The organism is Ruegeria arenilitoris (assembly GCF_013032445.1).
GTDB classification, from domain to species: domain Bacteria; phylum Pseudomonadota; class Alphaproteobacteria; order Rhodobacterales; family Rhodobacteraceae; genus Ruegeria; species Ruegeria arenilitoris_F.
In genome coordinates, this window is sequence record NZ_WQCA01000014.1 from 1 (window position 1) to 95,761 (window position 95,761).

Below are 95,761 nucleotides of genomic sequence, written 5' to 3' on the forward strand. Positions count from 1 at the left end.
TGCCGCCCATGACATAAATCTCATGCGCGCCGCCCAGATGCATGGCCGCAATCACGGCAGCATTCGGTTTGCCCTGAAACGGCGGGGTGCAGGCAATGATACGCGGAACACCGGCCACCTTGGCCGTCGCCACTGACATATGCGCCGAAGCCACCATCGGGAACTTGCCGCCCGGCACGTAGCAACCAACCGACTGCACCGGGATGTTCTTGTGACCCAGAATCACGCCTGGCAGGGTTTCAACCTCGATATCCAACATCGAGTCGCGCTGCGCCTGCGCGAAGTTCATTACCTGCTTCTGTGCAAACTTGATGTCGACCAGTTCGCGCTCAGACAGCGAGGCGATCAGCTCGTCAATCTGTTCCTGGCTCAGGCGGAAGCTTTCCGGCGAGTAATTGTCGAACTTCTCCGACAATTCGCGCACTGCTGCGTCACCGCGGGTTTCGATGTCTTTCAGCGTCGCTTCAACGACGGCGCGTGTCTTGGCGTCATCCTCGGCCCGGTCGGCCTCGGGTTTGCCGCGTTTCAGATGTTCGATAGCCATTGTCCTAATCCTCAATTGTCGGGCCGAGGCGGAGTCTTTTCTCCCCGGTCGAATGTTTCCCAGCCTTCGCCGTTAAATAGGTCCACGCCCAGTTGAGCGGCGACATGGGCGAAATCGACATTCACCCAGTTGTCGACAATCTTGCCGTCGACGACTTTCCAGAAATCCATATAGCGGATCTCGACCCGCTTGCCGGTGGGCGCAATGCCCAGAAATTCACCGGAATGGGTTGCCTCTTGCCGGCCAAAGGCCGCAGCCCATTCACCCATGTAAAGCCGGGCTTCGTCGATGCAGGTCTTGTCGGAAAACGCAGCCTGGAATGGGCGCTGCCAGTTTTCCTGAAATTCCTTGAGCCCGGTCTTGGTGCCGTAGCCCTGGTTGCCCATCCAGCGAAACCCTTCCGTGAAAAACTCGCCAATGTCGTCAATGCGGTGGTCGTTCAGCCCATCGACCATCCCTTCGATCACCGCGCGGGTCTGGTCGGTTTTGCTCATGTCCGTGTCGCGTGTCAGCACGGCCTGTTCGGGGCGGGAGCCCTTCATCTTTCTCTTCCTTTTATGGTTACCAAGGGGTTTTCTGTATGGACGGGGAGGGTTAGTCGGCCGTCAGAAAATCCCTTGGCATCCGGTTGAGCGCCGGGTGGCGCCCAACTGCGTTATGTCTGGCGGCGGAGCTCACTAGCCCTTTACCGCTCCGGCGGTCAGACCGCTGACGATCTGGCGCTGGAAGAACAGGATCAGGACAAACAGCGGAGCGGTGGCAGAAACCACGGCAGCAACCGCGTACATGACCTTGCCTTCAACCTGGGTGGTGCCCATGAAGCTGTTGATGGCGGGAATGATGGTCTCATTCTCTTCACTCAGAAGCATCACGGCCACGGTAAAGTCGTTGTAGGCCAGCAGGAAACTGAACAGACCGGTGGTGATCACGCCGGGCCACATGACCGGGACGATTACATGCCGGAAGGCCTGGAACCGGGTGCAGCCATCGACCATGGCACTTTCGTCCATGTCCTTGGGGATGTTCTTGAAGAACGAGTGAAGCATCCACAGGGTAAAGGGTTGATTGATAGCCACAAGCACGATGATGGTTGTCGGCAGGATGCCCCAAACATTCCATTCAAAGAACCACAGCAAATAGCCCGAAACCAGTGTCATATGCGGCATCGCGCGGAACACAAGTGCGGCCATTAGGATCCAGAAGGCATAACGGAAACCGGACCGCGCCAACGCATACCCCCCGAGCGTTCCGAAGGTCAGCGAGATGAGCACGGTGAAGAAAACCACGATGCCGGTGTTCTTGAAGTTGAACCAGAAATCTTCCAGAATCCATGCCCCGTGATAGCCGGCACCGGTAAAGGCACTGCCGGTTTGCTCAATCGTGTTGGCACCGGTCAGGGCGTTCATCCAGTCGGCCTTGGACAAGAAGTCGGCCTGTACCTTGAAGCTGCCCCAGAAGGTCCAGAAGAACGGGAAGGCGGCAATTATCAGCCAGAGGGCCACGAAGCCGTAAGAGAACAGCTTTAGCGGGGTCATGCGGGATTGTGCTTTGGTCGCCATGTCGTGTCCTCAGTGAGATTTACGGGTGAAGTCGCGCCAGGTGCGAACAAGCACCGGTGACATCAGGATCAACGCAAGGATGATGGTAATCAGCGAGGTTGCACCTGCTGACGCATAGAGCGGATTGCCACTTTCGCGCAGGTCGTTGAAGATGATCCAGCTAAGCGACTGTGCATGGGCTTCGGCCTTGAAGCTGACGATTGGCTCAAAAACCCGGAAGTTGTCCATGATCAGCATGAGCGTCACAAACGAAACCAGCGGCATCAGGTGCGGAACGATCACGTGGATCAAGCGCTGCCACTTCGTCGCGCCATCGATCTGTGCCGCTTCCATCGTATCATCGGGGACGGTTTGCAGACCTGCGTAGAAGGTGATGAAACTGAACGGCAGGGTATGCCACACGCCGTAGACCATCAGCATGGTCCATGTCAGCGCCGTCGACGCCTTCAGGCTAAGTGACGGGTCATTGAATATCTGCTGAATGGTGGCGCCGATAACGCCGTCGCCATCGACCATCCAGAACAGGATCAGCGAGCCAACCAACGGAGTAACGAGAAACGGCAGAAGCGAGATAAAGATCGCAACCCCTTTGAGCGCACGGGGCAGAGTGTTGACACCTACGGCAATAGCCAGTCCCAGCGCCAGAACCAACGGCGTGACTATGAAGGTGTAGGCCAGGGTGAAGGTCAAGGCGCTGTAGAACGGCAAGTTATACACCTGAGACCAGAAATCGCCCAAGCTGTCAGAATTCGCCCACGCCTCTCCGATCTCTGCAAAGGCCAGGTGCGAACGGTTAATGTAGGTGCCCAGACCATTGAATTGGCCCAGCGGTTGTTCTGCACGTAGCTTTGCCGTTGCTTCGGTGTCGACGGTGGTGGTCGGGGTACATCCAAACGGCCCGCAGCTTTCAGAGACCAGCAGAACCTGCTCATGCTCGACAAAGAGCGATTGGACGAAAACCGAGACGATCGGCAGAGCAATGAACAGGATCATTGCGGAAAGCGTTGGCAGAATGAACCAGAAAAAGGTGCGGTGCTTCATGGCGTACGTCCCAGTTTTTAGTCCGAAAAAAGATGAGGGGGGCAGATTGCGCCCCCTCAAGTCGGGGAGAGTTACTTGAGAAAGCCAGCTTCTTTGGCCGAGGTCCGGTAAGCGGCTTCAACATCCGCCAAGGCCTGTTCAGCGCTTTCGTCACCCTTCAGGAAATCCGCAAGTTCCGAGCCGAGCGCCGCGTGCAGCAGACCCATCTGCGGAATCATCGGATATGGCTTGGCACCACCTTGCACGGTTGCGGCAACACCCGCCGCAGCCGGTCCGGGCTTGAACCCTTCAAGCAGCCAGACTGCATCGTCGTTGTTCGCAGCCACCATTTCCGGGGTCAGGCCGCTGATCAGCGCAGCAAAGGTGGCCTCTGCCTCTTCGTCCGACACGTTGGATGCTATGGTGATACCGTCCCACCACAACGTGGCTGCGGGGATCGATCCGCCACCAACGGTTGGCGCAGCAGACAGAACCGTGTTCGAAGTCACCTCTTCGGTGGACCCTTCATCATCCAGAATTGGCGCACCACGCGAACCCCACATGACGGCCAGAGCCGCCTGACCGGATTCCCAAAGGCCCTGCGTTTCATTCGACGCGTGGGTCAGGTGGTCAGGGTGGGCGTATTCCACCAGGGCCTTCATGGTTTCCAGCGCGGCCACACCCTTTTCGTTATTGATCGAAGGTTCAGCAGAACCAGGCTCAAAGAACTCACCGCCATGACCCAGATAGATCATGTTGAATACTTCTCCCACGTTCCAACCGGTCTGGAGGTTCATCGCGATCGGATGCTCCATGATACCGGCGGCACGGATTTTCTCGGCGGCCTCTATGACTTCTTCATACGTTGCCGGAATGCCGCCGACGCCAGCCTGTTCCAGAATATCCTTGCGTGAGAACAGGTGCTGCGAGTTGGCCATGAAGGCCACGGCCATGACGTTGCCATCAATGGTGATCAGCAAGTTCGGCGGAATGCTGTCCTTGTATTTTTCAACCAGATCATTCAGCGGCCGCACCAAACCGTCGTTCATCAGTTGGGTCAACGTCGAGTTGGCCAGGATCACCGATGTATATTCCGACGGATTTGGCGTCAGAGCGGCGTTCATGATCGAACGCGCTTCGGTGGTGTGGTTGGTGTTGAATTCAGCTGCAGCCCCACCACAATTGGCTTCAGCGGCTCCCGCGACTGCGTGGATTGCCGGGAAGTCGCTGGCGAGGATTCGAATGGATTGACCTTCCGGGCCACATTCGGCGGCGTAAGCTGCCGAACCCATCAGACCTACAAAAGCGGTTGCTGTAGCGATTTTTCTAAGGAACATTTCTGTCTCCCTGTTTTTCTGAGTTTTTTGAGTGCGTGGCCCGTTCACGCATGAGTTTCTAACGCCGGGGTTTGTCCCCGATCATAAAGCGGGGCCGTGTTCAGATCCGGGCACCGGTCTTGCCGTCAAACAGATGGCAGATTTCAGCTGGAACCGAGATTGAAACCATGTCGTCGATCTCTGCTCGGAAATTCTTGTCCGCTTTCACCGAAACCAGGGCACCGCCGACACGAACAGAAATCATGGTGGCATCGCCCAGCAATTCCTGCGTGTAGATAGGCGCGTTGATCTGCCCCTGTCCTTCGGCGGCAAGGCCGGCATCTTCGGCCCGGAAGCCCAATGTCATCGGGCCGTCCGGAGCGTTCAACCCCGTGATTTCGACGTTTTTGGCCGCAAACGTGCCACCCCGAACTTCGCCTTCCATAAGGTTCATTGCCGGATTACCGATAAAGCTGGCCACAAAGGTGTTGGCCGGGGTGTCGTAGATCTCGGTCGGGCTGCCAACCTGCTGCACAACACCATTCTTCATTACCACCACACGGTCGGCCAGCGTCATCGCCTCAATCTGGTCGTGCGTCACGTAGATCGTGGTCACCGCCAGTTCATGGCTGAGGTTCTTGATCTGCGCACGGGTCGACACGCGCAGCTTTGCGTCGAGGTTCGACAGCGGCTCATCCATCAGGAATACATTCGGTTCCCGCACGATGGCACGGGCCAACGCAACACGTTGGCGCTGACCGCCCGACAATTCTGCGGGCTTTCGGTGCAGGAAGTCGTCCAGTTCGACCATAGCGGATGCGCGGCGCACTTTTTCGTCATGGGTGGCGGGGTCGATGCCGCGAACCTTCAACGGGAACCGAATATTCTCGTAAACGTTCATGTTCGGATACAGAGCGTAAGATTGGAACACCATCGCGACGTCACGATCCTTGGGCTCCATGTCGTTGACACGGGCGCCGTCGATCAGGATGTCACCCTCACTGGCATCTTCCAGACCCGCGATCATACGCATCGTCGTGGTTTTGCCGCAGCCTGATGGACCAAGAAGAACCAGAAACTCTTTGTCGGAAATCGTCAGGTCGAAATTGTCGACCCCGACAAACGAACCCCAACGCTTTCCAACGTTGCGAAGTTGAATCTCGGCCATTGAGTCCCTCCCTGATGGGTCGCCGTGCATACGTATGCAAAGAGACTAGGCGAAGGACGATATTCAGTATAATGAAATCGTTCTATGGTAGATATAAACAAAATTAATTTGAGATTGATCGACACAACGGTGCTGTTGATCTTCCTCAGCCTTATGCGGCATCGCAAAGCAACAGAGGTTGCACGCGAGATGGGATTGACCCAACCGGCTGTCAGCCATGCCTTGAAACGACTTCGCATGCTCTATGAGGATCCGCTTTTTCTGCGCCGCGCGCACGGGCTCGAACCGACATCGCTGGCGCATGAATTGGAACCCAAAATTCGCAGGATTGTACGGCTGCTTTCAGAAACGCTCGAAGACCCGGAAAAATTCGACCCACTTTCCACTGCGACCGACCTCAGGATCGGCGCGTTCGATTACGAACTGACGAGTGTGATACCAAAGCTTGTTGCCGAAATGCGCAACCTCAGCCCAAACATTGATGTACAGGCCTATCCATTCGTCTATAGCGAGGCGCTCGACGCTCTTGTGCATGGACGGATCGACCTCGCCATTGGATACTTTGATATTCCACAAAAAAGCGAGGCGTCTTTTGTTGTCGAGGACCTCTATACAGAGCACTACGTTCTGGCTGGTCGCCGCGACCACCCTCTGTTGACTGCAAACCCGACACTCGATGACATGGCGCAAGTGGACCACCTGCTTGTGTCGCCCCACGGTCTGATCAGAAACAGGGTGGACGAAGCGTTGCGAATTCAAGGCTACAAAAGAAATATTCGCACGGTCGTTCCCTCGCTTTTTTCGGCGCTCTCGATCATCGAAAAATCGGATCTTGTCGTAACGCTGCCCGAGCGTGTCGCCCAAACCAATGGACAACGTTTCGATATCGTCCACAGACCATTGCCGATAGAGGTCGGCGGTTTTCAACTGCAAGCTGTTCGACACGCACGCAATGCCAACAGTCCGCTCCACTTTTGGCTGCTCGAAAACTTGCGCCGGGTTGCGTCCCTTTAGGTGTTCGGGACTGCGACCAGAACAGCCCTATCCTACCGCCTGAACATGCGTGGTTCGACTGTACCTGAATTCACAAGTGCGTGGCCTTCGTCTGCGAATGTACTGGACATGCAAGGTTTGGATCGACAAGTACACATGCTGCAAACAGGCGAAAAACTCGGGAAAAAGCTGTGAGCTTTCAGGAAGAAAAACAATTCGTTCGAGACCTTTATACTATATTGGACGGTACTTCTCCGGATCGAATCGGATCGATACTTTCCGAAGTAATGACACCCGATGCGCTGTGGCGCGGGTTCCATCCGTTCGGCGAATTGACCGGATCGGACGCACTGGCTGAAAAATTCTGGACGCCGCTGCGCCTGTCACTGACACAGATGCAACGGCGGCAGGACGTCTTCTTTGCAGGGCGCAACGAGATGGACGGGTTCACAGGCACCTGGGTAGTATCGATGGGTCACTTGATGGGCCTCTTTGATCGGCCCTGGCTGGGCATCGCGCCTACCGGAAAGATGACTTTTCTGCGCTACTGCGAGTTCAACAAGGTCGAAAATGGCCGCATCGTGGAAACCGCGATGTATTTCGACATTCCGCACCTGATGATGCAGGCAGGGCTCAACCCCTTCCCGCCGCAGACAGCGGCGCATCTGGTACAGCCCGGCCCGCTGACCCACGACGGATTGCTCTACGATGATGCACCTGAGGCTGAGGGTCAGGCCACGCTTGCCGCCATAAATGCCATGATCGGCGATTTGGGTACCTGGCAGTCGGGTCTTTCGATCGAAGATGAACTCACCCAAACCTGGCATGACGACATGATCTGGTGGGGCCCTGCCGGGATCGGTGCGACCTATACGATCGAGCGCTATGCAAAGCAGCACTCAGGCCCGTTCCGCGCATCCTTCACGGACCGTTCAAAGACCAAACACATCTGCCGCATGGCTGAAGGCCACTATGGCGGCTTTTTTGGCTGGCCGAATTTCACGGCGCGGCCCACCGGCGGGTTCATGGGCATGCCCGCCACCGACAAGGCCGGTGAATTCCGCGTGATCGACATCTATCGTCGCGAGGGCGACAAGCTGGTCGAAAACTGGATCTTTATCGACCTGCTGCATTTCTGGAAACAACAGGGTGTAGATATTCTTGGGCGCATGGCGGAAGTACCGCGGACATGACCGACTGGATCGACGCGCATCACCACCTTTGGGACCTTGAGGCGGTGCTCTATCCCTGGCTGATGGCACGCGGAGTGGAAAGGTTCTTTGGCGACCCGACGCTGATTCAGCGAGACTATATGCTGCGCGAGTTCCGATCCGAAGCCGTACCCTGCGGAGTCGGTGCTTCGATCCACATCCAGGTGGAGGCAGAAAACGGTCTGGACGAAGCCCGGTGGGTCCAAACCGTCGCTGATACCAATCCAGACTGGCCGATGGCGCAAGTTGTGTTCTGCGACCTGACCTCGACCGACCTGCCCAATCAGCTTGACACGTTTCAGGACCTTCCAACTGTGCGTGGCGTGCGCCAGATCGTTGGCCGGGCACCCGGAGAGGACGTGCAGACAGGTACCAATCTTTTGCTGGACGATCCGCGATTTCTGGTCGGACTGCAGGAGGCCGGACGGCGCGGTCTCAGCTTTGATCTGCAGCTCATTCCTGAGTTGTTGGAGAAAACGGCAGGGGTATTGGCGCAGGCTCCTGACGCCCGGGTTGCGCTGTGTCACGCAGGCTCACCGCATGACCGCAGCCCGGCGGGCCTGAACGACTGGGCTCAGAGACTATACGCGCTGTCCGATCTACCGCATGTCTCGTGCAAGCTCTCCGGTCTGGGCATGTTCGATCACAACTGGACGCCTGAAAGCATTCGCCCGATTGTCGAAGCCTGTCTTGAACAATTCGGACCTGAGAGGGTCATGTTTGGCTCAAATTTCCCGGTCGACAAGCTTTACGGCGATTACGCCTCTCTGATGCAGGCCTACCATGATCTGGTGCCCGCTGAGGTGCATTCGGCGGTGTTCAGAGAAACCGCAGTACGTTTCTATGATCTTGAGGTGCCCCGAGATTGATGTTCATCTTTGAAACCACGGTGAAGCCTGAATGGATCGACTACAATGGCCACATGCAAGACGCCTATTACGGGCTGGTGTTCAGTTACGCCGTCGATGCAATACAGGATGAGGTCGGTTTCGATGCTGATTATCGCGCACGCACCGGGTGCACGATTTACCTGCTTGAAGACCACAAATATTATCTGAAGGAAGTGAAGGAAGCCGACCATCTTCGCACCGAAACGCGAATTTTGAAGTGTGATGAAAAGCGCTTTCACTTGCATATGGAAATGCTCAGAGACGGTGATCTCGCAGCGGTCGGTGAATTCATAGAGCTTCACGTCCGGCAAAAGCCAAGCCCTCATGCGGCACCGATACCGGATGAGATTCTGCAGCGATTGCAGACAGCGATGCTGCCGTCTGTCGATGCGGCAGAACTAAAGCACCGGTCACGTTCGATGACGATCGCACGCAACTCACGCTAAACTTGATACCGACACAAGTGATTGAATGACCCTCCTCCACCGGAATGGTCAGAAACGTAAGAACCACATGGCGAACAAGCGACAGTCCCGGGCGAGACCCGGTGGAATATGCACGGAGCGAGGACAGCCACATAAGGCGATGCCAACTTGATTACGTGTAAGCAGCCAAGCGGAAGCCTGCCTGAAGAAAGGCGTCTGAAGTCGCCAAGACAGTATCTTCAGACTGACGTTGCTTTGCGTCTGGCAGGGCAAGTCCGAAAGCGAGTATTACTTTGCGGCCATGACCTCCACTTCGACTTTGAACTCTTCGCGCGTGAACCCTGAAACGATCACCAAGGTTGAACTTGGGACCCGCCCGGTTCCGGCCAGAAATTCGTCCCGTGCACGCATGTAATCAGCCATGTATTCGCGGCTGGTTACGTAAGCTGAAATATGGGCAACATCGGAGGGTTCCATTTTTCCATCGCGCAGGATTTCGCGGATGCTTTCGAAACAAATCACGGCCTGTTCATAGCAACTTTCCGGGATCGAATCATCGGTCCGGATACCGAGCTGACCAGAGGTGACAACCATCCGTTTCCCAGCCGGTATCTCGGTGCCATGGACATAATTACCAAATGGAGGTCGAATGGACTTTGGCGTTAAGGTTTTCATTTTGTTGCTCAATTTCAGATCACACAAAAGGCTTGCAAGATAGCTGTGAGTTTGCAAGCCTAAAGAAACTCTCTGGCACAGATCAATATCAGGGCCACGCAAACCAATTCTCTGAAGGAGGGAGAATATGGCACCGCGTGTCCTTTTGGTGCGCCATGGCGATGAGCCCAACGATGACCGAGTCGTCACCTGGCTAGCTGCAAACGGCTATGAAGCCGTAACACGCAAACCCTTTTCCGGGGACCGTCTGGATAATGTCGGCGAGGTTGCCGCCTCGGTGATCTATGGTGGTCTGTTCGATGTTTTTGAAACATCAAAACACCCCTTCCTGCTTGAGGAAGATCGTTGGATCAGCCAATGCCTGGATCAGGGAATTCCACTGCTGGGCATCTGTCAGGGATGTCAGCAAATTGCCTATCACCTGGGCGCCTGGGCCGGGGCACCGGAAGAAGAGTGCTTCGAGTTCGGATACTACCCGCTTGAGCCCACGGAAGAGGCGGGAAGCTTTCTTGCGAAGCCGCTGGTCGTCACCCAGGCGCATTATCACACCTTTGATCTGCCCGAAGGGGCGGTCCGGCTTGCCGGCAATGCCCAATACCCGAACCAGGCCTTTCGTTATGGCGATAACGTCTACGGCTTTCAATTCCATGCTGAAGTCACGCCAACTGGGTTCCGCCGCTGGCAGGATAGCAAGAAACATGTGTACGGAAGGCCAGGTGTGCAGGATGAGCAGACGCAGAACCGGTTGATGGATGCGCACGATGCGGCGCAGGGGCGTTGGTTCAACGGGTTTCTTGACAGTTTCCTGGGGCGGGCGGCATGAGTGTTCAAGGTCATTGGGCCGATCTGAAGGCACCTGATTTCGGGGCTTTGCCATCTGACACGGTAGCGGTGCTGCCACTGGGCGCGACCGAACAGCATGGTCCGCACCTTCCGCTTTCGGTCGATACTGACCTGACACAAGATGCGGTCGCGCGAATGCTGACTAACCTCAGCGCAGAGCAATCGGTACTGGTGCTACCCGCGCTGACAATCACCAAAAGCAGCGAACACAACCATTTCCCCGGCACTCTGAGCCTGTCTCCTGAAACGCTTTTGGCCGTTCTGCGCGATATCGGCGCTTCGGTGGCGCAGGCCGGGGTTGAGCGTCTGGTCCTGTTCAACGGGCACGGCGGCAATACCGCGTTGTTGCAGGTCGCTGCGCGTGAGTTGCGGATCGACCACAATTTGATTGTGGCGGTGTGTTCGTGGTCCGGTTTCGCCGAAACCGAGGGGCTGTTCGATCCGACCTCCTATGCCGTGGACCTGCATGCCGGCGACAGCGAAACCTCAGCCATGTTAGCGACCCGGCCCGGTCTGGTGGACATGGGCAAGGCGGAGAATTTTCGCACAGCGATGGAAGATTGGCAGCAAGAGTTCAAGTTCATCGGCCTGACCGGCCAGCCAGCCGCCCCCGGGTGGATTGCAGGTGATCTTAACCCCGATGGTGTATGTGGCGATGCCTCTTCCGCCACTGTGGAAAAAGGCGAGGCGATGCTGGCCTCCGCCGGGCGCAATTTCGCGCTGTTTCTCGCCGAGTTTGCCCGGTTCGACCACAGGAGCAACTCATGAGAGATGCAGTTCCTTCCATCGCACGGTTGCCCGGTGTTCTGGTCCCCATCTCGCTGCTGGCGGACAAGAAGTTAGGTGGGCAGCGTCAAAGCGATTGCCTGGTGGGCGATCTGATAATCCGCGATGGCCGTGTGGTAGGGCTGGAACCTGCCAGCGCATCTCCGACCTGCCTTGTCCTGCCCAAGTTTTCTGAACCGCATGTACATCTTGACAAATGCCACACCATCGACCGGATGGATGGCGTGGGCGGCGGGCTGGCCGAGGCCATTGAGGCCCAGGCGCTGGACCGCGAGAACTGGACCGAAGCTGATATCCGCGCGCGTGCGGGGCGCGGGTTGCAGGAATTACTGAATGCGGGCTGTGCCACCATTCGCACGCATGTGGATTGGGGCACACCCACCGATCCGGCGGCCACTCCCTTGGCGTGGGGCATCATAGGGGAATTGGCCGAAGACCTGCCTGACGGTATTGTCATGCAACGCGCGGCGCTGACCGATGTGGCCCGAATGACCGAGGATGATTACGCCGCGCTTTGTGCCCGTCAGGTGTCGCAGGCAAATGCGGTCCTGGGCGCGTTTGTTCTGGACCAGCCCAACCGGCGTGAGGGTATCCTCAGCACATTCCGCATCGCGGAAAAGATTGATGCCGCGCTTGATTTTCACGTCGATGAGGGGCTGGAATCCGGCCTGGGCGGGCTGGAGGTGATCGCGGATGCCGCGCTGGAAACCGGGTTTCAGGGCCCTGTGCTGTGCGGTCATGCCTGTAGCCTGATGAACTTTGAAGACCCTGACGTTCAGCGCATCGCTGACAAACTGGCACGGGCCGAAATTTCCGTCGCTGCTTTGCCCGCGACAAACCTCTATCTTCAGGGCCGCAGCGACGGAACACCGGATCGTCGTGGCATCACCCGTATTCGCGAATTGCAGGATGCGGGCGTCAACGTCGTACTGGGTGCCGACAATGTCCGCGACGCCTTCTGCCCGCTGGGCAGCCATAACCCGCTGGCAACCCTTTCGCTGGCCGCTCTGGCGGCGCATCTGGACCCGCCGTTTGGCAGCCATCTTCCAATGATCACCACCAGCGCGCGCCGCGCGCTTGGCCTTGCCCCCGTAACCGTCGATGGGGCCGCAATCGGGGATCTGCAACTGTTCGACGCCCCCTCGGTCACGGCCATTCTGGGCAACGGCAGCTCGCCGCGCCCGTTGGCCGTGGCCTTGCAAGGAGAACAAAAATGGTAGCGAAAACCATGGACCGCACCGAAACCGACTGGGACGCCTTTGCCGCCAGCCTGACCCCGGTCGAGGTGATCTCGGAACCTGTGCTGGTCAAGAAACGCTCGCGGGATTTCTTCTGGTACAGCCCGTTGCTGAACGCGCAGCTCAGAAAGTGCTTTGGCGATCTGGTGGCGGTCCCAAAGACCACGTCCGAGATGCGTCACTGCCTGCAACGCGCCTATGAGGAAGACCTGCCCGTTACCCTGCGCGGCGGAGGGACCGGGAATTATGGACAGGCGGTGCCCCTGAAGGGCGGGTTGATCATCGAATCCACGGCGATGAACAAGATCCTTGAGATAGGTGAAGGATATGTGCGCGCCGAGGCTGGTGCGCTGATGGCGGATGTGAACGCGGCGTTGATGGCGCAGGGCTGGGAAATGACCATGTTCCCGTCGACGCAGGATATCGCCACCATTGGCGGCTTTGTCGCCGGTGGGTCCGCCGGTATCGGCTCGATTGCTAACGGGGCTTTACGCGAAAAGGGCAACATCATCCAGCTCAAGGCGCTGTCGATGGAGGCACACCCGCAAGAGCATATATTCGACGCCGAAGAGGCGCTACAGATTCACCATGCTTGGGGGTTGAACGGAGTCATCACCGAAGTCACCCTGCGCACCGTGCCGCACCGCGACTGGGTCGGCTGCATGGCGACTTTTGATACTTACCGGGATTGCTATGCCGCAGGTTACGCCCTGGCTTCTGCGTCAGATATCGGCCGAAAACTGGCCAGTACGGTCGAAGCGCGGATCGTCGAGTATTTTCCGCGCCTCAAAGGACACATTCGGGAAGGCAAGCATCTGCTGGTCTCGCTGGTTCCGGCCGAGGATATGGAGGCGTTCCGAAAGCTGATCTCGGATCAGGGCGGCCATCTGGACCTTGCGATGACGGATGCAGAACGTCAGGCGGTAAAAATACCGCATGTTTTCGAGTTTGCGTATAACCACACGACATTGCAGGTGCTGAAGGCCGACCGCTCGGCCACCTATCAGCAGATCGGCGTACCCGATCCTGCGGACGCCGATGCGGTTGCCGCCGTGGGTGCCGCTCTTGGCGACGACGTCTGGCAGCACCACGAATTCGCCCTGCTGGACGGCAAGATCGTGGCCTTTGACCTGCCGATCATCTGGTTCAAGGACGAGGCACGGCTGCGCGAGATCGACGGCATCTATCAGCAGCACAACCACAGCGTTGCGGATGCGCATACTTATCATGTCGAAGGTGGCGGGCTGAAGAACGCCGACTATCGCCATCTGGCGTGGAAAAAAAGGATGGACCCCAAGGGACTGCTGAACCCCGGCAAGTCACGGGCCTGGGAAGAGATCAAACACCTCTCCGCTGAGGAAATCGAAGCAAAGGCAAAGGGTTAAGAACATGACGACCATTCAGACAAAACCGCTGACACCGCAGTTCGGGGTCGAGGTCTCTGGGATCGATCTGGCGGGCGTGCGGGCTGACAATCTGTTCCCTGAGTTGCGTGCGCTGTTCGAAGAACATTCCGCCCTGCTGTTTCGCGGGCAGGACGTGAGCGACGAACAACACATGGCGCTTGCGAAACTGTTCGGTCCGATCGAGGACCGGCAGGCGGATGAACGCAAGCCCGGCGAGAAGTTCGAAGTTCCCAAGGTGTCGAACGTGCAGGAAGACGGCTCAACCACCGGTGAAATGGACCTCAAGACGCTGAACCTGAAATCGAACTTCCTGTGGCATTCCGACAGCACTTTTCTGCCCACCCCGGCGCTAACCAATATCCTGATCGGTCGGGTCGTCACCACCGAAGGCGGCGCGACCGAGCTTGCCAGCACCCGCGCTGCCTGGGCAGCGATGCCTGAAGAGTTGAAGGAGCGCGTTCGCAACCGCGGCATCTGGCACCGCTACAGCCATTCACGGCGAAAGATTTCTCCGGAACTGGCAAAGTTGCCAATGTTCAATAAATGGCCCGACCAGCACTGGAATGCTGTGTGGCAGAACCCGACTAACGGGCAGGAGGCACTCTATGTCGCAAGCCATGCCTTCAAAGTCGACGGCTATGACGAGACCGAAAGCCAGGCGCTTCTGGACGAGTTGATTGCGTTCTGTACACAGCCGGAATTCGTTTATTCCCATCGGTGGAACGTTGGCGATGTGCTGATCTGGGATCAGCGCGCCGTCATGCATCGCGGTACTCCCTGGCCCTATGAACAGCCTCGCACGCTGTCGAGCATCTGCAGTACAGCCACCGAAACAGACGGTATCGATCTAATCCGCGTTCCGGCCTGAACCGGAACAACCAAACCCCGCCTTGCGGGCGGTCCACCTCACGACCCAACAGAGAGGAAAGGCAAATGACGTTTAAAACACGCAGCGGCAACCCACTGCCGGAAACCCTGATAAACTCGGCGCCGAAATCCGACGCCGAGCCGGTCTCACGGCGCGAGTTTCTGGCAACCGCGTGTAGCTTTGGCGCAAGTGCCGCAACAGCCTATGCCATGATGGGAATGGCCGCCCCTGCCCGAGCGGCCACCGATGCGCAAATGGGCGGCACCGTCCGCATCCAACAGCAGCTGGTGACAATGCGCGATCCGCGCAAATTCGATTTCAACTCGCTGGCGACCTTCACGCGCGGCTGGCTGGAATATCTGGTCCAGTACAACTCGGACGGCACGTTCACCCCGATCCTGTTGGAGAGCTGGGAAATCAACGATGATGCCACCGAATATGTTCTGAACGTCCGCAAGGGTGTGAAGTGGAACAATGGCGATGATTTCACCGCTGATGATGTTGCCTTCAACATCGAACGTTTTTGCTACAGCACCGTTGAAGGCAATGCCATGGCGAATAAGTTCGCGGTGATCGTTGATCCGGACAGCGGCAAAATGATGGACGGTGTTCTGGAGGTTGTCGACAGCCATACCATTCGCCTGACCCTGCCGCGGTCGGATATTTCGCTGATTGCTGGTCTGGCGGACTATCCCGCAGCCATCGTTCACCCAAGTTTCGACGAAGCCAGCATGCTCGACAACGCGATCGGCACGGGCGCTTATCTGCCGGAAAGCTACAGTGTCGGAGACAGTGCAGCACTGGTGCGAAATGAAGGGCATGAATGGTGGAATGCCGGCAATGGCGCTTATATGGACCGGGTCGAATTCATCGATTTTGGGGCCGACCCAAGCGCCTATTTCGCCGGGGCCGAAGCCGATGAGTATGACGTCACTTACGACACCGAGGGCGACTATATCGCTGCATTCGACAGCCTGGACGGCTGGACCAAAAACGAAGTGGACACCGCCGCCACAGTGTTGGCGCGGTGCAATCAGCAGACCGAGGTCGACGGCAAGAAGATCTATGCAGATGCCCGCGTGCGCCGCGCGCTGGCCCTGGCGGTCGACAACGCCACGGTTCTGGAGCTTGCCTATAACAATCTGGGCAGCGTCGCCGAAAACCACCACGTCTCGCCCAAGCATCCCGAATATGCCGATATCGGCGCCCCAAAGCGCGATGCCGCGGCTGCCATGGCCTTGTTGGGAGAAGCCGGGATGAGCGATTACGAGTTCGACCTTATCACACTCGATAGCGCATTCTGGAAGGCCACGGGCGATGCGATTGCCGGTCAGTTGCGTGACACGGGCATCAAGGTGAAACGCACGGTCTATCCGTCTTCGACCTTCTGGAACGAATGGGCGACATACCCCTTCTCGGTCACCAACTGGAACCACCGCCCGCTTGGCATCCAGACATACGCGCTGGCTTACAAAAGCGGCGCGAGCTGGAGCGAGACAGGTTTCGAAAATGCCGAGTTCGACGCGCTGGTCGATCAGGCTCTGGCCACGCCGGACCCGGATGCCCGGCGCGAGATCATGACCAAGCTGGAACAGATCATGATTGATCAAGGCGTGATCATCCAGCCCTACTGGCGGGCGCTCCACAACCACTGCAAAAGCAACCTGAAAGGGGCCGCGGTGCATATTTCGAACGAGCTTTACCCACAATACATGTATTGGGAATCCTAAACCTTGCTGCCTGTCCGGGCCGGTCCCGGGCAGGCAAGAATCACGGATAGAAGATGCTGGATACTGTTTTACTTGTTGCCGGGTGCATCAACCTGGCGTTCATGGCGGCTTGGCTGACGATAGGTGTGTTCGAGAACCTGTTTCACCCGTTCTTGAACGAAACCTATACGGCGCAGGTCATGGATATGGAGAGGATGCGTGAGGAATATCCGGAAGCCTACGTGCATGTTGCTTATCGGAGGCTCACCAACCGTAAGATCCGACGCCGATTGTTCTCGTTCATCGTCGGCTGGGAAATTTTGGCCGTCGCCGGGCTTTGGCTTGGTGTGGGAGCGTTGGCCGGCGCAGCCTCGGGCCTTGTCGTTATTTCGACAGGACTGTCGCTGGGCTTGATTGGCGCAATGATGTTCTGCGCCACCTGGGCCGGTTTTCTGATCGCAGGGAACTACTTTTGCTACTGGTTCGGGCATGAAGGAGGTCAGAATACTCACTTCCAGATGCTGCTTTGGGGCCTTGCCAATTGCGTTGGGCTGGTCGCGCTGGCCATTTATTTTGCCTGACCTCTTTCGCGCATCAGGCAACAGGGTAACCAGTTTGGAAGTTGCCCCCTCAATTCTGAGTTTGCCGATCGGTTCATCTGAGTTGACGGTAGCGGGGCTTTTCAAACAGTAAATTGCAGAAAGGTTCGATTGCAACATACAGTTCTGTTGCTGGTCTATCCCTTTGTCTTTCAAGGCGTCTCGGAACTTGTCGCTACCACAGCGCGGTCCCCGAGCAACCAGTCAGCTTTTGGTAAGCCGCTGAGAAGTGCCCGCGCGCCAATGCGATCGCTAATTCTCCCAATTAATACCCACTCCCGGGAAAATCTCGATGTAATCATTTTTCCGGCTACTGAGCTTTGCGCACTGAGCTCAAAGTCCGCGCGGATGCTTGCAGCGCATGCAGCACATCACTGGCCACTGAAACAGGTCCTATGATTTCATATTCAAATACTTCTTCACGACACAGGACAAAGCAGCCGGTATGCTCAATCAGTGTTTTGACGACCTGCCCTTGCACCAAAGCAGAAACATCAACAGTGCAAAGGAACTGAAAAATCTCGACGCTTTGTGGACCACTTAACCGGAAGCGACACCAGCCATCTGTCTGATCTGTCACAGACGCCGCGTCACCGACGATCTCTTTTATCTTAACAGCAAGGCAACTTTTTGCATCATGCGGCGCGTCAAACATCCACTGATCCGAGGCAGTCCAGAATGCGCCGAAGTCCCCATTCACGGTAAACTCAGAAACGCCGGGCAGCTTTAGATCCAGCTTTTCGGACACGCGCGACATCAGATCCTGATTTCGGCCATGGCGGCTGCTGATCGATACCATTGCCCGGTCAAAGACTTCGCCGATCGTAAGGCCTTCGTACTGCTCTTGTTGCGGAGTTGTTGCCCCCAAAGGGGTGATTGGGTTCAGGTCAAGCACGGAGACGGTCTCCTTCTGGGTCAACAAAATGGGCGCTTACGACTTCGACTTCGATTTCGCTTTCTTGCAGTGGGTTTACTGCCCGAACCAGTTCACCGATCCGCCCAGATCCGTTTTTCAGGAACCCGATCGCAATCGAGTGCCCCAAGGTCGCCGAGAAACCGGCTGAGGTGATGTAACCCTGATCGTTTTTTATGTCAGTCGGTTCGTCCTTGTTCATCAAGTGCGCGCCCCCAACAATTTTGTCAGTGCGATTGACGGGTTTGAACCCAACCAATCGCAGCCCTTCAGGGTCAGCCAATTCTTCGCGGGTACTTAGAACCTGACCTATACAGTCCTTTTTCCTGTTCACCATTTTCCCCAGACCGAGGTTCAGCGCGGTAGTGGTTCCGTTCAATTCGTTGCCGATGGCATGACCTTTTTCGATCCGAAGAACGTCAAGCGCCTCGGTGCCATAGGGTGCAACGCCAAACTCTTCTCCGGCGGCCATCAGGGCGCGGATCAGCGCGTCACCATATCGACGGGGAACCGCAATTTCATAAGCCAGCTCGCCGCTGAACGAGATCCGGAACAAACGGGCCTTGAAACCGCCGCACACCGTAATTTCGCCACATGCCATAAACGGAAATGCTTCATTCGAAATATCAAACTCGGCATCCACGATCTTTCGCAACAGATCACGTGAACGGGGACCAGCGACGGCATATTGAGCCCAGGCCTCCGTGGTCGAAATGAGCTGCACATCCAGTTCCGGCCACAGGCATTGCCGGGCAAATTCCATGTTTCGGTATACAAGCACAGCATTTGCCGTGGTTGTCGTTACGACAAAATGATCCTCTGCAAGGCGCGCGGCTGTGCCGTCGTCATAGACGATACCATCTTCGCGCAACATCAAGCCATAGCGCGTCTTACCTACCGGCAGTTTGGCGAATGCGTTCGCGTAAACTTTGTTCAAAAACTCTGCGGCGTCGGTACCCTGCACGTCAATCTTGCCAAGGGTCGAAACATCGCAGAGACCTACCCGAGATCGGACGGTCGTAACTTCCCGGTTCACAGTTTCTTGCCAGGTCTTTTCGCCGGGCTTCTTGAACCAACGCGCGCGCAGCCAATTTCCGGCCTCAACAAACTCGGCACCAAGCTCTTGCGCCCAGACATGACTAGGTGTTTTGCGCGTTGGCGCCAGATGCCTGCCTGTTGTGCTTCCGGCCAATGTGCCAAGAGCGATTGGCGTATAAGGCGGACGGAAGATCGTTGTCCCAGTTTCCGGGATCGACGCCCCGGTCATCTCTGACATAACCGCCAGCCCTAGAACATTGGCCGTTTTCCCTTGATCCGTCGCCATACCAAGGGTGGTGTAGCGTTTCAGATGCTCAGGGGATTTGTAACCTTCCTGATGCGCCAGTCGCACATCCTTGACTGTCACATCATTCTGATAATCTAGCCATGCCCGTCCACGCCCCTCTTTGACAAACCAGAAGGGCTTGAGGTTCATGGCCGAATCCTCGGCCTCGGGCAGCGCAACCGTGGGTGCCTGAATATCAAGATCCAAAAGCGCTTTCTTCGCGGTTTTCATGCCAGTTTTCAGCGCAGCAGCGGTCGAGAAGACACCATTGGCTGCACCCGCCACCGACAACCCAACCGGCAACTTTGTGTCGGGTACGAAGGCGGCTATTTCGTCATCCCATATAGGTCGGCCGCGCTGATGACAGGTCAGATGAACGTTAGGGTTCCACCCTCCTGACACAGCCAGAGCGCCACAGTCGATGGTTCTGATTTCACCGTTGGACAGGCGCAGTTTGACACTTTCGAGCCCCAACTTGCCCGTGCTGTCGACGACCTGAGCCCCCTTGAACAGTTCAGCACCATCCACATCGGGCGCGTCGTGACGCACATCGATAACTGCTGAAACATTGACGTCTTTGGCAAGCAGGTCTTTTGCCGTGCGGTGGCCATCGTCATTATTGGTAAAAACCGCAACGGTTTGAGCCGGTGCAGCAGCCCATCGGTTGACATAGGCCCGCACCGCACCAGCCAGCATAATCCCTGGTCGATCATTGTTTTCGAACGCAATGGGTCGCTCTGTTGCACCCGCACACAGCACCGCCTTTCGGGCATAGATGCGCCAGTGGATTTGCCGGGGTGTCCCGGCGGGTGGTTCTGCCAAATGGTCTGCCACACGCTCGACAACGCCATAGGTACCATGGTCATAAGCACCGTGAACGGTTGCACGCTTCATCAAACGCACGTTTGGCAGGGCACCCAGTTCTTCCAGAACCCCGGCGACCCATTCGGCGCCGGACTGGTTGACGAAAGAAGAGCTTTCAGCAATCAGTCGCCCTCCCATCTCAAAATCTTCTTCCGCAAGAACCACGCGCGCGCCCGCGCGCGCAGCTGTCAGCGCCGCCGCCAGACCCGCAGGGCCCGACCCAACAATCAGCAAATCGCAGTGCAGATAACCATGCTCATACGTATCCGGGTCAGGATCAAGCGACACGCTCCCGAGGCCTGCGGCTTTGCGGATGATCGGCTCGTAAAGCTTTTCCCACAAGGGGGCCGGCCACATGAATGTCTTGTAATAGAAACCTGCCGACAGAAAATTGCTAAGCCGATCATTGATCGCCATAAAGTCATGCTTCAATGACGGAAATCGGTTCTGCGAACGGGCGGAAAGGCCGCCAAACAGCTCGGTAACAGTTGCACGTGTATTCGGTTCCTGCCGTCCCCGAGTGCGGAGTTCGACCAAAGCGTTCGGCTCTTCAGACCCAGACGCAATAACACCGCGAGGCCGGTGATACTTGAACGATCGTCCCATGAGCCGGACGCCATTGGCCAAAAGTGCGGACGCAAGGGTATCTCCTTGGTATCCGGCGTACTCTTTTCCATCAAAGGTGAAGTTCAGGGGGCTGCCGCGACTAATCAGGCCACCGTTCAAACGATTCAACTGAGTCATTTCTTGTGATCTTTCCGATCAGCGACGTCCTGCGCCAGCTCGACCTTGGAGATTTCGTGGGTAAGTGTGTTGCGCGTCACCACCAGCCACGAACGATCCCCGGCTTCGTGATACCACAACTCTCTGTGCTCGCCGGCCGGATTGTCACGCAGATAAAGATAGTCGTGGAATTTCTGCAGAGCACTCACGTCATGCCAATCCGGACGATCCAACAGACTCGCATCGCCCAGATAGGAAAATTCCTGAGAATCCCGCGGCCCCAAAAGCGGATGATTTATAATCATGATACGCCCCCCGTCAGTGCAAGTTTGGTTGGGCGCCCTGGCCCGCCTCATCTATCATCCGGCCGCTCATGAAGCGATCCAAACGATAAGCTTGTGCATTCGCATGTGGTCTGCCGGTACTGAGAAGATGCGCAAAGCACATACCCGATGCAGGGGTTGCTTTGAATCCGCCGTAGCACCAGCCACCATTGAAGTAGAGGCCGTCTATGGGAGTGCGATCAATGAACGGCGACCCGTCCATTGACATGTCCATGATGCCACCCCATGACCGAAGCATCCTCACTCGGCTGAGTGCCGGGAACAAGGACGCGCCGATTGCGGCAACATGCTCTACAATAGGCAGATTTCCGCGTTGAGCGTAAGAGTTGTAGCCATCAAGATCTCCGCCAAACACCAAGCCACCCTTATCCGACTGGGTTGCATAGAAATGCCCGACACCAAAGGTGATAACGCCAGGCAGGACCGGCTTCAGACCTTCCGAAACAAAGGCCTGCAATACATGGCTTTCGATCGGAAGTCGCATGCCAGTCATCTGCATCACACGGCTGGAAGACCCGGCCACGACACACCCGACCTTTCGGGCACCAATATATCCGCGCGAGGTCTCAACGCCGAGGACCTTGCCGTTTTCGATCTTGAAGCCCGTGACCTCACAGTTCTGGATGATATCGACGCCACGCTGATCGGCACCACGCGCATACCCCCACGCAACCGCGTCGTGACGCACTGTACCGCCGCGACGATGAAGCAAACCGCCATAGATCGGAAAGCGCTGATTTTCAAAATCCAGGAATGGGTACAGCTTACGCACACCTTCAGGTGTCAAAAGCTCTGCGTCGGACCCATTCAGGATCATTGCATTGCCGCGCCGGCGTGCTGCATCGACCTGTGAGTCAGAGTGCAAAAGATTCAATAGCCCGCGCTGGGATACCATCGCGTTGAAATTGAAATCCTGCTCCAACCCTTCCCAAAGCTTGAGGGACATTTCATAGAAAGGTTCGTTCCCATCAAGCAGGTAGTTCGAACGGATCATCGTGGTGTTACGCCCAACGTTCCCACTGCCGATCCAACCCTTTTCGAGCACCGCAATACGGCTCTCGCCGAACTCTTTGGCAAGGTAATAGGCTGTTGCAAGCCCATGACCCCCGCCACCTATGATGACGAAGTCATAGTCCTTTTGGGGGGATGGATCCCGCCAGGCGGGTTTCCAGCCTTTATGCCCGCCGAAGGCTTCTTTTATAACTCGGAAACCAGAATAGCGCATGAGAGTCTCGCAATAAGTTCGACAGACTTCTTGCGAGTTTCTGTGCTCAAGCGATACATACTCATTCGACAAAAAAGCCACAAAGACGACACGAGCTGCAGAAAGTTCCCTGATATCAGAGCGTGCTCAACCCCACGGATCGCGCCAATTTTCACCTTTGGCTGTACACGCGCAAGACACTGATAGCCCGCATCAGTTTCTTGTGCCCAATCTTCTGCAAGAAAAGAAGATTTGAATCGTCTCCTTTCGATTCTTTCGATGTAACAAAATCTTGAATCTCCCCATCTGAACTGATCCACCGCTACGGTTAGGAAACAGCGGACCGAAAATGGCAAACAAGCGATCGTAGACCAAGGAGTTTGTCTCTAAGTTTCGGCAGGTTGAGGGGCTGATGGGGCGAAGTATGCCTCATCTGGATGGGATCAAACAAATCAGCATTGTTGAACAGACCTATCGGTGATCAGGGATTGCTCTCGAAACAACATGCCAATTCCGGGATCCATCGCTTGGCACCGGCTCGGAAAGCGGACCATGCAAGCCAGGGAGATTTTGAACATTCTGCGTCTCTGGGTAAGTCTGTTGCGGACCGAAATGCCGATTCAAGTTCCGCGCGCCACTGCTGTTTAAACCTGGTTCCGGCACATATCCAGAAACGCTGTTACCAGATCCGTCTGCTGCACGGCCTTTGCTACGGCAATGGCGACCTCGAAGTGGCCAATCTCTTGCGAGAGCGGACGCGTGACGACAGCATCGCCTTCAATCGTCAGGTTCCGGCCTGGCGGGAAGCCAACCAGGGTATAACCCAATCCCTTTCCCACATAAGCCTGAACCATTTCGCGAGATTGCGACGTCAGTGGCACCTCCGGGTCAAGACCAGCAGCCCGCAACAAGTCAAGATAGCTGGGGCCGGGACCAGCGCGCGATACGGAAATGTAGGGAATATCGGACAGATCCTCGAGCTGCACGCTGTCTGCATTTGCCAAAGGGTGCATTGCGGGTAACAAAACCAAAGGCGGCAATTCCTTTAGGCGTTCGACATCGAAACGCGCGTCATCAAAACCCTGATTGAAAACAACAAGCGCATCGACGTCTCCTGCATCAAGTGCCGCAACGAGGCTTGGAAAATCATCTTCCTCGACTTCGATACGCACGCAGGGATTGCGCTCGCGGAAGGTCAGAACCGCAGGCAATACGATCCGCTGGGCAATGGCGTAGTGCGTCCCGATCCGAATCGTGCCGGTTTCCCCCTTGGCCATGTCGGCGGCCCGTCGGTCCAGGGCCTTTGCCCGCGTCAGCAGCGCTTCTGCATCGGCAAGGAACTCCGCACCCGCGCGGGTCAGCCGCATGCCCCGTGCGGGAAAACGATCAAACAAGGTCAGGCCAGTGACCGCTTCGAGTTTGTCAAGCGCCGAGGAGATTGCCGCAGCGGAGACGTTCAGGTTTCGCGCCGCGGGCGCGATGCCATCGCAACGGGCGATTTCCGACAGAAAGGCAAGTTGACGTAGTGAAAATCTAACCATCAGGAAAATCATCCTTTACGCCAGATTAATTCAGTTTTTCCGATCTTAAGCAATCTCCTACTCTTCTTGCTGGAAAACAGGGAGAGAACCGATGGACATCAGACCTTTGACTGGCGGCCTGGGAGCGGAAATTTTCGGAGCTGATGTAAGAAACAGAGCGCAGTTTGCGGAAATCCACGAAGCCTTCGCCAAATACTCTGTCATTGTTCTCAGAGGGCAAAACATTGCCCCGGAAGACCACCTGGACTTCGCGCGCCGCTTCGGTCCGATCAACGTGAACCGCTTTTTCAAACCAGTCGACGGGCACCCTGAAATCGCAACCGTCCTGAAGGAAAAGGACCAGAAAGAAGCGGTAGGCGAAGGCTGGCACACAGATCATTCCTATGACCAGGCCCCGGCGATGGGATCGATCCTGCATGCGATCGAAATGCCCCCCTACGGCGGTGACACGCTGTTCGTGTCGATGGGCGCGGCCTATGAGGCGCTGTCGGCCACCATGCGCGGGTTTCTGGATGGTCTGACGGCCGTGCATTCGTCGCGGCATGCCTTCGGTGTGACCACGTTGGAGAGCGAAGCGGCCAAAAGCGGACGGTTGGGCAATGCCGAAGCGGCGACGCAAGATGCGCGCCATCCTGTTGTCATCACGCATCCTCTCAGCGGGCGCCGCGGATTGTTCGTAAACCCTGTCTTCACCACGCATATCGAAGGTCTGACGGCCGACGAATCTGCGGCCGTCCTCAACATGCTCTATGAGCATTGCAGGCAGCCCGAATTTCAAGCCCGTGTCCGCTGGCAGGCAGGTGATATCACCATGTGGGACAACCGCGCGACTTGGCACAAGGCGATCAATGACTATCACGGATTCCGGCGCCTAATGCATAGGATTACAGTGGAAGGTGTAGCTTTGTCGAATTAGAAGCCCGACACCTGTCGTGCTGGCCCAAAGGGATCGTGAAGCGCGGGAAGCGACCGTTTGCATGCCGCGCAGATCATGGAGTGCTAGTCCTGGGAAACCCATCGGCACAAAAGCGGGTTTCCGAACAACTGCAAACTTTGCAACGGAACCTCGAAAATCAGCCTTGCGTGGGCGTCGAATTCATTAATGACGCTGGCATGCTTGCCCCTTGAAGATCACAATTTAGACTTTTTGCGCATTACTTTTTCTGTTTTGCTAAAACCCCATTATTCCCGATAAGTATCGCTTATCAGATTTATTGAAATCTGACCCAAATTGACGCAGAATGGGTACATGAAGCCCCCTGCCCCGTACCTCCCCGCCGCCGCTCCTGCCCTCTCGGACACAGATCAAGAGGCGCTCACTGATCTTTATGTGCGCGGCACACCGGAAAACACGCTGCGGGCATATGAACGGGATCTGCTTTATGTCACCGCCTGGAAGTCCGCGCGGTTCGCAGCGACGCTGGACTGGCCAGAATCTGAGGCCACCGCCCTCGCCTTCATTCTCGATCACGCCCGCGATCTGAATGACGCACCAGAAACGGATGTGGCGCGCGAAACCGCAGAAGCGCTGATTGCTCAGGGGTTGCGCAAGTCCCTCGCCTGCCCTGCCCCGTCGACGCTGGACCGGCGCATCGCCTCCTGGCTTGCCTTTCATCGAATGAAGAACCTGACCAGCCCTTTCGGCGCGCCGCAGGTGAAGCAGGCCCGTGCCAAGGCCCGCCGGGCTGCCGCCCGGCCCCCTGCCCCAAAATCGCAGCACCCGATTACCCGCAATGTGCTCGAGCAGTTGCTGTCCACCTGTCGGGGGTCCCGGCGGGATTGCCGCGACCGCGCCATCTTGATGCTGGGTTGGGCTTCTGGTGGTAGACGGCGCTCGGAGATCACCGGGTTGATGTTTGAAGACGTCTCGCTGAAGGAGTTCAACGAGAAAAGCCTGGTTTGGATTTCACTGCTGGAGACCAAGACGACAACCAAAGGTGAAACGCCGCGGCTGGTGCTGAAAGGCCGCGCAGCCCAGGCGCTGGTCCATTGGATCGAGGTTGGGCAGATTAAAAACGGGCCACTGTTCAGACCAGTCTCAAAAGCGGATCGTGTGCTGAAACGTCGGCTTTCGCCGGACGCGATTTATCAGATCGTCAAACATCGCCTCCAGTTAGCAGGGTTGCCGGAGGACTTCGCCTCGCCGCATGGTCTGCGTTCCGGGTTTCTGACCCAGGCTGCCCTCGACGGCGCCCCAATCCAGGCTGCCATGCGCCTCTCGCTGCACCGCTCCATGGCCCAGGCGCAGAAGTACTATGACGACGTCGATATCGCAGAAAACCCGGCGACGGACCTGTTGGGGTGAGAGAAACTGGTTCAATCGATACGCGATATCAGCACTTGTTGGTTCGCAGTGAAGTTTTTGCTTAAGACCCGCACTGGAATAGAGTTCATTCCACAACAAATTTGGCGGGTACAGGGAACCCGTTGCCAGAGGTGGCCCGCCCTACCCTAACAAGTCGGTTAGCCTGTCAGCACCTATCAAGAAAACCGACCAAATAAGCTTTTGAACATCGTGAGGCAAATCTTCTGCAACTGGATCATCTGCAACTCGAGCACGACGTGATCGCATGAAAGTACCTGTGGCAGAACTTATTTCGGTAAAGAGTGCAATCTGACCGAATTCAGCAACCGCAAAAATCGAAATCCGAGACCGATTTATACCGGCATCCTGCAACCTCAAAACACTTCCTAACTGCGCAATAGAAACATGAGTTAACAGCTGTTAACTTCAGAACGCTTGTGCGGGCTTCGCAGCGACCCACAAGTTATTGATTTTTCTCTTGACATGAATCGGAATACGAGTGCCTAAATGTACTCAAGTTGCGCAACCATACAAAAATGAGCAGGAAAACTGCAACTATGCTACAGACCACACCCATTGCTGCGACGACGCAGTCTCACGTTACACGTGAAATTTCTGATCGTCTACAAGTTGCACTTACTACACACCTGACTCAGGCGTATTCGCCAGAGTTGTCAAAGACCCTCCGCCTCTTCAGTGCAACTGAGGTTGCCGACCTGTTTGGTACAACCGGACAGTACCTGCGAAAAGGCCATGCTGAGGGCTCACTTCCGGAGCCAGAAGTCAACAAGAATGGCCGGCGCTTTTACTCTGGGGCTGAAATCAAAGCGATGCGCCAGATCCTTGAAGGTAGCTCCAGAAAGCCGGGCAAATACCTACCCGGCCGTCGCGATAGCGACCGGCTTCAGGTTATTCAACTTATGAACTTCAAGGGTGGCAGTGCAAAATCCACTTCAGCTATTCACCTATGTCACTATCTTGCGCTTCAAGGTTATCGTGTTCTGGCTATCGACCTTGATCCACAAGGCAGCTTAACTGGATTTTGCGGAATACAGCCCGAGATCGAGTTTGAAGGAAATTCGATTTATGATGCCCTTCGCTACGAAGACCCAATCCCAATGTCCGAGTGTATTCGGGACACCTACTTCCCCGGACTGGATCTTTCTCCTGCCCAGTTAATACTGTCGGAGTTTGAAACAGAAACCGCCGTCTACGCCCGCAAAGGCATCCCTTTCTTTAATCGACTCTCCAACGCTATCGAGTCAGTAGAGGAAAACTATGATGTGATCATTGTCGATAGCCCGCCTTCGTTGGGGTTTCTAACGCTGGCGGGATTGTTCGCGGCGACCTCAGTAATCGTACCACTGACACCGAGCATGTTGGACGTAGCGTCCACGCAGCAATTTCTTGAGATGACTTCGGCTTATCTGGAAGAGTTTGAAAACTCCGGAATTCCGATAGTCCATGACAACTTCCGGTTCCTTATAACCCGAGACGATCCATCCGATACTCCGTCTCAGCAAATTGTAAGCCTGATGCGGGCGCTGTTTCAAGATCGGGTGATCGGAGCAACTGCGCTGCGAAGCACTGCTATTGCCGATGCTGCAATGCTGAAAATGACTATGTATGAAGTTGTTCGGTCAGAAATGACGCGGTCTACTTATGACCGTGCACGATCTAGTATGGACGCCGTGGGACACGAAGTTTCAAACATGATTCAAACCGCGTGGGGCCGTTGAAATGGCACTTAAACAAAATAAAACCAGCATGGCTGCAGCGATTGCAGCGGCAGCCGGAAACCCACCAATCCCACCTACAAAAACGGAACGCGCCAACGCGGCACTTCCTCGCGGCACTATAGCTTCGGTCCGTGTTGGAGCTGGTGGTATCCAAGACATCGATACCTCGCTTATTTTGCCCTGGGGCCCAAGAGATAGGCTTGGGATCGAGTTAACACCTGTTAACTCCGAAGCAGAACCAACAGTCGATCCAGCTGTTCTGGAACTGGCTGAAAGCATCAAAGACGCAGGAGGCCAACAGGTTCCTGTCCTCCTGCGTCCGTCTGAGGAAGCGGACGGCCACTTCGAGGTTATTTACGGCCGCCGCCGCATCCTAGCTTGTCAGTATCTAAACCAGCCTGTTCGCGCTTTGGTGCGCGCGTTGGATGACAAAGAGGCGCTTCAGGCAAAGGGTCTGGAGAACTCTTCTCGTGTTGACCTCAGTTACTACGAGAGAGCCCGGTTTGCGCGAGAGATTCTAAACCAAGGATATGATCGTTCTGAAGTGATCACGGCACTGGCCATCTCAAAAAACACGTTGTCGCAATTGGAGCGAATTACAAACGATATTCCCGATGATCTTGGCGATATGATCGGCCCAGCACCGAGATCCGGGCGGCCCAAGTGGACGGCACTCGCCGATGCGTTGCGAAAAAAGATGATAACAGCGGACAAGGCTAAGAAACTCTTGGAGATGCTCAACGCAGGTAGTTCAGACGATCGGTTAAACGGGCTTTTAGCCAGCTTGGCTCGTAAGAAAGAAGCACAAGAAATCCGACCGGCACCCGACGTTGTCATTAAGATCAGCAATTCAACGGTGAATATGACGATCAAAAGAGCAGGGGAAAATGAAGCCTACTCACGTTGGCTTTCGGACAACCTTTCTCAAATAGTTCAGGAATCCTACGAGCGCTTCAAAGAAAACGCCGAGGAGTAAGCGAGTTAACAACTGTTAACTCTACATGAGGCAACGAGCAAAGAGGAGAAAAGCAAAAAAGAAACCCCCGAAACCTACGGCTCCGAGGGCTGAAAACCAACTAGTGGTTATAGATTTGACACCTAAACCCTAACAGCCCGCGAATCACGAGACAACAAAAAACGCCTCTGGGTGAACAGGTTTTCTTTGTCTGCTGACATAAACTCATGAAAACAGTAACAGCATTGGCTCCAAACGGAGCAACCTTGTCGGGAACGGCAGGGCAGGGGGGTAATACGCCTAAAAAATGGATGCTACTTCGAGCCGTTGAGGAAGCCCGGGAACCGCTTGGGCTTAAATCCACGTCTCTCAATGTCCTGAGAGCTATGGTTTCCTTTATGAGTGGAGATCAGATTTCTGCGGATCAGGATGACCGTCACATCTGCTTCGCTTCCAACGTGGCAATCGCAAAACGAACCCACGTCAGTGTTCAAACAGTTGAGCGCCATATCTCAGCGTTGGTTGAGCTCGGGCTTATCCGTCGCGTCATGAGCGCAAACGGCAAACGTTGGGCGCGCCGGGACCGACAGGGTAGGGTGGTTACCGCAACTGGACTGTCCCTTATGCCCTTGTCTGAAAGGTATGCCGAGTTAATCCAAGAAGCCCAGAGGCATGCTGATCGCGCTCTCGAGTTCACATTACTCCGCGACAAAGTATCGGCCGCTCTGGCTAGCCTCAGAAAACTCGTAGCAGACGACACGGCGATTTCAGATTTGATGGCCACCGTACGCAATGCTCTGCGTCGCAAACCAGATGCAAATGTACTAGGCAACCTTCTGGCGGAAATCTCTGTGGAAATCTCCCAGATAACACAAGCAGATACAGAAAATTTGAGGGCCAATGACCATGAAAATGAGGGGCACAAAGAGGACTCTTTGAATCCGATAGTTAAGAAAGAAAAACATTCTCAGATTCAAGTTTCTCCAGATCAAATGGAGCGCAGCTTTCCACGCTTGTGCTCGGAACTTCGCTTTGCCCGAGATCAGACGCATTGTGACCGTCTTATGGACGATATCGCCGAGTACCTACGATTTGGTCAGACCTGGTATGCTATGAAATCGACACATGGCCCAGCTCTCCGTTTCATGGTTTTGGGATATATTTTCCAACGAGCGGAGAACATAAAATCTCACCAGGCCTATTTGATTTCTCTGACGTCAAAGATCGATCGGGGAGACATGCAGCCAACCGCATTGTTGGCACAAAATTCAAAATAACCGCGGACGAGCAGGCCGTACTTATGAATTCACATCTCGCTCATGAGTTCAGAGCAACAGATGTAGTTCATGCCATCGTTCTATTGTGAATAGAATGCGGATGTACTACATTGTATTACACAGCGGAAATAGGTGATTGCGATGAGTACCAGCCCATATTCAATCCGTCTCGATGAAGACTTGAGAAAGTCCCTGGAACGAGAAGCTGCGATAGAAGATCGGCCGCCTGCGCAGCTCGCTGTACGGGCAATTAGAATGATGTTGGAATCCAAGGCCGCAAAGCGTGCAGCCATTGATGCAGCTGTCGAAAAAGCAGATCTAGGTAAGTTCATCACGGCAGACGAAATGAATGCCTGGGTAGACAGCTGGGATACCGAGAATGAGCTCTCTGCTCCGGTCGCAAGCGGGCAATCCAATAACCAATGAAAATTGTATTTCTCGAAGATACCGCCCGGGACATTCAATGGTTCCGCTACTACTACACGTCAGTTTTTCCTGAAGGCAGCGAGAGGGCACGAGCACAGCTCAAAGCCATTCAGCTTACTCTTGCAGCCAACCCGTTTGCAGGTCACCCAAGTGACACACGCCAAGACGTACGGGAGCTTTCAGTACCGCGAACCCCATTCACGCTAATCTATCGTGTAATGCCCACTCAGATAGAAATTCTGCGTCTCTGGGATACCCGGCAGGGCGCAGGCTATTAAAACCCGGAGTCTAAGCTGGCGGCATCAGGCGGGCAGGGTAGGGGGTAAGAAATCGAACTTTTTCTGCTATTCGACCTCTAGCTTCTGCACAGAGGGCGGATTTCGGTCATTCGCTGCACCTGCGAAGAGTAGGAGCCGTCGAGTTAGAAGCAGACATTCAGTCAGTGCCATGACAGCCAAATTAGTTGGATTACCAGAAGGGCATGCATTGTCGAGATTTCGTGACATCCGTTAGACTGTGAGCAGGAGGGTCCTATGCAGCGCCGACTCGCCGCGATCATGGCTGCCGATGTCGTTGGGTATTCGTCGTTGATGGGTAGCGACGAGGCAGAGGTATTGTCCGCCCTCAAAACTCTGCGTTCAGAGATTTTTGATCCCGCAATCGCAAGACATCACGGACGCCTCGTAAAGTTAATGGGGGATGGTGCTCTTGTCGAATTCGCTTCGGTTGTCGATGCTGTATCCTGTGGCGTTGAGATCCAGCGGGCACTGGTTGAGGCTGCTCCGACCCTTGCCAACGGGTCGCGGGTGCAACTTCGGATCGGGATAAACCTCGGTGATGTCATGATCGCTGATGGGGACCTTTATGGAGACGGGGTGAATGTTGCCTCTCGCATTGAAGGTCTGGCGGACCCAGGCGGCGTCGCGGTTTCTGAGAGTGTGGTCCAACAGGCCATGGGCAAGGTGGATGCCAGATTTGAGGATCTCGGACTGAAAAACCTGAAGAACATCGCTGAACCGGTTCGAGTTTTCCGCGTCATGTCCGACAGAGCGCCCGCATCCAAACGGCGATCAAACAAATTTCCATTGATAACCGGTGCATCGGTGCTGGTTGGTCTTGGGGCTGTCGGCTTATTAACGTGGTGGATCGGCTTTGGTCACGAGCCGGTTGATGCCATGACCTTTGATGAAGCTGCTCTGCTGACAGAGCCAACAGGTCCGACCATTGCGGTTCTACCATTTAAAAACCTTAGCAATACGGACGCCCGCGATTTATTGGCTGTAGGCATTGGCGAAGACATCATCGTTGAGTTGGGCAGCTACCAGGACCTCAATGTACTGTCCCGCCAATCCACCCACTCCGTTGGGCCGGACGAAAGTGACCCGCGCAGTATCCGGGGGAAATTCGGTGCGGACTATGTGCTGGAAGGTTCAGTCCGGCAGGTTGCAGATCGTCTGCGCGTGACAGCGCGACTGATAGATACAACTTCGGGGCTTCAGGTCTGGTCGGGGGCGTATGATGAAAGTCTTACGACTTCAAATATTCTGGACGTTCAACTGAGCATAACCGAAAAAGTTGCCTCTGCCGTGGGTGACGCGGGCGGGGCTATCAAGCGCCTTCACGCAGGTCATGCGCGTGCGAAACCTCCGGAACATCTCTCGTCTTATGAATGTTCCCTGCTGCGCGTTGGTTTTCTGAACCGACGGGACATGCAAGAGCGCGTCCGCGGCTGTATCCTGCGGGTTGTCGAAGACGAACCCGAGTATTGGCGCGGGTGGGCGCAATTGGCCGAGGCACTGCTGACGGATGTGAAGCTGTTTACCGGGCTGTATCCAGGGGCACAGGATGAGAAAATCCAACGCGCGGAAGAGGCGGCGCGGAACGCGGTGTCGCTGAACCCGTATTCTGCGCGCGCTCACTTCCTTCTGGCGCTTGTACTTCAGATTCAGCGCGATCTTGACGGGTTCTTTTCGTCTGCCGAAACGGCGCTGGCATTGGGGACGGATCGTTATCTGCAAGGGCAGATCGGATACGAGTTCATTTGGTCCGGGCGACTGGATTTGGGCGCTGCTCTTGTTGAAAATGCAATTACGTTGGACCCAAATGCGGCAGACCCAAACTGGTACCAGGCGCTGGCCGAGTATCATTTCCTGAACGGAGATTATGAAACAGCGCTGAGCACCTATCGCAAAGGGGCACAGCCGGACATTTGGTGGTCGGTTTCCATAGAAGTCGCAATTCTGGCTGAACTTGGTCCGCGCGACGCCGCCATTGCCGCGCGGGACAGACTCAACAAAATTCGTCCAGGGATAAAAATTGCTGACATTGTCTGGATGTACCGGCGCTTTGCGCGCCCGGATGAACACATCCTTCCCTTCGTCAAAGCTTACAGAGCTGTGGACATGCCCGAGGGACAGTTTGCCCCGCTACAGGATAGTGCAGGCTGACCGACAGGGCGGGGTAAGGCATAGGGCGGCGCCAGTCTGGCATCGATTCTCATTCGGGCACACTTGCTATTCGTGCACCGCCTCTATTTCGTCGTCCATAGGGAAGCGACGACATCCTTTCGTGCGTCTGTTATTGTCGCACCGGGTTTTATGCTCAGGTGTTTTCCGGATGTCAATCGCTGAATGGCTCAGGGAGCTTGGTCTAGACAGGTACGTCGCGGTCTTCGAGGAGAACGCGATAGACATCGACACGTTGCCTGAATTGACCGACGCGGATCTGGCCTCGATCGGTGTGCTGCTTGGTCACAGAAAAAAGATCCTCAAGGCCGTCAACGATGCCGCGGCAACAGCTGCCGAGGTGACTCCGGACCGTGCCGGAGCCGCTATTGGCCAAAGACGGCAGGTCACGGTGCTGTTCGCCGACCTGACAGGATACACGCGGCTCTCAGCACGTCTGGACCCGGAGGAGGCACACAAGCTCCTGAACAACTACTTCGCTGCCGTGGACGTGGTCGTCGAGAACTACGCAGGGAGGGTCGATAAACATATCGGCGATTGTGTCATGGCCGTCTTCGGCGCACCGATCGCCCACTCCGATGATCCTGAACGGGCGCTGCGTGCAGCGTCTGAAATCCACGATGCGATCCGCGACCTGTCCGATAGACTGGGTCTCGATCTCAGCGCCCACATCGGGATCGCTTCCGGTCAGGTTGTCGCCAGCCGGACGGGCAGCGAGCAACATGTCGAATACACGGTAACCGGCAATACCGTAAACTTGGCTTCCCGTCTCGACGATATAGCGGCACCTGAAGAGACGCTGGTGTCTGAAGCGGTCTACCGAGCGACCTCGCAGATTGCTGATTTTGCGTCACGGGGCGAGGCGTCGGTGCAGGGGTTAGATGCGGAAGTTCCGATCTGGGCCTTCGAGTGTTTCCGGGAATCGGAGCAAACGGATTACGCAACGCCCTTTGTTGGCCGCGCCGCTGAACTAAGCCAGCTCACGTCCATCACCGAATGCGTCCGAGCAGACGGGTCCGGACATATCGTGTTGTTGCGCGGCGAGGCTGGGATCGGCAAAACGCGACTGACCGAGGAATATATTGGGATCGCCGATGCACAGGGATTTGCAACTCACCGTGTGCACATTGTCGATTTTGGTGCTGCCCGTGGCCCACGCGTTCTGCGCGACCTAGCCTCGACCCTGTTGGGGCTACCGCTTCAGACAGACGAAGCAGCACGCCGCAAGGTGCTTGGCCAAATTCTCGTTGACGGGAGCATCGCCGCGGAGAATTTGGTTTTCTTGAACGACCTGCTTGATCTGCCACAGCCCGATCACTTGCAGCGGATCTATTCCAAGATGCCGAGCGATGAACGGCTCGCCGGCATTGGCGTGACGCTTGGTGCGATTATCACAGCGCAGGCCGCACGGGCACCACAGCTAATCGTGATGGAGGATGTGCACTGGGCAGAACAGGCAACGATTGAGGTGCTCTCTGGACTGGCGGCGGACTTGTCCTGTTGCCGGGCAATTCTCATGCTGACGAGCCGGATTGAGGGATGGACACTGTCCCACGGTTTTCCCCGGTTCTTCCGAGGTTGCCCGATCACGTCGATCGAGTTGCAGCCGCTGCGCGAGGCAGATGCGGTTCAGCTTGCCGAGGCCTTGGCCGATGGGCTTGCCATCGACCTCGGGCGACTGGTCGAGCGTGCGGATGGAAACCCACTCTTTCTCGAGCAGATGATGCGCAACCTATCCCACGTTCAGAGCACAGCTTTGCCGGACACGATCCACGGTCTTGTGCTGGCACGGATCGACCGGCTTCCGGTTCGCGATCGCGAGGCTATCATGGCGGCATCGGTCCTCGGCAATCGCTTTGAACTATCGGCGCTTCGCGATCTGATAGGGAAACCTGCCTACGAATGCGAAACTCTCATCCGGCATCGGCTTGTCAGGCTCGAGGGTGAGGAGCATCTGTTCGCCCATGCCCTGATCCGGGAAGGCGTCAATGCGTCGATTTTGCGCGACAGGCGACGCGAACTTCATCTGCGTGCAGCCGAGCACTATCGAGCCCGCGATCTGATCTTGCATGCTCAGCACCTCGACTGCGCAGAGTCGCCTGAGGCTCCGGCCGCTGCTCTGGCGGCGGCGCAGGACCAAGCGGCGCGAGTCCGCTACGAAACCGCAATGCAACTCGCCGTGCGCGGAAGTGAGCTCTCAACGGGCCCAGAGCAATACGATCTGCAAATGCTGCTGGGCGATCTGTCGAGGCGCCTCGGCAAGACCGACCAGATGATCGAAGCATATCGCGCCGCCCATGATGCCGCAGATAGCGGAGCAGAACGATCCAAAGCACTCATCGGGGTCGCCGAGGCGCAACGCATCGCTGAGGCCTACGACGACGTGCTTGACACGCTTTCAAACGCGCTTCGTGAGGCGGACGACGCGCCTTTCCTGAATGAGCGCGCCCGGATTTGCCAGCTTAAGGCAGGCGTGCATTTCGTACGCGGCGACACCGCGGCCGGTCTTGCCGAGAACCGCCGATCGCTGGATCTCGCCCGGCAAGCGGGGTCTCGGGAACTAGAGGCGCAGGCGCAGGGCAATCTGGGTGACGCCGAGTTTGCCGCAGCGCGGATGATCTCGGCCCACGCACGCTTTGATGATTGTGTTTCTCTTGGCCGTGAGCACGGCCTCGACGACGCGATTGCGGCAAATCTTGCGATGCGCGGTCAGACGTTGCTTTATCTCTGCCGTACAGAGGATGCCCTCGCGGACTGCGAGGAAGCGCTGCAGCTGGCAAGATCGCACTTCAATCCGCGCGCCGAGGTGGTGGCCCTACTGGTTGGTATCTACACGCTGGAGCTCTTTGACATTGCGGCAACCAGGGACTGGGCGCTGAGCACCATCGATGCTGCAAAGCGGATCGGCTCGGTAAATTTTGAAAATGTTGGCCGCGAGTATCTCGGCCGAGCGACTGCGCTCCAGGGCGACTATGCTAAGGCAGAACGCTTGGTCGTGAGCGCGGTTGACGCATTTCGTCAATCAGAATCCGGCATGCGCTTCCTCGGCGGGCGGGCGCTTGGCAGCCTCGCGCTCGTCACCCGCGACGGTGACCGTCAGCGAGAGATCCTGGCGGAGGGAGAGGAACTCGTCGCGCAAGGCGTCGGTGCACACAATCCGCTCTGGCTCTATCGCGACGCTATCGAGGTGTCCCTTGATCTCGGGGATTGGGACGAGGCCGACCGGTACGCCAAACAGCTAGAGATATACACCAGCGGCCAGCCTCTGCCGTGGAGTCGGTTCTTCTGCGAACGTGGCCGCGCGCTCGCTCGCGACGGGCGCGGCGAGGATGTAAGGGCACGCCTTCGGGCTATACGCGCCGAGGCGCTCGCCATAGGATTTACGCATACCGTCGCGCGGATCGATGCATCCCTCTAGAACGCAGCCTTCCACTGCTCGGTATCGATGAACCAGCGCTCTTCGATCACCAGGCCATCGGTGCCGAACCTGAACAATACTGCACATTGCGAACCGCCCGGTAGCTTGTCCGAAGTGAACTCCACGATGTTCACGATCTCGTTGTCTCCGGGGCAGTATCGTAGATCCTTAATGTCGAAGCCGGGCGGCAGAGCCTCTCCAATCCCGTCCAGCGCAGCCCTGAATGCCGTGCGGCCTTGCAACACATTCTCCTGTCCGGGCAGCACGAAAATCATCTCTTCCGCGTAGAATCCGGCGAGCTTGTCCATGTCTCCTTCCGCAAGCGCCGCCCAGCTTGCCTTTAGGTTTTCCAGTTGCTTCTCTGCCGACATTGAAATGCTCCTTCCCTCAGAGTCGCTCTTCTGGCAAGCATGCTATCACGATTGGATCTGGTCACGGAGGTCGCAGGTCTGGACGCATACCTGCCGAATGGATAGTGATATAGACGGAATGAACGAATGGCTGAGAAGGAGCCGAGACCTGTTGCCGTTTGAAAGCCGTTCGATGGCGGCATTGTCCGCGAGCTGAATATTCGTCGGCTCCCAGAACTTGCAGCTTGGAGCTAATGTCCGCAACGCGGGTTTGGGCGCAGAAATTCTGCATATCGCCGAAAGACTGGTATGGGCCGACCGAGTCTTCTGGGGAAGCGTCTTTTGCCTCAATATGATAGCGGATCACCTCAGTTGAAGAGGATCAGCTGTCCTAGGCAACTCATGCCTCAGGCCGACTTGGTAGCCCGATTTTGTTCCAAAGCTCATCGGCAACAACGCCTATTGCCTGATCCCTGCGCCTCATCTTGAAGATCATGGTCCGGCGCAGTGGGAACCCTTCCAAGTTCAGGGAAAGCAAAATCCCCGACCGCCGCTCCTCCTCCGTCATATGATCGGGCAAGCCGCCCCAGCCAAGGCCGGCGAGGATCACTTTTTTCTTGGCCGTGAGGTCCGAGACCGTCCATTTCAGGCCCCCTGACAGCAGATCGCGGCTCTGTTCATGCGCGGTGCCGCCTGTGCCCGCCGTAATCACCTGCACATGGCTTTGCATCTCAGTTGTCGATATTGCGCGGGAACCGGTCGGTAGGTTCAGATCGGGGCTGGCCACTGGCCGGATTGTCACCTCCGCGACCGGTACCGCCTCCACGTCGTTCAGTGGCACCCCGTCAAGCGATGCAAGCGCGATATCCGCTTTACCTTCCATTAGCCGTGCGATCGGGCCGCCCATCATCTCCATACGCAGCCGAAGGTGAGTTGCGGGATGACGCCGACCGGTGTCGGCAAGCGCTGGTAGAAAAGTATCCAAATCCATTGTTGCGCTGACGGCAATTGTCAGTTCAGGCTCTTCTCGGGCGCGCAACCGAGCAGCGGTGCTTCTGAGCCCCTGCATCTGCCGCAACACCCGAGAGGCTTCTCGGTAGAAGACCTCGCCGGCCGGTGTGAGCGAAGGCCGGTAAGCTTCGCGGCTGAACAGTTCCAGCTCCAACTCCTCTTCCAATTGGCGGATGGTGTGGCTTATGGCGGATTGTGATTTGTGGAGGCGCTCAGCCGCACCGCGGAAGGTGCCGGTTGAGACTATGGCCTCCAGTGCAATGAGTTGGTCGTGTTTCATAGGCTCTCAACATGATCGATTTTTTTGATCATAATAGTGAAAAGACAATATTATCAATCAATCGTATCACCGGGTAGTCAGATGGTATCGCTCAACAAGGGAGACTGTCATGAAACTCTACTACAAGCCCGGCGCGTGCCCGCTGGCCAGCCATATCGCCCTATATGAAACCGGCCGCCCGTTTGAAATCGAAGCCGTGGACACTGCGGCAGGCCAAACTGAAAGCGGTGCTGACTATCATACGATCAACCCCAAGGGATACGTTCCGGCTCTGGGGTTGGACGACGGTAGCGTCCTCACCGAAGGAGCAGCTGTTCTTCAATATATCGCGGACAGATATCCCGAAGCGGGTCTGGCGCCGGTAGCCGGCACCTTGGCCCGAGCCCGGATGCAGGAACAGCTCAACTGGATTGGCTCCGAGTTGCACAAGGCCTTCGGCCCGCTGTTCCGCGACGGCACGTCCGAGGCTGACAAAGATGCGGCGCGCACCGCTGTTGCGGGCAAGTTCGACCTGATCGAAGCGCAGCTGGAGGATGGCCGAGAGTGGCTGGTTTCGAACCAGTTCTCGGTAGCTGACGCATACCTTTTCGTGGTCGCGAACTGGGCGAATTTCACCGGCATCGACCTGTCTCGTTGGTCCCGGCTGGCGGCGTTTGTAAGTCGCGGTGCTGCCCGTCCGTCTGCTCAGGCCGCGATGCGTGCCGAGGGGTTGATCCAATGACGCCCGCCGGCCACAAAAAGGTCGGCGAACTGATGGAGGTCTATTTCGAAGGCCTCCATCAGGCCGATAGCACCATGTTGCGCAGAGTGTTCCATCCGCAGTTGGCTTATGTCTGTGCCACAGAAGGCGATGAACTGAATCTGGATCTCGAGACTTATATGGGCCGCGTGGACGGGCGTGAACCGCCAGCCGGGCGTGGTGACCCGCGCGAGGAGAAGGTTCTGGAGATCGCATTTGCCAGCGACAGGTTAGCCCGTGTCAGCGCCCGGATGACCATGATGGGGCGGGATTTCCATGACCTGCTGACCCTTGTTCGCTACGGCACAGAATGGCGCATCGTAGCAAAAGTGTTTTCCTATGTTCCGCGAAAGGACTGACCGATGCCATATGTGAATATCAAAGTCACCCGCGAAGGCGGCCCTGACGGCACCGGCCCGAGTGCCGATCAAAAAGCGCAGCTGATAATTGGGGTCACAGACCTTCTGCAAAACGTACTGGACAAGAACCCGGCCACAACCTTTGTGGTAATTGACGAGGTCCCGTTGGAAGACTGGGGCGTTGGCGGCCTGCCAGTGCAAGAGTATCGAAAGCAGACGCAATGAAGACGCGGCTGACAAAGGCGCTGGGGATCACCTGCCCGGTGATCCAGGCACCAATGGCATTTGCTGCGGGCGGCGCACTGACCAGCGCCGTCTCCCGCGCAGGCGGTTTGGGCATGATTGGGGGCGCCTACGGTGATGCCGTCTGGATCGGCCAACAGTTCGATATCGCTGCGGATGCCCGCGTGGGCTGTGGGCTGATTACATGGAAGCTCGCGGAGCGGCCGCACCTGCTCGGCCGGGTGCTGGCGCGTAATCCAGCTGCGCTGTTTCTGTCATTTGGCAATCCGGCACCATTCGCTCCAGCGATCAAGGACGCCGGTGTGCCGCTGATCTGCCAGGTCCAGACCCTGCGCGATGCGCGGCAGGCGCTGGATTGCGGCGCGGACATCATTGTCGCCCAGGGGGCGGAAGCTGGCGGCCATGGCGAGGCACGCGGCACATTTGCTCTGGTTCCCGAGATCGCCGATGAGATCGCGCGCCAAAACAGCGAGGCGCTGCTCTGTGCTGCTGGCGGTATCACGGACGGGCGTGGCCTGGCGGCGGCCCTTATGCTTGGGGCAGATGGAGCGGTGATCGGTACGCGGTTCTGGGCCTCGAACGAAGCGCTGGTGCATCCGCGTATTCTTAAACGAGCGATGGCCGCGACAGGTGACGACACGATCCGCACGCGGGTGGTGGACGTGATCCGTGGTTACGACTGGCCCGGCCGGTACAATGGCCGCGTTCTGCGCAACCCGTTCATTCAGAAATGGTACGGCTCAGAAGACGCCTTGAAGATGGAAGCGGGCGTTGAAGCGGCAATATGGGCGGCAGCTCAGGAAACCGGGGATATTGATGTTGCAACCGCCTTTGCAGGCGAGGGCATCGGTCTGATCAGTTCCGCGGCACCCGCCGGCGATATTCTGGCGAAGCTCATGGAAGACGCGCATCGGTGTCTGGCTGGGGCGGCTGCATAGCATGGGGATCTGGGAAGAGCCAGAAACACTTGAGCTGGATTAGGCGGTGGCACGGTTACCGCCGCCTACTCCTGTTGGGGCGGGAAATAGGTAATCTTACTGAACGTTGTTCTGGCGGTTGTGTTTGCTGTTGCAATCCTGTGGTTGGCGAACGAACGCAGCAAAAATTTGATGGCTCGGAAATGGTCAAAACCTGCCCATCACTACGTTTAGTATTAACATCGGTTTTCGTGATGTGACCCGAACCATGCACAGGCCGATGCTTGTTCAAAGCGGATTTTCCAAACACTCCGGGCTGCCTCCGCGGCGAAGGTCGAAGGGTATTGCTGTGCTGATCCTGCCGCGACCTCGGTTTACGCGGTTGCAGCGAACGTCGTTTTTGAAGGGCCGCGTCGCGGCATCTATTTTGATGACTAAGGTCCGGGTAGGGCCGTTCCTTACAAGGGAAAGTGGTGCGGGGAACCGGGCTTTCGCCGTGGGTCGGGACCTTCAGACCATGCGCGGAGCTCACTATCGGGTCGACGAACGGTGATCTAATCTCACGACCCGCTTCACCTCAGTTCTTGGCGGCGTTAGTCTCCGGTCCGAGCAATGCTGAAAGGAGGCGCCCCATGTCCCTCTTCTCCAAACTCTTCGGTGGCGGCGAATTGCCGGAGCCGGAACCGGTCTTGTACAAAGGGTTCGAGATTTTCCCTGACCTGATGCCCGAGGCTGGCAAATACCGTTTGCTGGCCCGTATCGAAAAGACCATCGACGGAGATCGCAAGAGTCATACGATGATCCGGGCGGATGTGTTTGAAAGCCGGGACCAGGCCGAAAGCTTCAGCATTGCCAAGGCGAAACAGGTGATTGACGAACAGGGCGAACGCCTCTTCGGCTCCGGAATCCAGTAAGTTGATGCCCGTTCGGCGATCGTTGGATGGCATGAGTGGCTTCTTGCGCGCCACCCCTGACTTGGTCCAAGTGTGCAAGTCTGACAAAACGGTTTGGATCCGATCCTGAGGACCGGACAGTTTGCCGATGAACGCATTGATTGACCAAGTGGGACGCTCGGCCGTCGAATTTCACGTATCCAATCGAATGTATTTATCGAAAAATTTCAGAAGTGAATGTGCGGCGGGTAGGTAAAGTCGACATCAAGGTGCATTCAGGTTCTGAATCCTTCTTGAAGAATGGATCTCTCAAAGTCATTGGACAGAAGGACTGTGGCAAAGGATAGTGATGGCATGGAGCTGACTGCAGCCACACCTGTCCACCTGATCCACGTGGATCCTGACGTCAACATGGCGCGGTTCTATGGAATCGAGTTGCAACCGACGCTGTTTGGTGAAGTGTCCGTCCTTCGGACCTGGGGGCGTATTGGCACAACCGGTCAAACCATGAGGGTTACGTATGATGACGAAGCCCAGGCTAGTGAAGCGCTCCGAAAACTTGAGACACAAAAGCTCCGCCGAGGGTATGTTCCCGTCGGTGGTTAGTACCACCCGCCAGCGATCGTAGATCTTTCATCTCTCAACCCGGTTGAGAGATCTATTCTTTGGCCACCCGGCCAGAATGGACATGATCACCAAGATTTTCCAGCTCGTCCTGACAGGCTTCGGAAATTCCCTCTGGCAAATTGTATGCTTCAATATCCGCTTCGATCTTTCTCAAGTCAGATTCCAGTCCCATGGATTGGAAATCATCGACTTCTCGAAGGCGGTAAATCAATCGTTCAATGAGCAAACGATGGGCCAGCATCCGGCCCAGCAGTTCACGAATTACGGGTTCTTGCATGCATCAGTTCTCCTCAATCCGCACAGTAGGCACGATCGGAATTCCGGGGTCAATTGTGGAGCTTGGCTTGAAGGGAACCTGCGAAGATCGGCGCTTGACGTTCTGTTCGTAACGAGAAAGTGCGATACTACTTTACCCCCAGGCAAATCCCGAGCCAGCCGGTACGTGATTTGCCTGCATGGATGGCGAGGTGGACCCGGTTAGATACCGGGAACGCCCCAGACTTCGTACACGTTATGCTCGGTATGCCGTGTAGACTAATCGGTCACCGACAATAAGGAATGGCAGCTCGCGGGAGCCGGTGGCGATTTCGCAAACAAGCGCGGCGCCGGCCAGGAAGGCGGTGCGTCTGTCAGGAAACGGCGTGCGCTCTGGTGTTCCGACGCAGTTGGGCATTCCTTGAGGTACACGCTTGAAGGTGATGTTTGCGACCCAGCCGTTGGGGTGCTCGTCGATGTATAGTCCGAGTAGGTTATTGCGTGTGGCATATGGCGGATCGCTCGCCTCAGGTTGGGGACCTGTCAAACGACCGGTGGCGTAGAGCGCCTGAAGAACAAAATTCATCATACCTGAATCGTCTCCGGGTTTTTCTGTATATGGGATCATATCGAAGCCTTTGTTTTTTGCGTTTGATTGTGGGAATGCCTCCCGGCGTGAGAATGACCTGGGAACAAAATGAAAGCGTCAAAGCGGGTTTGTTGAACTTTTTTGAAAAAGTTCGATCGGCCGATCTTTGACTGTCACTTCCGGAGCGAGCCTGTCCCGGAGATATTGCCGTAAGTCATTGACTTTGGTACATTCATCCTGTGGGAGGTCCACAAATGAACCCTGATGAATTGATTGATAAACTTGCGGAACTCCGTTCCGGGCTGAAGGATCACCTCGACCGGAATGCACCCAAGAGAAACCTGGCGCTTGAATGTCGCGCAGCGCGTAAGAAAGCCGGAGTGACACGAGAGCAGGTGGCGGAACGCTCTGGTTTGTCACTGGCTGACATTGATCGACTGGAAGCGACATCAGGGAGCTTTCCGGAAAGGTCGACCGTGATGCGCTTTATGGCCGTGTGTCGATAGTGGTGATCATGTTCAAAGGTTACAGGGTTGTACCCCATGTCTGATTTGGACGCCGATAAATTCATGGAGAAGATGGCGAAACCAGGGACGGAAGAGGAAGCTTTCTTTGCAAGACGCCGGGCACTTGGCCTTGGTGTTGGGGTTGACGCAGAAGGAAACCCTGCCCGGTCGAAAAGCCTCATCTTCATTGACTTCGAGGCCTCGTCCCTGAGCCCGGAGAGCTGGCCGATCGAAGTGGGTATCGCCCAACTCAAAGATCGGCGCGTGGTGGTCGAGAGCAAACTGGTTCGGCCACACGAAACCTGGCCCCTCGACGATTGGTCGGACAAAAGCGCTGCTGTGCACAACATTCCCTTCTCCGAACTGAAGAACGCGATGCCCGTCGATGAGGTTGCGCACTGGCTGATTGAGCGTGTTGGAGACAACATTCTTGTCAGTGACTGCCCAGAGTTCGATCAGCGTTGGCTCGAGCGGCTGTTGGGCACAGTCAACGAGCCCGTGAGACTGGAGATCCAGGACTTCGACCGGATAGCGTGGATTGCGTTTTCGCGGGAAGAGGGCGTTCTCGCGCCTGGTCAAATTGGCCGGGTGTATAAGACCAAGACCAATCGAGGTACGACCCATCGCGCCGGTGCGGATGCAGCCGACTTAGCGTATGCCTTCCGATCCGGGCTGCCAAAGACGGTGTCACCGGATTTTCTGGCCCCGATGTCTGAGGAGGACTTGCACCTCTGGGAAGGTGGCGATGAGGAAAGCGGGGTATGAGAAGCGGTTCGTAGCTTACCGTCTCCCGCCGCTTAGAAAGGGGTTGTTGGTCGATTTCAAAGCGGACGCACTGCTTATGACGCCTTGCTCGCCCAAATGAACGAGTTGCTGGAACACCGAAAGCTCGGAGAAACTGAAACGGCCCCGAGTATCTGAGCGACGCCGATTTCTCACTAACTTTTGAAGGTGCAACTGCGTCACTGACCTGTGCTTTCTGCACATGCTTCAACGGGTGATATTTATCCCTCATCGCTCTCATTTGGTCCGCGTGTCTGCGATGGCACCCGGACAAAACGAGCCGACCGAGGTTCAATGAAATCTGGTTGCCTTCAACAAAAGAAGGAAGCCATCATGCCCAACACTCCCGCCTGCGAACGTTTCTCCACTGGTGATCTTGTCGCGTTCGACTTTCCCTTCAGCGATGGCGGCGCGAAGACCCGCGTCTGCCTGATAGTCGCCGATGATCCGGGTCTACACGAAGTTGTTGTCGCTTACGGGACAACAAACCTCCGTCTCAATCATGACCGCAGGAACGCAGTGATCCTGAATAGTCAATCGGATTGGTCGGCGGCGGGCCTGCACCGGGCAACGCGGTTTCAGGTGGACCGCCGCATCCGGGTTTCAATGACCGATATGCGGTTCAAGCAGAATAGATCCCTGGGAACCGCTAAAGTCGGTAGGTTGTTACCAGGCCGGATTCAGCAACTAATGACATGCTACAGCCGTTTGAAACCCGTTTCTTTCGCTCAGGAGCGACTGGGTATCCATCCGAAACCACAGGTGCACAATGGTCGCCGCTCGTTTCTCGGCCGTCGGCCCGTACGACACAACGCGGGTTCTGCCGCCGCCTGATTTTAGGCTTCTCGGAACGCGGTGGGCATCAAAAGAGCCAACTCAAGCCCGCCCCCAGGGCGTTCCGGCAAACGCCTGCACACACAATCAAAAGGATTGAGAAATGAAGAAAAGCCGAGAGACAGAAACAGACCGGTGCGCGCCCAATAATCGTGCGGATGCTGGCGGAGATGAAAGCTACAGGAAAGGAGTAGAAGATCTGATCGAGCGCGACCGCCAAATGACCGAGGCGCGTGCAGAAAAACTTCGGATTCTGCAGGATATAGTCAAAGACACGTTCGATGCCGTGGTCCTGTTTGGGCAGCACTATAGTGGAAGGCTCGATACGATTTGATCATTCTCGGTGTTTCACAAGGACCCGGACGCCCGAGCCACCGTGAAGGCCTTCGTGAAGGACGCCCTGTCCCGAATTGGCGTTGCGATTATCTGGGAGGGCAGGGATGTCACGGACATTCCGCTCCGCAAGGATCGGGCGACGGCGCATGAGAAGATCAGGATGTGGGAAATCCTGAGCCCATGCGCGCGCAAATTGCAGCGCAGAGATGCCCGGTGATTTACCTTTTCATCTGCTCGGCTTCGTATTTACGTACGCTCTCATTTATTCTCTCGATGTCCTCCGCAGTCGGAATCCAATGGGCAGGAAAATGATTTTTGCAATGGGTCTCCGACACCCTGCTGTTGTGCTGCTCGGATACCGCCCAAATCGGAATATCATAGGCGCCACCAGGAGCAGCCGTCTCAGGGTCGCTTTCGGTAACCTCAGCATATTTCCCTGTCAGTAGCACAGTAACCGCGTAAGGTAAGTTGGGCGTGAGTTCGGGCACCGAAGTCGCGCTATTGCCGTTGATGTTCATAACGGTCAGGGTATCCGTCGTTAGATAGGCTTGTCCCGACAAGAGCTGATGGTGGTATAGATCGGATATTCTCAAAAGCGCGTCACCCGTGTTGATCGCCAGGTATCCGGGAACACCACTTTCGAACTCTTTGAGGCTTGATTGGAAACAGTTCGGCAGGTCGTCCGCCTCGATCCGCAGAAACCGTTTGCCATCCCAGATGACAACGGCGTCGAATACGAAGTGGCTCAGCGAAAACGGTGCATCTGTAAATACGTAAGAGACAGCCCGGATGGACGTTTCAGCATCCGGCCAGGTGGCAAAGAGTTGCTTCAGCTTGGTGCGCCACTGCGATCGCTTTGTCCGAACTGGCGATGACTTCGGCAGGTCGCCCCACGCATAGTGAAGTACGTATTGTCCGTTCTGAGCTTGCTCGATGAGGTTGGTCAACTCAGTGTTTTGGGAAGGGGTCATGTTGCTCTCTTCAGTTTGGTGTCAAGGTGGCAAACCCCCAGTCAAACATGTCAGATTGCTCAGCCAGGGTCGCGATGGGCATGATTTGGGAGCAAGATTGATTTTGGGAAATCGCTGGCGCGAAAAATCTGATGAAGAGGGCAGGGGAACTGACTCCGGGCAGATCAGCGATGCTAGCCGCGACCTGTTTTCTGATCTGCGATGCATCGTACCAACGTGTTCGAGTTTCGTCGGTTGGTTGCTTCGCGCTGTTGCGCGTCGTTGCTTGCATCGGTGATGCCGGGGTTCAGAGGGCCGATGTTGCAAGCCAAGAAGATTTATTTTCGAAAAATTCACCAAACCCGTTTTGCAAAGTCCAGCGCCGGTCGAACCTTATGATCGCCCCGGGCGACTACGGTGACCCCGCGGGTTTGGAAACCGGGCTGTGCCCCAAAAACAAAGAGAAAGGCAACCTGATGAGTGAGCACTACGTCAGTAAAGCGCTCCTGTTCGATGAAGCGGATATGATCAGTGAGGACGGCAGTGAACCGCAGGCATTTGAAGAGCTTGTTGAGATGTGGAAGGAGAAGATCCGTAGTGAATTTGTCAGTGATTATCCTACGTTCCAAATGCTGGGTGTCTGTTCCGAGCGATTTGGCCGTTCAGATATTTTGAGCCGGAACTATCGTGCCAAGTGGGTGAAAACTGAGAACGGGTGGAGTGACACGTTGTCTGCTGTCTTTTACTCGCTCGGTGACTTGGAAGAAGATCTGATCGCGCGGTTTATTGAATCTGAAGATACCAATCAGTTGGTTTCTGACGTTGCCGAGGAAATTGTCGAAGACATTGAAGCACAAGACTATCGTGGTGCGAAAGAACGTTTATCTGTGCTGGAAAACCTGCATGATGCCGGGCTGCCGTGGTTTCGCAATGCGTTTGACCTGAAAACCGGCGGAACTGATGACGCCCATGACTATCGACGTGAAGATCGGGGCCCTGGAAGGCGCGTAATCGTCGAAGTGGCGTTTATCTGGGGATAAAGCTCCCAGAGCAGCATGTTTCATCATGTAGTATTGCAAACCTGTCCGCGCAGGATCGCCCTGATCCGGCGTGCGAAGTCACGCATCTCTCGAATGTGGGCCAGCAACTCGAAACTGCGCGGGCATCAGCCGCGAAGTTGTTATCGGCATCTATGAAGTAAATAATCAGCTGCGTGCTGAGCGCCGGATGTCCGTGTTTGACATGTCACGTCACGCGGCGTCCGATGGTGTCAGTATTTTCTGTGAGTATTTTTCGATTGGAGATCAGGGAACCACCTCCTTTCCAGAACATGGAAATGGAGACCCCGAATGATCGTATCCCCTGATGAAACCTTTTCGGCTCGTGAGGCGGCCGAGTTCCTGCGCAAGTCCGAGCGCCAGGTGCAGCGCTATCTCGCTGATGGCCGGCTAAAGGGTAATCGCAAGAATGGCCGGTGGCAGATCACCGCGCTGGCCCTGTGGAATTACCAGGGCATTGCCCGCGAAATGCAGGATATCTGGGTCGATTACTGCGTTCGGATGGCGAAACATGAGGCAGAATAAATACACACTAATTCAATGGGTTATAAATTTCGGGGATTTTGGGTGGCCTCCATTGTGTGGGAATGCAGGCCGACCTTTTTACCCCGATGTCAGTTCGCGCCGCCCCGTGTCCGAAAGTGACGCAAAGGGGTCGCTGATGTCTGCCCCTGACCGTGATCCGATGAGGATCTGAAAGCCCGTTTCCCGGTGAACGGACTTTCAGATCATCCCCGTCATCCCAATAAGAAAGATAAGAAAATGCTGGATAATACCCAACTTCAAGGAACCGTTGCCGACGTGATTGCTGTTTTGCGTCTGACACCCATGAACGCAAGTACCCGAGTGGTTACAATCAAATCCGCGCGTGATCTACGTGCGGCTCTGTCTGGTGGAGCGAACCTGTCAGCCTCGAAGTTTTTCGATGCGGCTACAGTTCCCACGCCGGAGTTGCGCAGTAAGCTCGGCCCGCGGCATGTTCAAATCCTGAGCGACGTCAAACGGGCACAACGCGCTTGGTCGGACAGGTTTCGCCGTGACCTGGTATTGCGGCTCAAAGGTAAGTTGCCCACTTTGGCGGACGCTATTGATGCAGTTGAAGCCATGGGCGCTTCTGATCATGGTCAACGGACCGTTCAATCGATCCGAAAATTTGCGAGCGCTCAGGCGACATCACCGGCAAACATTACCGCGACGGCCGTGGCTACCGAACCCCTGTTGCGCGCATTGGTGCCGGAAGATCTCGGCGTTCGGACAGCCAAGACGCTGAGGAACAAGGTTGTGCAAATTCGTTCTGCCGTTGAGTTGGTTGATCCCAATGCGGTGTCCGGACGCGAGGCGGATGTCAAAGGTCTTCCGAAGGTTTGGCAGGAGTTGCTCGCAAAGTTGGAAGCGGAGATTCCGAAATCCTGTAACGCCGAGCTTGCCATCCTTCGCCGGCTCGCGGTTCGGGCGGATCGTGAGGGTCTCTTGCCTGGTCAGGTACATGCCGAGCTCATCGCCGGTTTTGTCGCTTATGAGAAGGCCACCAAGTCCTCCAGCCATATCGAAAAAATACGCCGGGCAGCAAAAACCTGGAACAAAGTGATTGCTCGAGAAGGCCTGCTTGCCGCGCAGTTTGAAACCAGCAACTCTCAGAACAGGCTTCCGGACGTGACTTGGGGTGAGGTTCCCGAACCGATACGGTCGCGTGTCGACGCACTCACTGACAGAATGGTCGCCCCTCAGGGGGATGAAGCCTGGTCCTCGTTCATTGAAGACGAGGACGATCTGGGATTGGGTGAACTTTCGTTGGGTTCTGGGCTATCCGATACAAAGCTCGCTCGCGAGAAAGGCACACAGCGCAACCTTCGTGATGCGGTGAAGCGGGCCTGGTACGCCGCCCAGACCAGTCCCAAAGTAACGGCAAAGCCGCGAACTCTGGAAGATCTTTTCCGTAAGGACTGCCTGCTCGCTGTCGTTGCGGCCATTCGAGAGAAACGGCGTGAACGCGTCGAGGCGAGGGGAGATAACTGGGAAGCCAACAAAAAAGGTCGTTATGAGTGTTCCCTGATCCAGGCACTATACTCGGTTGGCAAATCCTGTGAACTGCCCGTCGAGATCCTGGAACCCGTCAGGGAACTGACTCTCAAGTTGGACCCAAGCGTCGTTGGCACCAAGATCACTTCCGATGGCACGCTGGCCTATGTCTACGAAGATCGCAAAATCGGGCGGCATCACGAAACGATGTTGCGCCAGTTCAACGAAGACTCGGCGTTAAGTCGCTGGTTCCAGGCACCGGGTGTCCTTTGGCGTGAAGCCGAGACATGGAAACGCCGGGGCAAGAACCGACCGACGCTGGCCCAGGCGGCACTGGCGCGTTCCGCATTGATCGCCCAACTCGAACAACGGGTCACTCCGATGCGTCGCACCAACCTGGCGCGGTTGCGTGCGTTCGGCGATGACAGCCACCTCAGCCTGCCCGTGGGGGCAGGGGAGGGAACGTTGATCCTGCCGGGGGCGGAGTTGAAAAACCTCCGGTCGATCCATGTCACCATAGATCGGGAGACGGTGAAAATGCTGAAGCGTTTCATCGAGGTCTATCGGCCACTCTTCGTTGAAAATGCAAATGCCGACCCGGAAAACCCGCATCTTTTTCCGGGCGCGGCCAGTGAGCGCAAGGAACGTGGCGAAGATGGCGGTTATCCGAAGGGTTTAGGATACATCACAAAGGAAAAACTGTCCCAGCGCTTCCGGCAGCACATCTGGAAACACTGCCAGCTGCGCATGGATCTGCAGGTGATGCGCCACATCGCTGGCAAGGTGATCCTCGACATGGATCCGAGTGCCATGGGGTTGGTGCAGGAGGTGCTGGGGCACAAACGGATCGAAACCACGCAGTCCTATTATGCGCAGGTTTGCAAGATCGTCGCGCAGAAAAACTACCTGCAATTGCTCGACCAATATACGCGTCGCGTCGTTTCGCATGTGGATTTCCAGGTCATGCTCGAACAACAGAAGGAGGGCTGAGATATGCCAAGACACCGCCTATCTATGGCACCTTCCGACTGGCCTGGGGATATCCGGACCCAGTTCGAGGAGGTGTTTTCAAGCGTTTCGAAACATCAGAGGCGGCGGCTCGAGCAAGGGCTTGGCCGCTGGCTATTGGAGGCAGATCGTGATGATCTGCCACCGGAACTGATCACGCCGGCGCTTGTCGAGAGCAGGTTGGGGCATCTGCGGCCGGAAATCGTGGCCGCAGTCAAGCAGGCGCTGCAGGCCGTCTATCCCGAGGCGGCGGTCTTTGTTCGGGAAAACAAGGTCGAAGTGGAAAGCAAGCGAAAGGCGCTGGAACGGGAGATCGATCGCAACTGGCATCGTCTTCCGCCTGCGTGGCAGGAAGCGGCCCGGCCCAAGCTGCATTTTTGTTCTGAAGGGCTCAATGATGGCATTCTGGTGGAAGCATGGACCTCCGATACGCTGCAATCGCGGTTGCAAACGGTTTGGTCCTTTTTTGATTTCTGCCGTGCAGAGGCACTGGAAGAGGAGATCACAAGAAACACTGTGCAGCGGCGTCTGGACGCGCGCCAAGCGGAGTTTCGGGCGGGCCATTTTTCTCTGGCAACGATCCATGGCGAGATACAACGTCTAAAAATGTTGGGTATGGCGATGTTTCGGGATCGGGACTGGACATGGCTCGATCCGGTTTTGCGCGTTCTGAAGAAGAAAGTGGCGTTGCAGCCGTCACGCAGTGATGCCCGGCTTGTCGATCTGGCAGAACTGCGGCAGGCGGCAATCAGTTGTTCCGAAGTGGCGCTGCGCCATCACAAAGCTGGTGTTGGGTGCCGAGCCAAAACAACAGCCAACAAAATGGCACGCACCGGGCTTGCGATCAGCCTGCTGGTAAATTCGCCGATCCGACGGGAGTCGCTGGCGACCCTGGACCTGAAAGAGAATTTTGATGCCAACTTCACGCGCCTTTTTCTGTCGCCCCATGAGACTAAGGACAAGAAACGCGATGAACGTATATTGACGCCAGAGGTTCGAAAACAGCTGCAGGATTATGTGGCGCACCACAGAGCCTCAGTCGCTCCGCATCGGGAAACCGCTCTGTTTGTTGGCAGCCGCGGAAAGCCGGTCGCGCCCGCCTACCTGAGTCAGACAGTGGGCGATCAATGCCAGAAGCTCTTTGGCAAACGTGTCACACCGCAAGTCATCCGCAACATCATTGCGGGTTTCATCGTGTCTCAGGTGCCGGAGAAAGCCAGCCTTGCCAGTGTCGTCCTGAACCATGCGTCGATCGCAACGACGGAAACCTACCGGGCCAATGGCAAGCAGGTTCAGGCAGCGAAGAAACTGCGCGAGGCCAATGACCAGGGCCGGTCGGACCATGGGGTAAACCAATCTCCGTTGGAACAACCTGAAAAGCGCGGAAGTAGTCGCAAATGCCGTACCAGGCCGGTGCGACGCCCGCGTGGTAGATTATCCGATCCGACACAAACCGGACGAGCACCGATTTGACGGCCATCGATGCAGCACTCCCCTGTTGGCTTCGCGGCTCCTCTCCATGAGAGCCGCGACGCCAAAGGCGATGTGCTGATTCAATTTAAAACCAAAAAACCCAACCGTGCCCGAGGAGCGGTTGAACTTGTCACCCGAGGCATCCCGCCCTGGGCATTCAAGGGAGAACGCCATGTTCGATACCCCATCGGCCGAAAACGGTCTGCTTTATTTCTTATCCAGCAAATCGGAGGCGCTGCATAAAGCTGTTCTTCTGCTCGGCGGACCACCCTGGGTGCGCCGATTTCTGAGGATCACATGTGATCTGGAGTACGCGGGATATGCTACGCCGAAAATCCGCCGCGAGCTGAATTCTCTGCGTAGCCTGCTGGCACCGGAGAAGATCCATGTCGCCGGACAGGTTGAGGCTGGCTATTTTGCTCGGATTGACCCGGCATCGGGCAACGTTCAGGAAATCTGTCGCCTGACCGACGGGTTGGAAGACGCAATGATAGGGCAGGGGATCGCGATTTCGGCCTGTCCTGACACAATCGGCACATATGAGACCCGGGAGGTCTGGCAATGAGTGTGTTCGACGATCCGATCCAAAAGGCAATCTACGAAGCGTTGGTTGCCGCAGGAGCCGCGCGTGATGCTGTCTACGAAGCAACTTCCCGTTCCACCTGTCCAAAAAGACTGCAGGCGGCCGCCCTCCGGTTTGAGCGGCTTCGAGATGATGACCTGTTTAAAGATACCGCATTCGACGAAGTTTCCGCGTTCGAGCAAATGCTGAACACGTGTGTCGCCGCTGAAAGCCAGTCCGGATATGTTGCCGACGAGCATTGTATGTCAGGTGGCGGTTACGAGGTCACGCATCTTTCTGAAGACGGGCAACGGTTTGAAGCGGCGCGCAGGTCGGTCGCGGCAATGGTCGCAGCTCTTCAGGGCGTGAGCCGTCATTTGCACGCAGAACGTCTTTCCGTGTCGTTACGTGGATAATTGCTGCCTTGGTTGGCCATAATCTGGCCAACCAAAACCATTCAACATCCTGCAAGGCCCCGCTTTGCGGAACGGTTCAAGACGTTTCCACGATTAACCGAAGAGATGCTGGAGGCCGCGATCGCGTATCACCGTCGCGTCGTTGCCGACGGCGCCGCCGAGGATGAAGAGGGTGGCGCCAGGGACCACAACGCTGAGGACACTCAGTCACCAGATGTCAGACGACTAATTAGCACTTCGAAGTTTCGTTTTTCTGATCTGTGACGGGGATCTCAGTCCGCGGATACCGATAGCGCTCCAGTGATGGCCCATTCTGTTCGAGACGCCGGCGCTCCTCTTCAACGCCCGCCTGGGCTTCTGAATTCCATTTTTTATCGGTCATCGAACCAAATCCCGCTTGTTTCGGAAATCACAATCCATCCCTCAGATGTGCTGCGACCGAACTTCGCCCGAAACTCGGTCGGCAAGCGGCTCAGTGCATCTTCGACGGTCTCAACAAGCCTGTCTCTGTCGGCCGCTCCATCGAACATGATCCGGACATTGAGATACTCAATCTTGTTGCGACCAGAGAGCTCGAACGGACTTACGAAGATGAGATCTGGGTCGACATCCCACTCCTCTTCGGTCAGATCACCGGGTTTGATAATTCCATCGAGAGCAGCTTTGGCCCGTTCCATCGGATCTGACCCGCGCACAAGTATTCCGTTTTCATCCAAACCGACACCAAGTCCGAGCCGTCGCCGATCTTCGAAGAACGCCTTGGCTTCCGGAGTCAGGGTTGCAGTTCTTTCCATGAACTCATCAAGCCAAACCTCTTGTTCTTCCGTGGTGAGCTCGTCTGGCGACAGCTTAGCCTCCAGCGCAGCTTTCACTCGCTCAGGAGCGTCTTTGTTCTCTTTGTGTTCTCGCGCCATACAGCTATAATATACTGAAACCGCTTGGTTTCGCTATGCGTGCATTGCGCAACCAAAGCGTTGGTGACAGCGTGCGGGCGTGACGCAACCAAGTGGGATTTCGGAAGGTTTCGCACTACCTGCACAGCGCAACCAACAAGTTATGCACTCGTGCAACTTCCAAGAGGAGATCAGATGATTGCATTCGAAATAGCCTTCAATATCGCAGGCGCCGGCGTGACCATCGCCGGGCTCGCCTATGTGCGCCATCTGTTGCAGACCGGCGGACGCGGTCGGATCAAAGATCCTGACCTTGTCACAGAGTTCCGAGCAAGCGCACCATATCATCTGCTCGAAACGGAAAGACCGCGCCCAAATGGCTAGCAGACCGGGGTCGAGGCAAGCAACCTTCCCGCATCAGAGATGTTGGCCATTTTCCTGATTTCGGACGGTTGCAGAGACCAAGAGTGACAGTTGGTGGACGCATAATTGCGAATAAACGCAGCCCCTGCTCGACAGATATACGTCCCGGTCGCCCACATCGCACAGAATCCGCAGGAACAACTTCAGAAATCGTCATCGACCACTCTGTGCCGCGCTTGAAACGCACGCTGTTGCAGCAGAGCGTTCACTTGTCGTTGTTTATGCGCGCGTGCATTGACGAAACGCGGGTCGTATTCTGTGCGCTCGTAAAGTGGCACGTCCATCCTGGCCGCCACTGCAAATGCATCTCCAATTCGAACACTCAGATCGCCATTCTCGATCTGTTCAATCCGTGTCGTTGATAGCTCTGCGAGTTCTGCCAGATCCTCGACAGACATGCTGTGTTGAAGTCGCACTGCTTGGATCATCAGCCCAAGCATCTCTGCCGCGTCTGCTGCGATTTCTTTGCTCGGATACTCAGGGTTGTCCGGCCATTTCTCTTGTTCGGAAATGAAATCCGGAGCCGTGCCAAACTGGCCATCATGCGTTCCGAGCCTGAACTTTTTATCATCTGGACCTGCCATCTGTCTTTCTCTCTTTCTTTAACATAATAGTCATATAACCCATTTGCTCAGACAATGGCGCCGGGGACCGGTAGCGATCTTCTTCTATAGCCTGGATCATTTACCTCTTTCGCAGATCAGGAAAGAAATACCGAAATTTTCAGTTCCCATAGCATCTCTTCTGAGCAATTCAGCCCAAGGTCCTTGATCTTTAAGATCCTGGCGCCTGCAGCGCGTGTAACTTCCCATCCTGCCTCCATTTCTTCGTGACAGGATGAAAGTGGGTTCGACACGAAATTCAGAAAAACTGTTTCGAGAGAAAGTACCCGACGAACGACTCATTGGTGGTCAGATCAGACCTGAACAGCAATCTGCGATCTGCTGCTCTGCTAAAGAAGCATCAGAAGTTCCTGAGGTCTCAATGGAGTATGGGGGAGGATTTTTTGAACCTCACCCGCGACGGTTCAAAAAATCCTCCCCCATACCCCCATTTATCGGTCAAAGGCGAAAGCACAAGGGGCAACTTTAGGAAAAGACATGAAAAAAATTGAATGGCTATCCGATTTACAACAGTCGCCTACCATGCCCCCCAATCACAATTTGCCGGATGATCCGTCTGAGATGACCGATCGACTGGATTCCGCGTTGGACGCAATGCTCAAGATTGGCGAGACCTTTTCAGAAAGCGAAATCGCCCAAGTGGATGAAGATGGGGATTGCCCGATCTAAAGCTGCCCGTTGACGCTTTTTTGGGTTGGTCGAATTAGGACACCCCCGCCATTGGTCTGATGTTTCTGCGATCCGGATCAGAGGTTCTGTCTGATGATCGGATGACAGGGATAGAGACGCGCGAATTGATCATTCACCTGACCCCGTTTTTGTGAGGTCCAGTGATTGGTCAGTTCGTTTTCCTATTCCCGCAATCTTCCAGTTGCGCCATCTGCGCGATGTGGCCGCCAGTAAGACCACGTTCAAAAAAGTTGAATTTTTTCCGAAATCGATTTCCGGAAAATCAAAACACACCAACTTTCTTCCTGCAGCAAAGAGCATGTCTTTGCAATCACCCCTAACCACTTGTATACACGGAGTAAATCGATGGGTAACCCAAACACGCCAAAGTTCGTCTTGTTCGATGAGGCACAACTGAACGTCCAATCGGGCGCAACGCTCGATGAAATTACAAGCGCCCTGTATGATCTAATCTATGATGAGATCGCTCCCTATGACGATTTGGGCGATGAATCGATCGAACTCGAATGGATCGCGTCGGAACGTCTCGATACGTCAAAGCATCTGGGCTGGGGTTCGCATCCTGAATCGTCCGAAGAGAACGATGATTGGACAGCTTCGTTCACCAAAATTCTTGCCGATTGCACCAGTCTGCCAGCACCCCTCATAGACGCTTATGTGAAATCAGGCAAAAAAGCCGAAATCGGATATTGGCTGCGACATAACCTGGAGACTGGCGCAAGTTTCCGCCAGGGCCTCAGCAGACCTCACGAAGACACTTTGATGTCACTTGAGCGCGCCCGTGTTCCGGGGTTTGTTCCCAGCAGTTGTTACTATGATAGCAGGTCCGAAGATCCATGTGACGCACGTCCGAAGGATTTCGGCGATGGGCGACGTATCCTCGTCGAAATGAAAGTGAATTGGAGTTGGTGAATCCTGACCTCAAAGCATCGCCGAAAGTGCAGTATCAGTGGCGCTCCTGAAACCGCCGGCGAGAATGTACTCGGCTAGTTCTTCCTACGCCTCAATACTATGGAGCTGGGGTCATTCGACCCCGGTTTTAGGAGGCCGCCTGAGATAGAAACTTGCGCCGAAACATTGGGCGACCTACATGGAGAATATACTCTTTATATTTAACATAATTTAGCTTACCGGCCACAAGGCCGAAGCCTAAGCGCCGAGGTGCTGAAAATAGTGCCCATCAACTTGTAACACCCTAATATCAATTGACGCCGGTCGCGCTAGTCACACTTGCGTTCCACACCAATCCACTTATGAAAGTGCCGTCAAATGACCTGAGGGAAAGCTTGCAATGCGCATGCGCGATACGTTCATCAAACCGATGCATCCCGAAGGCATTCGGTTTGTCGCAATCTTTGCCGCCATAACGGTCGGTCTGTTTCTCTTGTCCGACATTCTGGGCTGGATTGGCGTCGGCTTCACGGTTTGGTGCTACTATTTCTTTCGCGATCCTGAACGTGTTCCACCGACAGAAGAAGGCCTGATAGTTAGCCCGGCGGACGGGGTGGTTTCGCTGATCGAACCTGCGGTACCGCCGAAAGAACTTGGGATGCCCGACACACCTCTCACCCGTGTCAGCGTGTTCATGAGTGTCTTCAACTGTCATGTGAACCGGACCCCCATTGAAGGGGAGATTACCGCAGTTGCCTACCGCCCCGGCAAGTTTTTCAATGCATCCCTGGACAAGGCCAGTGCTGATAACGAGCGCAACAGCTTGCGTATTCGTATGACAAACAATCAGGATCTGGCTGTTGTCCAGATTGCTGGTCTAGTGGCCAGACGGATCGTCTGCTTCGTAAAACCAGGCGAAGCGCTTAAAACCGGAGAGCGATTTGGATTGATCCGGTTCGGGTCTCGGCTGGATGTTTACCTTCCGGATGGCGTGGATCCACAAGTGCGTGTCGGACAAACGATGATTGCGGGTGAAACCGTCCTTGCCAGTTTATCTATGTCTGAAGAAAAATAGGTAGGCGGATCAATGGGAGACCCCCCCAAACAGGAAGAGACCGGGTTTGCGCTAATCCATTTGCTGCCCAATGCGCTGACCATAACGGCCATTTGCGCGGGCCTGTCAGCAATCAGATTTGGTGTTCAGGGTAACTACGTACTCGCGGTCCAGTTGATAATTGCTGCCTGTGTGCTTGATGGATTAGATGGGCGCATTGCGCGCCTGCTCAGCAGTGACAGCAAGCTGGGGGCCGAGCTTGACTCTCTTGCAGATTTTCTGAACTTCGGAGTGGCTCCGCCGCTCGTTCTCTATTTTTGGGTCCTACAGGATATACCCAGCGCGGCGTGGATTGCGGTATTGTTCTTTGCTGTGTGCTGCGTCATGCGCCTTGCCCGGTTCAATGTGAGCAGCAAATCCGAAACATGTGATCAGGACAGTGCCTATTTCGAGGGGGTCCCCGCCCCTGCGGGGGCGCTTCTGGTCATGTTGCCAATGTATTTGTCTTTCGCTTTCGCCGATGCCCCGTTGCTGCCGAGTGTATTGATCTGCCTTTACATGGTGATCATCGGTCTTCTGCTCATCAGTCGCATACCAACATGGTCTTTCAAGGCGACGCGGATTTCTCGCGAGAACGTGAAGTTTTTGCTCATCGGTGTCGCTGTTGCGGGGGCGGCGCTGCTGACATTTGCCTGGGCCACGCTCATCGCTCTTTGTGTCGGGTATGTGGGAATGGTCGCCTGGGCATGGCTCGACAGGGAATTACCTTCTAACCGTTAAGGACTCGATATGGACATCAAGGCCGTTCAAACCTCTTACGCTCGCTGGGCGCCCGTCTATGACAGGACGTTTGGGGCTGTCACCAATGTCGGGAGACAGCACGCGGTTGAATACATCAATAGGCGTCCCGGCAAGGTTCTGGAGGTTGGCGTGGGCACCGGACTGTCCCTGGAACATTACGGGGCCGAGACGCAGGTGACAGGGATCGATTTCAGCGAAGACATGTTAGAAAAGGCCCGCGACAAGGTTCAGGCCATGTCACTAAAGCATGTCAAAGCACTGGTGCAAATGGATGCCCGAACGATAGAATTTCCCGACAACCATTTTGACACGGTTGCAGCGATGCATGTGCTGTCCGTCGTTCCGGAACCGGAAAAGGTGATGGCGGAAATAGCGAGGGTCTGCAAACCGGGTGGCAGAGTGGTGATCACCAACCATTTCCAACGTAAGCGGGGGCTGCTTGCATCTATGGAACGCATATTTGCCCCGCTGGCAAATACAATCGGCTGGCATTCAGATTTCGAGATCGAGACGGTGCTGCAAGAGGATATGCTTGCCGTCGAAGAGCAAAGGCCCCTTCCACCGCTGGGGATGATGACCTTTCTGGTGCTGAGGAAATCTGAAGGCGCGTAGTACCCAGTACCTTTGGCCGCTTTTTCAGTTTCGGGCAGCCGAGCCAGTACACATATGTCAATTCATCTCGGAGCTAGATCGTTGGCCACGTCATTGCATTTCAGATGTTCTGACCATAAGAGGCGCCTTGGTCGCGTCAGAGATTTCTTCCGTCATAGATTACCTCAGGTAGGCGAAGAGCGTCCAACTCATCGATGCATCCGAGGTTAACTCGATAGTGGCCCGGGTTCAGCCGCGTCTCGACGAATGTATGAATTCCACAGCGATTGCAAAAATAGTGCCGCGCCGTTTCTGTGCCAAATTGGTAAGTTGAGAGAACACCCTGCTCACACCTGATTTTAATATCTTCAGGCGATACCACTGTTGCACTCATCACCATGCCTTTACGGGAACATAATGAACAATCGCATCGCATTGCATGATCGATGTCCGGTACCGAAAATGTGAATTCTACAGAACCGCAATGACAGCTGCCTTGAAATTGTTTCACCTTTCACTCCACCGGTTGAATGCGAAAACAGCGCCCACAAACGATATGTAGAAACTCAAGGATTATTCACACTTTTATTCGACCACAATTGGGTCCGTATCCGGAACTGTAGAGGTAAGACCGACTGCGTTCCGGCGGCTATCGTTGATGACTGCCCTGACCAGAGCAAAGCCGATCAGCGCCATTGCCAGCCTTCCGGTCATCTGGACCGGAAGGCGTAAGGGTATCAAACACTCTAGCAGAATTCACTTCCAAGCTTGGAATTCGTTACCGCCTGAAGCATTCTTGGAAACGTAGGTCACTACGGGAACCAACTGTCGACAACAGCCGAGTTGTCTTCAACCCATTGCTTTGCAAATGCTTCGGGGTCCTTTTTCTCGACCGCCAAGGCAAAGGACATTTCCGAGAGCATCTCGGTCTCCAACTTGACATTGCTTAGCATTGCGACGGCATCAGGCTGCGCGCTTTCCAAACTGGTCGCATAACTGACATGAAGATCGTCAGTATCCCAGGCGACGCCGGCAGTCGATTTCTCCAACCAGCCCGGGATCGAGTTGGGCGGCACGATAATCCACTTTGAACTTACGTGCGCTGGCTCGCTCAGAACGACAAGGTCGTGCACTTCGAACATGTAGTGCGGCTGATAACAATAGAATACGACATTCTCGTTCTGTCCGGCAGCAGCCCCCAGTTCTGCCAAGGCGTCGGCTTCATCCATTATCCTGAGGCTCATAGTCTTGTGATAGCCGTAGGAACGTGCACGGACTTGTTCGATGGAAGTGGAAGTCCAACCTTCTGCGCCGATCCAGACTTCACCTTTTCCGTCTCCGTTACTATCAAATTTCTGAGCCATTTCCGGATCGGAAAGCTGCTTGATATCCGTGATACCAGTGCGTTCCGCCGTGCCCTTTGTCACGCACATTCCTTGCGCCCCCTTGGGGCCACTGGACTTTACCTGAACCGTTTTTCGGCCGTCGACATATTCCCGTCGAAGGTAGTCGAGACTGGGCAGCCAGACCTCAGGATGCACATGCAAGGTTCCGGCATCCATAGCCGCAAACATGGCTGCATTGGTGCTGTCCTGCAATTCGACATCCAAGTCCAGCCGACTTTCCAAGGCAACCTTCAGAATATGTGCGGTGGCTTCCCCCGATGGCCAGTTCGGGACCCCAATGACCATGTCGGCCGCCGAGACCGTAGAAGCGGCAGTTACCGCGGACACCACACTGATAGCTGCAAAAGATTTACGCGTTTTCATCTCGAAGTCCTTTCATCACTATCAAGTTTCATTCCGCAGCAGATGCCGGGGCGGTGGTCGGAACCCCTTCGGCAATTCTTCGGCTATCGTTGTAGATCGCTTTGATCAGTGCAAAGCCCATTAGAACCATCGCCAAACTGAATGGCAAAGCCGCAATAACCATCGCGGTTTGAATGGCTCCCAGACCCCCAATGACAAGCAGGGCTCCGACCACCAGTGCCAAGGCGACACCCCAGAAATAGATGTGCGGCTTGGCTTTCGGGCCGTCGTCGCCTGCGGCGTTGATTGTATTTACGATCAAAACAGCGGAGTCTGCCGTGGTCACAAGATATGTCAAAAGAAGTACCACAACGATAACTGAGAACACCCATGTCAGATTGTCGTTGAGAATAACGGCCAGTGTCGCAAACAGCTGGTCTGAGATTCCCGCGCCCAGAATCGAGCCCCCAGCCTCACCTGTAAGTTCAAGGTGGATGGCCGTACCGCCAACAAAGGCGAACCAGATGAAACACATCATTGCCGGGACAAGCATTGCACCCAACACGAACTCGCGCACTGTGCGCCCTCGCGAAACCCTGGCAAGAAACAGACCAACGAATGGGGTCACCGCGATCCACCAGGCCCAGTAAAAGACCGTCCAGCCGCCTTGCCAGCCGGCGAGTGCGGCGCCCGTTTCGGTTCCATCATCTGACCAGACGGTAAAGCTGATTCCCGGCAGCGCCAGCAGGTAATCCCAGATACCGACAAACATAGCCTGCAGACTGAAGAATGTTGCACCGAAAATCAGGAAGAACGCCAACAAGAAAAAGCTCAGCCCCATATTGATATTGGAGAGCCATTTGATCCCCTTGCCGACACCGGAAAGTGCGGACAGGGTCGATGCACCCATGATAACCACAAGGGCGAAGATGATGGCAGCAAAGGACGCTTTCTGTGTTCCTCCCTCATCGGTCACCAGCAACCAGTCACCGAATCCAATCCGGTTAAGGCCGGCTACAAACTGCTCGACACCAAAGCCAAGGGTCTGGGCAACACCCAGGATAGTTGCCACCACGGCCACGATATCGATGACATGACCAATCGGACCCGAAAGCGACTTGCCGAAAAGCGGGACGAGCGCGGTGCGCACCGTAAGTGGTAGATTCCTGCGATAAGAGAAGTAGGCGAACCCCAGCCCGGCGATCGCATAACACGCCCAGGCCGATAGCCCCCAATGCGCAAATGACCAGATATAAGCTGACCTTACGGTCTCTGCCGTTTGCGCGGGCACGTCTCCCATAATCACGTGGGGGTTGTTTTGAAAATGGTAAATCGGTTCGGCTGTCGCAAAGGTCAGCATCCCAATGCCGATCCCGGCGCTGAACATCATTGAAAACCAAGAGAAATTCGAAAATTCAGGCCTTTCATTGTCCTGACCCAACCGAAGCCTGCCAGAAGCCGGCAATGCCGCCAGAACAAGGCAAAGTATCAGGAAAAACGATACTGCGTAGATGTACCAAGAGTTAAAGCTCGCCAGAATGAAGCCATTCAATGTTCCTAGTGTCTCTGCAGCACTCTCCGGAAAGGCCACGGCCCACACGATGAGCAAACCCACCAGGATTTTCGCGGACACGGCAACGTTCTTCGAGAACCCTTCATAAAAGCCGCTCTCTGAAACTGGAATGTCCAATTCGCCTAAAGGTGGTTTCATACTTTCCTCCATTGTATGCTAATTTTGAACCGTCAGCGGACCGTGTCATGGGTTTGCTGGCGGCCTTTGGATATTGCGAATGCCAGCTAGGCCGTTTCTCCCATCAGGCGCTTATCGAGCGGGTAGGTCGAAATCGTTTCGAACCCGCTTTCAGTTACAACTCCCTGATCCTCCAGCTTGACCATGTGGTCGCCGCCGACCTCACCCACCAGCGCTTCGACACACAGCGTCAGCCCGGGTTCGAGAATGGCGTCGAAGGCGCCGTCCACCAGTCGGTCGGGATAGGCGATCAATGGCCATTCGTCGCACAGGCCCACACCATGCATCGGAGAGGAATATTTCAGCGCCTGATACTTGTCCTGCAGCACATGCAGTGAGCGTGTCAGCTCCTCCATGTGGAGGCCGGGGCGCAGGAGCGCCGTGTTGTAGCGGATGTGCTCGACGGCCTCGGCGTAACTCTCGCGCATATGTTTCGGCGCCAGTTCGTCACCGATCCACCATGTACGGCTGAGGTCCGCGCAAATGCCATATGGCCCGATCAGATCAGTGTCGAAGGCGAGGATCTCGTTCTCGGCGATGACCCGGGGCCCACATTCCTGGAACCACGGGTTCGTGCGTGGCCCCGAGGTGAGCAGCCTTGTTTCGATCCATTCGCCGCCACGCTTGATGTTCTCGGCATGGAGCACGGCCCAGACATCGTCCTCGGTCACCCCGCCCTTTGGAATTTCTGCGCGCGCGAACTCTTCCATGGCGGCCATCGAGCGCTCACAGGAATGTATGGCGCAGCGCATGGCGCGCAGCTCGTGCTCGGTCTTGATGCCGCGCGTGCGTTCGGTGACTTCCTCGCCGTCGCGATACTCCAGCCCCGCTCGGCGGATCGCGTCCAGTCCCGCAGGCTGGATCTTGTCTATTCCGATCTGTGTATAGCCCGGCGCATGGGTGGCCAACAGGTCAGCCACCTCAGCTGCGAAGGCGTCGGCAGCTGGTCCAATCCGGTCACCACGGGCGAAATAGAACATGTCAGCGCCAGATCGGCTCTCGCGGACGAGCGGATTATACTCGGCGAGGAAAGGCGCGTTCTTGTAGTCCCAAAGCACCATGTATCCGTCGGCACAGAGCAGGCAGGCCCGGAACGGGTTGTGGGTGTTCCACAATTGCATGTTCGTCGTGTCGGTCGCATAGCGGATGTTCAGTGGATCGAACATCAGCAGACCCCCATAGCCGCGGGCCACGATGGCGTCGGTCAGGCGCTTGTGGCGGGCCTTGCGCATCTCGGTCAGGTCGGGCAACGCCAACCCCGCCTCGCGCCATTCAGCATGGGCAAGTGCGGTCGGCCCAATCTCGACCCGGTCGCCGTCATTTGCCGTCCCATCGCCAAGACGAACGCCCTGGCTAGGGTCGATCTTGCGCCGATCACTGTAATGGTTGTTCATTTTGTGATTTCCTTTAAGACGCTTGATTGCAAGCAAGAAAAGCCGCGTCCCAACTTGCGCGGCCTTTCATTCAAGCTGCGTTCATAGCTTGATCTGCGAAGTCCCCCCATTGTCGTAAGCGGGGTGCGATTTTCTGCGGTATTGTTGATCGGGACACCGAAGGCATAAGAGATCGTTCTGTGTTCTGCTTTGCCGCCGTCACAGTTTAGTTCCGTAGTGACCAGTGTTGTCTGAGTTGATTGCAACGCCGTTCTCCGAAGCTAGTGCGCAAGCACAACCTTTTCTTCTCGAGGCGCTATGCCGAAGTGCCTTCTGTAGTGTTTGGAGAACACGCTTTGTGTTGAGAATCCGCAGGCCGTAGCAACGTCGATCACGCGCATCTGGGTTTGCTGCAGCAATACGCGTGCCCTCTCGAGCCTTAGAACCATCATGTAGGTTTTTGGGGTCATTCCCAGATATCGGCTAAACAACCTTTCAAGTTGCCGTGTCGATATCCCAACCTGACGAGCGATAACCGACGGTGAAACAGGCTCTTCCCAGGTTTCCTGCATATAGCTCAGTGCTTTGGACAACTTTTCGTTCCGGTGTTTCGAACCGTAAAGGCTGGACATACTCTGACGACAATTTCCATCACGCATAGAGCCACAAAGGAGTTGGTCAGCGACCTGACTGGATGTTTCCGGGCCCGCCTTTTCGCGGATCACGGAAGAAAAAAGGTCCAGAGTAGCGGCTCCCCCCCCACAGGAGACGATGTTTGATGTCTCTTCAAAAATTGTGCAGGCAGGCTCCAGATCCAGATAGCCTTCCTCAAAGACAGGCTTCATTCTCCAGTGCGCGCTGATGCGCCCCTCGTTCGCTATGCCGATCCGGGCGAGAAACAGTGCGCCACCTCCCAGTCCGAAAAACCGTGCTCCTAGTCGTGCGGCTTGCCGTAGCCATGCCGCAGTCTTCCCGGATTTGGGGTAGTCTTGGGAATTAAAGGCGCAGCAAACAACGATGCAATCCCCACGTCGTACATCAGGCAAGGCGCCATCGGCTGTCACTGTCAGCCCTGAAGAAGATTCTATGCTATCCCCTGTTTCGCTGGCTGTTTTCCATTGAAAGAAAGCCTTACCCAATGCTTCGTTGGCGGCGGCCAGAGAGTCGATACCGGATCCCAGTTCCAATGCAGAGAATCCGGGCATCAATAAGAATACGAAGCGGTTCACCTCAACAAGTTCACTTAGAACCACATCTATGTCTTTCTCTGGCCGCCCCATGGTTTTTCTCCTGATCAAGAACGCATGTTTGCGCCGTTGGCGTCGTAGATTGGTCCTGCCAGAACCAGCGCATCGTAGAAGTTGCCCAGAATTTCCACCTGAAGCGTCGTTCCCGGCGTTGCGAACTCGGCTGCGACGTAACCCATCGCCATCGACTTGCCGACATGGTGCGCAAAGCCGCCCGAGCTGACGTAGCCGACCGGTTCGCCATCTTTCAGGATCGCCTCGTCATGGGCCACGTCGATCCCCTCGACGTCGATGGTCATTGTCACCAACTTCTGCGAGACGCCTTCATCGCGGGCTTTCAGCGTTGCTTCTTTGCCGACGAAGTCCTTCTTCCAGTTGATGAAGACATCCATGCCGGATTCGACAGCGTCGAAGTCGGGACGGTATTCCATCGTCCAGACACCCCAGCCCTTCTCGAGTCGCATCGACAGCAACGCACGCGCGCCGTACCAGCGATAGCCCAGATCGGCGCCGGCCTCTTCGATGGCGTCTGCAAGGCGCATCAGGTATTGCGGTTTGCAATAGATTTCGTAGCCCAATTCGCCAGAGAAGCTGATCCGGTTGATGATCACCGGCACGCCGCCGACAAAGGTCTGGCGCAGGTCACGGAACTTGAAGGCTTCGGCTGAAACATCGTCACGGGTGATCCGGGCCAGCAGGTCCCGCGATTTCGGGCCGGACAGGGCAATCCCGTGCCAGTCGTCCGAAACGTTGGCATAAGAAATGCCTGCGGGCAGGTCTTTTTCGAACCAGCGGCGGTGTGCTTCCTGCATCGCGCCGGAACCGAACAGCATAAAGTGATCCTCGGCCAGGCAGGCAACCGTCAGGTCGCCGTAGAGCTTGCCCTTGGGCGTCAGCATCGGCGTCAGCGCCAGGCGTCCGGGCTTGGGAACGAACCCGGCAAGGATATGGTTCAGGTATTCGCGAACGCCTTCGCCCTTGAACTCATGCTTGGCAAAGTTGGCAATCTCAATACCGCCGACAGCTTCGCGCACGGCCTTGATTTCCCGGGCGACATAGTCATGCGACCGGTTGCGCTCGAATGTTGGAACTTCGTGCGCATCTTCGGGGCCGTCGGCAAACCAGAGTACGTTTTCCAGGCCGAAACCCTGATCCATGACCGCACCCTTGGCGATCATGCGATCATAGAGCGCGGTCGTCTTTTGCTTGCGGCCCTTGGGCAGGGTTTCATTCGGGAAGGTCATCACGAACCGGCGTTCGTAGTTTTCCGACGACTTGATTGTGCCCCAATCCGGTGTCGCGAACTCTCCAAAACGCGCCACGTCCATCGCCCAGACATCGATGGATGTCTCGCCGTCGATCATCCATTCCGCAAGGGTCAGGCCCACGCCGCCACCCTGGCAGAAGCCCGCCATGACACCAACAGCGACCCAATAGTTCTTCATGCCCGGAACAGGGCCGATCAGCGGGTTGCCATCAGGACCAAATGTGAACGGGCCGTTGATCACGTCCTTGATCCCGGCATTGGCCATAGCCGGAAGACGCTCGAACGCGGTTTCCAGACGATCTGCCACGCGATCAAGATCCGGCGGCAGCAGTTCATGACCGAAATCCCAGGGCGTTCCGCCGACTTTCCACGGTGTCGCCTGAGCCTCATAGGTGCCCAGCAACATGCCCTGCCCTTCCTGGCGGCAGTACACGTTGGCCTCGAAGTCGATGCCATGCGGTAGCTGCTGACCGAAGTTCACGACCTCGTCCATGCGCTCGGTGATCAGGTAGTGGTGCTCCATCGGCTGAACCGGCAGATGAAGGCCCGCCATGTGACCCACCTCACGCGCCCACAGACCGCCGCAGTTCACGACATGCTCGGCATTGATCGTGCCTTTGGGGGTGACAATGTCCCAGCTGCCATCGGGGCGCTGTGTCATATCTGTGGCGCCACAATGGGTGAAATACTGGGCGCCATGCGCCTTGGCCGCCTTGGCAAAAGCGTAGGTCGTGCCGGACGGGTCCAGATGGCCATCCTGAGCGTCCCACAGAACCGCGTGATAGTGGTCCGGATCGATCAGCGGATGACGCTCGGCCAGTTCCTTGGGCGAAATGAATTCCTGATCCAGCCCCATGTAACGCCCTTTCGAACGCTCGCCCTTCAGATAGTCGTACCATTCCTTGGTAGAGGCGGCATAAAAGCCACCGGTCTGATGCAGGCCAACGGACTGGCCGGACAGTTCTTCGATCTCTTTATAAAGATTGATCGTATATGATTGCAGGCGCGAGATATTCGGATCCGAGCTGATGGTGTGGATACCGCCGGCCGCGTGCCAGGATGAGCCGGATGTCAGCTCGTCACGTTCAAGCAGGACCGCATCCTTCCAACCGAACTTGGCCAGGTGGAACAGGATCGAGCAACCAACAACGCCGCCGCCAATAACAACGACTTTGGCGTGCGACGGCAGTTTCTTTCCGCCTGTGGACTCGTCGGTCTGAATAGTAGGCATATTTCGTTTTTCCTCAGGAATTCAGCTTTCACTCTGACTGCATTTGGGTGCACGCTCCTCGTTTTGACCCAAAGCATCTATCTCGGTGAAAAGGGGTTCTCTTCTTTGCAGTGGATTGCTGGTCGGCAGAACGATCCCGGTCATCGCGATCGTCCTGCCGAACCTGCAAATGTCAGAAATCCGTGGCAGCGCCACCCTCGGCCTTGCGTTTGGCAACAAAGGCGTCAAGCTCGTCTTTTATCGCCGGATCCAGGGCTGGGGCTTCGTAGGAGGCAAGGCGGTTTTTCCACTCTGCGTTGGCACGCTCGATCGCAATCGGCGATCCGGCCTCCTGCCAGGTCTCAAAGTTGCGCCAGTCACTCAGGATTGGCGAATAGAAGGCGTCGCGATAACGCGCCTGGGTGTGTTCAGTGCCAAAGAAGTGACCCGCTGGCCCGACCTCATTGATGGCTTCCAGCGCCAGGTCTTCCGGGCTGGTCGAAACCGGCTGAAGGAATTCCGTGATCATCTGCAGCAGGTCAATATCAAGCATCACCTTCTCATACGAGCAGCACAGCCCTCCTTCGAGCCACCCTGCCCCGTGCATCAGCATGTTGGCGCCGCCATTGATGGCACCCCAAAGCGAGAAGACCGCCTCGTATGCCGCTTGCGAGTCAACCGTATTGGCCGCGCACACATTCGAAGAGCGATACGGAATGCCGTAGCGCCGCGCCAGCTGTCCGCCGATATGCTGCGCTTTCATGTATTCCGGCGTACCAAACGCGGGCGAGCCGGTCTTCATATCCACGTTCGACGTGAAGCCGCCATACATCACCGGCGCGCCTGGCCGCACCATCTGGGTAAAGGCCACACCCGCCAGAGCTTCGGCGTTTTGCAGCGTTACGGCACCGGCAATCGTAACGGGCGCCATCGCCCCTGCCAGCGTGAAGGGTGTGATCACAACAGGCTGGCCCATCTCGGACAACGCCATCACGCCCTGCATCATCGGAATATCGAGCTGCAGAGGAGAGTTCGTGTTGATGATCGAGAACATGCAGGCCTGATCACGCATCTGGTCATGGGTCAGACCATGGGCAATCCGCGTCATCTCGATTGCATCGGAGACACGCTCCTCACCAAGTGAGTAGATGCAATAGGCCTTGTCGGTCAGCGTGATGTAATCCTGAATACAATCAAGATGGCGGATAGACGCGTGAATATCGACGGGTTCCACCGGATATCCACCTGTCACATGCAGAACATTGTGCATCTGGGCCAATCGCAGAAAGTTGCGAAAATCTTCCTGATTGCCCGCGCGCCGACCCCGATCCGTATCCGAGCAATTCGGCGCGCTTGCCATCATGTTGAATACAATGTTGTTTCCGCCCATGGTCACGTTGTGCTGGGCGTTTCGCGCGTGCAACATGAATTCAGACGGCACGCTTGCAATGGCTTCGTTGATCAAATCGGGATCGAAGCGCACACGCTCTTCACCGTCCCGGACATCGGCCCCTGCCTTTTTCATCACGGCGCGCGCGTCATCATGCAACACGTCCAGACCGGTTTCTGAAAGCAGTTTCAGGGATGCCTGGTGAATATGCTCAACCTGATCATCAGAAATCAGCTCAACGGCCGGATAGGAACGCTTAAGCTGCGCGAACGGGCGCTGTACAATTGCCGGGGCTGGTGCCCCGCCATCACGGCGACGCCCTCGGCGTCCGCGCGCCTTTTGGGCCAGTTGATCAGTAGTCATCCGATAGTACCTTCATTGCCGGAGTTAAGCCTGAGAACGAGTGGTTTGGGCGTTACGCCTCAAGTCATTTACCGCTTAGGGCGGCAGGCAAAGAAACCTGACCGCGATTCGTCACTCAATCCTGCGCGGGCCCGCGAACGGAAAAGCCCGCTATTACTTGGAGGTACCAGTCGCTGTTTCATTTTTGGTTTTCCAATATGCCGCACGAGATGCGGTATATTGGATAAATGTTATGATTCAGTCAATACGTTTTATAGGCCTTCTCAGACTGACGCCGTAGGTTCCTGATATTGAGTCGGCTGAGCCACGAGAAGGATGGCCTCCGTTTCTCCATCCGCCTCGTTGTTAATGCGATGATTGCAGTCACTGCGGTATCGCAATGTATCGCCGGCCTCAGCCCGAACAGTTCGTCCAGCGACCGTTACCGACAGTGAGCCGGACAGGCAGGTCAGGTGCTCGAAGGTTCCAGGCGCGTGGGGCTTTGAATCAAGCTCTGCTCCGACCTTCATGAGAAGCCTGTGCCACTCTACGGGAAGAACAGTGCGTCGCGGGCTCAGCATATAAATCTCGCATTTACCGTCCGCACTTCGCTGCATCGGCGTGGAATAGTGATGAAGATGCTCGATCGGATCCTCGCCACCAGGCGTGCCCTCAAGCAAACTAAGGTCAACGCCAAGTGCCTGAGAAAGGGCCCAGACTATGGAAAAGGTCGGGTTGGTGGCACCCCTCTCAATGGCGGATAGCATCGATCGGGACACCCCTGTACGCTCAGAGAGTCGCTCAAGGGTCAAGCCCAGCGATTTCCTGGCTTCCTTCATAATTTTCCCAATTTCAGGTGTAGGTGAAGGTATGTTCATTCCGTAGTTCCACTATATTAGATTTTTGTTTACGAACGATGGAGGTCTTGCTAAATCCACAATATTAGAAATCTTGGAAAATGCCATGCTCTACTCAAGTACTCGCGGGAACGCACCCGCTCGATCCCTCCGAGAGTTGCTAAGCCGTGGAACTGCCGAAGATGGCGGTCTTTACGTGCCTGAGGCCTGGCCCGAACTTACATCCAGCGAATTGGCCACGCTGGGCGGACGGGCCTACGACCAGATTGCATCGGATGTTCTGGCACTGTTTGGCGGAGCTGAGTGGCAACAGTGCGACTTCCCCACAGGCATAAGAAAAGCGCTGGCCGGTTTCGAACGCAATGATGGCCCACCCCTCTCTCGCCTGAATGACCAGCTGTGGAGCATGGAGCTTTTCCATGGCCCCACACTCGCTTTCAAGGATTACGCCCTCGCCCCTTTGGCGGAAGCGATCGATCGGGAACTCACAATCACTGACAAACGCGCGACCGTACTCTGCGCAACGTCGGGAGATACTGGCGCAGCCACCGCAAATGCCTTTGCGGGACGTTCGCGAGCCAATGCAGTAATTCTGTTTCCGGAGGGCCGCGTCTCTGATGTTCAACGCAAGCAGATGACCTGCCTGGGAGCCGCAAACGTTCAGGCAATTTCCGTTCGAGGCGACTTTGATGACTGCCAAAGCATAGTCAAAAACCTGTATCAATGCGAAGTTGCCAAAGAATATAGCTATACGGCTGTGAATTCGATCAACCTGGCCCGGATCCTCCTTCAGACGTCCTACTACATTTACGCTTCGGTCAAAATCTACAACGATTACGGCCAACACGTGAACTTTGCTGTCCCCAGCGGGAATTTTGGAAATGTCTTTGCGGGCTATATCGCGAAGCAAATGGGCGCTCCCATCGGGAAGTTGATCGTCACTTCGAACGAAAATGATGTCCTTCCCCGGCTGTTCGAGACTGGTATGATGTCGAAGGCAGAGACAATACCGACGATCTCGCCGAGCATGGATATTCAGGTTTCCAGCAACTTTGAACGAATGCTGTGGATTCTGAAAGGACGCGACGGGAACGCAACGCGTGACATGCAAACGCAGCTCGCTGAGAGGTCTTTTTACGAACTTTCGCAATCCGAGCATTCAAGACTGACCAAAGACTTCGACGCGATGAAGTGCGGCAAAGACGATGCCTTAAACACCATGCGCCAGATCCATAAGCAGTTCGGCAAGATCATTTGCCCACATTCGGCAACCGGCTACTTCGCGGCGGATCAGCTGAGGGCAACGCTTAACGGACCCATTGTTGTCGCTGAAACAGCCCATCCGGCAAAATTCCCGACGGCAGTTGAAGAAGCGCTTGGAACATTCCCAGAAACTCCGGCGCGGCTGGAAGACTTGTTTGCCCGCGAAGAAGAGTTCGCAACTGTCGATCCAACGGTTGAAGCGGTGCAAAGTGTGATTGATGGAAAATTCGCAACACCATGAAGCTGACGTGTGTAACCCCGGAAGTTCAATCTCTTCTGAGTGAACCGCGTGACATCCTCCTGATCGGGATGTCGGGAATTGGAAAGACGCTCCTTTCGAGCTTTTTGAACCAATCCGGGGCGTGGCGCTATGTGTCGATAGACGCCCAAATCCAGGGGCAGTATTTGCGCAAGCAGATACTTGATGCATTCAATGCCGAGGTCAGCAAGGGAGCTATGCTGTCCAAGTTGCAGGAATTGGGCATACTCAACTTGGACGACGAATTGTGCAAGGACACTCTTGCGCCATTGACTTCCTATTTGGGGATGCCTGGAGACCCAGACAGAGGCGGGATTGAATTCAACGAATATGTGAAACGGCAGAACTTTCATAGGCAGGCTGAACTCACCGCAGTCGAAGACCTTCTTAGCCTGGATTCCAGTCAGCCAGTTCTGGCTGATTCAAGCGGGTCGTTCTGCGAATTGTTTGCGGCTGGTGACCCCACATTTTCAGCTTTGAAAAACAGGTTCCTTATCGTGTCGCTGAGGGAGAACGACGAACTCGTCCAGAACCTGATAGCGAGGTACGTTGAGAACCCAAAGCCAATCTACTATTCTCCGGACCTGCTTTCTGAATATTGGATCGAGTATTCGGCAAAGGCTGGAGACCGGGCCAGGGATGTCGACCCAAAGAAGTTCGCGCTTTGGTCGTATCAGAAGCTAATTTCGGTCAGGCGAGATAAGTTTGCGGCACTAGCTAAGCACAGCGACATATCTATTAGTGCCGCTGATTTGCGGTACGCCTAAGTCTTCATCGACGAATCCGCTAACACAACCAAGATAACCCACCTGTGGCGACGACCTGCGCGCGGCATCCGCAAGGAAGCGGTCGCCCCGTGATTATCGGTAAAGACCAATCTCCCTACCGGAAGCCGATCTTGGAAAAGCCTGCGTTTTCGTTGGAGCCTCTCCAAACCTCCCATGTGTGAGCTTGGAATTCCAATATGCCACCAGGTTTTACCTGCCTCCAAGCGACTAGCGGCATCGCTGCGATTGCCCACTGAGCTTCAAACGTATCACTTCCGTCTTTAAGGTTACTAAAAGTATACTGGTTGATAGATTGCCCCTGCGAGATGTAGGTAACCACTAAAGGCGACCCCCCAGGCGCTGTAAACCTGAAGCTCTGCTGAAAATCTTGAAGACAAGCCAAAAAGAGGACCTCCCCAAAATGACGGACCTGACCATCAACGGAAAGGACGTGTCGCTCGACGTACCGGGTGACACACCTTTGCTATGGGCGTTACGCGACAACCTGCGCCTGACCGGAACGAAATTTGGCTGCGGCGTGGCCCAGTGCGGTGCCTGCACCGTCATGGTCGATGGCATGCCGGTCCGCTCGTGCATCACCCCGGTCGAAGATCTGGAAGGCTCGGATGTGACAACGATCGAAGCGCTGGAAGGCCCCGAGGCTGATGCGGTGCGCAAGGCCTGGGTTGATCTGGATGTGCCGCAATGCGGGTACTGTCAGTCCGGTCAGATCATTGCCGCCGCCACATTGCTGACCGAGATCCCTCAGCCGACGGATGAGGATATCGATTTTGCGATGGCTGGAAACGCCTGCCGCTGCGCCACCTACGTGCGCATCCGCAAGGCGATCCACAATGCTGCCAAGATACTGGAGGCCTGATCCATGACCGCATTCTCTCCCACCCGTCGCGGCTTTCTGGCCGGTGGTGCCGCGCTGATCATTGGGGCGCATCTGCCGGTGGGCAACAAGATGGCCGCAAAAGCCGCGACCGGCCCCGTTGACCTCAACGCCTTTGTCCGCATCGGCGAAGACAACACGGTTACCGTTATCGTCAAACACATCGAATTCGGCCAGGGCCCATTCACCGGCTTCGCCACTTTGGTAGCCGAAGAGTTGGACGCCGACTGGTCGCAGATGCGTGCCGAACATGCGCCTGCCGACACCGCAACCTATCAGAACTTTGCATTCGGCATTCAGGGCACCGGCGCTTCAACCGCCGTGCGCAACGCCTTTACCCAGATGCGCCAGGCCGGCGCCGCCGCCCGCGCCATGCTGGTTGATGCGGCTGCCCGTGAATGGGGTGTTTCGGCTGATGAGATCACCGTCGCAAACGGCGTGATCAGCCACACCGGCAGCGGCAAGACCGCGCAATTCGGTGAACTGGTCGCTACGGCCAGCGAAAGCACACCTCCTGCCGAGCCCAAGCTGAAAGATCCAGCCAAGTTCAAACTGATCGGCAAGGAAGAAATCCGTCGTCTCGACAGCGCCATCAAGACCACGGGCGAGGCCCAGTTCACGCTGGACGTCTATCGCGACGACATGCTGACGGTCGTCGTGGCGCATTCGCCCTGGATCAACGGAAAAGTTGCATCGGTGGACAGTTCGGCCGCTCTGGCGGTCGACGGCGTTGAAAAGGTAGAACAAATCCCGACCGGCGTCGCGGTCTATGCCAGAAACACTTATTCAGCCCTCAAGGGGCGCGATGCGCTGCTGATCGACTGGGACCTGAGCGAGGCCGAAACCCGCTCGGCCGACGAACAACTGGAAGAGGTCGCCGCAGCAGCGCGCGATGGTGACGGCGTGGTGGCCGAAACATATGGCGACCTGAACGCGGCATTCGAAAACGCCGCTCAGGTGATCGAAGCCGAATACCGCCTGCCCTTCCTTGCTCACGCACCGCTCGAAGCTCTGGACGGTGTGATCGAGACGCGCGGCGATGCGGCGGAAATCTGGATGGGGAGCCAGATGCAGACGGTCGACCAGATGGTCACCTCGGACATCCTCGGCATTCCGCTGGAAAATGTGGCCATCAACACCCTGCTGGGCGGCGGCAGCTTTGGCCGTCGCGCGCAGTATGACGGGCAATTCGCGCAAGAACTGGCGCAGGTTGCCAAGGCGGGCGGCGAAGGCATCTATAAGCTGGTCTGGACCCGCAGCGATGACATCCAGGGCGGATATTACCGACCGCTGGCCGTTCACCGCCACCGCGCAGCGCTGGACGAAACCGGCCGCATCATCGGATGGGACAACAAATTCGCCACCGAAAGCATCATGGGCGGTTCGGCCTTTGAAGCGGTAATCCAGAACGGCGTTGACCCGTTCTCGATCGAAGGTTCGATCCACAAGCCCTATGATTTCGGCGCGTTCGAGGCGCGTTGGGTCCGCACCGACAGCAAGGTGCCGCATCTGTGGTGGCGCTCTGTCGGCCATTCGCACACTGCATTCGCGAACGAAGTGTTCCTGGACGAGGTGCTGCAACGCCAGGGAAAGGACCCGGTTCAGGGTCGCTTGGAGCTGCTGGGCGACAAGTCCCCGCGCGACCGCCGGGTGCTGGAGCGCGTCGCCGAGATGGCGAACTGGCAGGGTGTGCAAGGCGCCAACGGCAAGGCCTATGGCGTTGCGCTGCATCCCAGCTATGACGCGCACTTCGCCTATATCGCCGAGGTCTCCGAGGTCGAAGGCGAACCCCGCGTGCACAAGGTCTGGGTCGCTGCCGATGTGGGCATTGCGGTCAACCCGGATGTGGTCAAGGCGCAGATCGAAGGCGGGCTGGGCTATGGCCTCAGCGCAGCGCTGTTCAACGAGATCACCTTTGCCGAGGATGGCCGCATTGAGCAGGAAAACTTTGACACCTATCGTCTGCTGCGGATCAACGAAATGCCCGAGGTCGAAATTGATCTTGCGGTGAACACCGAAAAGCCCGGCGGCATTGGTGAGGCTGGTACGCCGCCCATCGCCCCCGCCGTCAGCAACGCCTGGCGTATCCTCAAAGGTGAGCCCGTTCGCCGCTTGCCGCTTGTGCGCGTTTGACAGGAGATCGAGCTATGAAATTCGACATTCGTGCCACGGCGCTGACCGCTGCAATCGCGCTGACCGGGCTGCTGCCCGGTGGCGCGGCGCAGGCCGAGGAAGTCAACGGCCTAAAAACCGCCGCGAGCTTTGAAAGCATCGAATCCGAGCAAGCCCGCTCGGTCGCGATCTTCGAGGAAATGGCCAAGGTCATCACTCATGCGCGCTGCGTCAACTGCCATCCGGTCACCGGTGGCCCGCTGCAAGGCGAAAACCAGAAACCGCACTCGCCGCCGATTCCGCGGACCGAGGACAATTTCGGTGTGGTCGCAATGCGCTGCACCACCTGTCACGGCGAGGAAAACCGCCCGTTTCTGGGTGAAACCGGTTCGGTGCCCGGCAACGGTCACTGGCAACTGGCCCCGCAGAGCATGGGTTGGGTCGGCCTGACCGTGCCCGAGATCTGCGCCCAGTTGAAAGACCCCGAACGCAATGGTGGCCGAACCCTCGAAGAGGTCGCGCATCATATGGGGCATGACACTCTGGTCGGCTGGGCCTGGGCCCCCGGCGAAGGCCGCGAGCCCGCGCCCGGATCCTGGGAAGGGTTTTCGGAACTGGCCGTAAACTGGATCGAAACCGGCGCGGCCTGCCCGGGCTGAGGCGCGTTGATCTGACAGGAAATAATCCGGAGGCTTCTGTTAAGCTGCCTCCGGTTCATCTATGGCCAGCACGGTCTGGATCGTGTTTCAAACAATCAAATTCCGGCTGTCGAACGCGGTTTGAACCGAAAACTGACATTCAGTTTTGCCCAACCTAAATCTGAAGGGCAGAGGCCAATTCAGTAAAGCTGTCCACTTCGATGTCATAAGTGCCGGTTTCACCCCGATCCGGCGTCTCGGAAGGCTTGTTGCCCCACTCCAGCGGTCGCCGAACCAGCGCCGTTCGGAACCCCACCTGACTTGCAGAGTCAAGGTCATAGGGGTGACACGCGACCATCAGGCATTGCTCGGGCTGCAGTTGCAAACGTTCAGCGGCCCGCCGATACGCCTTGGGCAGCAGTTTGTAGACGCCAAGCCCTTCGCAGGACAGGACCCCGTCCCAGACCAACCCGCTTCTGCGCGAGGTGTCGATAATCAATCGATAGGACAGCAGCGTGAACGAGGTCACGATGAACCGCTCGCGCAACGCTGCCAATCCGGGCCGCACGTCCGGCCAGGCGGCAAAACTATGCGGTGCATCCCACGAGATCGCGTGCCGGTCCTGCGCGTCGAAAGCATCCAGCCCTTCTTCGTCCAACAGGGCATCCAGACAAAAGCGGTGCGCGTCGTCGAAATTATATTCCGGCGGGCCGTTTTCACCCAGATTGAGCATCGCCTGCATTGTCCGGCGACGCAGGTCATTTGCTAGCGCGGCCCAGTCACGCCTGATGCCGTGACGTTGTCCTGCTGAGGCAAAGGCTTCGCGGAAGCCGCTGTGCCAATCTAGCACCGTGCCGCCGGTGTCAAATGTCAGCGCCTTGATGCCGGCAAGGCTCATGGGATCAGCACCGTTGCGCCCAGCGTTGTGCCGGATTCGATGGCTTCATGGGCCTTCACCGCATCCTTCAGCGCGTATTCATAGTTGATATTGGCATCCAGAATACCGTCACCGATGGCCTTGAACAGATCGCGCGCGGTCCATTCGAGGTCAGAACGTTTGGCGACGTAATGCATGATTGCCGGGCGCGTGATAAACAGCGACCCCCGGCGCCCGAGATCCTGGATCACGTCGATAGGTTCAGGCGGACCTGAGACATGACCATAGGCAGCGCAGACGCCCATCAATCGCAACGAGTCCAGCGAGTCTTGCAAGGTGTCTTTGCCGATCGCCTCGTACACCACGGCGCAGCCCTCGCCATCGGACACGTCGCGCACAACGTCCACAAAGCTCTGCTCTGAGCGCACGACCGGGTGGTCGCAACCCGCTGCACGTGCGACCTCGGCCTTTTCCGGTGTTGAAACAGTGCCCACAATGGTCGCCCCAAGGGCCTTGGCCCATTGGCACAGGATCAATCCCATACCGCCAGCGGCCGCATGAACGAGAATAGTGTCGCCGGGCTGCACCGCATACGTACGGTGCAACAGGTAGTGCGCGGTCATGCCTTTCATAAGCAAGGCCGCAACCTGCTTGTCGTCCAGCCGGTCCGGCAGATGCAATAGCTTGTCAGCGGGATAGTTGCGGACCTCGGAGTAGCTGCCCAGGGGCGGGATGCCATAAGCGACACGGTCGCCAGTCTTGAACTCGGTCACACCCTCTCCGACACCTTCGACGATCCCAACGCCCTCGAAACCGATCACCACCGGTTCGTCTGGCACTGGCCACGGATGAGAGATGCCGGCGCGGTGGTAAGTGTCGGCGTAGTTAACGCCCACTGCTGTATGGCGCAGGCGTACCTCGCCCGGGGCCGGGTCGGGCACATGCCAGTCTTCCCATCGCATACAGCTGGGCGGTCCTTTCTTGTGGATCACTTGTGCTTTGCTCATCGTCCCCTCCTTCGATGTTAGTGTGTGATAGGTATGGGTTTCAGATTTTGAAAACATTCCTGAGCACCCGCAAATTCCCGGCAATTCGATTGCCTCCAAGGTCTTTGGCCAAACGTTGCAGAACATCCGGAAAACCATAATCCGGGATCGCGTTCTCTACTCTCGACACTTGTGCCTTGCTCAGCCCCTTGCGGATCATCCCTCCGGATGCGTCTATCCAGTCGCCCTTGCGGACAGCATTCACCACATCCGCGCCGGGGCCGGAATAAGGTGTGATCTTGTGGTGCCAGTGGATTGCGGCACGCAGAATCTCGGGATCGAGGCCAAGCCCAAGCTTTTCGTTGTCGCGCAGCGCCAGCGTCTGGGAAGGATCGAGATAGGCAAGATTCTTCTCAGTCCAGAGCCCGATGTCATGATAGACCAGCGCAGTTTCGACCATGGGGCGATGGACGCCCGCATTTCTAAGAAAATGCATGGCGTAGGTGATCACGCGATACACATGCCCCCGGTATGCCGGAAAATCGTCACCAATAGTGCCGCGATATGGGTCAAAGAGCCCTTCGACCCGATCGCAATAGCCTATGATTTCAATCATGCAGCGATTTCCTTAAGCTGCCTGAGGATATTGGCAAAATTCCCTTTACCCTGCGCACCGGTGACAAGGTGCTGACGTTCAAAGATCATCGCAGGTACGCCCTGAACACCGCGGCTGGTCCAGAACTGTTCTTTCTCACGGACCTTTTCGGCACGTTCGCCGCTATCCAGCATCGCGCGGGCGGCATCGCGGTCCAGCCCAATCTGACCCGCGACCTCGACCAATACGTCAATATCCGCCACGTTTTTGCGCAGAGTAAAGAAAGCGGCGAACAGCGCCAGCTTGGCCTCATGCGCCTTGCCCTGCTCCTCGGCCCAGTCGATCAGCTGATGGGCGCGGAAGGTGTTGTACATGCGCATGTCGTCGGCATAGTTGAAGGTGAAGCCAAGCGCGGCCCCCATCTCGGTCAGACGCGCGCGCGCTTTGATCGAGCCTTCCAGCGTGGTGCCGTATTTAGCGGCAAGGTGTTCGCGCAGGTTTTCACCTTCCTGCACCATATGAGGGTTCAATTCGAACGGGTGCCAATGGATATCGACGTCGATGCCGGTCTCCTGCACGGCTCGGGCCAGTTGGTAGTAACCTATAGCGCACCATGGGCAAACAACGTCCGAGACGATGTCAACGCGGATGGGCTGGGTTTGGTCGGACATCGGGTCACTCCTTATAATTAGCGGCATTTGCGGCGGCAGCGGCCTCGGTGTCGCCTGCGCCAAAGACGGATGGCCTGGGTTTCGGCAGTTGCAACGCTGCCTGCGTGGCCGGGCGCGCATCGATCCGCGCAAACCAGGCGTTCAGGTTGTCCAGACCCGAGACATCAACCCCGGCCCAGAAGTGCGAGCGCGCCCAGGGATAGGTCGCAATATCGGCGATGGACATGGCATCGCCCACCAGCCAGTCACGCGCGTTCAGCCGGGAATCCAAAACCTCGAGCAGGCGGCGGGATTCATCGACGTAGCGCTTGATGGCATAAGGGTCGTCATGACCGTTGGGCCGCGCGATACGCTGGAAGAACATCGCCTGCCCCATCATCGGCCCGATGCCGCTCATCTGGAACATCAGCCACTGGATCGTCTCGGATCGCTCCCTGGGATCATGGCTCAGGAACTGGTCGTATTTCTCGGCCAGATAGAGCAGGATCGCACCGCTTTCGAACACCGCAAAATCGTTGTTGCCACGATCAACGATGGTTGGGATGCGACCGTTTGGATTCAGCGTCAGATAATCCGGCGCCTTCTGTTCCTTTTTCGAAAAATCGACCGGCACCAGTTCATAGGGCAGATCAGCCTCGTGGAGGAAGATCAGTGGCTTCCACCCATTCATCGTAGGGGCGGTATAAAGCAGAATATCGGGCCGGTCGGTCTTCAAGAATTCAACCTCACACGGTGGGGCCGTATCGCGAGCGGGCCCAGCGGACGACCTCTGTCCCCTCTTCGCTGTCGATGACGCGGGCATATCCCGGTTGGGCAAAGCACCGGTTAAGCCAGCGTTGAATCGAGGGCCAGCGTTCGGCATCCAGCGCGAACCCGGCCAGTTCCGCCCCGCGCAGCCAGCTTGACATCGCGATGTCAGCAACGCTGAACGACCCAGCGGCGTAGTCGGCATCGCCCAGCAGGTTGCCAATGGCGTCCAGCAATTGCGGCGCGTAGTCGGTCATGGCCTGAGCGACCATATCCTCTTTTCCGTGGTCCTTGCCAAAGTAATAAGGCACCACGATCCGCTGACCGAACATCATACCGCCAAAGACCTGCGCCATCTGGCTATCGGCGAATTGCTGAATCTGCAACGCGCGTTGGCGCAGTTCTGGTTGTGGTGGGATAAGGCCGGGCAAAGGCACGGTCTCTTCCGCCCAGGCGACGATGTCCGCGCTTTCTGGGATGGGTGCCTGCCCCTCAGCGGGCAGCAGAACCGGCACGGTTCCAGCCGGGTTGATCGGCAGAACTTTTTCTCGCTCGGTATAGGGGACGACCGGGTCCAGATCGTACCCGATACCTTTCAATTCCAGCGCCACCCGAACCTTGCGGACAAAGGGCGACACCGGGTAACCGACAAGTTTCACAGTCATCGCCTCAAGCCTTTTTCACGTCGCCGGCGAAGCGCGCGGCGTTTTCCTTGAGGAAGGCATCAGCATCTGCGTTTTCGTCCCAGAATTGCGGCTGCGCCTTGGGGATGGTCAGCGCCTTCTGCACGGCCGGGCGCGCGTCGATCCGGTCGAACCAGGCCTTGAGGTTCGGCAGATCGTCAACCTCGACCCGTGCCCAGGGGTAAGCCCGCGCCCAGGGGTAGATCATCATATCGACGATGGAGTAGTCGCCTACGATATAGTCACGTCCGTCCAGTTGGGTGTTCAGAACTTCCATCAGGCGGCGGGATTCGTCGACATAACGCTTGATCGAGAACGGCTCCTCATGCCCGTTGGGCGCTGCGATACGCTGGAAGTACATCGCCTGCCCCATCATCGGACCCACATGGCCGACCTGAAAGAACAGCCATTGCAGCGTTTCCGACCGGGTAAGCGGATCGTCTGACAGGAACTTGCCGTATTTCTCGGCCAGATGCCAAAGGATTGCGCCGGATTCGAAAATGGCCCGCCCCTCGGCCCGGTCATAGATCGTGGGGATCTTGCCGTTTGGGTTCAGCTTGAGGAAATCGGGGGCCTTCTGCTCCTGCTTGGAGAAGTCGATGAAGGTCAGGTCATAGGGAACACCGGCTTCTTCCAGAAAAATAACTGGCTTGTAGCCGTTCATGGTGGAGGCGGTGTAAAGGTGAATGTCCGGTTGGCTCATGGCTATCTCCTAAGGGGCAAAGTTCGGGTCCGCGCGGTGTCGCGCAGGCCCGGTTGGTTCAGATTTCCAGCGTCCAGTGTTTCTGCTGGTAGTCCAGCACGTCCTTGATCGCCTCTTCCGGAAACACCGTGCGGAACTTGTGGTTATCGGCGGCAATGACCTCGGCCATTTTGTCGATCATCGGCTGCGGGTCCATCTGTAGCTCGTCGCCGGCGAACAGGTCGCGGACCTTGCGGATCGCTTCCGGCGGCGTAATGCTGGTCGCCGGATCGTACCACTCGTCCATCTTGTCATACATCCGGTCATTGAACCCGGTTCGGTACGCGCCCGGATTGAGGGTCGCGACCTGAACACCCATCGGTTCCAGTTCCTCGCGCATCAGTTCCGCGACGGCCTCCAGCGCGTGTTTGGACGCGGTATAGGGGGCCAGATAGGGGAAGGTCAGGAACCCGGCGATCGACGAGACGAACACCACCTTGCCGCGGCCACCGCGGGCAAAAGCCTGCGCATAGGGCTGCAAGAATTCGACGGTCGAGAACACGTTGGTTTCGAACACGTTCCGGATGCGGTTCACGTCAACCTCAACAATCGGTCCGGTATCGCCGATCGCGGCGTTTGCCACCACGACATCCACATCGGCACCGAAGCGGTCAAAGGCGGCCTGGCGGTCCTCGGCGCTGGTAATGTCCAGCTTGACTGCTTCCAGCATCAGACCCAGCGCGTCCGCTTCTGCCTTGAGCGTTTCCGCCCCTTCCGCGCCGTGGGTCGTCGCGATCACGCGATGGCCCTGTTTCGCCAGTTCGAACGCCGCACCTTTGCCAAGCCCGGTGCCCGCACCCGTGATCAGGATAGTTTTGCTCATTTATCGCTCCTCGCCTCAGTCCTTCAGTTCCACGTCGTTGTCCAGACGCTCGAACAGCACGGCCTCAACCGTAGTGGTTCCGACATTGCTGACCTGATGGGTCCAGGGGCCGTTATGCATGTAATCGCCATCCGCCACCTCTTTCACGACGGTCGAGCCGTCTTCGAGTTTGATGGATAGTGTGCCGCCCTTGATGAAATAGACGATTTCCTCGGGGTGGCGGTGCGGCTCATCCGTCGCACCAGGGGGCATTTTCATGCGGACCAGACGCGTGATGCCGGTGTTCACCAGCTCTTCATACATGTCGGGCGATGCCTCGTCGGCCAGCGGTGCACGCTGGCCTTCGGTAATCAGGGTAGAGTTGCTCATCTCATGAGCCTCCATTTTTGGAATGATTTCCGCAGGCGCGGATCAGGCTACTTCCGATACAGAATTGGCACCGAAGACACGGGCCAGATGCGCGTCAAAGCGGGCGAAATCCGATTCCACATCGGCGTTCTTCATCACATCAAAGGCGCCATAGGTCGGCAGCGGCGACATGCCAAAGAACTTGGCGTTCAAGTGCATCGGGCGCAGCAGATCGTCCAGCGATGCGCCTTCAAAGAACGGTTCGGCGGGGTTGTCGAAGGATTCGGCTGGTGCGTTCAACGTGACGGACAGCATGTAGTTGGTGCCGGTCAGGGCGCCGCCCATACCGTAGTTTTCTTTCGGGGCTTCAGCCACGCGGCCATCACCATTGGTCAGACGACCATCCATGCCGACCGTGTAAACCTCGTCCATGTACTTCTTGAACGACCACGGGACACCCATCCAGTTTACCGGGAACTGCATGATAACGGTGTCGGCCCATTGGTGGTTGGCGATTTCCTGCTCGACGTCATAACCTTCGGCGATCTTTGTCACACGCACGTCATGTCCGGCGGCTTTCAGGAACTCGGCTGCCCGGTTAATCAGCGCTGCGTTCAGCTCACCCTTGGCGAAGGGATAAGGCTGGTGGCCGTTCAGAATAAAAATGTTGCTCATGGTCTCGTCCTTGCGGTTTTCAGTGATTCAGCGGCCTTTCCGCTGTTCAGGTGGCAACTTGCTCACTGTGGAGGAAAAGACAATTAGTATACTTTTTGTAACCTACTACTTGGGTAGCCCTGCGACCCACTCGCTTGCGTGCAAGGGAGCCGCCAATAACCTCAATGATCCCGGACCCTACGCTAATCAGCGTTTGGATTGAAAAGATCGAAAAACCCCTGAAACCAACGTATTCCTGCCCCAGGAACACACCGCCCGTATGGCGCAGCCTGCGACCGCAAAATACGCTTAGAGCCTATATCGTTCTGTATGATTGGGCCACGAAAGGTCAGGCCATGCATTTTGGATTGATTGAATATGCCTCGTCGTCATATCGGCGGGAAGTGTGGCACTCACAAAGGTTCGGAGAGTACTTTACCGCAATGAGGGCAATGTCCCCGTCTGGCTTCAGCTTCAGCGTGGATGCGATCCCGGATCTGATCTGCAGCCCGGCGTGACAGGCCCAGTTGCTTGCGCAGCGCCTCGATCTCGGCCTCTTCGGCCTCACAGATCGTGCCATCCTCCAACGCTTTGCGGAATTCGCGCTCCAGACTGGCACGCCGACGGTGCAATTGATCGTTGAGACCGCTGGCGATGATACCGGCAGGCAAGGCAGCCATTCCGATGCCGATGACCGTGATAACAGCTCCGAACATCTTTCCGGCCACCGTCACAGGCGTCACGTCGCCATATCCTACGGTCGTCAACGTCGCCATGGCCCACCACATGGCCGCCGGGATCGAGCCGAACGCGTCGGGCTGAACTTCGTGCTCGGCCAGCCAGGCGCCGCTGGCGGCAAAGATCAGCATTACCATCAGGATGAAAAACCCGGCAAAGAAAGCGCCTGCCTCTTCCTCGAACACGGCAAGCAACATGCCAAGCGCGGGTGAATACCGGGTGAGCTTGAGCAGGCGCAGCATCCGGAACGCGCGCAGAACGCGCAGATCGATGGGAATGAACAGGTACAGCAGAGCGGGCAATATCGCCAGCAGGTCGATCAGTGCCAGTGGAGACGTCGCCCAGGACAGCCTGGACTTATATTCAGGATTTTCCGGCGCTGCCCACAGTCTTGCCGCGTATTCCACAACGAACACTGTCAGCGAGAAGCCTTCGAACAGATCAAAGGTTGCTTTCCAGTCGAAATAGATGGAATCCACTGTTTCCAGAATGACCGCCGCGACATTCAGCGTAATCAGGACGATCAGGGCAATGTCCAGAAATCGGGGACCGTCTGCGTCCCGGTTGGGACGCTCCAGCCACCAATAGACCTCGGCGCGCAGATTTTTCAGGTCCTGTACAAGGCTACTCATGGCGGAATGTCAGCCAGGCCCGGGAAACGGGCACAACAATCTGCGAGAGCAGCGCCGTGCCCCAGATCAGGTTGGCCACCAGAGCCGGGACGTGCGGAACAACGAAGAAACAGGCGATTGCCAGCACAATGCCAAACAGGCGTACATCCCCGCGTCCAAAATCGGAGGCAACACGATGTTCAATGATTGACCTCAGCACCCAGAGCATGGCGATATAGCCTGCGAGGCCGAAGCAGCCGATGGCGGCGTAATCGGTTGGATAAGGATCCCAGAATCCGGTTTTGACCTCTGCGGCCAGTGCCACACCGACCAAAACACCGCACACCATCAGAACAAGATGGGCCAACCACCAGATCACCAGGGTCGCGGGTTTCCTGTCCTTCGGCTTGGCATTGCCGGCAAAGTCGAAATAGATCCAGCACATGACAAACATCGACACTCCACCGATGACGAAATTGACCAGAACGTCCGGGGATACCTTGTAGATGCCCTTTTCCGACAGTGTGACGACGAGCTTGAAGAACCCCTCGCCCAGCACGATCAGTGTCAGCAGTGCAAAACGCTCGGACATATGCCCCAGTCGTGGCGCGAACCGCTCAAACCGCAGGATGGATATGCCCGGGATCATGTAGATCGCCTGTGTTGCCACCATTGCGATGCCAAACGCCCAATAGGCCAGCGGTTTCGGCAAAAATGCGATGATGGCAAAAACGATGGCGAAGAACGAGAAGTTGCGGACTTTCTCGGACGTCATCGAGCGGCCGGTAATATTCACCCGCCGCGCCCTGAAATACAGCGCCGCCAACATGGCCCGGTTGGCCGCAAACCCCAGTACGAAGAATGTCCAGCCTTTTCCTTCGATGGCCGGAATGGACGCTGCCATGAACATCACCGTACAGATCATCACGCACATGATCACACGGTGCCAGACATCGGTGCTCACATAGATCGAGTTGAAGATGCTAAGCTCGCCCCACGCGTACCAAAGTGCAATGAACACCCCCGTAAACACCAGGAATCCGTGCCAATCCAGGTGATGCGAGAGGTAGTTCCCAAGCAGGAATATGGTCACGACGTGAATCAGGTCATAGAATAGCTCGGCCCAGTGAACATGTTCATGCGCGTGGTCGAGGTCGTGATGATGCTGCGGCTTGCGCCACATCGGGTGGTCTTGCAGTGCCATGAGGGTGTCATTCTTTCTTCTGGGATCTTTCCGCGCGCCGCACGGGATATATTTGCTTGTAGCCCGAAAGCTTCGATTTAATTGTCATCGGTGCCGGTGCTTTCCACACCCTCCATCGCTGCTTCCCTGAACTACTTGACATGCCGGCGGTTTGCGGCCACTTAAGTTAGTAGGGGCAATAGATCAACCAGTATACTTTAGGTAACCTACTGTTGAAATAAATGGAGGCGACAGATGCGAGCACGCGTGGAACAAGACGAAAAAGGCCGTCGCACCGCACATGATGCATGTGTCGAGCCGTGCGCAATTGAACGTGGCATGCGGATTATTGGTGGCAAATGGACCGGCTCTATCCTGTGGCACCTGAAGGACGAGCCCGTTCGCTTCAATGACTTGGCGCGCATGGTCGGCGGCGCCAGCAAAAAGATGATCACAGAACGACTGCGTCAATTGGAATCTCAGGGCCTGGTCCAGCGTCAGGTTCTCGACACAGCACCGGTATCGGTCCAGTATGAGATTACCGAGCTTGGCTGCACTGCTCTGGGTTTCCTCGACGAATTGCGCAAATGGAGCGAAGGCTTGCCAAAGAGTGTCACTGTTGACGCCTGATCAATTGCAACGACTGAAACCGAACTCCATTCCACCTATACGTCCGGTGCCCGAACGGGCTGCGACGGCAGATTTGGCGCGAGTTTATGATCGCACCAAACGCGGCTTCGGCGTACCGTGGATGGGCGTCGTTGCCATGGCGTTTGCCCACTATCCCGAATTCTACCAGCGCCTATGGTCTTCGATCGAACCCGTCGTAGCGACAAACGCCTTTGGTGATGCTTGCCGCGAGCTCCGCGACTGCGTCGAGGCGCAGGCGGGTGTTTTTGCGCCCCCTGCGATCAGCGCACGGCTGGCTGCGATCGGATATGACACCACCGAGGTCACGCAGATCACTACCTGCAACGAGGTGTTCTCCGCCGGAAACATGCCCTATTTGCTGTTGGCGTCACTGGCCCGGGCGCTGCTGGAAGGTCATGAATGGACTGGTCGAGGCCACGGCTCCACGCTGCCCCGCCCGGCTGACGACATGACACATCCGGTTCTGATGGAACCGCATCATGCTAACCCGGAAACGGCGGCGCTCTATGATGACATTCGTGAAACACTGGGGCTGCCCTTCGTCAATACGGACTATCGGGCATTTGCGCGCTGGCCAAGTTACTTCAATTTGGCATGGCACGATCTGAAGCCTGTGATCCAGTCTACCGCCTACGAACCAGCGGTTTCGCTAATCCATAGCCGCGCGGTTGCACTGGCTGTCGCTTTGCCAAATGTTACCAGTTTGTCATCCGAAGACCTAATCGAAGCCACCGCCCGCGACGCAGATCCGGCAGAAGTTCTGGCTGTTGTGCAGTTGTTTCAATGGCTGCTTCCGGGTTTGGCGTTCAATGTTGCTTATTTCCGCGCTCAGCTCACCCGCTCAACTTTGTAAGCCGGGCGAGCGTAACCGCCTCCAGGATATCTCGGCTCGGACCGGTCTCCTTTTTCCAGTTAACGGCCTCGCGCTCCTAAGTCCGCGAGGCTTCGAACGCCGCCCATGCTTTTTCGAAGGCATCGAAATCGAACCCTGATGCGCGGGCGGGATCCAGGATCAGTTTTTCGGTTTCAAACAGCTTGATGATCGCCCGTTCAAGCTCGTCCACCACCTCGGGCGGGATCACCAGAGCGCCATGCCGGTCGGCATGCACAAGGTCACCGTCCTTGACCGACAGGCCGAAGATCGTAACCGGCGTTCCAACCTCTTTCACGTGCACGAACCCGTGGCTTGGCCCGACAGACCCGGCAACCACCGGAAATTCATCCGGCAGGTCGCCGAGGTCCCGCATCACGCCGTTGGTCAGCGCACCGCTGATGCCAAAACCCTTGTGGATAGTCGTATTGATTTCACCCCAGTAGGCGCCAATGCAGTCGGGGTAATCCAAGTCTTCCACCACGGTCACGGCGGGACCGGTGCCTGCGGCCATGTGCCGGTAGTAATCCATACGACGCGCGCGGATCACGTCAGGTGCCTCGGCCGGTGGGTTCACGGCGGCAATCTTCGCGGTACGGGCATATCCCACCATCGCGCCCGCATCGGGATCAGAGCATAACATTGTGCCCCGGGTAAAATCATTGAAACCGCGCTTGCCCTGAGCCACTTCGATAGCGTTGCAAACGGTTGGCGTGTCGACCTTTTTCAGCAGGTCCAGCAGGGATTGGTTCATATCATCTCCAGCCAGCGGGTCAGGGCCGCCGTGGTTTGTTGCGGTTGTTCCAGAGTCGGCGGATGGCCGGCGTTTTCGATGATCTCCAACCGGCTCTGCGGCATCAGATCGTGCATCAACTCATGCCTTGAGCCGGGGCACAGGGCATCGTCGCGCCCACAGAGAACCAGCGCTGCGCCGGTGAAGTCCCGCAGGGTATTGCTCTGTTCAGGGCGATCACGCAGGGCTTTGGATTGATTGATGAAAACGTCTGGCCCAAGATCCATGGCCATATCCATGCACAAATCCAGAATGGCGGCGCGGCGCGGGCCGTCGGTCAGGTAGTTCGGCTTCATCTCTTCGGCCATCACCTTGCGCAGATTGCCGCGTTCGACGGCGTCGATCTGAGGGCCGCGTCTGGCCTTGACCTCGCCCAACTCTGCCAGTGGATTGGTGTCCATCAATGCCAACCCGGCCACACGGTCTGGGGCCTGCCGCAGGATTTCCATCGCCACGATGCCACCCATGGAGAGCCCGGCCATAGCAAAGCGTTCAGGCGCGTAGGCCAACACATCGGCGGCCAGCGCCAGCATTGTGTCCTGTCCACCGATGGGCGCAGACAGGATCGGGTATTTGCCTGACAGAGCGTCAATCTGCGGGGTGAACAACCGCGCATCGCACATCATTCTGGGCAGGAGGATAAGCGGTGTCATTTGACCAGGGAAGCCCCTTCGGCCAGCTTGCCCAGCTTGGCATAAGCGATATCCGGGTCGACCGCGCCAAAGCCTGCAAAGGTACCAAAGCCGCAATCCGATCCGGCAATCACCCGTTCGGCGCCTACGATGTTCGCAAACCGCTCAACGCACTGCGCGATCAGTTCCGGGTGTTCGACAAAGTTGGTCGTGGTGTCAACCACACCGGGCACCAGAACCTTGTCATCCGGAATCTCATCCTTGCGGTTACGGAACACCGTCCATTCATGCGCATGTCGTGGGTTCGAAGTTTCGAACAGCACATAACGAGACTTGGTGGACATCAGCGTCGAAAAAACCTTGTCCATACCGATGTCACAGCAGTGCGGGCCCTCGTAATTGCCCCAGCAAATATGGACACGTACTTTTTCTGAAGGGACGTTTTGCAACGCGTGGTTCAGAGCCTCGACATGCATGTCGGCGATTTTCACGAACTCGTCGTCGGACAGATCGGTGAACAGCATATGGCGTGACAGGGCCAGATCCGGGCAATCCAGTTGCAAATCCAGACCCGCACCAACGATGGTTTCATATTCTTCTTTCATCGCATCGGCCAGCGCGGCCAGATAGGCCTCGCGCGTCGGATAGAAATCATTTTGCAGAAACAGGGAAATCACCCCGGGGCTAGCGGCATTCATAAAACCGCGCTCGACCCGGTGTTCGACCATCGCCGCCTTCAGATTGTCTATGTCCTTCTGTAACTCGCCCTGCCCTTTCGAGCGTACTTCGCCCACACACATGGGCCGCGCATATTGCGGCGTTCCGCCGTCATCCGCCAAACGTTGCAGAAAGCCCGGAAACATTTTGAGGTCCGCCGGCGCGTTACGCGGGCTGTCACCGGCAAAGCCGGTATAGCGGTCCTTCACATAAGTGGCATAGGAGATTTTTGAGGTCTCACCGTCCGAGACGATATCAACCCCGGCCTCGGTCTGTTTTCGCACTGTCTCAGACACGGCTGCGGTCATGCAGGCATCAAATGCAGCCTGATCGAACGGCTCCTCCCGCTCGCGCGCGAAGATGAAGTCAACGACCTTCTGACTGCGCGGCAGGCTTCCCACATGGGTGGTTGAAATGCGGGTCATGTCTTCATCTGCCTCCAAACCTTGTTCCTGCGCCGGGCTGGAATCCCGGTGCAGGATGTGCTGAGCATGCCGCGATTGAAATCGGGACACGCAATTTTGGCGCTATGCACCTGTCCAGGTCGCTCCAGCCGGATCGTCGGTGGCAGTGATACGATACAGACCCGCTTCGCCGGTCATCGACGGCTCTGCGCTGTAGCTTTCGCCGGGCAGAACCAGTGCGGTATCGCCGTTGGACAGGGTTACTTCGACCTCATTGATCCTGATACGCCAATGGCCGCTGGCCGGCATCAGAACCACGGGTTTGTCCGCCTTGACCTGTTCAGCCACGGCCGATCCGCGTGTCAGGAAATCCACCTCGAAACCGGGCTTGTCCTTGATCAGGCCATTTTCACCAATCACAACTGCAGGCTTGTCCGCCGACAGCGCCATCAGGTCCCAGTACCGGGCGACATATTTTCCGATCACCGCATCAACGGGAACCTCGGGATACGCTTTCAGCTCCTCCTCGGTAAGCAACGGCATGGGCTGCACGTTGTGCGGCAGTTCTTCGCCCTTTTTGCTGTCGTATAGCACGCCATTATTACCCAGCACCAAGCCATGGGCCTGCGCGTCCTGAATGACTTGCGGTGCCCAGGTAACACCGCCACCGGCGTCGTCGCCACCCAGCATCGACATGATCATGCCGTAGTCCTGGCCTACATTCTCGAACCCGCGGAAGATGCCGGTCGGGATGTTGAAGATGTCACCTTCTTCGGCGATGAACTCACCTGCAGTGCCGTAACGACCCCAGAAGAACCGCCAGCGGCCCTTGGCGACAAAGAAGACCTCGGCGGTGGTGTGACTGTGCAGTGAGTTGCGGCATTTAGGCGGTTGCCCCGCCGCGCCGATGTTGAACCCGATCTTGTCGGTGATGTGGACGTGCTGGTCGGGGCTTTCGCTGACGCCACCGCCAATGATGGTAAAGTTCTCCTTCTGGTCAGACCCCGGTGTGTGCGCGTCGATGAACGCGGTTTTGCAGGGCTTCAGCTCGCCATAACGGACGATGCGGCTTTGAATTGTGCTCATTTTTTTCTTCCTTTTGCTTTGAGGTTTGATCGGCCCAACCCCCAAGGCCCGGCGGGCGATTGTTCAGCCGCCGGGCGCGCAGGCTGGCGCGATAGGTGTGGAACCGCCGCAACGCCTGCCCGGCATCCAGATTTGAGACACGGAGCGACATATTAGAGATCGCCGGTTTTCAGCAGAATCTGTTTCCAGATCGAGGTTTCGTCAAACAGGGTATATTCCTTGCGCAGACCCCAGGGACCAAACTCGGCCTGGCTGATGCCCAGAACAAAAACCTCGGCCCCGGTCGGAACGCCGAAAACGCCCCAGCCGTCATGCTTGCCGTGCAGCGTCCAGCGGATCGCGGCGCGGGGTGGCATCATGGGATCGTCCCGTCCGATCTGATGGTGGATTTTGAACTCGGCATTTGGGAAAGAAGCGCGCAAACCCATCCAGAGCCGATCCACCGGGCCCCAGCTATGTCCTGTGGTGCCACCGGGATACTCCGACAGGACGGCGCGGTCATACTCTTCCTCAATCACACCCATATCGGCATTCATGATCCGGGTCAGAATGTCGGCATATTTTTGGCCCCATTCGTTGTCGTTGCCATGGCCTTTATAAGGGCCAGGCTGATCGTTTGCGGGCGTGTAGGGCTGAATACAGGCGTCAGGTCCGCCCTCGCGGGCGATCAGGTCGCGGGCGTATTCCTTGGGATCCCAGCCCATCTGTTGGACAATCGCGCTTTGGTCGCGGATCAGCCATTCATCGTTGATCTGATTATTGATGGCGTGGCAATCAGCCAGGATGCGATAGATCAGCTTCTTGCCAGTCGCCTTGCCATAAACGCCGTCGCCCAAATGCGTTGCCGTGGACAGCAGGCGGTGCGAGGACAGCATGCCCTCTTCCGGTGTGCCCGACCAGATCACATCCTCGCCCAGAAGGGTGCGGTCGGGGAATTCGGCCAAGGTCGCCATGGTTGCAGCGATCACGTCCTGGTTGCCGACGACCACAGACGCGGGTGAGCGCACGACAATATCCGGGGAGTAATAGTGATGCAGCGTGGCAATACCACGGTCTTCCCAAATTTCCTTGGTGATCCCGATGATATAGCCGGGAAAATCTTTGAACTTGGGATCAAATCCCTTCATGTCTTCCATCCTTCAGGTATGCGGGCAGAGCCGCGAACAATTAGAGGTCCGTCAAACTCGACGCGGCGCGGTTCAGCGTCGGAGTCTTCGATCTTGCGGAGCAGAATATCGACGGTTTCAGCGACCATGCGATTGGCGGGTTGGCGCACAGTTGTCAGATCGTAGGCCGGCCACGCGGCCACGGCCACGTCGTCATACCCAACCACCGAAACGTCTTCGGGGATATTCAGGCCCAACTCGAACCGGAGCGTGTCCATCACCGCAATCGCCATATGATCATTGGCGACGAAGACAGCATCCGGCGGGTCCGAGGCAAACATCCTGCGGGTTGCGCCCCGAGCATCTTCCGCCCCAAAGTTGCCAACCTCGCAGCTGTGTAGCGTCACGCCAGCTTGGTGCAGGGCCGCGACAAAACCGGCCTCGCGGTCGCGCTGGGTCGAGGCGCCTTCCCAACCGGCAATATAGCCGATTTTCCGATGCCCCCCGGCCAGCAGAAACTCGGCCGCCTTGCGCCCGCCGGCAATGTTGTCAGAAGTAACTGCCGACATGTCCGGATCATCCTGAGCCCTGTTGAATAGAACCATCGGGATACCGGCCGCACGACAGCGATTGGACAGGTCCGAAGACAATGCAACCGAGGCGGCAATGATGCCGTCAACCTGAAAATCCAGGATTTCCTCGACGACTTTGTCGACATTTCCGGCCGATCGCGCAGCCATGAAAATCAGCACGTGGTATCCACGCTCCTGCAGCGTGTTTGTCAGTTTTTCAAGCGCCTCGGGGTAAAACTGGTTGTTCAAATAGGCGACCACCAGCCCGATGATGCCGCTTTTGCCCGACACCATGGCCCGCGCCAGAACATTGGGACGATACCCCAGCTCTTTCGCGGCTTTGCGCACTTTTTCGATGGTCTTGGCAGAGGCCGAGGCACCGGGCGTGAACACCCGGCTGACCGCCGACTGGCTTACACCAGCAAGGCGGGCAACTTCTGCCGATGTGACTTTCTGCGCAACCATCAGTCTGCTGTCCATCCTCCATCCACCATCATCGCCGTGCCGGTCACCAGCGCCGAGGCATCCGAGGCCAGGTAGACCACCGCGCCCATGATGTCCTCGATCTCACCTGGGCGGCCAAGCTTGATCTTTTCGAGAATCCAGGCGCGTTTGTCCGGATCGTCGAAGGTGGTCTTGGTCAGCTCGGTCAGGATGAAGGTCGGGCAGATCGTGTTAACCCGGATCTTTCCTGGTCCGAACTCAAGCGCCATCGCCTTGGTAAAGCCCTCGACCGCGAATTTCGACGCACAATAGACAGCGCGCTCGCGACCGCCGACATGGCCCATCTGACTTGAGATATTGATCAGCGATCCAGGACGACCGGCATCGAGCAGGCCCTTGGCAACGGCCTGCGTCAGGAAATAGGCGCCCCGGACATTCACCCCCATCACCGCATCGAAATCTTTGGGCGTGGTATCAATCGCCCTGCTGTGCCGGGCCAGCCCTGCCGAACTCAGCAATACATCAAACGGTCCGTTCCGCGCCACAGCCTCAGCCGTTGTCGCCACGTCCGAGACATCCAGTTCAAGCACATGGGCAGACCATCCCTGCGCCGACATATCCTGTGCAATATCCTGCAGCGCGCCAGTACGGCGCGCCGCCAAAGTGACCTCAGCACCATGTTCCGCCAGCGCCACGGCGCAGGCCATGCCGATGCCCGAGGAAGCTCCGGCGACAAGTGCGCGCTTGCCGCTGAGGCTGAAACTGGGAGTGCTGGGGAATTGGGGCATATCAGACCTCGCCAACCGGGAACGGAATCGTGCCCTGAACGCGAACCTTGTTGAACTCGCGCAGGCGGGCAAAGACATCTACGCCCAGTTGGCGGTAGGCATCCAGCAGGTCGACCATGACCCAGTTCTCGCGGATCAGACCATTTTCCAGCCGCCAGAAATCCAGCGATCTCATGGTGATCTTCTTGCCCGACGGCGCAATGCCCATCCAGCCGTCATGGGTGACAGTCTGGATCATGTTCGGCCACCCGGTGACGGCGGCATAGTCGCCGTCGCCAAAGAAATGGTAGGTGATATCTTCGATGTATTTACCGCGGTCAGGCATGCCGTTCAGGAAAGGTATCTGGTGCCAGTTGCGGAACCCCGCGATGCCACGCCCGGTGCCGATCCCGGCGGGGCCGTACCAGTTCATGCGCGGATGCCAGAATTTCTCCATCTCCATCACTTCGGGTCCACCCTGGCTGGGGTGTTTCTTCAGATGGTTCAGCATGTCGACGATATGATTGCACGAGGCCTGAGATTTCGCCTCATCCCACGGACCGGGCACGATGCCGTCCAGCGTTGCCGGGCCGGGAATGCAGAACTCCAGCCCCAGCGACGGGGCCATCGGCCAGGCTTTCGCCTGCATCATGACCTCGGGAATGTCCCATAGTGTCTGGATCTCGACAACCTTGCCATTTTCGAAGCGGTAGAATTCGTGGAACCGCATATGGGTAAGATGCCCCGTCGGCGGGATGTCCAGCCAGGGGGCGACGAATGTACCAACATAGTGGCCGCCGCAACCGACCCAATCATCGCCATGTTCCGTTGGCCCGCCCATCACGATCCAATCCCGTCGTTCCAGATCAGGCATGGATGTCAGCAGCGGTGCATAGCAAGTGTCGTAAAGTTCCTGCGGCCCGGTCAAGTCGCCTAACGGATGCGGCATGTGAATGACGGCATCGGGTGCGATCACCGACTGCAGCGCGGCGCGGACGCCAGCTTCGTCAAAGTTGTACATGGCCTCGCGCAAGGGTGCGATCAGGGCCTTGTGGGTAGAATGTGTGTCCATTGCGAAATCTCGCATTGTGTTATCTGCTTCTTTCTCAAAATCCGTGACGACCGGGCGATCCCGGGCGCAAGTTCTGTGGCGGTTGCCTGGCAGTCACGTGGGCACCTCGGCAGTCTCGCGATAACCCGCGCCTTCCCCGTAGGGCACGTTAACGCCCCCATAACGCCGGACGCGGATATTGCATTGCTCGGCATGGCCAACAAAGCCTTCCAGCATGCACAGTCGCGAGCCGTATTCGCCGATCATCGCTGCGGCCTCATCAGTGACGACCTTCTGATAACTGTGGGTTTTCATGAACTTGCCCACCCAGAGACCGCCTGTATAGCGACCGGCCTTCTTGGTCGGCAGAGTGTGGTTGGTACCAATCACCTTGTCGCCGTTTGCCACATTGGTCCGTGGCCCAAGGAACAGCGCGCCGTAGCAGGTCATGTTTTCCAGGAACCAATCGTCGCGGTCGGTCATGACCTGAACGTGCTCGGACGCTATGTCATCTGCCACTTTCAGCATCTCGTCATAGGTATCGCAGACGATGATCTCGCCATATTCCTCCCAGCTGACCTTCGCGGTGCCGGCAGTGGGTAGGATGCCGAGGATACGGTCAATCTCGCTCAGTGTGTCTTCGGCCAATTTGTGTGAGTTGGTGACCAGAACGCAGGGGCTGTTATAGCCATGTTCGGCCTGACCCAGCAGATCGGTCGCACAAAGCTCGGCATCGGCGGTGGTTTCATCGGCGATGACCATAGTCTCGGTCGGACCCGCGAAAAGGTCGATACCGACGCGACCAAAAAGCTGGCGCTTGGCTTCGGCCACAAAGGCATTGCCCGGTCCCACCAGCATGTGAACCGGATCGATGGTTTCCGTACCAATCGCCACGGCACCGATCGCCTGAATGCCGCCCATGACATAAATCTCATGCGCGCCGCCCAGATGCATGGCCGCAATCAC

At 56.6% G+C, this 95,761-nt stretch carries 100 protein-coding genes and 1 pseudogene; 50 read left to right on the forward strand and 51 right to left on the reverse strand.

Annotation, left to right across the window (positions count from 1 at the left end):
- The 6 genes from GOW98_RS19125 to GOW98_RS19150 all read right to left on the reverse strand — a co-directional run.
- A partial coding sequence (locus GOW98_RS19125; protein WP_170334982.1) for a histidinol dehydrogenase occupies window positions 1-544 on the reverse strand: 544 nt, incomplete at its 3' end.
- A gap of 11 nt (window positions 545-555) precedes the next feature.
- Window positions 556-1,086, reverse strand: a complete 531-nt coding sequence (locus GOW98_RS19130; protein WP_170334984.1) for an ester cyclase — start codon at window positions 1,084-1,086, stop codon at window positions 556-558.
- Between the two features lie 135 nt (window positions 1,087-1,221).
- Window positions 1,222-2,103 (reverse strand): carbohydrate ABC transporter permease, encoded by an 882-nt coding sequence (locus GOW98_RS19135; protein ID WP_170334986.1) that lies wholly within the window; start codon window positions 2,101-2,103, stop codon window positions 1,222-1,224.
- A 9-nt stretch (window positions 2,104-2,112) separates the two neighbouring features.
- Complete coding sequence (locus tag GOW98_RS19140) at window positions 2,113-3,144, reverse strand: carbohydrate ABC transporter permease (RefSeq protein ID WP_170334988.1); 1,032 nt, start codon at window positions 3,142-3,144, stop codon at window positions 2,113-2,115.
- 71 nt (window positions 3,145-3,215) lie between these two features.
- A complete protein-coding gene (locus tag GOW98_RS19145) occupies window positions 3,216-4,460 on the reverse strand; it encodes an ABC transporter substrate-binding protein (protein ID WP_170334990.1) in 1,245 nt (414 codons plus the stop codon).
- Between the two features lie 100 nt (window positions 4,461-4,560).
- Window positions 4,561-5,607, reverse strand: a complete 1,047-nt coding sequence (locus GOW98_RS19150; protein WP_170334992.1) for an ABC transporter ATP-binding protein — start codon at window positions 5,605-5,607, stop codon at window positions 4,561-4,563.
- An 84-nt stretch (window positions 5,608-5,691) separates the two neighbouring features.
- Between GOW98_RS19150 and GOW98_RS19155 the strand changes: the two genes are divergently transcribed.
- From GOW98_RS19155 to GOW98_RS19170, 4 genes are all read left to right on the forward strand, one after another.
- On the forward strand, window positions 5,692-6,621 hold the full coding sequence (locus GOW98_RS19155) for a LysR family transcriptional regulator (protein WP_170334994.1): 930 nt from the start codon (window positions 5,692-5,694) through the stop codon (window positions 6,619-6,621).
- A 266-nt stretch (window positions 6,622-6,887) separates the two neighbouring features.
- Window positions 6,888-7,793, forward strand: a complete 906-nt coding sequence (locus GOW98_RS19160) for an ester cyclase (protein WP_367646871.1) — start codon at window positions 6,888-6,890, stop codon at window positions 7,791-7,793.
- A complete protein-coding gene (locus tag GOW98_RS19165) occupies window positions 7,790-8,680 on the forward strand; it encodes an amidohydrolase family protein (RefSeq protein ID WP_170334998.1) in 891 nt (296 codons plus the stop codon). Before GOW98_RS19160 ends, GOW98_RS19165 begins: the two co-directional genes overlap by 4 nt.
- Window positions 8,680-9,147, forward strand: coding sequence for a thioesterase family protein (locus GOW98_RS19170; protein WP_170335000.1), 468 nt, complete (start codon window positions 8,680-8,682; stop codon window positions 9,145-9,147). The genes GOW98_RS19165 and GOW98_RS19170 overlap by 1 nt, the downstream gene beginning before the upstream one ends.
- 267 nt (window positions 9,148-9,414) lie before the next feature.
- Here GOW98_RS19170 and GOW98_RS19175 read toward each other — a convergent pair whose 3' ends face one another.
- The gene (locus GOW98_RS19175; protein WP_170335003.1) at window positions 9,415-9,801 is read right to left on the reverse strand and encodes a RidA family protein; all 387 of its coding nucleotides are present in this window, start codon (window positions 9,799-9,801) and stop codon (window positions 9,415-9,417) included.
- Window positions 9,802-9,928: 127 nt separating this feature from the next.
- Between GOW98_RS19175 and GOW98_RS19180 the strand changes: the two genes are divergently transcribed.
- The 7 genes from GOW98_RS19180 (at window position 9,929) to GOW98_RS19210 (ending at window position 17,232) form a co-directional block, all read left to right on the forward strand.
- The gene (locus GOW98_RS19180) at window positions 9,929-10,624 is read left to right on the forward strand and encodes a glutamine amidotransferase-related protein (RefSeq protein WP_170335005.1); all 696 of its coding nucleotides are present in this window, start codon (window positions 9,929-9,931) and stop codon (window positions 10,622-10,624) included.
- A complete protein-coding gene (locus tag GOW98_RS19185; protein ID WP_170335007.1) occupies window positions 10,621-11,412 on the forward strand; it encodes a creatininase family protein in 792 nt (263 codons plus the stop codon). The genes GOW98_RS19180 and GOW98_RS19185 overlap by 4 nt, the downstream gene beginning before the upstream one ends.
- Window positions 11,409-12,650: an amidohydrolase family protein gene (locus GOW98_RS19190; protein WP_170335009.1), complete on the forward strand. Its 1,242-nt coding sequence runs from the start codon at window positions 11,409-11,411 to the stop codon at window positions 12,648-12,650. Before GOW98_RS19185 ends, GOW98_RS19190 begins: the two co-directional genes overlap by 4 nt.
- Window positions 12,644-14,053: an FAD-binding oxidoreductase gene (locus GOW98_RS19195; RefSeq protein WP_170335011.1), complete on the forward strand. Its 1,410-nt coding sequence runs from the start codon at window positions 12,644-12,646 to the stop codon at window positions 14,051-14,053. Before GOW98_RS19190 ends, GOW98_RS19195 begins: the two co-directional genes overlap by 7 nt.
- 4 nt (window positions 14,054-14,057) lie before the next feature.
- Complete coding sequence (locus GOW98_RS19200; protein WP_170335013.1) at window positions 14,058-14,942, forward strand: TauD/TfdA dioxygenase family protein; 885 nt, start codon at window positions 14,058-14,060, stop codon at window positions 14,940-14,942.
- A gap of 65 nt (window positions 14,943-15,007) precedes the next feature.
- Entirely contained in the window at window positions 15,008-16,672 is a 1,665-nt protein-coding gene (locus GOW98_RS19205) for an ABC transporter substrate-binding protein (protein WP_170335015.1), read from the forward strand.
- 53 nt (window positions 16,673-16,725) lie between these two features.
- Window positions 16,726-17,232: a DUF2165 family protein gene (locus GOW98_RS19210; protein WP_170335017.1), complete on the forward strand. Its 507-nt coding sequence runs from the start codon at window positions 16,726-16,728 to the stop codon at window positions 17,230-17,232.
- A gap of 156 nt (window positions 17,233-17,388) precedes the next feature.
- On the opposite strand, the pseudogene GOW98_RS25820 reads toward GOW98_RS19210, so the two are convergent.
- The 6 genes and pseudogenes from GOW98_RS25820 to GOW98_RS19235 all read right to left on the reverse strand — a co-directional run.
- Window positions 17,389-17,513 (reverse strand): annotated as a pseudogene (locus GOW98_RS25820) (IS5/IS1182 family transposase); the annotation flags it as partial.
- 47 nt (window positions 17,514-17,560) lie between these two features.
- Window positions 17,561-18,145: a sarcosine oxidase subunit gamma gene (locus tag GOW98_RS19215; protein ID WP_170335019.1), complete on the reverse strand. Its 585-nt coding sequence runs from the start codon at window positions 18,143-18,145 to the stop codon at window positions 17,561-17,563.
- A complete protein-coding gene (locus GOW98_RS19220) occupies window positions 18,138-21,095 on the reverse strand; it encodes a sarcosine oxidase subunit alpha family protein (RefSeq protein WP_170335021.1) in 2,958 nt (985 codons plus the stop codon). The genes GOW98_RS19215 and GOW98_RS19220 overlap by 8 nt, the downstream gene beginning before the upstream one ends.
- Complete coding sequence (locus tag GOW98_RS19225) at window positions 21,092-21,379, reverse strand: sarcosine oxidase subunit delta (RefSeq protein WP_170335023.1); 288 nt, start codon at window positions 21,377-21,379, stop codon at window positions 21,092-21,094. Before GOW98_RS19225 ends, GOW98_RS19220 begins: the two co-directional genes overlap by 4 nt.
- A gap of 13 nt (window positions 21,380-21,392) precedes the next feature.
- On the reverse strand, window positions 21,393-22,643 hold the full coding sequence (locus tag GOW98_RS19230; RefSeq protein WP_170335025.1) for a sarcosine oxidase subunit beta family protein: 1,251 nt from the start codon (window positions 22,641-22,643) through the stop codon (window positions 21,393-21,395).
- 623 nt (window positions 22,644-23,266) lie between these two features.
- Window positions 23,267-24,163: a LysR family transcriptional regulator gene (locus tag GOW98_RS19235; RefSeq protein WP_170335027.1), complete on the reverse strand. Its 897-nt coding sequence runs from the start codon at window positions 24,161-24,163 to the stop codon at window positions 23,267-23,269.
- A gap of 91 nt (window positions 24,164-24,254) precedes the next feature.
- On the opposite strand from GOW98_RS19235, the gene GOW98_RS19240 reads away from it, so the two are divergent.
- The 9 genes from GOW98_RS19240 to GOW98_RS19280 all read left to right on the forward strand — a co-directional run bounded on the left by GOW98_RS19240 (window position 24,255) and on the right by GOW98_RS19280 (window position 36,748).
- Entirely contained in the window at window positions 24,255-25,079 is an 825-nt protein-coding gene (locus GOW98_RS19240) for a TauD/TfdA dioxygenase family protein (RefSeq protein ID WP_170335029.1), read from the forward strand.
- Window positions 25,080-25,412: 333 nt separating this feature from the next.
- Complete coding sequence (locus tag GOW98_RS19245; RefSeq protein ID WP_170335031.1) at window positions 25,413-26,468, forward strand: tyrosine-type recombinase/integrase; 1,056 nt, start codon at window positions 25,413-25,415, stop codon at window positions 26,466-26,468.
- A gap of 557 nt (window positions 26,469-27,025) precedes the next feature.
- Window positions 27,026-28,207, forward strand: coding sequence for a plasmid partitioning protein RepA (gene repA / locus GOW98_RS19250; RefSeq protein WP_254438077.1), 1,182 nt, complete (start codon window positions 27,026-27,028; stop codon window positions 28,205-28,207).
- Window position 28,208: 1 nt separating this feature from the next.
- Window positions 28,209-29,183 carry a plasmid partitioning protein RepB gene (gene repB / locus GOW98_RS19255; protein WP_170335035.1) on the forward strand — a complete coding sequence of 325 codons (975 nt, stop codon included), beginning with the start codon at window positions 28,209-28,211 and terminating at the stop codon, window positions 29,181-29,183.
- A 206-nt stretch (window positions 29,184-29,389) separates the two neighbouring features.
- Window positions 29,390-30,439, forward strand: coding sequence for a helix-turn-helix domain-containing protein (locus GOW98_RS19260; RefSeq protein WP_170335037.1), 1,050 nt, complete (start codon window positions 29,390-29,392; stop codon window positions 30,437-30,439).
- A gap of 141 nt (window positions 30,440-30,580) precedes the next feature.
- Window positions 30,581-30,865 carry a CopG family ribbon-helix-helix protein gene (locus GOW98_RS19265; protein ID WP_170335039.1) on the forward strand — a complete coding sequence of 95 codons (285 nt, stop codon included), beginning with the start codon at window positions 30,581-30,583 and terminating at the stop codon, window positions 30,863-30,865.
- Window positions 30,862-31,143: a type II toxin-antitoxin system RelE/ParE family toxin gene (locus GOW98_RS26335; protein WP_170335041.1), complete on the forward strand. Its 282-nt coding sequence runs from the start codon at window positions 30,862-30,864 to the stop codon at window positions 31,141-31,143. The genes GOW98_RS19265 and GOW98_RS26335 overlap by 4 nt, the downstream gene beginning before the upstream one ends.
- A gap of 255 nt (window positions 31,144-31,398) precedes the next feature.
- Complete coding sequence (locus tag GOW98_RS19275) at window positions 31,399-33,312, forward strand: adenylate/guanylate cyclase domain-containing protein (RefSeq protein ID WP_170335043.1); 1,914 nt, start codon at window positions 31,399-31,401, stop codon at window positions 33,310-33,312.
- 169 nt (window positions 33,313-33,481) lie between these two features.
- Window positions 33,482-36,748, forward strand: coding sequence for an adenylate/guanylate cyclase domain-containing protein (locus tag GOW98_RS19280; protein WP_170335046.1), 3,267 nt, complete (start codon window positions 33,482-33,484; stop codon window positions 36,746-36,748).
- On the opposite strand, the gene GOW98_RS19285 is transcribed toward GOW98_RS19280, so the two are convergent.
- Together GOW98_RS19285 and GOW98_RS19290 are read right to left on the reverse strand one after the other, a co-directional pair.
- Window positions 36,745-37,119 (reverse strand): nuclear transport factor 2 family protein, encoded by a 375-nt coding sequence (locus tag GOW98_RS19285; protein WP_170335049.1) that lies wholly within the window; start codon window positions 37,117-37,119, stop codon window positions 36,745-36,747. The genes GOW98_RS19280 and GOW98_RS19285 overlap by 4 nt on opposite strands.
- Window positions 37,120-37,498: 379 nt before the next feature.
- Window positions 37,499-38,389 (reverse strand): LysR family transcriptional regulator, encoded by an 891-nt coding sequence (locus GOW98_RS19290; RefSeq protein ID WP_170335051.1) that lies wholly within the window; start codon window positions 38,387-38,389, stop codon window positions 37,499-37,501.
- A 109-nt stretch (window positions 38,390-38,498) separates the two neighbouring features.
- On the opposite strand from GOW98_RS19290, the gene gstA reads away from it, so the two are divergent.
- The 6 genes from gstA (at window position 38,499) to GOW98_RS19320 (ending at window position 42,146) form a co-directional block, all read left to right on the forward strand.
- Window positions 38,499-39,110 (forward strand): glutathione transferase GstA, encoded by a 612-nt coding sequence (gene gstA / locus GOW98_RS19295; RefSeq protein WP_170335053.1) that lies wholly within the window; start codon window positions 38,499-38,501, stop codon window positions 39,108-39,110.
- Window positions 39,107-39,487, forward strand: a complete 381-nt coding sequence (locus tag GOW98_RS19300; protein ID WP_170335055.1) for a nuclear transport factor 2 family protein — start codon at window positions 39,107-39,109, stop codon at window positions 39,485-39,487. The genes gstA and GOW98_RS19300 overlap by 4 nt, the downstream gene beginning before the upstream one ends.
- A 3-nt stretch (window positions 39,488-39,490) precedes the next feature.
- A complete protein-coding gene (locus tag GOW98_RS19305) occupies window positions 39,491-39,712 on the forward strand; it encodes a tautomerase family protein (protein ID WP_170335057.1) in 222 nt (73 codons plus the stop codon).
- Window positions 39,709-40,668 carry an NAD(P)H-dependent flavin oxidoreductase gene (locus GOW98_RS19310; protein ID WP_170335059.1) on the forward strand — a complete coding sequence of 320 codons (960 nt, stop codon included), beginning with the start codon at window positions 39,709-39,711 and terminating at the stop codon, window positions 40,666-40,668. The genes GOW98_RS19305 and GOW98_RS19310 overlap by 4 nt, the downstream gene beginning before the upstream one ends.
- A gap of 611 nt (window positions 40,669-41,279) precedes the next feature.
- On the forward strand, window positions 41,280-41,561 hold the full coding sequence (locus GOW98_RS19315; RefSeq protein WP_170335061.1) for an HlyU family transcriptional regulator: 282 nt from the start codon (window positions 41,280-41,282) through the stop codon (window positions 41,559-41,561).
- Window positions 41,562-41,894: 333 nt separating this feature from the next.
- Entirely contained in the window at window positions 41,895-42,146 is a 252-nt protein-coding gene (locus tag GOW98_RS19320; RefSeq protein WP_170335063.1) for a WGR domain-containing protein, read from the forward strand.
- Window positions 42,147-42,198: 52 nt separating this feature from the next.
- Here the strand turns inward: GOW98_RS19320 and GOW98_RS19325 are convergent, their stop codons facing one another.
- Entirely contained in the window at window positions 42,199-42,444 is a 246-nt protein-coding gene (locus GOW98_RS19325) for a hypothetical protein (RefSeq protein ID WP_170335065.1), read from the reverse strand.
- A gap of 234 nt (window positions 42,445-42,678) precedes the next feature.
- Window positions 42,679-43,050, reverse strand: coding sequence for a hypothetical protein (locus GOW98_RS19330; RefSeq protein WP_170335067.1), 372 nt, complete (start codon window positions 43,048-43,050; stop codon window positions 42,679-42,681).
- A gap of 215 nt (window positions 43,051-43,265) precedes the next feature.
- On the opposite strand from GOW98_RS19330, the gene GOW98_RS19335 reads away from it, so the two are divergent.
- The 5 genes from GOW98_RS19335 (at window position 43,266) to GOW98_RS19355 (ending at window position 45,687) form a co-directional block, all read left to right on the forward strand.
- On the forward strand, window positions 43,266-43,517 hold the full coding sequence (locus GOW98_RS19335; protein ID WP_170335069.1) for a helix-turn-helix domain-containing protein: 252 nt from the start codon (window positions 43,266-43,268) through the stop codon (window positions 43,515-43,517).
- A gap of 36 nt (window positions 43,518-43,553) precedes the next feature.
- Window positions 43,554-44,282, forward strand: coding sequence for a 3'-5' exonuclease (locus GOW98_RS19340; protein ID WP_170335072.1), 729 nt, complete (start codon window positions 43,554-43,556; stop codon window positions 44,280-44,282).
- A gap of 351 nt (window positions 44,283-44,633) precedes the next feature.
- Window positions 44,634-45,134: a hypothetical protein gene (locus GOW98_RS19345; protein ID WP_170335074.1), complete on the forward strand. Its 501-nt coding sequence runs from the start codon at window positions 44,634-44,636 to the stop codon at window positions 45,132-45,134.
- A gap of 103 nt (window positions 45,135-45,237) precedes the next feature.
- Window positions 45,238-45,468: a hypothetical protein gene (locus tag GOW98_RS19350; protein WP_170335076.1), complete on the forward strand. Its 231-nt coding sequence runs from the start codon at window positions 45,238-45,240 to the stop codon at window positions 45,466-45,468.
- A gap of 9 nt (window positions 45,469-45,477) precedes the next feature.
- A complete protein-coding gene (locus tag GOW98_RS19355) occupies window positions 45,478-45,687 on the forward strand; it encodes a hypothetical protein (protein WP_170335078.1) in 210 nt (69 codons plus the stop codon).
- A 1-nt stretch (window position 45,688) separates the two neighbouring features.
- Here the strand turns inward: GOW98_RS19355 and GOW98_RS19360 are convergent, their stop codons facing one another.
- The gene (locus tag GOW98_RS19360) at window positions 45,689-46,441 is read right to left on the reverse strand and encodes a hypothetical protein (protein ID WP_170335080.1); all 753 of its coding nucleotides are present in this window, start codon (window positions 46,439-46,441) and stop codon (window positions 45,689-45,691) included.
- A 170-nt stretch (window positions 46,442-46,611) separates the two neighbouring features.
- Between GOW98_RS19360 and GOW98_RS19365 the strand changes: the two genes are divergently transcribed.
- The 6 genes from GOW98_RS19365 to GOW98_RS19390 all read left to right on the forward strand — a co-directional run bounded on the left by GOW98_RS19365 (window position 46,612) and on the right by GOW98_RS19390 (window position 52,956).
- A complete protein-coding gene (locus tag GOW98_RS19365; RefSeq protein WP_170335082.1) occupies window positions 46,612-47,460 on the forward strand; it encodes a hypothetical protein in 849 nt (282 codons plus the stop codon).
- Window positions 47,461-47,769: 309 nt separating this feature from the next.
- Complete coding sequence (locus GOW98_RS19370) at window positions 47,770-48,003, forward strand: helix-turn-helix domain-containing protein (protein WP_170335084.1); 234 nt, start codon at window positions 47,770-47,772, stop codon at window positions 48,001-48,003.
- Between the two features lie 186 nt (window positions 48,004-48,189).
- Window positions 48,190-50,487 (forward strand): hypothetical protein, encoded by a 2,298-nt coding sequence (locus GOW98_RS19375; protein ID WP_170335086.1) that lies wholly within the window; start codon window positions 48,190-48,192, stop codon window positions 50,485-50,487.
- A 3-nt stretch (window positions 50,488-50,490) separates the two neighbouring features.
- Window positions 50,491-51,978, forward strand: a complete 1,488-nt coding sequence (locus tag GOW98_RS19380) for a site-specific integrase (protein ID WP_170335088.1) — start codon at window positions 50,491-50,493, stop codon at window positions 51,976-51,978.
- A 172-nt stretch (window positions 51,979-52,150) separates the two neighbouring features.
- Complete coding sequence (locus GOW98_RS19385) at window positions 52,151-52,543, forward strand: hypothetical protein (RefSeq protein ID WP_170335090.1); 393 nt, start codon at window positions 52,151-52,153, stop codon at window positions 52,541-52,543.
- Window positions 52,540-52,956 carry a hypothetical protein gene (locus GOW98_RS19390; protein ID WP_170335092.1) on the forward strand — a complete coding sequence of 139 codons (417 nt, stop codon included), beginning with the start codon at window positions 52,540-52,542 and terminating at the stop codon, window positions 52,954-52,956. Before GOW98_RS19385 ends, GOW98_RS19390 begins: the two co-directional genes overlap by 4 nt.
- 229 nt (window positions 52,957-53,185) lie before the next feature.
- On the opposite strand, the gene GOW98_RS25575 is transcribed toward GOW98_RS19390, so the two are convergent.
- Both GOW98_RS25575 and GOW98_RS19395 read right to left on the reverse strand, forming a co-directional pair.
- Entirely contained in the window at window positions 53,186-53,338 is a 153-nt protein-coding gene (locus GOW98_RS25575) for a hypothetical protein (RefSeq protein ID WP_217359647.1), read from the reverse strand.
- Window positions 53,328-53,870: a hypothetical protein gene (locus GOW98_RS19395; protein WP_170335094.1), complete on the reverse strand. Its 543-nt coding sequence runs from the start codon at window positions 53,868-53,870 to the stop codon at window positions 53,328-53,330. Before GOW98_RS19395 ends, GOW98_RS25575 begins: the two co-directional genes overlap by 11 nt.
- 174 nt (window positions 53,871-54,044) lie before the next feature.
- On the opposite strand from GOW98_RS19395, the gene GOW98_RS19400 reads away from it, so the two are divergent.
- Window positions 54,045-54,233, forward strand: coding sequence for a hypothetical protein (locus GOW98_RS19400; protein WP_170335096.1), 189 nt, complete (start codon window positions 54,045-54,047; stop codon window positions 54,231-54,233).
- Window positions 54,234-54,415: 182 nt separating this feature from the next.
- On the opposite strand, the gene GOW98_RS19405 is transcribed toward GOW98_RS19400, so the two are convergent.
- Window positions 54,416-54,856, reverse strand: coding sequence for a helix-turn-helix domain-containing protein (locus GOW98_RS19405; RefSeq protein ID WP_170335098.1), 441 nt, complete (start codon window positions 54,854-54,856; stop codon window positions 54,416-54,418).
- Between the two features lie 516 nt (window positions 54,857-55,372).
- On the opposite strand from GOW98_RS19405, the gene GOW98_RS19410 reads away from it, so the two are divergent.
- The 5 genes from GOW98_RS19410 to GOW98_RS19430 all read left to right on the forward strand — a co-directional run bounded on the left by GOW98_RS19410 (window position 55,373) and on the right by GOW98_RS19430 (window position 58,943).
- Entirely contained in the window at window positions 55,373-55,564 is a 192-nt protein-coding gene (locus tag GOW98_RS19410; protein ID WP_170335101.1) for a hypothetical protein, read from the forward strand.
- A gap of 366 nt (window positions 55,565-55,930) precedes the next feature.
- A complete protein-coding gene (locus GOW98_RS19415; RefSeq protein WP_170335102.1) occupies window positions 55,931-56,497 on the forward strand; it encodes a hypothetical protein in 567 nt (188 codons plus the stop codon).
- A gap of 379 nt (window positions 56,498-56,876) precedes the next feature.
- The gene (locus GOW98_RS19420) at window positions 56,877-57,551 is read left to right on the forward strand and encodes a phosphatidylserine decarboxylase (RefSeq protein ID WP_170335104.1); all 675 of its coding nucleotides are present in this window, start codon (window positions 56,877-56,879) and stop codon (window positions 57,549-57,551) included.
- A 12-nt stretch (window positions 57,552-57,563) separates the two neighbouring features.
- The gene (gene pssA, locus GOW98_RS19425) at window positions 57,564-58,310 is read left to right on the forward strand and encodes a CDP-diacylglycerol--serine O-phosphatidyltransferase (protein WP_170335106.1); all 747 of its coding nucleotides are present in this window, start codon (window positions 57,564-57,566) and stop codon (window positions 58,308-58,310) included.
- A 9-nt stretch (window positions 58,311-58,319) separates the two neighbouring features.
- Window positions 58,320-58,943: a class I SAM-dependent methyltransferase gene (locus GOW98_RS19430; RefSeq protein WP_170335109.1), complete on the forward strand. Its 624-nt coding sequence runs from the start codon at window positions 58,320-58,322 to the stop codon at window positions 58,941-58,943.
- A 136-nt stretch (window positions 58,944-59,079) separates the two neighbouring features.
- Here the strand turns inward: GOW98_RS19430 and GOW98_RS19435 are convergent, their stop codons facing one another.
- The 9 genes from GOW98_RS19435 to GOW98_RS19470 form a co-directional block, all read right to left on the reverse strand.
- Window positions 59,080-59,433 carry a GFA family protein gene (locus tag GOW98_RS19435; protein WP_170335111.1) on the reverse strand — a complete coding sequence of 118 codons (354 nt, stop codon included), beginning with the start codon at window positions 59,431-59,433 and terminating at the stop codon, window positions 59,080-59,082.
- A gap of 74 nt (window positions 59,434-59,507) precedes the next feature.
- The gene (locus GOW98_RS26115; RefSeq protein WP_302479294.1) at window positions 59,508-59,636 is read right to left on the reverse strand and encodes a hypothetical protein; all 129 of its coding nucleotides are present in this window, start codon (window positions 59,634-59,636) and stop codon (window positions 59,508-59,510) included.
- 98 nt (window positions 59,637-59,734) lie between these two features.
- Window positions 59,735-60,691 (reverse strand): ABC transporter substrate-binding protein, encoded by a 957-nt coding sequence (locus tag GOW98_RS19440; RefSeq protein ID WP_170335113.1) that lies wholly within the window; start codon window positions 60,689-60,691, stop codon window positions 59,735-59,737.
- A 28-nt stretch (window positions 60,692-60,719) separates the two neighbouring features.
- Window positions 60,720-62,381: a BCCT family transporter gene (locus GOW98_RS19445; protein WP_217359648.1), complete on the reverse strand. Its 1,662-nt coding sequence runs from the start codon at window positions 62,379-62,381 to the stop codon at window positions 60,720-60,722.
- Between the two features lie 86 nt (window positions 62,382-62,467).
- Window positions 62,468-63,814 (reverse strand): dimethylsulfonioproprionate lyase DddP, encoded by a 1,347-nt coding sequence (gene dddP / locus GOW98_RS19450; RefSeq protein WP_170335117.1) that lies wholly within the window; start codon window positions 63,812-63,814, stop codon window positions 62,468-62,470.
- A gap of 260 nt (window positions 63,815-64,074) precedes the next feature.
- A complete protein-coding gene (locus GOW98_RS19455) occupies window positions 64,075-65,073 on the reverse strand; it encodes a GlxA family transcriptional regulator (protein WP_170335119.1) in 999 nt (332 codons plus the stop codon).
- 14 nt (window positions 65,074-65,087) lie between these two features.
- On the reverse strand, window positions 65,088-67,538 hold the full coding sequence (locus GOW98_RS19460; protein ID WP_170335122.1) for a GcvT family protein: 2,451 nt from the start codon (window positions 67,536-67,538) through the stop codon (window positions 65,088-65,090).
- Between the two features lie 172 nt (window positions 67,539-67,710).
- Window positions 67,711-69,270: a trimethylamine methyltransferase family protein gene (locus GOW98_RS19465; protein WP_170335124.1), complete on the reverse strand. Its 1,560-nt coding sequence runs from the start codon at window positions 69,268-69,270 to the stop codon at window positions 67,711-67,713.
- Between the two features lie 263 nt (window positions 69,271-69,533).
- Window positions 69,534-70,127 (reverse strand): helix-turn-helix domain-containing protein, encoded by a 594-nt coding sequence (locus tag GOW98_RS19470; RefSeq protein WP_170335125.1) that lies wholly within the window; start codon window positions 70,125-70,127, stop codon window positions 69,534-69,536.
- An 85-nt stretch (window positions 70,128-70,212) separates the two neighbouring features.
- On the opposite strand from GOW98_RS19470, the gene thrC reads away from it, so the two are divergent.
- The 5 genes from thrC (at window position 70,213) to GOW98_RS19495 (ending at window position 76,064) form a co-directional block, all read left to right on the forward strand.
- Window positions 70,213-71,610 carry a threonine synthase gene (gene thrC / locus GOW98_RS19475; RefSeq protein ID WP_254438080.1) on the forward strand — a complete coding sequence of 466 codons (1,398 nt, stop codon included), beginning with the start codon at window positions 70,213-70,215 and terminating at the stop codon, window positions 71,608-71,610.
- A complete protein-coding gene (locus GOW98_RS19480; RefSeq protein ID WP_170335130.1) occupies window positions 71,607-72,395 on the forward strand; it encodes a hypothetical protein in 789 nt (262 codons plus the stop codon). The genes thrC and GOW98_RS19480 overlap by 4 nt, the downstream gene beginning before the upstream one ends.
- A 421-nt stretch (window positions 72,396-72,816) precedes the next feature.
- Window positions 72,817-73,275: a (2Fe-2S)-binding protein gene (locus GOW98_RS19485; RefSeq protein ID WP_170335132.1), complete on the forward strand. Its 459-nt coding sequence runs from the start codon at window positions 72,817-72,819 to the stop codon at window positions 73,273-73,275.
- Between the two features lie 3 nt (window positions 73,276-73,278).
- The gene (locus tag GOW98_RS19490; RefSeq protein ID WP_170335134.1) at window positions 73,279-75,426 is read left to right on the forward strand and encodes a xanthine dehydrogenase family protein molybdopterin-binding subunit; all 2,148 of its coding nucleotides are present in this window, start codon (window positions 73,279-73,281) and stop codon (window positions 75,424-75,426) included.
- Window positions 75,427-75,440: 14 nt separating this feature from the next.
- Complete coding sequence (locus GOW98_RS19495) at window positions 75,441-76,064, forward strand: Isoquinoline 1-oxidoreductase subunit (RefSeq protein ID WP_170335136.1); 624 nt, start codon at window positions 75,441-75,443, stop codon at window positions 76,062-76,064.
- A 154-nt stretch (window positions 76,065-76,218) separates the two neighbouring features.
- Here GOW98_RS19495 and GOW98_RS19500 read toward each other — a convergent pair whose 3' ends face one another.
- The 12 genes from GOW98_RS19500 to GOW98_RS19555 form a co-directional block, all read right to left on the reverse strand.
- Window positions 76,219-76,941 (reverse strand): HAD family hydrolase, encoded by a 723-nt coding sequence (locus GOW98_RS19500; RefSeq protein WP_170335138.1) that lies wholly within the window; start codon window positions 76,939-76,941, stop codon window positions 76,219-76,221.
- Window positions 76,938-77,927 carry a quinone oxidoreductase family protein gene (locus GOW98_RS19505; protein WP_170335140.1) on the reverse strand — a complete coding sequence of 330 codons (990 nt, stop codon included), beginning with the start codon at window positions 77,925-77,927 and terminating at the stop codon, window positions 76,938-76,940. The genes GOW98_RS19500 and GOW98_RS19505 overlap by 4 nt, the downstream gene beginning before the upstream one ends.
- Before the next feature lie 40 nt (window positions 77,928-77,967).
- Window positions 77,968-78,522 (reverse strand): phosphohydrolase, encoded by a 555-nt coding sequence (locus GOW98_RS19510; protein ID WP_170335142.1) that lies wholly within the window; start codon window positions 78,520-78,522, stop codon window positions 77,968-77,970.
- Window positions 78,519-79,172, reverse strand: a complete 654-nt coding sequence (locus GOW98_RS19515; RefSeq protein ID WP_170335144.1) for a DsbA family oxidoreductase — start codon at window positions 79,170-79,172, stop codon at window positions 78,519-78,521. The genes GOW98_RS19510 and GOW98_RS19515 overlap by 4 nt, the downstream gene beginning before the upstream one ends.
- A 4-nt stretch (window positions 79,173-79,176) precedes the next feature.
- A complete protein-coding gene (locus GOW98_RS19520; protein ID WP_254438078.1) occupies window positions 79,177-79,887 on the reverse strand; it encodes a glutathione S-transferase family protein in 711 nt (236 codons plus the stop codon).
- A gap of 10 nt (window positions 79,888-79,897) precedes the next feature.
- Complete coding sequence (locus GOW98_RS19525; protein WP_170335148.1) at window positions 79,898-80,584, reverse strand: glutathione S-transferase family protein; 687 nt, start codon at window positions 80,582-80,584, stop codon at window positions 79,898-79,900.
- A gap of 4 nt (window positions 80,585-80,588) precedes the next feature.
- Complete coding sequence (locus GOW98_RS19530; RefSeq protein WP_170335150.1) at window positions 80,589-81,305, reverse strand: glutathione S-transferase family protein; 717 nt, start codon at window positions 81,303-81,305, stop codon at window positions 80,589-80,591.
- Window positions 81,306-81,363: 58 nt separating this feature from the next.
- Window positions 81,364-82,167: an SDR family oxidoreductase gene (locus GOW98_RS19535; RefSeq protein ID WP_170335152.1), complete on the reverse strand. Its 804-nt coding sequence runs from the start codon at window positions 82,165-82,167 to the stop codon at window positions 81,364-81,366.
- Between the two features lie 15 nt (window positions 82,168-82,182).
- A complete protein-coding gene (locus GOW98_RS19540; protein WP_170335154.1) occupies window positions 82,183-82,536 on the reverse strand; it encodes a cupin domain-containing protein in 354 nt (117 codons plus the stop codon).
- Window positions 82,537-82,578: 42 nt separating this feature from the next.
- On the reverse strand, window positions 82,579-83,190 hold the full coding sequence (locus GOW98_RS19545; RefSeq protein WP_170335156.1) for an NAD(P)H-dependent oxidoreductase: 612 nt from the start codon (window positions 83,188-83,190) through the stop codon (window positions 82,579-82,581).
- 392 nt (window positions 83,191-83,582) lie between these two features.
- Window positions 83,583-84,539, reverse strand: coding sequence for an ion transporter (locus GOW98_RS19550; protein WP_170335158.1), 957 nt, complete (start codon window positions 84,537-84,539; stop codon window positions 83,583-83,585).
- Window positions 84,532-85,722: a low temperature requirement protein A gene (locus GOW98_RS19555; RefSeq protein ID WP_170335160.1), complete on the reverse strand. Its 1,191-nt coding sequence runs from the start codon at window positions 85,720-85,722 to the stop codon at window positions 84,532-84,534. Before GOW98_RS19555 ends, GOW98_RS19550 begins: the two co-directional genes overlap by 8 nt.
- A 234-nt stretch (window positions 85,723-85,956) precedes the next feature.
- On the opposite strand from GOW98_RS19555, the gene GOW98_RS19560 reads away from it, so the two are divergent.
- The gene (locus GOW98_RS19560; RefSeq protein ID WP_170335162.1) at window positions 85,957-86,331 is read left to right on the forward strand and encodes a winged helix-turn-helix transcriptional regulator; all 375 of its coding nucleotides are present in this window, start codon (window positions 85,957-85,959) and stop codon (window positions 86,329-86,331) included.
- A 4-nt stretch (window positions 86,332-86,335) separates the two neighbouring features.
- On the forward strand, window positions 86,336-87,205 hold the full coding sequence (locus GOW98_RS19565; RefSeq protein WP_170335164.1) for a halocarboxylic acid dehydrogenase DehI family protein: 870 nt from the start codon (window positions 86,336-86,338) through the stop codon (window positions 87,203-87,205).
- Window positions 87,206-87,281: 76 nt separating this feature from the next.
- Here the strand turns inward: GOW98_RS19565 and GOW98_RS19570 are convergent, their stop codons facing one another.
- The 9 genes from GOW98_RS19570 to hisD form a co-directional block, all read right to left on the reverse strand.
- Complete coding sequence (locus GOW98_RS19570; RefSeq protein WP_170335166.1) at window positions 87,282-87,977, reverse strand: RraA family protein; 696 nt, start codon at window positions 87,975-87,977, stop codon at window positions 87,282-87,284.
- Window positions 87,974-88,669, reverse strand: coding sequence for an alpha/beta fold hydrolase (locus GOW98_RS19575; RefSeq protein WP_170335168.1), 696 nt, complete (start codon window positions 88,667-88,669; stop codon window positions 87,974-87,976). The genes GOW98_RS19570 and GOW98_RS19575 overlap by 4 nt, the downstream gene beginning before the upstream one ends.
- Window positions 88,666-89,790: a cobalamin-independent methionine synthase II family protein gene (locus GOW98_RS19580; protein WP_170335174.1), complete on the reverse strand. Its 1,125-nt coding sequence runs from the start codon at window positions 89,788-89,790 to the stop codon at window positions 88,666-88,668. Before GOW98_RS19580 ends, GOW98_RS19575 begins: the two co-directional genes overlap by 4 nt.
- A gap of 102 nt (window positions 89,791-89,892) precedes the next feature.
- Complete coding sequence (locus GOW98_RS19585; protein WP_170335169.1) at window positions 89,893-90,855, reverse strand: cupin; 963 nt, start codon at window positions 90,853-90,855, stop codon at window positions 89,893-89,895.
- 152 nt (window positions 90,856-91,007) lie between these two features.
- A complete protein-coding gene (locus GOW98_RS19590) occupies window positions 91,008-91,982 on the reverse strand; it encodes an ester cyclase (protein ID WP_170335170.1) in 975 nt (324 codons plus the stop codon).
- Window positions 91,979-92,998 carry a LacI family DNA-binding transcriptional regulator gene (locus GOW98_RS19595; RefSeq protein ID WP_170335175.1) on the reverse strand — a complete coding sequence of 340 codons (1,020 nt, stop codon included), beginning with the start codon at window positions 92,996-92,998 and terminating at the stop codon, window positions 91,979-91,981. The genes GOW98_RS19590 and GOW98_RS19595 overlap by 4 nt, the downstream gene beginning before the upstream one ends.
- Window positions 92,998-93,765 carry an SDR family NAD(P)-dependent oxidoreductase gene (locus GOW98_RS19600; protein ID WP_170335171.1) on the reverse strand — a complete coding sequence of 256 codons (768 nt, stop codon included), beginning with the start codon at window positions 93,763-93,765 and terminating at the stop codon, window positions 92,998-93,000. Before GOW98_RS19600 ends, GOW98_RS19595 begins: the two co-directional genes overlap by 1 nt.
- Before the next feature lies 1 nt (window position 93,766).
- Complete coding sequence (locus GOW98_RS19605; RefSeq protein WP_170335172.1) at window positions 93,767-94,816, reverse strand: ester cyclase; 1,050 nt, start codon at window positions 94,814-94,816, stop codon at window positions 93,767-93,769.
- Window positions 94,817-94,909: 93 nt separating this feature from the next.
- Window positions 94,910-95,761: histidinol dehydrogenase (hisD, locus tag GOW98_RS19610; protein ID WP_170335173.1), on the reverse strand; the 852-nt coding region annotated here is incomplete at its 5' end.

What these genes read in the sequence shown, in the direction of transcription:
- GOW98_RS26115 (WP_302479294.1), bottom strand. Translation starts at nt 59,636, where the DNA reads ATGACCGGAAGGCTGGCAATGGCGCTGATCGGCTTTGCTCTGGTCAGG.
- GOW98_RS19145 (WP_170334990.1), bottom strand. Translation starts at nt 4,460, where the DNA reads ATGTTCCTTAGAAAAATCGCTACAGCAACCGCTTTTGTAGGTCTGATG.
- GOW98_RS19420 (WP_170335104.1), top strand. Translation starts at nt 56,877, where the DNA reads ATGCGCATGCGCGATACGTTCATCAAACCGATGCATCCCGAAGGCATT.
- GOW98_RS19135 (WP_170334986.1), bottom strand. Translation starts at nt 2,103, where the DNA reads ATGGCGACCAAAGCACAATCCCGCATGACCCCGCTAAAGCTGTTCTCT.
- GOW98_RS25575 (WP_217359647.1), bottom strand. Translation starts at nt 53,338, where the DNA reads ATGACCGATAAAAAATGGAATTCAGAAGCCCAGGCGGGCGTTGAAGAG.
- GOW98_RS19510 (WP_170335142.1), bottom strand. Translation starts at nt 78,522, where the DNA reads ATGATTGAAATCATAGGCTATTGCGATCGGGTCGAAGGGCTCTTTGAC.
- GOW98_RS19590 (WP_170335170.1), bottom strand. Translation starts at nt 91,982, where the DNA reads ATGAAGGGATTTGATCCCAAGTTCAAAGATTTTCCCGGCTATATCATC.
- GOW98_RS19555 (WP_170335160.1), bottom strand. Translation starts at nt 85,722, where the DNA reads ATGGCACTGCAAGACCACCCGATGTGGCGCAAGCCGCAGCATCATCAC.
- GOW98_RS19340 (WP_170335072.1), top strand. Translation starts at nt 43,554, where the DNA reads ATGTCTGATTTGGACGCCGATAAATTCATGGAGAAGATGGCGAAACCA.
- GOW98_RS19575 (WP_170335168.1), bottom strand. Translation starts at nt 88,669, where the DNA reads ATGACACCGCTTATCCTCCTGCCCAGAATGATGTGCGATGCGCGGTTG.
- GOW98_RS19370 (WP_170335084.1), top strand. Translation starts at nt 47,770, where the DNA reads ATGATCGTATCCCCTGATGAAACCTTTTCGGCTCGTGAGGCGGCCGAG.
- GOW98_RS19600 (WP_170335171.1), bottom strand. Translation starts at nt 93,765, where the DNA reads ATGCCCCAATTCCCCAGCACTCCCAGTTTCAGCCTCAGCGGCAAGCGC.
- GOW98_RS19550 (WP_170335158.1), bottom strand. Translation starts at nt 84,539, where the DNA reads ATGAGTAGCCTTGTACAGGACCTGAAAAATCTGCGCGCCGAGGTCTAT.
- thrC (WP_254438080.1), top strand. Translation starts at nt 70,213, where the DNA reads ATGCTCTACTCAAGTACTCGCGGGAACGCACCCGCTCGATCCCTCCGA.
- GOW98_RS19280 (WP_170335046.1), top strand. Translation starts at nt 33,482, where the DNA reads ATGTCAATCGCTGAATGGCTCAGGGAGCTTGGTCTAGACAGGTACGTC.
- GOW98_RS19365 (WP_170335082.1), top strand. Translation starts at nt 46,612, where the DNA reads ATGCTAGCCGCGACCTGTTTTCTGATCTGCGATGCATCGTACCAACGT.
- pssA (WP_170335106.1), top strand. Translation starts at nt 57,564, where the DNA reads ATGGGAGACCCCCCCAAACAGGAAGAGACCGGGTTTGCGCTAATCCAT.
- GOW98_RS19480 (WP_170335130.1), top strand. Translation starts at nt 71,607, where the DNA reads ATGAAGCTGACGTGTGTAACCCCGGAAGTTCAATCTCTTCTGAGTGAA.
- GOW98_RS19180 (WP_170335005.1), top strand. Translation starts at nt 9,929, where the DNA reads ATGGCACCGCGTGTCCTTTTGGTGCGCCATGGCGATGAGCCCAACGAT.
- GOW98_RS19260 (WP_170335037.1), top strand. Translation starts at nt 29,390, where the DNA reads ATGAAAACAGTAACAGCATTGGCTCCAAACGGAGCAACCTTGTCGGGA.
- GOW98_RS19490 (WP_170335134.1), top strand. Translation starts at nt 73,279, where the DNA reads ATGACCGCATTCTCTCCCACCCGTCGCGGCTTTCTGGCCGGTGGTGCC.
- GOW98_RS19530 (WP_170335150.1), bottom strand. Translation starts at nt 81,305, where the DNA reads ATGAGCCAACCGGACATTCACCTTTACACCGCCTCCACCATGAACGGC.
- GOW98_RS19360 (WP_170335080.1), bottom strand. Translation starts at nt 46,441, where the DNA reads ATGACCCCTTCCCAAAACACTGAGTTGACCAACCTCATCGAGCAAGCT.
- GOW98_RS19455 (WP_170335119.1), bottom strand. Translation starts at nt 65,073, where the DNA reads ATGGGGCGGCCAGAGAAAGACATAGATGTGGTTCTAAGTGAACTTGTT.
- dddP (WP_170335117.1), bottom strand. Translation starts at nt 63,814, where the DNA reads ATGAACAACCATTACAGTGATCGGCGCAAGATCGACCCTAGCCAGGGC.
- GOW98_RS19560 (WP_170335162.1), top strand. Translation starts at nt 85,957, where the DNA reads ATGCGAGCACGCGTGGAACAAGACGAAAAAGGCCGTCGCACCGCACAT.
- GOW98_RS19405 (WP_170335098.1), bottom strand. Translation starts at nt 54,856, where the DNA reads ATGGCAGGTCCAGATGATAAAAAGTTCAGGCTCGGAACGCATGATGGC.
- GOW98_RS19380 (WP_170335088.1), top strand. Translation starts at nt 50,491, where the DNA reads ATGCCAAGACACCGCCTATCTATGGCACCTTCCGACTGGCCTGGGGAT.
- GOW98_RS19505 (WP_170335140.1), bottom strand. Translation starts at nt 77,927, where the DNA reads ATGAGCAAAGCACAAGTGATCCACAAGAAAGGACCGCCCAGCTGTATG.
- GOW98_RS19275 (WP_170335043.1), top strand. Translation starts at nt 31,399, where the DNA reads ATGCAGCGCCGACTCGCCGCGATCATGGCTGCCGATGTCGTTGGGTAT.
- GOW98_RS19330 (WP_170335067.1), bottom strand. Translation starts at nt 43,050, where the DNA reads ATGATCCCATATACAGAAAAACCCGGAGACGATTCAGGTATGATGAAT.
- GOW98_RS19130 (WP_170334984.1), bottom strand. Translation starts at nt 1,086, where the DNA reads ATGAAGGGCTCCCGCCCCGAACAGGCCGTGCTGACACGCGACACGGAC.
- GOW98_RS19175 (WP_170335003.1), bottom strand. Translation starts at nt 9,801, where the DNA reads ATGAAAACCTTAACGCCAAAGTCCATTCGACCTCCATTTGGTAATTAT.
- GOW98_RS19305 (WP_170335057.1), top strand. Translation starts at nt 39,491, where the DNA reads ATGCCATATGTGAATATCAAAGTCACCCGCGAAGGCGGCCCTGACGGC.
- GOW98_RS19230 (WP_170335025.1), bottom strand. Translation starts at nt 22,643, where the DNA reads ATGCGCTATTCTGGTTTCCGAGTTATAAAAGAAGCCTTCGGCGGGCAT.
- GOW98_RS19390 (WP_170335092.1), top strand. Translation starts at nt 52,540, where the DNA reads ATGAGTGTGTTCGACGATCCGATCCAAAAGGCAATCTACGAAGCGTTG.
- GOW98_RS19195 (WP_170335011.1), top strand. Translation starts at nt 12,644, where the DNA reads ATGGTAGCGAAAACCATGGACCGCACCGAAACCGACTGGGACGCCTTT.
- GOW98_RS19410 (WP_170335101.1), top strand. Translation starts at nt 55,373, where the DNA reads ATGAAAAAAATTGAATGGCTATCCGATTTACAACAGTCGCCTACCATG.
- GOW98_RS19605 (WP_170335172.1), bottom strand. Translation starts at nt 94,816, where the DNA reads ATGGACACACATTCTACCCACAAGGCCCTGATCGCACCCTTGCGCGAG.
- GOW98_RS19235 (WP_170335027.1), bottom strand. Translation starts at nt 24,163, where the DNA reads ATGGTTAGATTTTCACTACGTCAACTTGCCTTTCTGTCGGAAATCGCC.
- repA (WP_254438077.1), top strand. Translation starts at nt 27,026, where the DNA reads ATGCTACAGACCACACCCATTGCTGCGACGACGCAGTCTCACGTTACA.
- GOW98_RS19415 (WP_170335102.1), top strand. Translation starts at nt 55,931, where the DNA reads ATGGGTAACCCAAACACGCCAAAGTTCGTCTTGTTCGATGAGGCACAA.
- GOW98_RS19290 (WP_170335051.1), bottom strand. Translation starts at nt 38,389, where the DNA reads ATGAAACACGACCAACTCATTGCACTGGAGGCCATAGTCTCAACCGGC.
- GOW98_RS19470 (WP_170335125.1), bottom strand. Translation starts at nt 70,127, where the DNA reads ATGAACATACCTTCACCTACACCTGAAATTGGGAAAATTATGAAGGAA.
- GOW98_RS19335 (WP_170335069.1), top strand. Translation starts at nt 43,266, where the DNA reads ATGAACCCTGATGAATTGATTGATAAACTTGCGGAACTCCGTTCCGGG.
- GOW98_RS19580 (WP_170335174.1), bottom strand. Translation starts at nt 89,790, where the DNA reads ATGACCCGCATTTCAACCACCCATGTGGGAAGCCTGCCGCGCAGTCAG.
- GOW98_RS19445 (WP_217359648.1), bottom strand. Translation starts at nt 62,381, where the DNA reads ATGAAACCACCTTTAGGCGAATTGGACATTCCAGTTTCAGAGAGCGGC.
- GOW98_RS19595 (WP_170335175.1), bottom strand. Translation starts at nt 92,998, where the DNA reads ATGGTTGCGCAGAAAGTCACATCGGCAGAAGTTGCCCGCCTTGCTGGT.
- GOW98_RS19465 (WP_170335124.1), bottom strand. Translation starts at nt 69,270, where the DNA reads ATGACTACTGATCAACTGGCCCAAAAGGCGCGCGGACGCCGAGGGCGT.
- GOW98_RS19385 (WP_170335090.1), top strand. Translation starts at nt 52,151, where the DNA reads ATGTTCGATACCCCATCGGCCGAAAACGGTCTGCTTTATTTCTTATCC.
- gstA (WP_170335053.1), top strand. Translation starts at nt 38,499, where the DNA reads ATGAAACTCTACTACAAGCCCGGCGCGTGCCCGCTGGCCAGCCATATC.
- GOW98_RS19165 (WP_170334998.1), top strand. Translation starts at nt 7,790, where the DNA reads ATGACCGACTGGATCGACGCGCATCACCACCTTTGGGACCTTGAGGCG.
- GOW98_RS19495 (WP_170335136.1), top strand. Translation starts at nt 75,441, where the DNA reads ATGAAATTCGACATTCGTGCCACGGCGCTGACCGCTGCAATCGCGCTG.
- GOW98_RS19315 (WP_170335061.1), top strand. Translation starts at nt 41,280, where the DNA reads ATGTCCCTCTTCTCCAAACTCTTCGGTGGCGGCGAATTGCCGGAGCCG.
- GOW98_RS19525 (WP_170335148.1), bottom strand. Translation starts at nt 80,584, where the DNA reads ATGACTGTGAAACTTGTCGGTTACCCGGTGTCGCCCTTTGTCCGCAAG.
- GOW98_RS19395 (WP_170335094.1), bottom strand. Translation starts at nt 53,870, where the DNA reads ATGGCGCGAGAACACAAAGAGAACAAAGACGCTCCTGAGCGAGTGAAA.
- GOW98_RS26335 (WP_170335041.1), top strand. Translation starts at nt 30,862, where the DNA reads ATGAAAATTGTATTTCTCGAAGATACCGCCCGGGACATTCAATGGTTC.
- GOW98_RS19220 (WP_170335021.1), bottom strand. Translation starts at nt 21,095, where the DNA reads ATGACTCAGTTGAATCGTTTGAACGGTGGCCTGATTAGTCGCGGCAGC.
- GOW98_RS19535 (WP_170335152.1), bottom strand. Translation starts at nt 82,167, where the DNA reads ATGAGCAAAACTATCCTGATCACGGGTGCGGGCACCGGGCTTGGCAAA.
- GOW98_RS19200 (WP_170335013.1), top strand. Translation starts at nt 14,058, where the DNA reads ATGACGACCATTCAGACAAAACCGCTGACACCGCAGTTCGGGGTCGAG.
- GOW98_RS19265 (WP_170335039.1), top strand. Translation starts at nt 30,581, where the DNA reads ATGAGTACCAGCCCATATTCAATCCGTCTCGATGAAGACTTGAGAAAG.
- GOW98_RS19345 (WP_170335074.1), top strand. Translation starts at nt 44,634, where the DNA reads ATGCCCAACACTCCCGCCTGCGAACGTTTCTCCACTGGTGATCTTGTC.
- GOW98_RS19155 (WP_170334994.1), top strand. Translation starts at nt 5,692, where the DNA reads ATGGTAGATATAAACAAAATTAATTTGAGATTGATCGACACAACGGTG.
- GOW98_RS19285 (WP_170335049.1), bottom strand. Translation starts at nt 37,119, where the DNA reads ATGTCGGCAGAGAAGCAACTGGAAAACCTAAAGGCAAGCTGGGCGGCG.
- GOW98_RS19310 (WP_170335059.1), top strand. Translation starts at nt 39,709, where the DNA reads ATGAAGACGCGGCTGACAAAGGCGCTGGGGATCACCTGCCCGGTGATC.
- GOW98_RS19205 (WP_170335015.1), top strand. Translation starts at nt 15,008, where the DNA reads ATGACGTTTAAAACACGCAGCGGCAACCCACTGCCGGAAACCCTGATA.
- GOW98_RS19430 (WP_170335109.1), top strand. Translation starts at nt 58,320, where the DNA reads ATGGACATCAAGGCCGTTCAAACCTCTTACGCTCGCTGGGCGCCCGTC.
- GOW98_RS19240 (WP_170335029.1), top strand. Translation starts at nt 24,255, where the DNA reads ATGGACATCAGACCTTTGACTGGCGGCCTGGGAGCGGAAATTTTCGGA.
- GOW98_RS19515 (WP_170335144.1), bottom strand. Translation starts at nt 79,172, where the DNA reads ATGTCCGACCAAACCCAGCCCATCCGCGTTGACATCGTCTCGGACGTT.
- GOW98_RS19350 (WP_170335076.1), top strand. Translation starts at nt 45,238, where the DNA reads ATGAAGAAAAGCCGAGAGACAGAAACAGACCGGTGCGCGCCCAATAAT.
- repB (WP_170335035.1), top strand. Translation starts at nt 28,209, where the DNA reads ATGGCACTTAAACAAAATAAAACCAGCATGGCTGCAGCGATTGCAGCG.
- GOW98_RS19160 (WP_367646871.1), top strand. Translation starts at nt 6,888, where the DNA reads ATGACACCCGATGCGCTGTGGCGCGGGTTCCATCCGTTCGGCGAATTG.
- GOW98_RS19570 (WP_170335166.1), bottom strand. Translation starts at nt 87,977, where the DNA reads ATGAACCAATCCCTGCTGGACCTGCTGAAAAAGGTCGACACGCCAACC.
- GOW98_RS19325 (WP_170335065.1), bottom strand. Translation starts at nt 42,444, where the DNA reads ATGCAAGAACCCGTAATTCGTGAACTGCTGGGCCGGATGCTGGCCCAT.
- GOW98_RS19545 (WP_170335156.1), bottom strand. Translation starts at nt 83,190, where the DNA reads ATGAGCAACATTTTTATTCTGAACGGCCACCAGCCTTATCCCTTCGCC.
- GOW98_RS19190 (WP_170335009.1), top strand. Translation starts at nt 11,409, where the DNA reads ATGAGAGATGCAGTTCCTTCCATCGCACGGTTGCCCGGTGTTCTGGTC.
- GOW98_RS19245 (WP_170335031.1), top strand. Translation starts at nt 25,413, where the DNA reads ATGAAGCCCCCTGCCCCGTACCTCCCCGCCGCCGCTCCTGCCCTCTCG.
- GOW98_RS19485 (WP_170335132.1), top strand. Translation starts at nt 72,817, where the DNA reads ATGACGGACCTGACCATCAACGGAAAGGACGTGTCGCTCGACGTACCG.
- GOW98_RS19500 (WP_170335138.1), bottom strand. Translation starts at nt 76,941, where the DNA reads ATGAGCCTTGCCGGCATCAAGGCGCTGACATTTGACACCGGCGGCACG.
- GOW98_RS19210 (WP_170335017.1), top strand. Translation starts at nt 16,726, where the DNA reads ATGCTGGATACTGTTTTACTTGTTGCCGGGTGCATCAACCTGGCGTTC.
- GOW98_RS19170 (WP_170335000.1), top strand. Translation starts at nt 8,680, where the DNA reads ATGTTCATCTTTGAAACCACGGTGAAGCCTGAATGGATCGACTACAAT.
- GOW98_RS19440 (WP_170335113.1), bottom strand. Translation starts at nt 60,691, where the DNA reads ATGAAAACGCGTAAATCTTTTGCAGCTATCAGTGTGGTGTCCGCGGTA.
- GOW98_RS19150 (WP_170334992.1), bottom strand. Translation starts at nt 5,607, where the DNA reads ATGGCCGAGATTCAACTTCGCAACGTTGGAAAGCGTTGGGGTTCGTTT.
- GOW98_RS19400 (WP_170335096.1), top strand. Translation starts at nt 54,045, where the DNA reads ATGATTGCATTCGAAATAGCCTTCAATATCGCAGGCGCCGGCGTGACC.
- GOW98_RS19320 (WP_170335063.1), top strand. Translation starts at nt 41,895, where the DNA reads ATGGAGCTGACTGCAGCCACACCTGTCCACCTGATCCACGTGGATCCT.
- GOW98_RS19460 (WP_170335122.1), bottom strand. Translation starts at nt 67,538, where the DNA reads ATGCCTACTATTCAGACCGACGAGTCCACAGGCGGAAAGAAACTGCCG.
- GOW98_RS19185 (WP_170335007.1), top strand. Translation starts at nt 10,621, where the DNA reads ATGAGTGTTCAAGGTCATTGGGCCGATCTGAAGGCACCTGATTTCGGG.
- GOW98_RS19300 (WP_170335055.1), top strand. Translation starts at nt 39,107, where the DNA reads ATGACGCCCGCCGGCCACAAAAAGGTCGGCGAACTGATGGAGGTCTAT.
- GOW98_RS19540 (WP_170335154.1), bottom strand. Translation starts at nt 82,536, where the DNA reads ATGAGCAACTCTACCCTGATTACCGAAGGCCAGCGTGCACCGCTGGCC.
- GOW98_RS19225 (WP_170335023.1), bottom strand. Translation starts at nt 21,379, where the DNA reads ATGATTATAAATCATCCGCTTTTGGGGCCGCGGGATTCTCAGGAATTT.
- GOW98_RS19585 (WP_170335169.1), bottom strand. Translation starts at nt 90,855, where the DNA reads ATGAGCACAATTCAAAGCCGCATCGTCCGTTATGGCGAGCTGAAGCCC.
- GOW98_RS19140 (WP_170334988.1), bottom strand. Translation starts at nt 3,144, where the DNA reads ATGAAGCACCGCACCTTTTTCTGGTTCATTCTGCCAACGCTTTCCGCA.